The 115,343-nt window shown below is 46.4% G+C and carries 90 protein-coding genes (2 of these 90 running past the window's edge); 17 read left to right on the forward strand and 73 right to left on the reverse strand.

Annotated features, from left to right (window positions below; genetic code table 11):
* Together rpmF and MHI14_RS20095 are read right to left on the reverse strand one after the other, a co-directional pair.
* Positions 1–9: the beginning of a 50S ribosomal protein L32 gene (rpmF, locus tag MHI14_RS20090; protein WP_017689233.1), read on the reverse strand. It extends 165 nt beyond the left edge of the window; 9 of the gene's 174 nt are visible here — the first part of the coding sequence; the start codon lies at positions 7–9; the stop codon falls past the left edge of the window.
* Between the two features lie 67 nt (positions 10–76).
* Entirely contained in the window at positions 77–583 is a 507-nt protein-coding gene (locus tag MHI14_RS20095) for a YceD family protein (protein ID WP_091031953.1), read from the reverse strand.
* Between the two features lie 462 nt (positions 584–1,045).
* Between MHI14_RS20095 and hmpA the strand changes: the two genes are divergently transcribed.
* Both hmpA and MHI14_RS20105 read left to right on the forward strand, forming a co-directional pair.
* Positions 1,046–2,281 carry an NO-inducible flavohemoprotein gene (gene hmpA, locus MHI14_RS20100; protein ID WP_341131088.1) on the forward strand — a complete coding sequence of 412 codons (1,236 nt, stop codon included), beginning with the start codon at positions 1,046–1,048 and terminating at the stop codon, positions 2,279–2,281.
* Positions 2,282–2,572: 291 nt separating this feature from the next.
* The gene (locus MHI14_RS20105) at positions 2,573–3,805 is read left to right on the forward strand and encodes a nucleotidyltransferase (RefSeq protein ID WP_091031958.1); all 1,233 of its coding nucleotides are present in this window, start codon (positions 2,573–2,575) and stop codon (positions 3,803–3,805) included.
* Positions 3,806–4,140: 335 nt separating this feature from the next.
* Here the strand turns inward: MHI14_RS20105 and MHI14_RS20110 are convergent, their stop codons facing one another.
* The gene (locus tag MHI14_RS20110; RefSeq protein WP_091031961.1) at positions 4,141–5,181 is read right to left on the reverse strand and encodes a SepM family pheromone-processing serine protease; all 1,041 of its coding nucleotides are present in this window, start codon (positions 5,179–5,181) and stop codon (positions 4,141–4,143) included.
* Between the two features lie 314 nt (positions 5,182–5,495).
* Here MHI14_RS20110 and MHI14_RS20115 point away from each other — a divergent pair, with 314 nt between their 5' ends.
* Complete coding sequence (locus tag MHI14_RS20115; protein ID WP_249911104.1) at positions 5,496–6,824, forward strand: nucleoside recognition domain-containing protein; 1,329 nt, start codon at positions 5,496–5,498, stop codon at positions 6,822–6,824.
* Here the strand turns inward: MHI14_RS20115 and coaD are convergent.
* The 18 genes from coaD to MHI14_RS20205 form a co-directional block, all read right to left on the reverse strand.
* A complete protein-coding gene (gene coaD / locus MHI14_RS20120; RefSeq protein ID WP_085981453.1) occupies positions 6,802–7,308 on the reverse strand; it encodes a pantetheine-phosphate adenylyltransferase in 507 nt (168 codons plus the stop codon). The two genes, MHI14_RS20115 and coaD, sit on opposite strands and share 23 nt — an antisense overlap.
* 1 nt (position 7,309) lies before the next feature.
* On the reverse strand, positions 7,310–7,918 hold the full coding sequence (gene rsmD / locus MHI14_RS20125; RefSeq protein WP_340903640.1) for a 16S rRNA (guanine(966)-N(2))-methyltransferase RsmD: 609 nt from the start codon (positions 7,916–7,918) through the stop codon (positions 7,310–7,312).
* A 300-nt stretch (positions 7,919–8,218) separates the two neighbouring features.
* Positions 8,219–8,653: a hypothetical protein gene (locus tag MHI14_RS20130; protein WP_341131089.1), complete on the reverse strand. Its 435-nt coding sequence runs from the start codon at positions 8,651–8,653 to the stop codon at positions 8,219–8,221.
* Positions 8,654–8,791: 138 nt separating this feature from the next.
* The gene (locus MHI14_RS20135) at positions 8,792–9,034 is read right to left on the reverse strand and encodes a hypothetical protein (protein ID WP_341131090.1); all 243 of its coding nucleotides are present in this window, start codon (positions 9,032–9,034) and stop codon (positions 8,792–8,794) included.
* A gap of 150 nt (positions 9,035–9,184) precedes the next feature.
* Positions 9,185–9,490, reverse strand: a complete 306-nt coding sequence (locus MHI14_RS20140; protein WP_017689244.1) for a hypothetical protein — start codon at positions 9,488–9,490, stop codon at positions 9,185–9,187.
* 168 nt (positions 9,491–9,658) lie between these two features.
* A complete protein-coding gene (locus MHI14_RS20145) occupies positions 9,659–12,706 on the reverse strand; it encodes a glycoside hydrolase family 2 TIM barrel-domain containing protein (protein ID WP_341131091.1) in 3,048 nt (1,015 codons plus the stop codon).
* Positions 12,707–12,863: 157 nt separating this feature from the next.
* Complete coding sequence (locus MHI14_RS20150) at positions 12,864–13,694, reverse strand: carbohydrate ABC transporter permease (RefSeq protein ID WP_062833750.1); 831 nt, start codon at positions 13,692–13,694, stop codon at positions 12,864–12,866.
* The gene (locus MHI14_RS20155) at positions 13,687–14,577 is read right to left on the reverse strand and encodes a carbohydrate ABC transporter permease (protein WP_036610887.1); all 891 of its coding nucleotides are present in this window, start codon (positions 14,575–14,577) and stop codon (positions 13,687–13,689) included. Before MHI14_RS20155 ends, MHI14_RS20150 begins: the two co-directional genes overlap by 8 nt.
* Before the next feature lie 141 nt (positions 14,578–14,718).
* On the reverse strand, positions 14,719–16,002 hold the full coding sequence (locus MHI14_RS20160; protein WP_240768107.1) for an extracellular solute-binding protein: 1,284 nt from the start codon (positions 16,000–16,002) through the stop codon (positions 14,719–14,721).
* A 351-nt stretch (positions 16,003–16,353) separates the two neighbouring features.
* Complete coding sequence (locus MHI14_RS20165) at positions 16,354–18,123, reverse strand: cache domain-containing sensor histidine kinase (protein WP_091031974.1); 1,770 nt, start codon at positions 18,121–18,123, stop codon at positions 16,354–16,356.
* An 18-nt stretch (positions 18,124–18,141) separates the two neighbouring features.
* Positions 18,142–19,689, reverse strand: a complete 1,548-nt coding sequence (locus tag MHI14_RS20170) for a response regulator transcription factor (RefSeq protein ID WP_133384301.1) — start codon at positions 19,687–19,689, stop codon at positions 18,142–18,144.
* 269 nt (positions 19,690–19,958) lie between these two features.
* On the reverse strand, positions 19,959–23,039 hold the full coding sequence (locus tag MHI14_RS20175) for a X2-like carbohydrate binding domain-containing protein (protein WP_433583489.1): 3,081 nt from the start codon (positions 23,037–23,039) through the stop codon (positions 19,959–19,961).
* Positions 23,040–23,359: 320 nt separating this feature from the next.
* Positions 23,360–23,698 (reverse strand): VOC family protein, encoded by a 339-nt coding sequence (locus tag MHI14_RS20180; RefSeq protein ID WP_341131092.1) that lies wholly within the window; start codon positions 23,696–23,698, stop codon positions 23,360–23,362.
* A gap of 22 nt (positions 23,699–23,720) precedes the next feature.
* The gene (locus tag MHI14_RS20185; protein WP_341131093.1) at positions 23,721–23,987 is read right to left on the reverse strand and encodes a hypothetical protein; all 267 of its coding nucleotides are present in this window, start codon (positions 23,985–23,987) and stop codon (positions 23,721–23,723) included.
* Positions 23,971–24,852 (reverse strand): SMP-30/gluconolactonase/LRE family protein, encoded by an 882-nt coding sequence (locus tag MHI14_RS20190; protein WP_341131094.1) that lies wholly within the window; start codon positions 24,850–24,852, stop codon positions 23,971–23,973. Before MHI14_RS20190 ends, MHI14_RS20185 begins: the two co-directional genes overlap by 17 nt.
* 12 nt (positions 24,853–24,864) lie before the next feature.
* Positions 24,865–25,530, reverse strand: a complete 666-nt coding sequence (locus MHI14_RS20195) for an SGNH/GDSL hydrolase family protein (RefSeq protein WP_047842445.1) — start codon at positions 25,528–25,530, stop codon at positions 24,865–24,867.
* Positions 25,531–25,614: 84 nt separating this feature from the next.
* Positions 25,615–26,403, reverse strand: coding sequence for an alpha/beta hydrolase (locus tag MHI14_RS20200; protein ID WP_341131095.1), 789 nt, complete (start codon positions 26,401–26,403; stop codon positions 25,615–25,617).
* Positions 26,404–26,546: 143 nt separating this feature from the next.
* Positions 26,547–27,380 carry an AraC family transcriptional regulator gene (locus MHI14_RS20205; protein WP_091031988.1) on the reverse strand — a complete coding sequence of 278 codons (834 nt, stop codon included), beginning with the start codon at positions 27,378–27,380 and terminating at the stop codon, positions 26,547–26,549.
* Positions 27,381–27,508: 128 nt separating this feature from the next.
* Between MHI14_RS20205 and MHI14_RS20210 the strand changes: the two genes are divergently transcribed.
* The 3 genes from MHI14_RS20210 to MHI14_RS20220 all read left to right on the forward strand — a co-directional run bounded on the left by MHI14_RS20210 (position 27,509) and on the right by MHI14_RS20220 (position 31,652).
* A complete protein-coding gene (locus MHI14_RS20210) occupies positions 27,509–29,536 on the forward strand; it encodes a beta-galactosidase (protein ID WP_341131096.1) in 2,028 nt (675 codons plus the stop codon).
* 438 nt (positions 29,537–29,974) lie between these two features.
* Entirely contained in the window at positions 29,975–30,931 is a 957-nt protein-coding gene (locus MHI14_RS20215) for a helix-turn-helix transcriptional regulator (RefSeq protein ID WP_341131097.1), read from the forward strand.
* A gap of 34 nt (positions 30,932–30,965) precedes the next feature.
* Positions 30,966–31,652 (forward strand): AlkZ-related protein, encoded by a 687-nt coding sequence (locus MHI14_RS20220; RefSeq protein ID WP_289391971.1) that lies wholly within the window; start codon positions 30,966–30,968, stop codon positions 31,650–31,652.
* A 101-nt stretch (positions 31,653–31,753) separates the two neighbouring features.
* Here MHI14_RS20220 and MHI14_RS20225 read toward each other — a convergent pair whose 3' ends face one another.
* A complete protein-coding gene (locus MHI14_RS20225) occupies positions 31,754–33,268 on the reverse strand; it encodes a UxaA family hydrolase (protein WP_341131098.1) in 1,515 nt (504 codons plus the stop codon).
* Entirely contained in the window at positions 33,265–34,782 is a 1,518-nt protein-coding gene (locus MHI14_RS20230; protein WP_289391969.1) for a tagaturonate reductase, read from the reverse strand. The genes MHI14_RS20225 and MHI14_RS20230 overlap by 4 nt, the downstream gene beginning before the upstream one ends.
* Before the next feature lie 192 nt (positions 34,783–34,974).
* On the opposite strand from MHI14_RS20230, the gene MHI14_RS20235 reads away from it, so the two are divergent.
* The 3 genes from MHI14_RS20235 (at position 34,975) to MHI14_RS20245 (ending at position 38,652) form a co-directional block, all read left to right on the forward strand.
* A complete protein-coding gene (locus tag MHI14_RS20235; RefSeq protein WP_339309113.1) occupies positions 34,975–35,850 on the forward strand; it encodes an AraC family transcriptional regulator in 876 nt (291 codons plus the stop codon).
* Between the two features lie 121 nt (positions 35,851–35,971).
* Positions 35,972–37,960, forward strand: a complete 1,989-nt coding sequence (locus MHI14_RS20240; protein WP_341131099.1) for a translation factor GTPase family protein — start codon at positions 35,972–35,974, stop codon at positions 37,958–37,960.
* 14 nt (positions 37,961–37,974) lie between these two features.
* Positions 37,975–38,652 (forward strand): tetratricopeptide repeat protein, encoded by a 678-nt coding sequence (locus MHI14_RS20245; RefSeq protein ID WP_341131100.1) that lies wholly within the window; start codon positions 37,975–37,977, stop codon positions 38,650–38,652.
* 121 nt (positions 38,653–38,773) lie between these two features.
* Here the strand turns inward: MHI14_RS20245 and MHI14_RS20250 are convergent, their stop codons facing one another.
* The 14 genes from MHI14_RS20250 to rpiA form a co-directional block, all read right to left on the reverse strand.
* Complete coding sequence (locus MHI14_RS20250) at positions 38,774–39,835, reverse strand: phosphotransferase (RefSeq protein ID WP_341131101.1); 1,062 nt, start codon at positions 39,833–39,835, stop codon at positions 38,774–38,776.
* A 92-nt stretch (positions 39,836–39,927) separates the two neighbouring features.
* The gene (locus tag MHI14_RS20255; RefSeq protein WP_339309109.1) at positions 39,928–40,554 is read right to left on the reverse strand and encodes a GDSL-type esterase/lipase family protein; all 627 of its coding nucleotides are present in this window, start codon (positions 40,552–40,554) and stop codon (positions 39,928–39,930) included.
* A gap of 199 nt (positions 40,555–40,753) precedes the next feature.
* Complete coding sequence (locus MHI14_RS20260; protein ID WP_341131102.1) at positions 40,754–43,921, reverse strand: MMPL/RND family transporter; 3,168 nt, start codon at positions 43,919–43,921, stop codon at positions 40,754–40,756.
* The gene (locus MHI14_RS20265; RefSeq protein WP_091032016.1) at positions 43,918–44,376 is read right to left on the reverse strand and encodes a MarR family winged helix-turn-helix transcriptional regulator; all 459 of its coding nucleotides are present in this window, start codon (positions 44,374–44,376) and stop codon (positions 43,918–43,920) included. The genes MHI14_RS20260 and MHI14_RS20265 overlap by 4 nt, the downstream gene beginning before the upstream one ends.
* Before the next feature lie 219 nt (positions 44,377–44,595).
* Entirely contained in the window at positions 44,596–45,033 is a 438-nt protein-coding gene (locus MHI14_RS20270) for a GNAT family N-acetyltransferase (RefSeq protein ID WP_215075506.1), read from the reverse strand.
* Between the two features lie 63 nt (positions 45,034–45,096).
* The gene (locus MHI14_RS20275) at positions 45,097–46,083 is read right to left on the reverse strand and encodes a BadF/BadG/BcrA/BcrD ATPase family protein (RefSeq protein WP_341131103.1); all 987 of its coding nucleotides are present in this window, start codon (positions 46,081–46,083) and stop codon (positions 45,097–45,099) included.
* 66 nt (positions 46,084–46,149) lie between these two features.
* Positions 46,150–46,863 carry a class I SAM-dependent methyltransferase gene (locus tag MHI14_RS20280; RefSeq protein WP_341131104.1) on the reverse strand — a complete coding sequence of 238 codons (714 nt, stop codon included), beginning with the start codon at positions 46,861–46,863 and terminating at the stop codon, positions 46,150–46,152.
* 17 nt (positions 46,864–46,880) lie between these two features.
* Entirely contained in the window at positions 46,881–47,231 is a 351-nt protein-coding gene (locus MHI14_RS20285) for a hypothetical protein (RefSeq protein ID WP_091032024.1), read from the reverse strand.
* A 57-nt stretch (positions 47,232–47,288) separates the two neighbouring features.
* Positions 47,289–48,251: an alpha/beta hydrolase gene (locus MHI14_RS20290; protein ID WP_341131105.1), complete on the reverse strand. Its 963-nt coding sequence runs from the start codon at positions 48,249–48,251 to the stop codon at positions 47,289–47,291.
* A gap of 34 nt (positions 48,252–48,285) precedes the next feature.
* Complete coding sequence (locus tag MHI14_RS20295) at positions 48,286–49,995, reverse strand: ATP-binding protein (RefSeq protein WP_339309105.1); 1,710 nt, start codon at positions 49,993–49,995, stop codon at positions 48,286–48,288.
* A gap of 15 nt (positions 49,996–50,010) precedes the next feature.
* Entirely contained in the window at positions 50,011–51,099 is a 1,089-nt protein-coding gene (locus MHI14_RS20300; RefSeq protein ID WP_339309104.1) for a cobalamin B12-binding domain-containing protein, read from the reverse strand.
* 285 nt (positions 51,100–51,384) lie between these two features.
* Positions 51,385–51,846 (reverse strand): MarR family winged helix-turn-helix transcriptional regulator, encoded by a 462-nt coding sequence (locus tag MHI14_RS20305; RefSeq protein WP_017689273.1) that lies wholly within the window; start codon positions 51,844–51,846, stop codon positions 51,385–51,387.
* A 15-nt stretch (positions 51,847–51,861) separates the two neighbouring features.
* Positions 51,862–52,524: a GNAT family N-acetyltransferase gene (locus tag MHI14_RS20310; protein WP_341131106.1), complete on the reverse strand. Its 663-nt coding sequence runs from the start codon at positions 52,522–52,524 to the stop codon at positions 51,862–51,864.
* Positions 52,487–53,158, reverse strand: coding sequence for a ribose-5-phosphate isomerase RpiA (rpiA, locus tag MHI14_RS20315; protein ID WP_091032039.1), 672 nt, complete (start codon positions 53,156–53,158; stop codon positions 52,487–52,489). The genes MHI14_RS20310 and rpiA overlap by 38 nt, the downstream gene beginning before the upstream one ends.
* Before the next feature lie 510 nt (positions 53,159–53,668).
* Between rpiA and MHI14_RS20320 the strand changes: the two genes are divergently transcribed.
* Complete coding sequence (locus tag MHI14_RS20320) at positions 53,669–55,411, forward strand: methyl-accepting chemotaxis protein (RefSeq protein ID WP_091034997.1); 1,743 nt, start codon at positions 53,669–53,671, stop codon at positions 55,409–55,411.
* 79 nt (positions 55,412–55,490) lie between these two features.
* Positions 55,491–59,165: an amino acid adenylation domain-containing protein gene (locus tag MHI14_RS20325; RefSeq protein ID WP_433583951.1), complete on the forward strand. Its 3,675-nt coding sequence runs from the start codon at positions 55,491–55,493 to the stop codon at positions 59,163–59,165.
* Between the two features lie 124 nt (positions 59,166–59,289).
* On the opposite strand, the gene MHI14_RS20330 is transcribed toward MHI14_RS20325, so the two are convergent.
* The 3 genes from MHI14_RS20330 to MHI14_RS20340 all read right to left on the reverse strand — a co-directional run bounded on the left by MHI14_RS20330 (position 59,290) and on the right by MHI14_RS20340 (position 61,227).
* Positions 59,290–59,910, reverse strand: coding sequence for a TraX family protein (locus tag MHI14_RS20330; protein ID WP_240767976.1), 621 nt, complete (start codon positions 59,908–59,910; stop codon positions 59,290–59,292).
* Positions 59,911–59,987: 77 nt separating this feature from the next.
* On the reverse strand, positions 59,988–60,518 hold the full coding sequence (locus MHI14_RS20335) for a GNAT family N-acetyltransferase (protein ID WP_434060071.1): 531 nt from the start codon (positions 60,516–60,518) through the stop codon (positions 59,988–59,990).
* A 235-nt stretch (positions 60,519–60,753) separates the two neighbouring features.
* On the reverse strand, positions 60,754–61,227 hold the full coding sequence (locus tag MHI14_RS20340; RefSeq protein WP_133384281.1) for an RbsD/FucU family protein: 474 nt from the start codon (positions 61,225–61,227) through the stop codon (positions 60,754–60,756).
* Positions 61,228–61,481: 254 nt separating this feature from the next.
* Between MHI14_RS20340 and MHI14_RS20345 the strand changes: the two genes are divergently transcribed.
* Both MHI14_RS20345 and MHI14_RS20350 read left to right on the forward strand, forming a co-directional pair.
* Positions 61,482–61,904 carry a MarR family winged helix-turn-helix transcriptional regulator gene (locus MHI14_RS20345; RefSeq protein WP_017689281.1) on the forward strand — a complete coding sequence of 141 codons (423 nt, stop codon included), beginning with the start codon at positions 61,482–61,484 and terminating at the stop codon, positions 61,902–61,904.
* Positions 61,905–61,934: 30 nt separating this feature from the next.
* A complete protein-coding gene (locus MHI14_RS20350) occupies positions 61,935–63,278 on the forward strand; it encodes an MFS transporter (protein ID WP_341131107.1) in 1,344 nt (447 codons plus the stop codon).
* A gap of 153 nt (positions 63,279–63,431) precedes the next feature.
* On the opposite strand, the gene MHI14_RS20355 is transcribed toward MHI14_RS20350, so the two are convergent.
* The 4 genes from MHI14_RS20355 to yicI form a co-directional block, all read right to left on the reverse strand.
* Entirely contained in the window at positions 63,432–64,733 is a 1,302-nt protein-coding gene (locus MHI14_RS20355) for an MFS transporter (protein WP_091032046.1), read from the reverse strand.
* 166 nt (positions 64,734–64,899) lie between these two features.
* Positions 64,900–67,845 carry a glycoside hydrolase family 3 C-terminal domain-containing protein gene (locus MHI14_RS20360; RefSeq protein ID WP_341131108.1) on the reverse strand — a complete coding sequence of 982 codons (2,946 nt, stop codon included), beginning with the start codon at positions 67,843–67,845 and terminating at the stop codon, positions 64,900–64,902.
* Between the two features lie 19 nt (positions 67,846–67,864).
* On the reverse strand, positions 67,865–68,875 hold the full coding sequence (locus MHI14_RS20365; RefSeq protein WP_341131109.1) for a phosphotransferase family protein: 1,011 nt from the start codon (positions 68,873–68,875) through the stop codon (positions 67,865–67,867).
* Between the two features lie 75 nt (positions 68,876–68,950).
* Positions 68,951–71,269, reverse strand: a complete 2,319-nt coding sequence (yicI, locus tag MHI14_RS20370; RefSeq protein ID WP_249911129.1) for an alpha-xylosidase — start codon at positions 71,267–71,269, stop codon at positions 68,951–68,953.
* Positions 71,270–71,441: 172 nt separating this feature from the next.
* On the opposite strand from yicI, the gene MHI14_RS20375 reads away from it, so the two are divergent.
* Positions 71,442–72,362, forward strand: coding sequence for an AraC family transcriptional regulator (locus MHI14_RS20375; RefSeq protein ID WP_339309097.1), 921 nt, complete (start codon positions 71,442–71,444; stop codon positions 72,360–72,362).
* Positions 72,363–72,519: 157 nt separating this feature from the next.
* On the opposite strand, the gene MHI14_RS20380 is transcribed toward MHI14_RS20375, so the two are convergent.
* The 20 genes from MHI14_RS20380 to MHI14_RS20475 form a co-directional block, all read right to left on the reverse strand.
* Complete coding sequence (locus MHI14_RS20380) at positions 72,520–73,440, reverse strand: hypothetical protein (RefSeq protein ID WP_341131110.1); 921 nt, start codon at positions 73,438–73,440, stop codon at positions 72,520–72,522.
* 386 nt (positions 73,441–73,826) lie between these two features.
* Positions 73,827–75,656, reverse strand: a complete 1,830-nt coding sequence (locus MHI14_RS20385) for an adenine deaminase (RefSeq protein ID WP_341131730.1) — start codon at positions 75,654–75,656, stop codon at positions 73,827–73,829.
* 341 nt (positions 75,657–75,997) lie between these two features.
* Positions 75,998–78,373 carry an RNA polymerase recycling motor HelD gene (gene helD, locus MHI14_RS20390; RefSeq protein WP_341131111.1) on the reverse strand — a complete coding sequence of 792 codons (2,376 nt, stop codon included), beginning with the start codon at positions 78,371–78,373 and terminating at the stop codon, positions 75,998–76,000.
* Positions 78,374–78,618: 245 nt separating this feature from the next.
* Positions 78,619–79,110 carry a pyridoxamine 5'-phosphate oxidase family protein gene (locus tag MHI14_RS20395; RefSeq protein ID WP_445670374.1) on the reverse strand — a complete coding sequence of 164 codons (492 nt, stop codon included), beginning with the start codon at positions 79,108–79,110 and terminating at the stop codon, positions 78,619–78,621.
* 101 nt (positions 79,111–79,211) lie between these two features.
* Positions 79,212–80,279 (reverse strand): FUSC family protein, encoded by a 1,068-nt coding sequence (locus MHI14_RS20400; protein ID WP_091032071.1) that lies wholly within the window; start codon positions 80,277–80,279, stop codon positions 79,212–79,214.
* 300 nt (positions 80,280–80,579) lie between these two features.
* Positions 80,580–81,302 (reverse strand): HD domain-containing protein, encoded by a 723-nt coding sequence (locus MHI14_RS20405; RefSeq protein WP_341131112.1) that lies wholly within the window; start codon positions 81,300–81,302, stop codon positions 80,580–80,582.
* A 1-nt stretch (position 81,303) separates the two neighbouring features.
* A complete protein-coding gene (locus tag MHI14_RS20410) occupies positions 81,304–82,743 on the reverse strand; it encodes an NAD-dependent malic enzyme (protein ID WP_341131113.1) in 1,440 nt (479 codons plus the stop codon).
* A gap of 209 nt (positions 82,744–82,952) precedes the next feature.
* Positions 82,953–85,025, reverse strand: coding sequence for a beta-galactosidase (locus MHI14_RS20415; protein WP_091032079.1), 2,073 nt, complete (start codon positions 85,023–85,025; stop codon positions 82,953–82,955).
* 87 nt (positions 85,026–85,112) lie between these two features.
* A complete protein-coding gene (locus MHI14_RS20420; RefSeq protein ID WP_341131114.1) occupies positions 85,113–86,198 on the reverse strand; it encodes a glycoside hydrolase family 53 protein in 1,086 nt (361 codons plus the stop codon).
* A gap of 32 nt (positions 86,199–86,230) precedes the next feature.
* Positions 86,231–87,109 carry a carbohydrate ABC transporter permease gene (locus tag MHI14_RS20425; protein ID WP_091032085.1) on the reverse strand — a complete coding sequence of 293 codons (879 nt, stop codon included), beginning with the start codon at positions 87,107–87,109 and terminating at the stop codon, positions 86,231–86,233.
* Between the two features lie 29 nt (positions 87,110–87,138).
* The gene (locus MHI14_RS20430; RefSeq protein ID WP_074094500.1) at positions 87,139–88,029 is read right to left on the reverse strand and encodes an ABC transporter permease; all 891 of its coding nucleotides are present in this window, start codon (positions 88,027–88,029) and stop codon (positions 87,139–87,141) included.
* 188 nt (positions 88,030–88,217) lie between these two features.
* On the reverse strand, positions 88,218–89,909 hold the full coding sequence (locus MHI14_RS20435) for an extracellular solute-binding protein (protein WP_091032087.1): 1,692 nt from the start codon (positions 89,907–89,909) through the stop codon (positions 88,218–88,220).
* A 123-nt stretch (positions 89,910–90,032) separates the two neighbouring features.
* Positions 90,033–91,661 (reverse strand): response regulator, encoded by a 1,629-nt coding sequence (locus MHI14_RS20440; protein ID WP_341131732.1) that lies wholly within the window; start codon positions 91,659–91,661, stop codon positions 90,033–90,035.
* A gap of 73 nt (positions 91,662–91,734) precedes the next feature.
* Positions 91,735–93,489 carry a sensor histidine kinase gene (locus MHI14_RS20445; RefSeq protein ID WP_133384267.1) on the reverse strand — a complete coding sequence of 585 codons (1,755 nt, stop codon included), beginning with the start codon at positions 93,487–93,489 and terminating at the stop codon, positions 91,735–91,737.
* A gap of 299 nt (positions 93,490–93,788) precedes the next feature.
* On the reverse strand, positions 93,789–94,487 hold the full coding sequence (locus tag MHI14_RS20450) for a hypothetical protein (protein ID WP_091032095.1): 699 nt from the start codon (positions 94,485–94,487) through the stop codon (positions 93,789–93,791).
* Positions 94,488–94,668: 181 nt separating this feature from the next.
* The gene (locus MHI14_RS20455; protein ID WP_036609560.1) at positions 94,669–96,198 is read right to left on the reverse strand and encodes an ABC transporter substrate-binding protein; all 1,530 of its coding nucleotides are present in this window, start codon (positions 96,196–96,198) and stop codon (positions 94,669–94,671) included.
* A 133-nt stretch (positions 96,199–96,331) separates the two neighbouring features.
* Entirely contained in the window at positions 96,332–97,240 is a 909-nt protein-coding gene (locus tag MHI14_RS20460) for a carbohydrate ABC transporter permease (protein WP_017689303.1), read from the reverse strand.
* A 17-nt stretch (positions 97,241–97,257) separates the two neighbouring features.
* Complete coding sequence (locus MHI14_RS20465; protein WP_076208980.1) at positions 97,258–98,244, reverse strand: ABC transporter permease; 987 nt, start codon at positions 98,242–98,244, stop codon at positions 97,258–97,260.
* 185 nt (positions 98,245–98,429) lie between these two features.
* Positions 98,430–100,043, reverse strand: coding sequence for a response regulator transcription factor (locus MHI14_RS20470; protein WP_341131115.1), 1,614 nt, complete (start codon positions 100,041–100,043; stop codon positions 98,430–98,432).
* On the reverse strand, positions 100,018–101,817 hold the full coding sequence (locus MHI14_RS20475; protein ID WP_133384265.1) for a sensor histidine kinase: 1,800 nt from the start codon (positions 101,815–101,817) through the stop codon (positions 100,018–100,020). Before MHI14_RS20475 ends, MHI14_RS20470 begins: the two co-directional genes overlap by 26 nt.
* 526 nt (positions 101,818–102,343) lie before the next feature.
* Between MHI14_RS20475 and MHI14_RS20480 the strand changes: the two genes are divergently transcribed.
* The gene (locus tag MHI14_RS20480) at positions 102,344–103,786 is read left to right on the forward strand and encodes a hypothetical protein (RefSeq protein ID WP_289391940.1); all 1,443 of its coding nucleotides are present in this window, start codon (positions 102,344–102,346) and stop codon (positions 103,784–103,786) included.
* Positions 103,787–104,008: 222 nt separating this feature from the next.
* On the opposite strand, the gene MHI14_RS20485 is transcribed toward MHI14_RS20480, so the two are convergent.
* The 5 genes from MHI14_RS20485 to MHI14_RS20505 form a co-directional block, all read right to left on the reverse strand.
* Positions 104,009–104,590: a DUF4269 domain-containing protein gene (locus tag MHI14_RS20485; protein WP_289391939.1), complete on the reverse strand. Its 582-nt coding sequence runs from the start codon at positions 104,588–104,590 to the stop codon at positions 104,009–104,011.
* 20 nt (positions 104,591–104,610) lie between these two features.
* Complete coding sequence (locus MHI14_RS20490) at positions 104,611–104,817, reverse strand: YwbE family protein (RefSeq protein WP_026081155.1); 207 nt, start codon at positions 104,815–104,817, stop codon at positions 104,611–104,613.
* A 224-nt stretch (positions 104,818–105,041) separates the two neighbouring features.
* Entirely contained in the window at positions 105,042–105,830 is a 789-nt protein-coding gene (locus tag MHI14_RS20495; protein WP_249911141.1) for a polysaccharide deacetylase family protein, read from the reverse strand.
* Between the two features lie 66 nt (positions 105,831–105,896).
* On the reverse strand, positions 105,897–106,835 hold the full coding sequence (locus tag MHI14_RS20500) for an aldo/keto reductase (RefSeq protein ID WP_341131116.1): 939 nt from the start codon (positions 106,833–106,835) through the stop codon (positions 105,897–105,899).
* Positions 106,836–106,947: 112 nt separating this feature from the next.
* Entirely contained in the window at positions 106,948–108,972 is a 2,025-nt protein-coding gene (locus MHI14_RS20505; RefSeq protein WP_091032114.1) for a Na+/H+ antiporter, read from the reverse strand.
* A 214-nt stretch (positions 108,973–109,186) separates the two neighbouring features.
* Between MHI14_RS20505 and MHI14_RS20510 the strand changes: the two genes are divergently transcribed.
* The gene (locus MHI14_RS20510) at positions 109,187–109,486 is read left to right on the forward strand and encodes a hypothetical protein (protein ID WP_091032117.1); all 300 of its coding nucleotides are present in this window, start codon (positions 109,187–109,189) and stop codon (positions 109,484–109,486) included.
* 97 nt (positions 109,487–109,583) lie between these two features.
* On the opposite strand, the gene MHI14_RS20515 is transcribed toward MHI14_RS20510, so the two are convergent.
* Positions 109,584–110,066, reverse strand: coding sequence for a MarR family winged helix-turn-helix transcriptional regulator (locus MHI14_RS20515; RefSeq protein WP_091032120.1), 483 nt, complete (start codon positions 110,064–110,066; stop codon positions 109,584–109,586).
* A 271-nt stretch (positions 110,067–110,337) separates the two neighbouring features.
* On the opposite strand from MHI14_RS20515, the gene MHI14_RS20520 reads away from it, so the two are divergent.
* The gene (locus tag MHI14_RS20520) at positions 110,338–111,453 is read left to right on the forward strand and encodes an FAD-dependent monooxygenase (protein WP_341131117.1); all 1,116 of its coding nucleotides are present in this window, start codon (positions 110,338–110,340) and stop codon (positions 111,451–111,453) included.
* 117 nt (positions 111,454–111,570) lie between these two features.
* Here the strand turns inward: MHI14_RS20520 and MHI14_RS20525 are convergent, their stop codons facing one another.
* From MHI14_RS20525 to MHI14_RS20535, 3 genes are all read right to left on the reverse strand, one after another.
* Entirely contained in the window at positions 111,571–111,798 is a 228-nt protein-coding gene (locus MHI14_RS20525; protein WP_047842410.1) for a hypothetical protein, read from the reverse strand.
* A 219-nt stretch (positions 111,799–112,017) separates the two neighbouring features.
* Positions 112,018–114,594, reverse strand: coding sequence for a beta-mannosidase (locus MHI14_RS20530; protein ID WP_341131118.1), 2,577 nt, complete (start codon positions 114,592–114,594; stop codon positions 112,018–112,020).
* A 90-nt stretch (positions 114,595–114,684) separates the two neighbouring features.
* On the reverse strand, positions 114,685–115,343 hold the end of the coding sequence (locus tag MHI14_RS20535; RefSeq protein WP_341131119.1) for a helix-turn-helix domain-containing protein. Its footprint extends 928 nt past the window's final position; the window shows 659 of its 1,587 coding nt (coding positions 929–1,587); its start codon lies off the right edge, out of view — the gene reads right to left on this strand; the stop codon is at positions 114,685–114,687.

Here is a 115,343-nt window from a genome sequence, read left to right on the forward strand (position 1 = left end):
TACTGCCATTATTCCCACCTCCTTATCAAAATCAACCTTTGCAGGTAGTCTTAAAATGTTCGATTTTCAATCATGCTCATTTAAAAAAATCCTTGAGCCCTGCAAGCCGCGGATCGATAACCTGGTTATCACAACCGCAGTCACCTTCGTTCAGCTCATGGCCACACTTGGGGCATAACCCTTTGCATGTATCGCTACATAGCGGTATAAACGGAAGATCCAGCAGAAAAGCTTCCTCGGCATAACCCTTCAGATCAACGCTATCTCCATCCACATAGAGCGTATCATCGTCTTCGTGTAATTCCTCTGGCTGTTTTCCCTGCTTGAATTGCTCATGAAAATCAATATGAAAATGTTCATTGATCGGCTTAAGACAACGGGAGCACAACATGTCCACTCCTATGGTCAGCTTGCCATGAACATCCACAACGTCACCTTCTCTGAATTCTGCAGATAAGTCCGCAGTCAGCGGGGTAACGGCTGTGATATCTTGTCGGTTAGAAACCAGTTCCTTGATATCCCACTGTTCGTTAAACTTCAGGGGGCCATCACTGGTAGCCACTTTGCGAAATGGCATTAACATTTCCATCACTCCAAACGAAACCAATTTCATAATTCATGTCAAACGTATCACGACAGTTATACAGGTCAAGCCTGCTTTTGTAAAGCAATATATCCTGACTGTATGTATTCTGACGATTCATCGTTAAAAGTATTATGAAATTGACTTAACAAACAAAAATCATTATACCGATTTTTCAAGACGTTTGTCAACACTTTTAACTTTACACCCTTTTTAAAACCAATGGCTCAGAACCGTTTACTCCATCTGGTCTATTATAGACTCACTTCAAGATAAATCACAAGTCGTCATTTTAGTTGTAGTTCCTTGCAAACAGCGGTCACATTTCGTTAACGTTTAGTGTGATCTATATCACACAGACCCGCTTGCCCCCTATCTATACTTGCTATAAACCAAAGCACGATCAGCTCCATGACCGATTTATTATCCAACTATTTCATATCATATCGGGAGGGAAAATGTATGTTAAGTGAGAACACCATTAGAGTCATTAAATCTACAGTCCCTGTACTTGAAGTTCACGGTGAAGCGATCACACGCCATTTCTATGAAACGATGTTTACAGCTCATCCGGAACTGCTAAATATTTTTAATCACGCAAATCAGAAACAGGGACGGCAGCAAGCGGCCCTCGCCAATATGGTATACACCGCTGCCCTGCATATCGATAATCTGTCCTCCATCCTGCCTGCCGTCCGGCAAGTTGCACATAAACATCGCAGCCTGGGTATCGTTCCCGAGCAATATGCGATTGTCGGCACCTATCTGCTTCGAGCCATCAAAGATGTACTCGGAGACGCGGCAACGGATGAGATTATCACCGCGTGGGGCGAAGCCTATAATGTCATTGCAGACGCCTTTATCGGGATCGAGCAGGACATGTACACGGAAGCGGTAAACCAGACGGGTGGCTGGGAAGGATTTCGTACCTTCAAGGTTGCCAAGAAAGTGCAGGAAAGTGAAATCATCACGTCCTTTTACCTCGTTCCAGACGATGGTCAGCCTATCGCCACCTATGAACCGGGACAATACATCAGTATCAAAATCCAGCCAGAGGCACAGTCATTTACCCAGATTCGTCAGTATAGCCTTTCAGATACCCCGGGTAAACCTTACTATCGCATTTCCGTTAAGCGTGAGCGAGGTGTATTAGAGCGCCCTGACGGAGTTATATCCACGTATCTCCACGATCACATTGAAGAAGGCAGTCTGGTGGAGCTATCCGCTCCTGCTGGCGACTTCACGCTGAATGCAGACGATAAACGACCTGTTGTTCTCCTGAGTGGCGGTGTCGGTCTGACGCCCATGATCAGCATGTTAAATACGCTGGTTAACTTGAATGAGAATCGTACCATTACATTTTTGCATGCAAGTCCCAATGGTCAATCGCACGCGTTCCGTGATCATGTGAACAGTCTGGCCAAACGTAATCAGGGCGTTAAAGCTTATTATTGTTATACTCAACCTGAGGATTCTGATCATGAAAATGAGTATTTTCATAAGGAAGGTTATATGGATGCGGTCTGGCTTCGCCAAGTGATTGATGAACTGGATGCCACCTATTATCTGTGCGGACCCGTTTCGTTCATGCGGGCAGTGTATACGGAACTTCAGGCGCTTGGTGTTGCAGCGGACAATATTCATTATGAATTTTTCGGGCCTAAAGCAAGTCTTTCTCCCGTGCCGGAGAGTGTCTAAACGTTCTGAGATTGTGAGATGTGATTAGCCTAACTTCTTCCTAATGTATATAAGTGTATGGGTAAGTGTCCTATTATGATGATTTATTAAGATGAAGAGGTCGTTCTCCATATATCGAAAATGTGTAATATACAATAGATTTACAGGCACATTCTGACATCCGTTGATGTTGGATTTGTGCCTTTTTCTTGTCTGAATTGGTGCATGATTTGATCTAATACATGACATCCCCTATGATGGAATGGATGTTATACATACTCGGTTATCCAATCGAAAGGAGTAAGTCTAATCATGAAAGCCGTAGGCGTCATTGTTGAATATAACCCCTTGCACAATGGACATGTTTATCATTTGCAAGAAGCTCGGCGGCTAAGCGGCGCAGACGCCGTTGTTGCAGTCATGAGCGGCCCTTTTCTCCAGCGTGGCGAACCCGCCATCGTGGGTAAAAGGGCACGCACCGAGATGGCGCTGCACGCAGGCGCCGATCTCGTGCTTGAACTGCCGGTTGCGTACGCGGTCCAACCGGCAGAGTGGTTCGCCTTCGGTGCGGTATCGCTGCTGCACCGCACCGGCATTGTGGACTCGCTCTGCTTTGGCAGCGAGTCCGGCGACCTGGACAGCCTGCAGCGCATTGCGCGCGTGCTGGCTGTGGAGCCCGCAGGGATGCGCGAGGACATCGCGCGCCGCCTGCGGGAAGGCGCCAGCTACCCCGCCGCGTACGCAGGCGCGGCGGCGGCGCTGGCGCCCGGCGGCGTCGATGCTCACGACGCCGCTGCACTGCTGGAGCAGCCCAACAATTCGCTTGGGCTGCACTACCTGATCGCGCTGCAACGACTTGGCAGCGCGATCCAGCCCTTTACGGCGGCGCGTACCGGTGCCGCGTATCATGAGGCGACGCCCGGGCCGGGGGCGATCGCCAGTGCAACAGCCGTCCGCCGCCTGCTGATGGCGGACGGTCCCAACGCCGCCGCGCCATACGTGCCGGCGGCAACCCTTGCCATTCTGCATCGCGAATGGCAGGAAGGGCGCGCTCCCATACACTGGGAGCGCTTTGCGCAGCCGCTGTTGCACCTAGCGGCTACCCGCCGTGCCTCCGAGCTGGAACGCATCGCCGAAGTCACGGAAGGCCTGGAACACCGGCTGAGCCGCGCACTCGCTCAGCTCCCGGAGCCTTCAGTCGAAGCACTCCTGAATGCACTGAAGACCAAACGATACACACGCACCAAACTCCAGCGTATGCTCGCCCACCTGCTCCTGAATCACACCAAAGCCGAGTGTTCACCAGAGCAATTGGCTGCCGGACCCGGATATCTCCGAGTCCTTGGATTTAATGCTCAAGGGCAGAGCCTGCTTAAACAAATGAAGAAAACCGCATCGCTTCCTGTTGTGCTGAAACCGTCGACGTTCACACACAACCAGCTGGAATTGGATATACAAGCTCAGGTTGCGTATGGGCTCGCTTGCGAGCATAGGGACACACGCAAGATGTTCAGTGATTATTATGAGTCTCCGGTGAGACTGTAATCCGCTTTTGACCATAAGGCTTCATCTCTATGGAGCTTTTTATTCCATCATCAAACAGATCATTGATGTCCACTATTCGTTACTCAACTATACAATTAAAAAATCCCCTTGCTGCGCGCCGCTCAGGCACCTCGCAACAAGGGGATTTCCTTATTCACTTCTCTTGTCCTCTTAATTCTTTTGGTTATTTTAATCCCTTTTAGTCTAGTGAGTCTGTTGATCTTCTCAAATCTCTTGATCACACTTCATTCCACTGTAATCAGTTATTCCGATTTCATCCGTTCTTTATCCATCCGGTTCAACGTTGGCTCCATCTCTTCCCGCCCGATTATAATCTATGATTTCACGGACAGGGTTTTCAAATAAGCCAGCGCATCATCTACCGTGCTTACAGGCACAAGTTTCATTTTGGTGCCGATCTGTTCAGCCTTGGCTGCTGCTTCCTTATAGTTATCCTTAGGTACAAAGAAGATCTCCGCTTCTTTCCGGTCAGCGGCTACAATCTTGTGCACTACACCACCAATGGCACCCACCACACCGTCTTTAGTAATGGTACCTGTACCCGCAATTCGATGCCCCTTGGTCAGATCTCCAGGTGTTAACTGGTTATAGATCTCCAACGTAAACATCAAACCGGCAGACGGACCACCAACCTGAGTATCGGTAAAGGAGATCTGTTTGTCCGGATCTTCAGCTTTCACCTTCTGAACCGCACCGATCATAACGCCGAGTCCCGGGCGGGTTTCACCCGTTTTACTGTCTTTTACCTGAATCAGTTTCACGTCCCGGCTAATGGTCTCTCCACCACGTTCCAGTTGCATTTCGACTGTATCTCCGACCTTTTTATCTTTTAACTGGGCAGAAAGCACCGTATTATCCGGCGTAGCTGTTCCATTCACTCCCAGAATGATATCTCCCGGAGCAATATCTCCTTCCGGTTTTGGATCTTCGGACAGTCCAAATACAAAGATATGTTCAGGTACAATAGAATAAGTCACACCAGCCTGCTCATATGCAGCCTCCATTGCGGAGGATTGTGAGTCACTCATGAACCACACCTGTTCGGCAGAATATTCCGCTTCGCTTTTGCCGCGCAGTCGGTCTTCCTTTTTATCCACTTGAGCATTTTTATTGAACAGAGAGGTTCCTAGCAAAAACACATTGGCATATGTTGCCGACACGGTCGTCATCATGAACACACCGCGTTCTTCCTGGTCTCCACCCTTAACGGTTACCATTGGTTTTACTTCGTCTGCACTGCCAGGCATATATATGATATACGGCGTTGGCATGTACACGGCAACATAGACGACCAGAGCCACCACGATCACAAAGATCGAAGCTCTGAATCCGCCAGATTTCCGAATCCGATTCATCGCATGAGCCTCCGTTCTTTGTATCTCTATATAAGCTGAACTCTACACTAATCAGCGATCGTAATTCCACCTTGTGAATACTTCCATTCGTCGGTTAGATTCACGCTCCTTATAATGCAGATACTCAGCTCATCTTGTTTAATCATTTTTTTCAAGTCTAACACTCTGGTCCTTGTGCATACAATGGTACAGGCCGGATAGGCCGCTGTATACAATAGCCTGTCCGGTCAAGGCCGAACCGCCCTTCGGGCGTCATTCGGCCGTCCATAACGATTCAGATGCCAAATCGGCGTTATCTGATATGAGGTGAAACGATGACATTACAGAGCGAGGTTAGAGATTCTGGCCCGTTACGAACGATAATCCTAAGTACCGGCGCTTTAATGTTGGTCATTGCGGTAGTTGCGTCCCCCAAAGAAGCGTTTGACGCCTCTATTCAAGGTCTGGATATATGGTGGAAAATCATCTTCCCTGCCATGCTCCCGTTCCTCATGTTATCCCAAATGCTCACTGCGTTTGGATTCACCCACGCGATCGGCGCCTTGCTCGGACCGTTAATGCAACGCTGGTTTAGGCTTCCAGGCAACGCAGGTCTGGCAATTGCCGTTGGCATGTGCGGCGGATTCCCCGCAGGAGCAGATGCAGTATCCCGTTTATTTCAGGATAGACAAATTACCGCCAAGCAGGCGGTTGTCCTTGCGGCGGCATCTCATTTTGCCAATCCAATGATGATCATACTGGTCGTTGGTGCTGCTTTTCTCCACCAGCCAGCAGCCGGATATTTTCTACTCATGGTCCACTGGATCAGCGGCTGGATTGCTGCCATTCTTGCCACACGTCTCCTGCCTGCACCGGGTAACCAGAAAGACAGGGTTGGCTCGACAGCCGTACAAGCAGATAAGAGCTCTCTTGATTCTCAGCCTGCAAGTTCCACAAGTCGCTCATCTGCATCCCACGACGCAACGTTCAAACGACGCAGTATATGGTCTGATATGATGATTGCAGCCAGAGAAGCCCATCGTCGTGATGGAAGAGGATTTGGCAAACTGCTCGGTGACACCGTATCCCAAGCTGTACAGACCTTGATGATGACTGGTGGATACATGATCGGTTTTGCCGTGTTTATCCGGTTGGTCTCCCTATATCTGACTCCCGGGTCCTCTGCTGCACTGTGGCCAGCCTTCTTTGAGCTTCATCTGGGCACCTATCATTTGAGCCATACTTCACTTACACCCATGCTGCTCATATCTCTACTTGCAGCCGTTCTGGGATGGGGTGGATTATGCTCCCATCTGCAAGTCTCTGCTGTCCTGAGAACAACTGGTCCAAGCAGCAAATCGATGTTGTACTTTGCGGGAGTTCGTCTGACTCATGGATTAATCGCCTTTTTCATCAGTCTGTTCCTATGGATGCCGTTCAGCCGTTATAGCACAGAAGTCTGGACCACATTACAAACGAATGCAGAGCAGGACCTCTCGACACCATTTAATTGGCTATTCATACATAGTCTTGGTAACACATACACAATCAACACTGTTTGGAGCGTCTTCCCTGTCGCATGCATGGGTCTTGTGTTACTTCTTGCAGTCATGGTTAGTCTATCGGGTCTTACCTTCTGGTTTAACCGCCGGTTTTCTCGCTGATTTTCTGACGGAGCGCAGCTTCCACTTCAGGTGAGACAAGATCTGTAACATCTCCATGATAATGAGCGATTTCTTTGACGATGCTGGAACTTAAATAGGAATACTTCGGATTCGTCATCATAAATATCGTTTCCGCATCCGGATTCAACTTGCTGTTGGTCGATGCCAATTGCAACTCGTATTCAAAATCAGTTACCGAGCGTATACCACGAACGATGACCTGAGCTTCCTTTTGCCGGACGTAATTGGCCGTCAGATCGCGGAAACTGTCTACCTCCACATTTGGTAGATGGCGGGTTACTTCCGTAATCAGTTCTTTGCGTTCCTCCACCGTAAACAGTGGATTTTTGCTCATATTGTTCAACACAGCCACAATGACGCGATCAAATTGCTTTGACGCTCTGGCGATAATATCCAGATGCCCCATCGTTACGGGATCAAAACTTCCAGGATATACGGCGATCCGTTCCTGTCGGTGTATCATTTCAGTCATGAGGAGCCTCCTCTTCCGGTGTAATGGATTCTCCATCTTTAACTGCTTCTGGCGCATAATAATAGATGGATACTGCCGTCTCCCCATACAAAGCCTTGCGCGTTTGTTCAAACGGGCCGAATTGCTCAGGGTAATCATGTTTGGATTCATATTCAAGCACGATGGTTGCTTCGGGTTCCAGAAGTTCCAGTTCGTGCATGGTTAACATCAACTCGTGCCCGGTCTTCATGCGATATGGCGGGTCGAGAAATACCAGATCAAACGTTGTGCCTCGCTTGGCGAGTGCCTTCAATGCCCGACCTGCATCATTACGATATACGGCCGCCTGGTCTTCCAGCTTGGTCGCCTTCAAATTCATGCGGATAACTTCAATACTTTTTGATTCCAAATCAACAAAAACAGCCTTGTCCATGCCGCGGCTCAGCGCCTCAATACCGAGACCTCCACTGCCTGCAAACAGATCCAATGCTGTGCCGCCCTCAAAATAAGGACCAACCATGCTAAATAACGCTTCCTTCACCTTGTCGGTGGTCGGCCGCGTACCCGTGCCAGGAACAGCCTTCAGCGGCCTGCCTTTTGCACTCCCAGATACCACTCTCACTTGACGAGTCACCTTTTCTCTATGTAAGTTTATTGATACGACTATCGTACCACACTCGGGTTCAGTTTGAAAAATGTGCGGTCTTCATTTCCCTTGGAAAATTGTTGACGAATTGTTGACGCATATGTATAAAAAGGAAACAATCGGGCGATTCTATAATTATCGACATCACAAGTGTCGTAGACAACCGCGGAGAAGACTTACGTTTCCCCATAAGCTCTTCGTCCGGTTTCTCCTCTCCCATGAAAAGTAGGCCCTCGAAAGAGGGCCTATTTTTGTTGTTTATATCACTTTATTTTGTTAGTTATACTTTTCTTCAAATTCACTTATTTCGGCTTGCTCTTCGGTCTGCAACCATCCGATCTCCCTCAGCCACATGCCCATATCTACGATAAACTCATTCACTTTTAAATGTTCAATCTTGTATTTCTGGATCTTTTCACTCAAAAAAGCATAAAACTCATGGCTTAACGCATATCGTTGTTTGCTTTTGCTTAATGTCTTATACCGATCCTCGCTAACCACCAGATCGAAATATATAACATTCTCCTTCTTCACATGCCTGACCGTGGACCTTCTCTCGTATTCCTCAGGGAGACACCTGAAAACAAAGAATAGTTCAATATCAACTATTTGATATTTGCTTTCTGCTTGATCAAAAACAGGCTGCAACTCATCCGATAGATTGGCAACCTGCGTTAATCCGGAAGTATCCGTTGATTTGCACAGGATCATCATTAAACTCCCCCTTGTTCGTTATCACCGTATATAATAGAAATTAATACAAAATAAAAAAGGTTGACTAGTGATGTAATCTCCGTCAACCTTTCCTATGTTCATCCTCCTTGTGCCTTGCCCCAACGTAGCAAGACCTCACGAGTTCAACTCTCTATGTTTCCGATTGGAAATCCGCAAATTGATCAATGGAATGATAAGTAAAACAACCGGCAAGAGAAGATTTATCGAACCCGTCTTAATCATCATGAAGGTAATAAACAACACTGCGAGCCAGGTTATAATCTCCATCATTTCATATTTGGTTAACGTCAGCTTGAAAGCTTTTTTGGAAATGAAACGAATCAAGAAAAAAGCGATCAAGCTATAAAACAGAGTCATTCCCAAGATAGCAACTAGGATTATGAGGTACATATCCACCATAAAAATCTCACCCGACCCTTATATATTCCCCTTAATTATACCATATAAGAGATAAGGTGTAATTCCAAATTCCAAACCAGCGCTTGGTCAAGACTGGCAATTTACGCTTTACTTCTCTTCAACAACAATCGTTGCATTATAGATCACAACACGTTTCCCATTGAGATCAAATAATACTTTATTGCCGTATTCCGTATCTTCCACGTCAATTTTGCCATCATAGGTCTGAATCAATTCACCATTATTGCTGTACACTTTAACAACCCTCTCCAGCCCACCCGAGTTATTGGACCTCATCGTTTTGAGTGCACGTTCACCTGAAGCGGTATTGAAATACCATATGAAACATCCAACAATGATACCCAAGAAGACCAACACCGTCACCCATATACCTGTCTTTGCTTTTTTACTCATCTTGAACCCCCTCTTATGTTTCCTGTCTCGTACATTACGAGGTTGGAGAGAGAACGGTTTCATACAATGCCTCTCAAGCTGTTCGTTGACATAACAAAACAGAGGCCTCCGATGAGCGAAGACCTCTGTTCTTTATAGGATACATTCTTTATTCTGTACGTCTTTTAATTACAGTGCACGAATGACAAATTCAAATGTTAGTTCGCCGTCCGAAGGGATCAGGTATTCCGGATGAACCGGAGCACCCCAGCTATCATCACCGCCAACACCCATTTGTTTACCTGCTACAGTCACGACCGTATAGTGCACAGGGGGCAATTCGTACGCATGTTGTGCGTTCTCCAGCTCAAATGCTGTATATGGTGAGACATTCAGCTCGACTGGAGTTCCGGATGCTTCAATTTTGAAGCCACGTCCCGCGTTGTCTGTCAATTTGGCCCAACGTACGCCCGTACGGTTGCCTGATTCCTGTGGTACCAGATATGGAGCCATGGTATCAGCTACCTTGCTGCCGTGGATACCGAGACGTGCGCCAAATGCGCGGTCTGCATAATTTTCTTCGGGTCCCATCGCCAGCCATTCCACGTTTTCGAAGTCAGGTGATGTTCTGAAGGACAATGCATGGATTGGCAGGTTTGGCAATCCGGCTGTACCTTTGTACGTATTATGCACACGTACGCTTCCATCTGCATGAACGGTATATACCACTTTCACTTGTACATCCTCCGAAATGTTGAGCTTGTACGTGAACTCGATCCGGTATTGATCCGGTTTCTGTTCCGCTTTCCACTCTACAGAACGTGGCATCAGGCTCGCTGCATACCAGGCACCCAGTTCGAAGCCCATCGCCATACCTTTGTCATTATCCGTCATTGCACGCCAGAAGAGCGGTGCAGGTGGTACAGCAATCGTCTCACGACCGGACAATTTCAGGGAAACCAGGGTCCCAAACTGTTTGGAGAACAGCGCATGTGTCTTGCCAGCACGAACACCAATGTTAACGTCACCTTCAACCACCTGTACATCACTTACAAGGTTCAAGTCGACTTCAACTGCATCATTTACCTGATCCTTTGTGAAAATAAACTGTCCAAATGCCACTTCTTCACCTTTGTCAGCCCACAGTGTAGCTTCTTTTAACACAAATGCAGTGTTCACAGCGTACTCGCCGCCCGCTAGAGCTTCTGCACCCAGCGGAAGTTTCACTACCGTCTCGCTTTGTGCATCCACGTTCACTTCCAATGTTCCACGCAGCACTTCATGTCCCTCGCGCTCCAGGCTGTATACCAGTTCCAGCGCAGATGTATCTGCGAACAGATTACCGTTCACGATTTTAACACCTTCACGATCCGGGAACAGCTTGATGTTCTGGTAAAGGAATTTGACCTCCTGCATTTTCGCAGTTACTTTACGGTCAGCATGGACGATACCGTTGCCACAGAACGAATAGTCTGATGGACGATCACCAAAATCTCCGCCATAAGCGAGGAACTCTTTGCCGTAACGATCTTTTTTATAAATGGATTGGTCGATGTAATCCCAGATGAATCCACCTTGATACATCGGATATTTGTCTTCCAACTCCGTATATTTGTGCATACCGCCAATAGAGTTACCCATGGCATGCATGTACTCACAGCTAATATAAGGTTTCGTCGGGTTTGCATTCAGGAATTCCTCAATGTCCGCCGGTTTGGCATACATGCGAGTCTCCATATCACTTGTTTCATCGAAACGGCGATCATGGAATACACCTTCGTAATGTACTAGACGTGTTGGATCAGCCGATTTGAAGTATTGGGATACTTTGTAGATGACTTCACCACCGTGTGATTCATTACCACAAGACCAGATCAGAATGGACGGATGGTTTTTGTCACGCTCCACCATGGATACAGCGCGGTCCATAACGATATCATGCCATTCCGGTTTGTCACCTGGAATAACCCATGAAGGCTCAACGGCACCAAGTTTCTGCCAAGATCCGTGTGTCTCCAGGTTCATCTCGTCAATAACATACAATCCATATTCATCACACAGCTCATACCAGAGACTTTGGTTTGGATAGTGTGACGTACGTACAGCATTCATATTATTCTGTTTGATCGTACGAACATCCCACAGCATATCTTCCTTCGTAACTGCACGTCCACGACGCGGGTTGAACTCATGGCGATTCACACCTTTGAATACGATACGTTTACCGTTGATGTGCATCACTTTATCAATCATTTCAAATGTACGGAAACCAACGGCTTGAGGAACAACCTCAACCAGTGCACCCGCAGCATCATATACACGAATATAGAGACGATACAAGTATGGAATCTCTGCGCTCCACAGGTTCACTGTACCGATATCTTCACGAAGACTTACTTGTCCATCGTTAACTTTGGATTCAAACGTTTTAACGGTATTGCCTTCACGATCACGAAGTTCAGCCTCTACACGTGCTCCTGCAACCGCTTTTCCTTCCAGCTTCAGATCCACTTGCAACGTACCGTTGGTATAGGACTTGTCCAGATCTGTGCGAACATGAACATCACGTACGTGCGCAGCCGGGACCGTATACAGATACACATCTCTGAAAATACCCGAGAAACGCCAGAAATCCTGGTCTTCCAGCCAGCTGCCTGTGCTGCGTTGATACACCTCAACTGCGAGCTTGTTCTCTCCATCCTGTAGGAATGGCGTCAGGTCAAAATCAGATGGCGTAAAGCTGTCTTCCCCGTATCCTACGAATTGTCCGTTAAGCCATACATAGAATGCAGACTCTACACCTTGGAAAGAAATATATACCGGATTCGACTCCCAACCTGTCGGCAGGTGGAATGTGCGAATGTAACTTCCAACCGGATTTTTATCCTGCGGCAATGCCGGCGGACGAATTTCGTTCAGGCCATCCCAAGGATATTGTGTATTTACATATTGAATCTGTCCGTATCCTTGTAGCTGGATGTGCCCCGGAACTTCAATATCATCCCAGCCTTCACTGGAAAAATCGGATGTATAGAAAAACTCAGAACGGCTGTCTGGACGAATAGCATAGTTAAATTTCCACGTACCATTCAGATCATAACGCATGGACATCGCGCTTGAACCTACCGCCTCTTCCATTGTTTGGTAATAACGGTGGTCGGAATAAGCATGCAGACGGTTCACCTCAAATACACTTACGTCCCCCAACCAGTTGATATCTGCCTTTGTTGCTTTCATCGGCTCTCTCTCCCTTTAAAACGTTATAGTTTGACTTATTCAAGGTTTACTCTGGATTTCCTTTTGCTTTACATAAACAAAAAAGACAGAGGTACGCCATAACAGCGCCCTCTCTTCTTTCCTGCACCCGTCATTTGCACGGATTATGCTGTTTTCATTACTTCACGGAACCTACCATACCTGCAACAAAATGTTTCTGCATGATGAAGAAAACGATTGCTGTAGGCAGTGTTGCAATAACGATTGCTGTCATGATTACTCCGTAATCTGGAGAATAACCAGCACCCAGATTTGAGATCAATAGCGGAATCGTTTGTTGGTCAGGTGTTTGCAATACAATGAGTGGCCACAGATAGTTGTTCCAACTACTCATGAATGTAATGATTGCTGCCGCTGCATATGTTGTTTTCATGGTTGGCATATAGATCTTCAAGAAGATGCCGAGTTCACTCAAACCATCAATACGTCCAGCTTCGAGCAAGTCTTTCGGGAACATTTTGGTGTTCTGACGGAAGAAAAAGATCAGGAACGCTGTTGCGATGGTTGGCAGGATCACTGCTGCCATCGTGTTGATTCCGATAACCGGTGCAACTCCCGAGATTGTTGCGAACATACGATACAATGGTACCATAATCGCTGCAAACGGGATCATCATGGACAACAACAGGATATTAAACACGACATCACGGGACTTCGTGCGATATACCTCGAAGCCATAACCTGCCATGGAACCAATAAACAGTGCCAAGACAGTGGAGATTACAGAGATAATCGCCGAGTTTCCGAGAGCCTGTACCAGATTTGTCGAATCAATCAGTTTGTTGAAGTTATCAATGAAAGCTGAACCCGGCAGCAGTCTACCCTTGGTGACATCGACTGATGCATTTGTTGAACTGACCAGCATCCAGAAGAAAGGGAAAATGGATACAAAGGCGACGATGGATAGGAACACATACGTGAAAATCCGTTTTGCTTTAGCTTTAGCCATTTTTATTATCACCTGCCACTTTAAACTGGATGATGGACAATACAATAATCAAGATTACGATGGAATAAGACACTGTTGCTGCATAACCGAAGTCCGGTGAATATTTGAACGAAAGGTTGTAGATGTATTGTGAAATCGACATGGTCGCATTACCTGGACCACCTTTGGTAATATTCATGATCTCATCGAAGATTTGTAATGTACCAATCGTTGATGTGATCGACGTGAAGAGGATAATCGGTTTAAGCAAAGGTACTGTGATTTTGAAGAATTGTGTAAAAGCATTCGCTCCGTCAATTCTTGCAGCTTCATAGATCGATTGATCGATGTTTTGCAGGGATGACAGATAGAAAATCATGTTATATCCGGTCCAACGCCAAGTAACGGCGATTATGATCGTAATTTTAGCCCAGAACGGGTCTGTGATCCATTGAATTGGATCGCCAATAATGTGCAAGCCCATAAGGAATTGATTCACCATTCCATCTGGTGCAAACAAATATTTGAATACAACAGAGTACGCTACCAATGAAGTTACACAAGGCAAGAAAATCGCTGTACGGAAGAAGCTCCGGAAGCGTAGTGTGCTGTCATTCAGCAATACGGAAATAAACAAACCGAGAATAATCATTACAGGCACTTGAATGATCAAGTAGATAAATGTATTCGATAATGCTGTACGGAACGTTGTATCAACTAACAATCTTTTGTAGTTAGAAAGGCCCGAAAATTCAAGATTGGCTCCTACACCAGACTTGAACGATAAGAGCAGCGCTTGGATCATCGGGTAGAAGTAAAATGCAACAATCCCGACAACAGCCAGCAAAACAAAAGCCCATCCAGTCAAATTATTTTTCTTTTGGAGACTGTCTCCTGTATTCATGGCTTTCACAGTATGGCTCCTCTCTCTCCATGGAACATGGGTAGAACCCACGGAGCCTCTCGCCATATCCGGTTCGACTTGCGCCGGACATGGGAGACGGCTCCGATGTTTCCTAGGGTTCTATAAGTTACCTTGGGTATCTTAGTTTAATTGTGCTTCAGCTTGTTTTTGTGCATCAGCCAGAACGTCATCGATTGATTTACCGTTCAGGAATGCTTGCATTTCTACTACCAGAATATCTTCAATGGCATATGTGTTGATACCATAGTTTACGCTTGGAATTTCTTTCGTCCAATTCGCAAAGTCTGTGAAGATTTTTTGTCCGCCGAAGTACTCGTCTGCTTTGGCATACGCGTCACCATCAACTGCTGGTTTGTACGTACCAATTGCGCCGATGTTGTTCAACAGATCTTGATACAATTGTTTGTCAGAACCAAATGTTTTTGCTACAAAATCAGCTGCTTGATCTGCACCAGGAACGTTGTTCATAACATACCAAGAGCTACCACCCAAGTTGGATGCGTGAACAGAGTTTGGTTGACCAGCCATTTTCGGCATTGGAGCTACAGCCCATTTACCGGATTGGGAAGCTTCTTGACGTACAGATGGTGAGAACCAGTTACCTGTAGGAATTGTTGCTACGCTACCGTTATTGGCGTTGGCAACGAATTGACTCCAGTCAGAGTGCAATTTAACAATGTTGGCATCCATCATTGCTTTGTAAGTAATAAACGCTTCTTTCAGAGCAGCATTATTAGCAATGTCAGGTGTTTTACCATCTTCTGCGGAATACCATTTACCTGCAGTTTGGATCATCATACGAATCAAACCAAGGTCATTCGGGTCAAGAGAAAGAAGCTCTTTACCTGTTTTAGCTTTTACGTCTTTACCAATTTGGATGTAGTCATCCCAAGTGATGTCTTGCAGGTCAGCTGCTTTGTAACCAGCTTGCTCCAGCAGGTCTGTTCTGTAGTACAAACCAGCAACGCCGGAGTCAAATGGTACTCCGTATTGTTTGCCATCAAACGCTGTTGGTCCGAGTTTGTAATCTGCAAAATCGGAAGCCGTGATACTGGAAGACAGATCTTTGAACGCATCAGGATATGCATTCAGGAAGCTTTGTGAACGATAGTCTTCAATCAGAACTACGTTTGGAAGACCGCTGGCAGTTCCGGAGTTAAGACCTGTGTTCAGTTTCTGAATGATATCAGCTTGAGCGTATTCAATGATGTTAATTTTCACATCAGGATTTGCTTTTTGATATGCTTCTTTTGCTGTTTCCATTGCAGCTACGTTAAAAGCTTTGTCCCAAGCCCAGACCGTAATTTCGTTTGTTTTTTCGTCACCACCACTAGCGGAATTACCTCCGCCACCGGATGAACATGCGGACAACAGCAGTACTGTAACGAGCATCAATACCCACATTTTTTTCAAAACATTCAACTCCCCTTCGACCTCTTTGTGTGTAATTTGTTTACGTTTTCTGAAAGCGGTTGCTTTCGATGTATTCATCTTATCATTCCCATATCTCCATTCGTTAGTAATAATTTTGTACGGATTTGTCATCTTATTGCCACAATGAAAACCTTTACAGAAACCGTTTGCATTAAATTTAGTTTTTTGTAATTTCTTTTGATTTTGTAATTTCTTGATCTTGAAATAGTACAAAAATGATTTCACCCGCTTTACCTCTGACACGTGAAAATCCCCCGCCTCTGTAGAAAACAGAAGCGAGGGATCTCGATTTTAGTGTATTCAATCGAATCGGGTTTCAATTCAACTCGTGATTAAAGGCAATGTAACCGTTACTCTCGTCCCTTCACCGACATTGCTCATAATCGTGACACCGTAAGGTGAACCATATAATAACTCAATACGGTCATGTACGTTGCGAATACCGATACCACTGAATAGTTGACGATTGTTCTTTGGATTGGGCAATGTTTCTCCCATGACAAGCCCTTCAATTCCATCACCATTGTCCATAATCTCACAGATGAGTGATTCTCCCGCTCTGGAAACCATGACATGAATCGTACCCGTTTCTTTCTTGATAAATCCATGGAAAAATGCATTCTCGATAAACGGCTGGATCACCAGTTTGGGTACATGATAGTGTGTACAATCCGGAGCAACGTAGAAAGCTGCTTTAATCCGGCCACCATATCTGACGTGATTAATGAAGACATAATTTTTCAAGTTCTCGACTTCTTGCTCCACTGTAACCGTCTGACTCACATCACTGATCGTATTTTGCAGCAATCCAATTAATGCGTTAATGGTCTCCGCAGCCCTGTCTTTGTTGCCTTGTTGCACCAGAACTTTGACAGATGCAAGTGTATTGTACAAGAAGTGAGGATTAATCTGACTCTGTAATGCCGCAAGCTCTGCGTTGCGTTGTTCATGCTGTGTCTGTACTAATTGATCCACATAATCATGCAGTTCATCAAGCATGTAATTGTAAGCATGACCAAGCTGCCTGCTCTCGTAGCTTCCACTCACCGGAATGTAGTTGTCCAGATCACTTTTTGTAATGTTGGACATCTGCTTCACAAGTCTGCGCAGTGACTTGGTAATCTGGCTGGTGATGAGAAACACAAGGATGAGTGCCCCCACAACGATAGCTGCACAGATCAGGGCAACCGTCTTCATGTCGATAAGTTGACCCATCGCCAGGTCCTTATCCACTACATTGACAATATAAAACCGATAGAACGGTAGATACTCGGATAGCACAACGCTATCCTGATCCATCACACGAGCATTAATACTTCTCGGAGAGTTGTTGTTCATATCCCGGGCATACGATAGCAAATCCAGCTGAGTTGTTCCGATCCAGTCTTCACGATTCGATGATACAATCTCACCTTTTTCATTCATAATGACCACATCATTGCCACGACTTGTAAAGCTGCTGTAAAATTGCCGGAATATGTCTTCTCTCATCGTGACATAGAGCGTACCGTATATTCGGCTGCGTGTTCGGTCCGTCAACGCTTTCGTCGCAGAGATCATCTGCTGACTCCCGATCGTTGCCTCGTTTTGGTAATCATCAAAGATAAGACGACTGGGCGTCTCAGCTGCTTCCATCGTAATTGGCTCCTGCTTCAATTCATCCACGGACAACTGAAGATGAGCACGATTCGTGGAATAGCTCCGTCCATTAATCCCGATAATTGTTATCCCTACTTCGTAGGATTCGGTTATGGATTGAATTCGATCCATCGTTTCCCTCATATTATAGAAGGATTTGGCCATCGTGAGGGAATCGGCATCTCCTTCGGACAGGAATCCTCGGATCGATCCACTCTGCGTCACATTATTCGATACGGCAGCAATGGCCTCATTAAAGGATTCAAAATTTGTCTTGATCTGATTAAGCACCTTGGAGTTTGTGATACTGAACGTCTCAGTAAACAGATTGGTTGACATGTGAATGGTCGTCCATAAGATGAGTACAGAAACGAGGACAATACTGACCACCATAACCAAAAACAACTTGGGAAACAATCCGAGACGAGATAATTGGTTCATCCATTTCTTCATGATCTTATCCTTCTGACTTTATGCCCAGAATTTGCGCCGGTATCGGCTTGGTGATAATCCAGTGAATTTTTTGAACACTTTGCAAAAGTAACTATGATCGGAATAGCCTACCATACTGCTAATCTCAGAGATCGTTACATCATCGGATCGGAGCAGTTCCTCGGCTTTTTCTATCCGAATTTTATTTAAGTATTCATTAAATCCTTCTTTTTTGTGAGATGAGAAATAACTGGATAAATACGATGGATTAAAATGAAAATGCTTGGCTACTTCAGCAAGCCCTAGCGGCTGATCAAAGTGCTCATGCATGTAATCCAGCAGCATCTTCATGTTGGGATCACTTCGTTTTCCACCCGCACCAGCGGTGCACTCCTGAACTTCGGTCATGAATTGATCAAGCACAGTCATGACTTCGTCCAGACTCGAAGCCCCGTCCACATTTTTAAAATACGTATATTTGCTCTCTTCCAGCCCGGCGGACTGGACATCCATATCCGCGAGGGTAATGGTCACGTTGAAGATCAAGTTACCGAGAAATGATTTGATCTCAAACACATCCGCAATATAATCCCGTCCAAGTGTTTTTGCATGATCCTGTAAATACTCCCTTGCCGCTTCGACCCGGTTACGCTTCACATGCTGCAAAAACATATTCACATTAAACTGGTAACCTGCGGGATGCATTGGAGGCAGTTCACCATACACCAGGATTGGTCGATCCTTATAATAGAAGCGATATTCAATCAGCTTAATCAGATGTTCCCGGTAAACAACACCCATCTGTTCAAATGAAGTAAAGCTTTCACTAAGCACCCAACCAGGACTGCCTTCTCCTGCTGCATTTTCACTGGCCAACTGTCTGATCCGTTCAAGCATCCATTCATCTCTCGCAGGATCGACATTAAGAAGCATTACAGGTAATGTACCCTCTGCGGGAACCATTGCACATTCTACTTCAGGCAGATCGCTCCTGAGCTTGGATTCAATCTGTTCCTGATCCATCTTCAGTGGATTTCCCCCAGCACCCACGGGTTTATACACAAGCAAGCGAAAGGATTCATACGGAAAGGTATCTCGAATCATCGGCATTTCGCTATCTTCATCCAGTGTAAATCCGGACAGCATCTTCTCCATCAGTTGCCCAAGTCTCCAGCCATCGTGCGACGGCTCGAACTGTAGCTCCGGAATTTTACCCGCTGTGCGTTGAAGGACTTGCAATAATTCATTTGTATCCAGCTTGGGTTTCAGTATATAATCGGCTGCCCCGTGCTGAAGCGTTGAACGTACATACTCGAATTCACTGAAGCTGCTAAGTACAATAACTTCAATCTGCGGATTACTGGCTTTTAGTGTACGGACAAACGTTTCGCCATCCATGACAGGCATGACAATATCGGTGATCACAATATCCGGTTTTAACAGGTTCACCTGCTGTAATCCTTCTTCACCGTTGGAAGCTTCACCCACAATGATAAATCCTTCCGCTTCCCAGTTCATATGGTGCTTTATGCCCTGTCTTACCAGAAACTCATCGTCAACAATCAGCACCTTGCACAACCGGTTCATGATCGCGACCCCCTTGTCTAATCTTTCCTCTATATCTGTACAGGCTATACCAACTATTATATATCGGTTATAAACACTTTCCAGTGTTAGCGGTTACATTAATTTTAAATTGATTGTACATCTTTTTATATCTTAAAATGATCCTTTAAGCAATGGTAACTATCTATAGTTTACACTATATTTCGACAAAATAAGAAGCCCCGACTCGCCATTTGATCATTTGGCGAATCAGGACCCCTATTTCAATCCTATTTCGTTAAATCACTCACTTATGGTTCAATTCCCCATTGGAGACTTCCCGCGATATAACCGGTGACTTTGGACCAGTCCGTATAGGAAGTCTGACTACCTGCAAAAGAATAATCATCTGTTTGCGTATAGTTGGTCCAATTGTTCTTGGAGATGCGCGTATGGATTTCCGTGCTTTGTCCTGCATTCAGAGTTCCAGCGGAAGCTGTGAATCCAATCTCAAGCACGTGGTCAGCACCTGTCCGAACTGGATTGAGTGCACTGAACGTGCCTGTTACATTCGAACTGCCAGCAGTCGCCCAGTCAGCGAAGAAGTTCTGAGGCTGTTCACCGTTTATCGTATAATAGTATCTGATTTTCACATCAGACAGATTCAAAGCTGTAGTACCCGTATTTGTCAGTTTGAATTTGGGACTAATCGAGCTGCCCGTTGCTGAAGTGTTGCTGTTAAACATCTCAATGCGTATGGTTCCAACAGGTGCAGCTGTCGTGTCTTTAATAAGCAGATTCAAGGTCGCATGAGCGCCTGCGCTGAATTGAAAGGTTAGCGCCGCTGCGCCATTTGGCAGTGAAGCCAGGTAGTTTTTACTTAATACGACCTCATTGCCTGTCAACGTGTAATCTGTACCTGAAACCAGCGTTGCATTCCCGTTGCGAATGGAGACAAGTGTATTGCCGTTCAGCGTTAACGTGACTGGAATATTAACCTGATTGCCTGCTTTGCGATCAAATTCGGCTGTAACCGGTGTAATCACAGAGTTGGTCACTGGTGTACCCCCGCCGTCTCCACCGCCATTGTTACCTCCAACACGGTCAGCATATAAAATTCCGCGGCCATTTGTTCCGAGATATACTCTTCCATACAAACGCGGATCACCCGTAATAGTGGTTACACGAGCATACTGATGCTGATCATCATTGATACGAACCCAATTAGCCCCACCGTCATCGGAGCGGAAGAATCCACGTGTTCCATCGATCTGTGCAACCGTGTATAACGCAACAACGTTTTGCCCAGGGGCCGCTTTACCAAATCCGATACTGTCTGCTTCCTCTACATTGGCAAGCTTCGTGAATGTCGCTCCTGAATCCGTGGAATGCCATAATCCGTAAGGACCTTCTTCCTCACTACCACCAGCAAACCAGAGTTCGCCTTCAACGCCTGGAACGGCATCCAGATCGGCATTTCCTTCCATCGGAAGTCCGGTCGCAGGTGAGGCCGTGAAAGTAGCACCACCATTCACACTCACATAGATTTTACCGGCTGCAAATCCATAAAATTTGTTTGGATTGACACGATCCGAAATCACTTTTGCCTGTGCAGGTATCCCCGTGCTTGCCGTCCATGAATTGCCGCCAGTCGAATAATGTACACCTTTATCTGATGTGCTCCATACGAGTCGGTTACCATTCGCAGAGATGGCTACGGTCCCTCCTCCGGTTGTGCCGGCAGGTTCTGCATTGGCCTTATACCACGTAGTACCTCCGTCACTGGACAAACCAATGGATTTTGCATTTGGATCAGCAGCATAATCTGCTTTACCTACGCGAACCATCGTATTTGGACTTAACTCTGCAAAATCCAGACTTTCTGTGGAAGAATAGTTCGGGCTCGTAAATATGGTAGCTGGCGCCTGGTCCAGATTGTTATGACGGAATCCGGAGACATCCCCCACTCCGCTTATCAAATGTGCACCACTTGGCGGGCTGATCAGATCCAGTACGGCAATCTCCTCAACCCCTTTCGCCATCACTGAAATATTGATTTTTTCGTCATCATCCCAGTCTGTCAGGTTCTTCGTCCCATAGATTGTAGCACCCGTTCCATACATCATGCGATCCGAATCAAACGGATCAATCTCCAGATCACCGATCATCCAGCCCAATTTTGGGGTTGTTTCGGGTGGGGCAGGATTGGTGCCAAATGTGAGCCATGGCGCTGCCGAAATATCCTGTGTATAACGCAACTTCCGGTTCGGATATCCTTCAAATTCCCATATGCGTGTCCACGTTGCTCCGCCATCTGTACTGCGGAACAAGGTGGCATCCGGCCACCAGGAATTCAATGTAGCGACCATCAATGTACCGGGATTCTGTGCATCAACAGCCAATCCGCCATATCCAAAATAATTATCCGTGCTGCTGCTTGGAACAGGGCTGATGTTGCTCCAGACACCTGTCGACGTATTCAGTTTCCACACGTCACCTTTTTCCCCATCATAAGGTCCAACACCATCGCTGTACGTAATATAGAGGCTTCCGTCTGAATCAAACACACCATGATGCGGGATATAACCTGTAGGTTGACCAGCAACTGCTGACCAGGTCAGGCCGCCATTTGTGCTGCGATACACGCTTTGAGCTTTATCCGCAACACCTACATAGATTGTCTGGGTTGCTTGCCCTGCCGAACCTGTTGTTTTGTCAAACGTGATCCATGCCAGACCTACGATGTCACTGGTATATTCATTCGAAGGATCTTGCACATAATTTCCCGGATTCGGGAAGCTTGTGACTTCGTTCCAGGTCACACCGTAATCGGTACTTTTCCATAACCCATGACCACTTCGTGCACCGAAATACAGAATACTGTTATCATTTGGGTCCACGGTCAGGCGTTCTCCCATTGAACGTCCCGGCATGTTGCCACCCACTTTGAATGGAAGTGTTGTGGTTTGCCATGTATCTCCCCGGTCCGTAGAGCGCAAGATGGAGCCATTATTTTGGTCCCACGAATTCGTATACGTCCCAACTGCCATATACACCCGATCGGGATCAACCGGGTCCGTAGCCAGTGCATCCACACCATTCTTGTTCCAGTCATCCCAGCCAACAAAATCTGTTAAGGGTATCCACCTCTCGTCAGCCGCATTCCAGCGATAGGCTCCCCCGATATCCGTACGGGCATAGATCAGATCCTTTTCCGACTCGTTGAAAATAATGCCCGGTACAAACCCGCCTCCTGCACCCGTCACCACATTTTTCCACTCATAGGCTTCACTTGGTGCCGCCAGTGTCGTTCCAGCAAGTCCTCCCAGCGAAGCGGTTACTACGGCAACCGTCAGGCTCATCATTCGCAATTTACCCATAAACGTTCTCATATCAACTTATCCTCCTCTTCTACTTCGTTACTGCATTTCGGTCTATCCCCGCTGTCTCATCGTGCTGATGATGGCGTGCCAGACGAATCAATGCATCCCTTGATACAAGAAGCCTCACCCCCTTTCAGTCATATTGTTAAGCGCTTACATAATTGTTCTTGATTCGCGGTTATCTGGATAATACTTTCAATAAATAACATTCGCTGGCAATCTCCAAACCCCTCTGTCGAAATTCCGATTTTTGTAAAATATTTTCAGTGTTTAAAATCGTTTATACAACAAAAAAAGCCGCTAAAATAGCGACTTCAATGGGATATAGATTAACACAAGACTTCAACAGTAAATCCACCAGGGGCTTCAACATAAAAAGTATAACCGTGTGCATGCTTAGGTGCGTCTAATTCAAAGCCATTGTCTTTCAAAAGACTATATATTCTGTCAACCTCTTGTTCGGTCGGTTGGGGAAATCCGATATGAAAAGTCACTGGATAGAGTACGTTTTTACCCTTCATTAGAGTGAGAATAAAGCCTTCATCATCAAACATAACTGCAAATGCTTTTCCTCTCGTACCTTCACATTTCATACCAAAATAAGTCTCTAAAAACTCGCGAGCAGCTGGAACATCAGTAACTGTTAGGTTCAGATGATTTAATTTCATAATTACACCCTTTCCTACATATTTAATGCGTCCTCCGTAGAGCTTTGTCTTCAATCCAAATAATACCACAAAATGGAAGTATTCGGTCCGTTACTTCAATGAAAAGTCGTTTTATTTTTGTTCTATATAGACGATAATCTAAATCAACAAAAAAAGATGCTGTTAGAACAGCACCTTTTGACATTTTATATAAGAGTAAAAAATGAAATCGTTTCTTACCTGGCAAACCAGGCAGAGGTTCACTAAGGTTCACTGCATGACTGGCACCTGTTTTATTTCTGGCTACCATAAGCGTGAGTCTCCTGCCCTTTAACCCCCGGTCTGATGACAAAAAGTGAGCCCGCATCCGGTGTCTCTTTCAGACGTTCTTCCTTAATCCCTATACGTGCTGTTGTAATGTATAACTCTTCGAGATCCGGTCCCCCAAAACAGCAGGATGTTACCTGATCTGCCGGCACCTCGATCTGTTGCAACAGTTCTGATGTATCAGGATTCCAGCGAGTGACTCTTCCTCCGCCCCAGTGCGCAACCCACAGCATGCCCTCACCATCAACCGTCATCCCATCCGGAAAACCAAATTCCTCCGGTATGTGAATGATACTTGTCCGATTCTGAATCGTACCTGCCGTCAGATCAAAATCAAACCGGTCAATAGAACGTGTCGGGGTATCAATGTAATACATGTTTTGCCGATCTGGACTCCAGCCCAAGCCGTTGGATGTAGATACACCTTGTACCATTGTGCGAACGGGGTGTCCTTGCTCCAAACAATACAGTGATCCGGCTTTGCTCTCATTATTCATGCTCATCGTACCTGCCCAGAAGCGGCCCTTCGCATCACATTTTCCATCATTAAAACGATTGGTATCCTTATCTTGTTCGGGGTTCTCAATGGCATGCAGCTCACCCGTATGCAAGTGATACGTATGGAATCCACTGCGTAAAGCAACCAAAACTTCGTCACCACGATAGGGAACAACAGCCCCGACATGTTCACCGACATCATAAGGCTGATCCTGCCCTGTAGCCGGATCATACACATGCACCTTAAAACTTTCAATATCTACCCACAATAATCGATTGTTCTCCGCATCCCAGCTTGGACCTTCCCCCAATAATGCCGGGGTTTGTACTGCTACAGTTACGTCGCTCATGCCATCACGTCCTTATTCAGATTTGACGCCGCCTGACCATTCGAATCCGATGGCATCCAAGAATGCTTTGGACAGTACCATATGGCCCGTTGCATCCGGATGTACCCGGTCATAAGTCAACACAGACGTATAGAAATGATCCCAAAATGGAGCAAATGCAGCCTGTGTATCCACATACACCGCATCATACTCACTGGCTACCCTGCGTACCGCTTCTCCGTAGATATCCATCGTTGCCCGCATCGGGTCTTCCGGATTGGCCTCAAGATAATAAGGCGTCATTAGTACCAGACCTTTCAGGTTGGGACGAACCGAAGCCACCAGTTCACGCAATGTGGATTCGTATTCTTCAAGAAACACATGTGAGTCTGTTGACAATGGGTTGTCGAACTGACGCCATACATCATTAATGCCGATCATGATCGTCAGCCAGTCCGGTTTAAGGTCAAGCACATCACGATCCCAGCGCTGTTTCAGATCACGAATCGTATTTCCACCATTACCCACATTCTGGACACGCAACATCAACTCCGGATATATGGACCGCAAGAGGGCATAGACTTGCGCTACGTAACCATGGCCCAGACCTGAACTGCCTTCACCTACAGGATGTTCCCGACCACAATCCGTAATCGAATCCCCGATAAACAAAAGCTTGTCGTTTTTTTGCAATTTCATCGTTATTTTCTCCTTCGCTTCAAAGCGCTAATATACGGATTACTCGATTAGTCAGGACCGTTCACTTGATACCGGCCAGAAAAATTACCAGCCTTGATTCTTGAGCCATGTGAGACACAGATCCGACCATACCCGAATCGCATGGTTGTCCTCAGCCAATCCAAGACCATGTGAACCTTTCTCAAAAACGTGCAAATCATAGGGAATGCCATGCTCGCCCAATGCAAGTGCGTAACGCAAGCTATTCTCTACAGGCACTGCCTGGTCAGCGCTGGTGTGCCAGATGAACGCTTCAGGAGCATCCGCTCTCACCTGCTGCTCCGCACTGAAAGCCTTTATCTGCTCGGCAGACGCGTCAGACCCAAGCAAATTCTCACGGGAACCAGCATGTCCATAGGACTCCATCGTAATTACCGGATAACAGAGAATAACTCGGTCCGGGCGTGAACTCTGGCGTTCAATGAGGTCCTCATGATCGGGTTGTCCCTCGTCATACAGCGTTCCCAGTGTTGCTGTGAGATGTCCGCCTGCGGAGAAACCAAGTACTGCAATCTTGGCAGGGTTGATGCCATACTGCTCAGCATGAGCACGAACATAACGTATGGCACGCTGACCATCTGTTAAAGGTGCAGGATGCTGGTGAGGCGCCACCCGATATTTCAGGACAAATGCACTTATACCTGCACGGTTCAACAATTCAGCTATTGGAGCACCTTCATGATCAGCCAAAAATCCATAACCGCCACCTGGACACACAATGACAGCGCTCTCTGAACCGGGGTGAATAAATAAAGTCAAATGTGGCATTTCGTCTTCATGGCCCTGGGCTGCATAAGGTGCAGCATGATCCCATAAAGGTATAGTTGTTGTCATCTTCAATCATCCTCTCCAAGTAGAACGGAACCATGGGTCCGTTTAAACGTTTTCGAATCTCAGGAATCGATACCATCATAACGGTAATGACCCTAACGCATCAATACCTTCCTGGCATCACTTTTTGATCATTTGGGTACATGTTAGTACAAATTACGGAACTGTTCAGGAGTCACCCCCTCAATCCTGCGAAAGGTTGCAACAAAATGGCTTGCATCTCGAAACCCTACCCTAACTGCAGTTTCCCTAATCGTGGGTCTATGTTCTGCGGTCATGATTTCCTTGGCTTTGCGAATGCGCAGCAAAATAAAATAACTGTAGGCTGTCATGCCAAAGGACTGCTTGAACAAGGTATTCAGATGTCTGGATGAGATCCCTGTGAGGTCAGCCATATGTTCGAGCCCAATCTCGGGATTCGCATAATGCTGTTCCATGAATGCAATGAGCGGAGCGAGTCTCTCCACGGCATGTGAGATGGAAGAACGATTGCCCGTCATGCCATGTTTTTTGAGCAAAATCAGAAATCGGTATATATCCGCTGACGCTTCGAGTCCCGATAAATCCTGATCACTTCTGATTGAATCCAGCACTTCCTGGCCGTAATCGTTGAACGGACTGCTCTGCTCCCACTGATGGAACGCCGCTTCACCCAGACTAAGCGACTCCAAGATTGCCGGACACTGGGAACCGCCAAATGTAATGTAAAGAGTCTCCCACTCTCCTTGGGCGCGCACATATTCATGCGGTTCATTCGGCGGCAGCAAAATACCTGATGCTTCCCCCAGTATGACCGTGGACCCGGCAAACTTGAATTCTCCGGCTCCCTTCACGGTCTGAAGCCAGTGGTAACAGGGATACCCCACAGGTCTGGACACCTTCTCCTGATTGCCGTTATAACCCAGGCTCTCAATATAAAGGGGTAGCGGCTGATCACGTGATGTCATGAAATATCGTTGATGTCGGGGGGAGATAAACATGGGATGCCTCCTTGGGTATAAGCTGAAATAGACTTCCGTATTCTTATATGAGTCATTACTTTTATTATATTTTAAAAGTCATATGTATCATATAGTATAGGATTATTCTTATACAAGAGGTGAACACATTGATTAGCAGCAAACTGCCCAAAATTTTCTACGGGGGCGATTATAACCCGGAACAGTGGGATCACGAAACCCACCTTGAAGACCTGCGCATGTTCCAATTGGCAGGCATTGATATTGCCACAATCAACGTATTTTCATGGGCACTGATTCAGCCTGATGAAGTTACTTACCGTTTTGAAGAACTCGACCAACTCATTAATCGTTTATATGAAAATGGTGTCTATATATGCCTTGCAACAAGCACTGCTGCCCATCCGGCTTGGATGGCAAAGAAATATCCAGACGTGCTTCGTGTAGATGCCGATGGACGCAAACGCAAATTCGGTGGGCGCCATAATTCCTGTCCCAACAGCCCGACCTATCGCAAATACGCTGAGAAGATTGCAGATAAACTGGCCGAACGATACAAGGATCACCCTGCGGTTCTCGTATGGCACATCTCCAACGAATATGGCGGTGAGTGCTACTGTGACAACTGTGAGAAAGCGTTCCGCGTGTATCTGAAAGAACGCTATCAGACTCTGGAACAGGTCAACAAAGCATGGAACACGAATTTCTGGGGGCATACCTTCTACGATTGGGACGAGATCGTATTACCAAGCAACCTGAGCGAACATTGGGGTAACAATAATTCAACGTTCCAGGGAATCTCGCTGGACTATTCTCGCTTCAACTCCGACAGCATGCTGGATTGTTATCTGTTGGAATACAATGCGATCAAAAAACATATTCCGGACTCCGTTGTGACTACCAATCTGATGGGATTCTTTAAACAATTGGACTATTTCAAATGGGCAAAATATATGGATATTGTCTCCTGGGACAGCTATCCCGGTCTCGCAACACCCGTCAGCTTCACGGCAATGGCTCATGACCTTATGCGCGGACTGAAAGATGGTCAACCGTTCATGCTGATGGAGCAAACACCAAGTCAGCAGAACTGGCAGCCATATAACTCCCTGAAACGTCCAGGTGTCATGCGTCTGTGGAGTTATCAATCTGTTGCGCACGGGGCCGATACCATTATGTTCTTCCAGCTTCGCCGCTCCATCGGTGCTTGTGAGAAGTATCACGGTGCAGTTATTGAGCATGCTGGGCATGAGAATACACGTGTATTCCGCGAAGTTGCTGAGCTGGGCAAGGAATTGCAGATCCTTGGAGATACCACGCTGGATGCATCTGTTGAATCCAAAGTAGCGATTATGTTCGACTGGGATAACTGGTGGGCCATCGAAAAATCAAGCGGACCTACCGTTGCCCTAAATTATGTAGATCAGATTCACAAATATTACGCCGCTTTCTTCCGCCGCAACATACAGGTAGATATCGTCAGTGTGGATACGGATATGAGCAAATACGACATCGTTCTCGCGCCTGTCCTTTACATGGTTAAACCAGGTTTTGCCGCCAAACTGGAGAAGTATGTTGAAGCAGGCGGAACATTCCTGACAACCTTCTTCAGTGGCATTGTCAACGAGAACGATCTCGTGACCACAGGTGGATATCCGGGAGAACTTCGTAAACTGCTCGGAATCTGGGTGGAAGAGATTGATGCCCTGCTGCCTGAGCAAAAGAACCGCATTGTCCTCAAAGAAACCTACGGTGATCTTCAAGGAGAGTATGGCTGCGGTATGCTATGTGACCTGCTGCACAGTGAGGGAGCTGAGGTCATCGCGGAGTATGGAGACGACTTTTATAAAGGCATGCCTGTTGTGACACGTAATACCTTTGGTCAAGGTGAAGCATGGTACGTTGCATCCGACCCGGATGAGCGCTTCCTGGATGGTTTGCTGGGACAGCTTGCAGCAGCCAAGAACGTAGAGTCCTTGCTTGAGACACCAGAAGGTGTTGAAGTAAGCGCACGAACCAAAGACGGCAAGCCCTACCTGTTTGTCATGAACCATAACGCAACCACGCAATCCTATGATCTGGGAACAGCTAAGGCACATGATCTGCTCACCAATCGTGAGCTTTCGGGAAGTGTTGAGATTGAAGCCCGTGGAGTGCAATTGCTCGAAATGAAATAAGCGATTTCGCTTAATTGGAATCATTCGGAATGAAAAAATGTGATAGAAATACCCGTGATACAAAGTGTCACATATTCATTCCTTTTATACTTGTTATTGTCTTCAGCAAGGATATTGGTATAGATTTCAGACCTTTATCGTCTTCTGTAAGCCAAAAGCTGCTACTTCCCGTATCCGTCTACACCGGATACGGGTTTTTGGCATGATCTGTGGTCTTTTTGATAGAAGGAAATATCAGTATGCAAAGCGAATTGGACGAGAAACACATTTTAACAAAGCCTGCCGGAACATGCTTGTGAATCCTGATGTTGATCCATTATAAAATAATGAACAGTTGAAATATTGGTGACACTCATGATGTCACTTATTCGTTGTTACAATAGGAATATAACTACGACATCACTTTCCGGCGGCGCAGATCGAAACGGAGTGGCTGACATGAACAGAACAAATCGGCTTGCTGCCATCGTAATGGCATTACAGCATGGTCACGAAACGGCACACTCATTAGGCGAGAAATTTGAAGTTTCCCGTCGCACGATTCTTCGGGATATTCAGTCCCTCTCCGAGATGAATGTGCCCATTATTGCCATTTCCGGTCCGGGAGGCGGTTTCAGACTTATGGAGGGTTACGTATTACCCCCATTACAGCTGGACCCGGTAGAAGCAGCGACGCTCATATTCGCTCTTGAAGGTCTAAGTCGCTACGCCGACACACCCTTTCATGAGAAACGCTGGACCCTGATGAACAAAGTTAAAGCCATCATTCCGGATGATATTATGTCGCGAATTGATCCCATGCTCCAACAGCTGCATCATCATATTCCAGACCGCAATTACATTCTTCCTCATCTGGACGCACTGCTGGCATGCATACCCGAACACGAGTGGCTTAGTGTGCTGTATCGCTCCGTATCACGTCAACGATGGTTGCATATCTGTCCCACACGGGTATATGCTTCCTCCGGCTTCTGGTACTGTGAGGCATATTCCCTCGAACATGGTGAACAGCGTCTTTTCCGGGTTGACCGAATTATCGAAGTCAAAGCGATCGAACCACAGGATGCACTCGTGTTTCACGAACAGGCGGATCAACAGCAGAGCAAGCCGATCCCTCCAGAACAGCCGCCAACACTAGTTAAGGCACGACTGAGTTACCGGGGAATGATTGAAGCTGAACAGGACGAGCATATTGGTGAAAAGATGATTGAAATTGCCCCGGATCTCTGGGAATTATCATTCCTTTGTCCACCAGGGGAATGGGACTGGGCCGTCCGATTCTTTTACCGATTGGGACGTGAAGCTGAAGTGATTGAACCCCTCCAACTTCGCAGTGAGATTCGTCAGCATGCCGAGGAAGTGAGCCAAAGATACCTCGCTTCAACCAAGTCGTAGCCTGACTAAACACAAAAAGGAGCCTACTGATATCATGACATATGAAGCCGTTATAACGTACGAACAAGCAGTACAGCGTATCCAGTCTATAGGGCTGCTGCCTCTGGCACCACTATTTGCCGATTATCCTTCGCTGTCATCGCTAACCCCCAAAGAACATTGGCACAAGGATGATGAACTCGATCCTTGGTTATGGCGTTCACGCCTGGCTGAGGAGGGCATTGCTGCATATGGAAAATTTGTCAAAAAGAAAGCGCTTCTTGTCTCATCTGAATACTTCCCTTGGGTACACCGACTGCTGGCCGATTCCAGAACCATCAAGGAACAGTATGAAGCGGGTCTACTCTCCCGTGAGGCGTTCAAACTCCATACGTTAGTTGCAGAACAGGAAGGCATCGATGGACGTGCCTTGCGATCACAAGCCGGTTTCGGGGCAAAAGAGGACAAAAAAACATTTGACCGTGGACTTCTGGACCTTCAGGGCTGTGCAGCCATTGTGATCAGTGGAACCAAAGAAAAAGAGGGGCTCGCAGAAGGCAAAGTTGCATGGAACAGCTCCGCATATGAAACCGCAGATCACTGGATGCAACGTCATGGCATTAAGCCATTTGAAGGCAGCATAGAAGAGGCACGTGAACTATTGACTGTGCAACTACAACAACATGCTTCACCTGCCGCATTATCAAGCATCTCCAAAGCGCTTGGCATCCGTGCAATTTAAATAAAGCCAATCCCGGTTGTAGTACAGATTTCAACCGGAATTGGCTGTGGTTCACCATATAATGCATCGTAGACGATAAGCAACATCCAGCCAGAATGAATTTAGAGAATCACGCCATCCTTGAATATGGCAATCTCCCGGAATCCATGTTGCTCACTGAGTGTATGTGACCGTCCTGAAGCAATATCAATCAGCTGGCCGAACAGCTGTATTTTGACCTCATCCATCGTCTGCCCCTCCAACAGCTGGCCTGCGTTGAAATCAATCCAGTGTTTTTTGCGATTAGCCAGATCGGATTGGGTCGCAATCTTGACGGTAGGTACCGGACCTCCGAAGGGAGTCCCCCGCCCTGTTGTGAAGAGCACAATATGTGCACCCGCCGCAGACAGTGCCGTTACAGATACCAGGTCATTACCCGGTGCTTCTACAATGTTCAGACCGGTTTGAGTTACTCGTTTGCCATAACGTAAAACGTCGACTACGGAAGAACGTCCTCCCTTTTGCGTACATCCAAGTGACTTTTCCTCCAGCGTTGTGATGCCACCAGCCTTATTACCAGGTGAAGGATTCTCATAGATGTTCTGGCCATGGTTCACAAAATATTGCTTGAAGCCGTTCACGAGGTCCACCAAATCATGAAATACCTGCTCATTGGCAGCCCGGTTCATTAAGATTGTCTCCGCACCAAACATCTCCGGAACTTCCGTCAGAATAGCCGTACCCCCGGCAGCAACCAGCATATCAGCAACTGCACCGACCAGCGGATTGGCTGTAATGCCAGATAAACCATCGGAACCGCCACACTTCAAACCAATTTTGAGTTTGCTGAGCGGAAGCGGCTGCCGTTGTTCATGTTCAGCGATCTCCACAAGTTCTTCCATCAGTCGAAGCCCTTCCTCAAGCTCGTCATCCGTTTCCTGTGCTTTGAGAAACCGTACTTTGCCGCGGTATTCCGGAGCAATACACTCTCGGAATTCATCGACCTGATTGTTCTCACAGCCCAGACCGATGACGAGCACGCCTCCTGCATTCGGATGCTCCACCAAGGAGGCCAACAACTGTTGTGTATACTTCAGATCATCACCAAGCTGTGAACACCCGAATGGATGTGGAAAGTGAAATACACCATCTACCCGGCTTCCAAACTGGGACTGCCCCATACGTGCCAATGCTTCACACACTTTATTGATACATCCAACCGTATTCACAATCCAGATCTCATTACGAATACCTGCTTCACCATTGGGGCGCAAATATCCATCGAATGAGCGCAGATGTTCCGGAGGCATGTCTGTCTGAACCTGGGCTCCCGGTTGGTACTCATATTCAAGCAATCCGTGCAGCCCTGTCTTCAGGTTGTGACTATGAATCCAGCTTCCCTGCTCGATCTGCTCTTGGGCAATCCCGATGGAGAAACCATACTTCATTACATCATCACCTGGTGCCAGCGTATGCACAGCAATCTTATGCCCCTTCGGCACGTCATCGAGCAATGTAAAGGAAACACCGTCTGGCAATGTAATACGTTCTCCTTTGGCATAATCCCGAAGCGCTATAATGACATCATCCTGTGGTTGAATGGCAATCCAGTCATTGATTGTACTTGTTGTGTTCATTTCCCTTCACCTTCCAACAATCCGATTTCACGAACAAGTGCTGCACGCAACCCTTCTCTTGCATCCAGATTTTCGCCCCAGATCAGGGTATCTGACAACACAGCCGCTACCCGGTTATCCAGTTGGTTCTGATCCCTGTTAAGCGTGTCATAACCGTCCCAGTGTGCAGCCAAAGCAGCCAGGACATCCGGGTCATCCCGCAGCAAAATGTCCTCTCCATTCAGTCGTTGTGCCTTGTAACCTTCTGGCGTATTTACCGGACGATAGAGACACAATAATCCAGCAAACCCTTGAATTAAACGTTCTGGCCAACTTGCCTGATTTTGCTCATAAGACAAAAGTGTAGGCAGCACACGAACCTTGAATTTCCCGATCGTATTCAAAGCAATATCTTGCAATTTGTGATTAATATACGGGTTAAGGAACCGTTCGAATACTTCTTCTGCATACTGGTCCAGCTGATGATCGGGCATATCCAGAGCAGGGACGATCTCCTGATGCACAGCTTCCCTGATCCATGAGCCAAAATGTGGATCTTCCATTGTTTCTCTCACATGCTGCTTGCCTTGAAGAATGCCGAGGGATGACATTAAGGTATGCGCCCCATTCAAAATACGAACCTTGCGTACCTGAAAAGGCTTCAGATCTTTCACCCAATGTACATTAAGACCTGCCTGCTTGAGAGGAAGTTTTTTGTCCAATGATTCATCACCCTGAATGGCCCAGAAATGATATGGCTCTGCCGTATTAATCAACTGGTCCTCATACCCCCAGCGATTCGTCAGGGAATCGGCTTCCTCCTGGGTCGGCGCACCTGTTACGATTCGATCTACCAGATTATTCAAGAAGTGATTATGGTTCTCGATCCATGAACGGAAGCCATCCGAATACCCATAATCCTCACTATGACGGAGGACACAACTGCGCAGCACATCACCATTGCCTTCAAGCAGTTCACATGGGAGATGAATCAAACCTCTGGATGGATCACCATCAAATTTCAAATATCGCTGATGCAGGAAAACCGTTAATTTCCCCGGAAATGATTGAACGGGTTCACCCTCGATATAGTCCGCATACGTATATTTCAATCCTGATTCGGTTGTATTGGAAATAACGAACTCAAGTGAAGGCAGTTCCGCCAAGTTCAGAAAGGCATCCCATTCCTCATACGGATTGATACACTGTGAGAAAATGGAGATCAATTCTGTCCGCTCAACTGGCTTTCCTTGAGACAGACCACGCGTAATCATTGTATATAACCCATCCTGATCGCGAATCTGCTCCAGCTTGGCCTTGCCTCCCGGTCGTGGTTGGGTAACAGCTACACTTCCATGGAATTTGCCTTGTCTGGCACTCTCATGAAGCATCCAGTCTGCAAATCCCCGCAAGAAATTACCTTCTCCAATCTGCAAAACCTTCACGGGACGCTCCATAATCTCCTTGCACTTGCGCTGACCATCGCTCCCCAGTAAATTCAGCTTCAATCTTGGCCGTTTCGTGCTTGCCGACATGGACACTCACCTCATCGATTATTTGTACTGTCGGAATGCAGCTCAAAGGCTCTGCACCCTTTTATTGTAAACGCTTTAAATTCATTGTATCATCAATAAAAGGAAATTAAATTGCTTATATTGCGGTAAATATACTCTCTCATGACCAGGTATAACATCTCGTTGAAGACGATCGTCTGGAAAGGAGTCTTTATGGAACGTTCACCTGTTCGTACGACTATTCAAGCAGAATCCGGTATTCCGTTCCGCCTGGTGTACAGCGACACCAAATCCCCTCAGAACGAACTGCCAGATCACCTTCACGACTGGCATGAAATTATCTATGTATATCGTGGACAGGGAAGCATTTTTATTGATACGGGACTTGAGAATATGCAAGAAGGAGATCTGTTCATCATTCCAGGCAGCACGGTTCACCGAGCCTTGCCGGATGCAGGCAACCCTGTCACATCTTCGGCATTGTTCTTCAGCCCGGGATTGCTTGCATCCACCGCCGGAGGTGCTGCTTCTTCCTTGCTAAGCCTGTTTGAACGTTGTCGTAAACAACGCGTGTATAAGAGGCATCTAAACACAGAGGAGCAATCACAGGTGGCCGCTTTTATTGATGATATTCAGACCGAATTCCAGCTAGGTCATCATCTAAGCGCACATGCGGCCCTGTTAAGGCTGCAACTGTTACTCATTTTTCTGGAACGTCTGGAAGCTGCAGGACCTGCGAATCCGGGTAAATCCGCTCCGGGTCCCTCATGGCTCTCTTCTACGATCTCTCATATTGACGATAACCTTCGGAGTGGCCTGTCCCTCCCCGAACTGGCGCAGTACGCCTCTGTATCCCCTGCCCATTTCAGTCGTGCCTTCAAACGATACACGGGAATGACTCTAACGGATTACGCATTAGCGCGAAGGGTCATTATGGCGAAAGAGCATCTGGTACAAGGTGATGAGACAATGGCAGCCGTTGCCGATGCTTGCGGGTTCGATAGCCTGCCCCACTTTTACCGTCAATTCAAAAAATTAACCGGTACAACCCCCGCAGCTTATCGCAGAACCATGAACAGTTCTCGTTAAAATAGAAACGCCCCAATCATATATATCCACATATTCTTCCATATGGAAGATGTGGTATGATAATCTGGATTATTACTTGTCGGAAACATTGCATTCCGTTGTCAGAGGAGCTTAGCATTCCATGTTAAACGAATTGAATCGCAGGAATATTGGCATCTTCGCCCATGTGGATGCGGGAAAAACAACTACCACCGAGCATATGTTATTTGAGAGTGGTGTCGTCCGCAGTCCGGGACGTGTAGATGACGGAACAACAGCCACAGACTCCCTGGACATTGAGAAAGAACGTGGCATATCCGTACAGGCAGCCATGACCTCTCTGATCTGGAAGAACACCATCATTGACCTCATTGATACACCTGGTCATATTGATTTCAGCTCCGAAGTAGAGCGAACGCTACGGGTAATGGATGGCGCTATTCTCATTCTGTCGGCAGTAGAAGGCATTCAGTCCCAGAGTGAAGCCATCTGGCATGCCCTTCGTTCACTTCGCATCCCAACCATCATTTATATTAATAAAATGGATCGGATTGGCGCATCTGCCCCAGCGGTAATGGAGCAGATTCGTTCTCCCCTGTCCCCTTTCGCATGCGAAATCCAAACGTATCAGCTCCATGAAGATTCATTTCATGGCATCGACTCCCTATGGAACCCAAATCAAGATTCTCTGTCAGATGGCAACCCTTCCATTCCAGGTCTGGTCGAGATACTTGCCGAGCTGGACGAAGAGGTCATGGAAGCCTACATTCAGGAAACTCCGTTATCGCAAAGGGATCTGAATGAAGCGTTCCTGCGGTATGTGCATCAGGGTGAGATGTTCCCTGTGTGTTATGGTGCTTCCGGTAAAGGAATTGGCGTCACGGCATTGCTGGACACAGTCCTTGCATTTCTGCCTGCACCTGCACAACCAGTGGACTCTCCCGTATCCGGTGTTGTGTTCAAAATTGAACGTGATCGCACGATGGGACGTACGGCTTATGTCCGTATGTATGGTGGCAGCTTACACAATCGGGATACCATCCATAATTCGACGCGGGAGCTTGAAGAGAAAGTGACGCAGATTCGCCGCATGGATGGGACGAAATGGGCGGATACCGGTGCCGTTCACGCAGGGCAGATTGCTATGCTGTACGGACTGAGTGACACACATGTGGGTGACATTATCGGCAATCCTGAGGGTGTGCCTCCTCTGCCACAGATGGCTGTACCTTTGCTGACCGTACAAGTGCATGGTAAGGACTCGGCACGTTACCCCGATCTTGTTACAGCATTGCAAGAGTTGACGGATGAAGACCCCTTACTCGACCTGCAATGGTTGCCGGAGGAACGAGAACTGCATCTCAAGGTCATGGGAACCATTCAGCTTGAGATTTTATCCAGCCTGTTGCTGAGTCGTTTCGGATTGGATGTCGTGTTTGATCCGCCATCCGTCATCTATAAGGAGACACCCCGTACAGCCGGAGAAGGTTACATCGCCTATACGATGCCTAAGCCCTGCTGGGCCATCCTCCGCTTCAAGATTGAACCTTTGCCTCGCGGAAGCGGTCTGATCTATTCCTCAACCGTAAGGACAGATGATCTGCTGTTACGTTATCAGAATGAAGTTGAACGACGAATTCCGGAAGCCTTGTCTCAAGGTATACTCGGTTGGGAAGTAACCGATCTGCGCATCACGCTGGTGGAAGGGGAACATCATGTCTGGCATACGCATCCATTGGATTTTGTCGTAGCCACACCTATGGGAATCATGGATGGATTGTCGAGAACAGGTACCACGTTGCTGGAACCCCTTCTTCAGTTCCGGCTGACGGTCCCGGAAGAATATGGCGGTAAGGCCCTTAGCGATCTGGTACATATGCGGGCAACCTTCGAAGCCCCCGTCATTGGTAGCGGACGTTGCATTATTGAAGGAGTTATGCCTCTTGCCACCTCAATGGATTATCCGGTGAAACTGCGTTCCGAGACAAGTGGCCGCGGGGTGCTTACGACTTCGTTTGCCGGATACCAAGATTGTCCTGCGGATGTGAAACATGCTCGCAAACGCAGAGGAGTTAACCCGCTGGATCAGTCGAAATATATTTTAAGTGTACGAAACGCGATTACATCATAAATGGAGTTGAACCTGTGCTTATAAAATTTCTTATCTTTGGGCTTCTATGGCGGATTGTAGGTAATCCGTTCATTGCCATCCTTATTTTACTCGTTATACTGTATTTCCTGGATCGTCGTTACGTTGGCGTATTCCCAAGCTTCACGAAACCTCTGAAGCGTATGCGTAACATCTCCCGGCTTCGGCAGCAGCTTGCCATGAGTCCCAATGAAGTTTCTTCCAAGCTGGAACTGGCTCGCCTGTTAATTGAGCGCAAGCGTTACAATGAGGCACATTCGTTATTGCTTGAACTGGAGCGCCCATACGAACAATCGGCTGAGTACTGGGAGGCATTAGGGACGACTGAGCTTCATTTGGGCAACATCGAAAAAGGCGAACGTCATATTTTGCAAGCCCTCGAGATCAACCCCAGAGTCAAGTACGGACGCCCGTACCTAACCCTTGCTGGAACCTTCAAAGATAAGCATGAGGACAAAGCGCTGGATTATGTGCATCAGTTTCAGGAGATTCATTCCTCTTCCAGTGAAGCTTATTATCTACTCGGCTCGGTTCACCGTTCCCTCGGACGTAATGAAGACGCGAAACAGGCATACGAGCAATCGTTGAACGTTTATCGTTCGTTACCCAAATACAAAAAACGTCAGGAGCGCCGCTGGGCTGTCCGCAGTTGGTTCCGCAAACGTGGCTTGTAATGTCGTAATGTCATCCGCTATACGCTGTAATCTTCATATATCACTTTTCTAACCAATAAAAGTGCACTGATCTCTGCCCTCGTATGAGCAGAAACAGTGCACTTTATTCATAACAGCGATATTAATATACCAATATCTCACGCAGTTGTTCTTCATGAAGACGCATCCAGTCAATCCGCTGTTTGAGCTTCACAATCTGATCCACAGCCACTTCCGGCTCATCTGTACCCTCGAACATCCGATTGATGAAATGCATGACCACATCCAGACTACGCAGCAAAATCAATCGAGGTATGGCCAGCAACTCTTCCGGTTCCAGGCTGACCTGTTCCCGAAATCCCTTGATCAGTCCCTCCTGAGCCTGCCACATCCAATCTTCACTCTTTTCCATGGTAAGGAGGTCAGACATCGGAACAGCCAGCTCCATTACCCGCAAATCCCATGTCGCAAATTCAAAATCCAAAATGGCACAGATTTCACCATCCTGCTGATCTACCAATACATTCGAGGCATTCACGTCCCCATGAACCAATTGATGCGGCAGATGTTCCATTCCCCGCAGGGCTTCAAACAGATCTGGCAGCTCATCTCTCAGTTGCTTCAGCTCATTCGCACATGCGGCCAATTGGTCCGGCGGCGATGTGCATAGCTGTAATAATCGTTCTGGTGAACAGAGCGGATACGCATCCTGAATTCGATAGTACGGTGGGTATACAGGTTCAAGTGGTATATCCAACGTAGCCATAACAGAAGACAGGGCCCCCGCCGCTTTACCGAGCCCCATCAATTGATCTGGTGTAAGCCAGATGGGATTGACGCCTTCCCTATAACGAAACAGAGTCACGATTTTGGTATGACCTGTGAGGGGTTCTTTTACTGGAAGGAATGTACCTCCCTCACCAGATAACCGCCTTACAGGTGAAGGTGTATCAAGCTTAAAGTTCGAACGTTGGAGGGCTGCCAGCACCTCGTGTTCAAAGGCGATTTTCATCGGATCATTATGTGTTTCATATTGTCTCATGACGTAATTAGTCCCGTCTACATGGAGCATGTAAGTAGAATTATTCATCCCACCCTTTCCACGCTCTCCTTTCCAGTCCGATGTGAAACCATGTAAAGCCAACACTTCGGAAATACGCTGCTGCTCTGAAGGATGGAGGGAACCGGAATCGATGTTTTGCACCTAAAATTAACCCCTTTATCTCACAAAATGGAACTGTCTTCTATTTATCTTAAAGGAAGTCCATCGCTCGGTCTAGTTCAGTTCCGGATCTATCAAGAGAATGGATAGTATCCAGTCCGATTAAGCTGCTCTGCAATGACACGATATCCTCTTGCATTGGGATGTACTCTGTCCCAGAACAACAGTTCACGTTCACGACCTTCAAACCTGTCATATACCTGAGCACACGCATAGTTGCCCGATCCCGCTCCATTCAGAAACGAATTATATTGGCGAACCCAGTACGCAGCTTCCGTCGCTTGTGGGTACGGGTTGTACAATCCGATGGATCGGACCATATACTCATGTTTGCCCTTTAACTGCCGAATGTGCCGCATGATCTGGGATACATTACTGCGGGTTTCTCCGAGTACCTGTGTCATTTTACTGGCATTTGGAATGCCATTACTTGCTTTGAACGTACGAATCAGATCATTCCCGCCAATGGATATGGTAATGATATCCGCTTCACGCAGCGATTGCCGTACTCGGGGATGCGAAGAGATCATCTGCAACATTTCCCCCGACGTCAGTCCATTTACGCCCATATTTTCCATGGATACAAACGTACGAACATTCATTTCTGCCATTCGCCGATATAAAGGAACAAAGCCGGTGCCCAGCAACGCTCCTGTACCTACCGTTAATGAATCGCCTATAGCCACATATCGATATACCATCCCGTCGCCCCTCTCTGCTGTGATTTCTCTGAACCATAATGAACTGCTCTATATCTTATGATGAGTGGCGAGACAAGGCGCGGGATGGTGTCCTTAGGCATGCACCTTTCTTTTGCATAAGATTGTAGTTTTCCTGTAGAGGTAAAAAAAGAAAAAGCCCTGCCGCATAACGCGGCAGAGCCTAATCCATTGCAATGCATTACATGCCTATGGTCCGATCCGAATCAACGGAATCTGATTGTTCCTTGTTCGGGAACGGCCACCAGTTGGCCCGGCCAAACATCTTCACCATCACTGGGACGAAGAATGGCAGGAACAGCAGAGAGTACAAGATCAGTCCGCTAAGGACTACTGTGGCAATCTGCATCATCGAGAGAACACCGGATGGATACATGGCAGCAAATGTACCGCTCAGAATGACCGCTGCAGATAAAATGACGGTTCCCATGTTCTTCATCGCGTATAACATGGCATCCTGTACTTTCATACCTTTGTTCTCATTGAAACGGTCCATCAGGAAGATGCTATAATCCACACCAAGTGCAATCAGCATGACAAATCCGAAGAACGGAGTAACCCAGCTGATGCCTGCAAATCCGAGGATATTAACAAAGATCACTTCGGTTAACGCCATCGATGTAAAATAAGCCAGTAATAAGGAAACGATCAGATACAATGGCATAATGACCGAGCGAAGCAGCACGACCAGAATAATGAATGTACCCGCCAGCATCAGCATTACAGTACGTGTATAGTCGTTATTCGAGATCTCCTGCAGATCTGCAAATGTACTCGTAACGCCACCTACGGCGATGTCTGCTTTTTCAAGCGTACTGCCTTGTACCGCACGATGTACAGCCGCCTCAATGTCAGGAACACGATCAATGGCTTCTGTTCCGTATGGATTTTCGGCGAAAATAACATCAATCGTCATCGTTTTCCGATCTTGAGACAGATACGTATCAAATACCTGTGTGAAGTCTTTGCTGTTCAGTGCTTCTTCAGGAACGTACCAGCCTGCCAGATCGGAATCCGGTGAATTTTGTAATTGCGTCAGGTAGTCCTGCGCTGAATCCAGTCCCCCGGACACCTGTTTAATACCATCGACACTTTGATTCAAACCATCTGTCAGTTGTGTCAGTTGGCCACTCAGATCCGAGAAGCCTTGCTGAATTTTCTCCTGACCACCCTGAAGCTGGCCAAGTCCATCCTGAATGGAAGGAATTTCGCTAATCACTTTGCCCTGACCATCCGCAGCCTGTTTGAGACCAGATTGCAACTGACCGATTCCTGTTACAATTTGACCCAGGCCATCGGCAAGCGCCTTTTGTCCGGCTGCTGCGGAGGCAAACCCTTCATTGGCCTGATTAATTCCAGCAGCGGCTTCCCCAAGTTTGGTCTTAATCTGACCCAAACCTTGAGCAAGCTGCGCTGTGCCAGAACCTGTTTCACCAATTGTACCTTTGATACGCTGGTAATCAGCATCTTGCTGTAATTCAGGATAACGCTCTTCGAGTGCTGTGAAGGATTCAGACAGACTGGTTAGAGCTGATGAAACCCCGTTCAGCTGTTGTTCCAGTTCGCGGGTTCCATCCCCCAATGCAGCGACCCCTGCTCCCGCCTGACGATAGGCTTCAAGCAACTGATTGTTCGCCTGCGCAAGTTGATCTGCGCTCGTTTTGGCTTGCTGAAGTCCGGCTTTCAGATCACCCGCACCTGCGGAACCATCTCGAATGCCTTTTTCAATCTGCCCAAGTCCCTGACTGAGTTGCGTGATACCCGATTGCAGCTGGGCGGTCCCTTTGGTAAGTTCACCTGCTCCATCAGCAGCTTCTTTTAATTGTGGTTCATTTTTACTTAGCTGACTGCTGGCTTCACTCAGGCCATCACGGATTTTGTCCAGACCCGTCTTGCCTTCACCCAATCCATCCGATAATGTTCCCACTTGCTGTGTAACTTCAAAATCTTTAATCTCATCACCCGTAGGTCGTGTCATACTGCGGACACCAGAGACTCCGGCTACTTTCTCTACTTCCCGGCTAATTTTCTCGGCAACGGCCATATACTTCGCATTATCCATCGCTTCATCGTTCTGGATGACGATCTGACCCGGCAGCGATTCACCCGGACCAAAGCTGTCAGAGATAATGTTGAATGCTTTTACGGAATCATATTTCTCACCAATCTCATCGAGACTATTGAACGAAAGTTTGCCATCGTAGGTTGCCAGAAGAGGCACACAGACAGCTGCAACGATGAGTAACGCAGCCCATGGACGTTTAAGTGAAAAGCGACCAGCTGCACCATAGATCTTGCTCTCCGCATGTTCAAGTGAACCCTTCGACGGCCAGAATAACTTCTTGCCCAGCACCGCCATGAAGAATGGTACGATTGTCACCAAGGCGAGCATCATCACAGCAATACCTACAGCTACGGCAACTGCAGAGCGGTACAACATAAACTGGGCAAAGCCAATCGCAATGAATCCAACCAGCACGGCAAGTGCTGAGAAGAGTACCGTTTTACCGGCAGTACGATAGGTCGCAATGATGGCATCCCACGTATTTTCATGATGAGCCAGTTCTTCCTTGAACCGACTGATCAGCAGGATGCAGTAATCCGTACCAATCCCAAACATGACGGCGACCATAAAGATCTGTGTAAACGTGGATATCGGGAAGTCGAGCCCATCCACCAGGAATGCAACAATCTGTTGCGATACAATGTAACTGATCCCCACCGTCAGCAGCGGGACAAACGGAGCTACAAACGAACGGAAGACCAGGAACAGAATAAGTAAAATAAAGACAACGGTAATATATTCCGATTTCTTAAGCCCCTCTTGTGAACTTTCAATGGTGTCCTCATCAATCAGACCTTTACCGGTTATGTAGTGCTCCACATTGACGGACTTCAATGCTTCATTCAGGTCTTCCCGCATTTCCTTGACCGTACGATCTCCCTGATCAATGGATAGCGATGTTAGAATCGTTTTGCCATCAGCCGAGATCATCTTCTCTGACAATTCGGGCTGAGAGAAAGGTTCCAGAATGGACAGAATGCCCAACTTCTCCTTGTCGGCCTCAAAGTTTTTAACGGCCTTCTCTGCCTCTTGTTTTCCCGTGGTACCCAGACCTTCCGGATTATAAAATACAAGAGCGATCTGGCTGCCTTGCTGCTCTCCTTTTTGTGCTGCAGCTTCATTCAAAATTGCTGCTGCCTGGGTGGAAGAGTACCCTTCCGGAACCGAAAACTGTCCCTTTTCCCGAATCAGTTCACTCATGTTAGGGGCAGTAAACATCAACACGGCAGCTACAACAACCCATAGCCCCATTAACCACCATCTTGCTTTTAGTATCGCTCTCATTCGTTCTCCTGTCCTCCTTCATGCGTTAACAAAGCTGCAAGCTTCTCAAAAGATTCAATGAAAATTCGGACTTCTTCCGGTTTAAAATGAACCAGATATGGCTCCAGAATCTGCTGTATTTCCTGTTCTGTTTCCCTATATACATGTCGTCCGGTATCCGTCAGTGTCAGATATACAACACGGCGATCACGTTCATCTCCGGCACGATGGACCAGATCGCGATCTACCAGCTTGTTGACCAAAGCGGTAATGCTGCTCTTGCCTATGCACAGAAGCTCTGCCAGATCAGAGGGCGTGCAGGAAGGTTTCTCTTCAATCAGACGAAGTGCGCAGAACTGATCGGTCGTTATGGTCTGCCCCACTTGTTCACGTATCCGCGTATCAAACCGCTTATTGACCAGAAAGGAAGCATCCAAATAGCGGTTCACCAAACTTTTCGCATCCGGTGTATTCATTCTTCATTCTCCTTTCCCGAATCTATATAGTTCACTTAACGAACTATTCTTCTGTGAAACTATTCTATAATGAAACAATCTCTTAAAGCAATACTTTTTTCCTGCTTTTTTGATGAAAACGACAAAAAAACAGGACGTCCGACTCAGCTCATTGCCAAATCCAACATCCTGTAATGAATATAATCCATATATTTCTTGAAGTAATAAAATACCTCTGTGCTACTCTTCGTCCGTATCTTCCTCTTTTTCAAGCACACAACGGAATCGCTCCACACCTGGGTATAATTCACCCAGACTATATACCACAAACCCCGTATTCCGATAAAACTCCACGGCTTCCAGCTCGGTCTCAGCAATCAGTCTATCTGGATTGTATGTTGCCAACAGCTGTGAGATCATACCACGTCCATAATTTTTAAAGCGGTTTTCAGGCAAAACCGAGATATGATGAATGGTAACCTCACTTGTTCCTGTCTTCTCATATCCAATCAGACCGATCAATTGTCCCTCATCTTCGTAACCGGCCATTTGCAGTTCGTCTTTCTCTACATATTGTTGCAACGCACGGTTCAAGTGATCCGGATCAGGAAAGACCGAGTATGACAACAGTTCCTGTACTTCCGGCTCCTGTATGCGTGATTTCAGATTAATTAACACCTTGATTCCTCCTATACCTTGCTTGTTTCCGTTATCGTATTGTAGTCGTTAGCCTCTAAAAGTTCAAGTCGTGTGCCGATTCAGCTCCGATTGAAGCACAGTTGAGATGTTATCCGATACGTTGATCTGCGCCAAATGATAGGCATCCAGCAGTGCGCCCCCAACTGCCGGCAAGTTACTGGTTATGTATTGAATTTTTTTCCCTTCGCGCATATAGGCAGCATCCAGACCTTTCTGAACAGCCTTCACCATATATGGTGAACTCAGACAACTTCCGGTAAGCGTCATGGACACTGTTGGATGTTCAAAACAGGATGCCAGCATGAGGATTCCCACAACAGCCGTATCGGCAGCCGAGTCACATACCCTAACCGCGAGGGGAATATTCCGGGCAGCAGCTTCAGTCACCATAGACGCCATCTGACCAAATTTCCGATTGGTCACCTGTTTATTTTCGGCAAAACCGGCTATCCCCAGCGCAGCGAGCTCTCGAATTGAGGCAACATTCCAATATTTCAACACCTGCTCAATCCATTCTTCATCCTGCAACTCATAACGTCCCGCGAGGATGGAATGCACCGTGTCGTAAGCCAAGAAACGTGCTGCTGTCGGCGCATAATGACCGAACTGATCATTGCGGAGCCAAGCTCCCTGTTCGGTTCTGCCAAGTATCAGAGATCCTGTTCCTCCAATAGCGACAATACCTGGCTCACCGTCGAAGGCCGCTGTATGGGCGATGTGCGTATCGTTTACCGCACTGATCCTGCCTGTAATCCCCGTACGAGCGAGCAATGCCTCCGCCCACACTGTATCTTCAGGCCGATTCAGACCCGCCATTCCTGCCTGAATGGCAGCGATCTGATCTGATTGGACTCCAGCCTGAGTTATGGCTTCAGCAACACCCTCCAGCACATTTTGCTCAGCATTGGTATCGTGATAACGATTGCAACCTCCCTTTTGCACATATGACAAAAGCTTTCCGTTCTGATCGGCGACAGCCACACGAGTGTGACTACCTCCTCCATCCATCCCAATCACGTATGTATTCATCCTTGACTCTCCCCTCCCAAGCGAACAATAAGAGTGCCGGGGCTTTATCAGGTCCCGGCAGAGAATTTATTGTTTTTGCACAGCGAAACGAAGCAGTTCACAACGAAATTGTGTCGGTTCATCATACTTTTCCTCTTCAATCGTCTGTGTAATATGCTCCTGAAGCAGAATATTCCAGCCTTTGTAGGCATCCTCCAGTATAGCAATCGCCTCGGCTGTGGGCAGGTTCAGCTCAATTAATGGTTTAATCTCCTTGCCTGTATTGATTTCTTTTTCCTCCACATTGGTACTCATCGTAATACAATGAATGCCCCCTGTACGAGTTCCGGCCTGTAATCGGTATATCGCTTCCATGAAGGCTTGCTTATTTGAGACATGTTCCAGACAAGAACAAGCAGCGATATAATCAAAATAGTTTGGCTCCACAGCATAATGTTCAACATCTGCTTTCACTGCCTGTACGATATGATCAACCTGATATTCTTTTGCATACTTGCGTAGTCCGTCTACTGCCTCATCCAGCAAATCCACACCGATGACTTCACTGTTCGTTTTTGCAAGGCGCTGTGCAATCGGTATCGTATGCCTTCCCACTCCGCATCCCAGATCGAGGACACGCAATTCCTCCTTGTGAACAAGGAGACGTTCCAGCATATCCATCACCATAGGCATGGGCCTCGACATCCAGGTACCGGAGGCGAATAATTCATTATTCTGATAGAAATTGGAATGATAACCTGCCTCTGCTTTTCGCGCAGCCTCAAATTGTTCGTTTCCCATCAAGACACCCCCATAGTTTAGAAGTTAAACGTCAATGTCCCAGTACCGGCGAATAGAATGATTGAACAAATGATCATGATGACAAATCCAGCCGTTACAAGCAATTTACCCGTTTCCCTCTTGTATGAACTATCGTTAAATAACATGACTCCACCAATGGAAATAGCCACAGGAGCGAGAAAAAGTGTAATCAGTACAAGCAAAGTGATGGAATAACGATCCAATACCGATTCTTCATATTCGTTCATATAAGGTTGTTCAGGCAATGCCGTTTTTGTAGCAACCAGATTCCCGCAAGATTTGCACTTAAACTCATCTTCTGCCATTCCTTCATGGCAATAAGAACATTTCCTTTGCGTGCGCGCCATCTTCCGCCTCCTTCCATATCTGTCCTATCAATGAATACCCACAATACAATATGGGAATCAATTGATTACGAATTCTGGATGGGACAGATTCTTCTTCATAAAGGATTCCAGTGCCGCTTCATATCCGGTGCGATCAACTTGAAACGCTGTGCCATGACCCGCACGGGGGACGGTCAGCAATTCCTTTTCGGTTGGGCAAGCTTCATACAACCTGTACACCATTTCCGTTGGTACAAATGTATCAGCCTCACCGTGGATGAACAGCACGGGAACGTTAACTTTGGCAAGCTGCTTGAGTGCCGAAGCCTCTCTAAAGGAATACCCTGCTTTCCACCGGGAAATTAGACTTGTGAATGGTATAAAAGGAAATGCAGGTAGCTTGTATAATTGCTTTAACTGGAACGTCAGTTCTTCTTCCACGGATGTATACGCACAATCAGACACAATCGCTTTGACCTGAGTCGGCAGGGCTTCACCACCTGTCATCAGTACGGTTGCTCCTCCCATGGATATGCCGTGCAATATGATTTCCCCTTGTGTACCCACTTTTTCAAGCACCCAGTTGGTCCACTGGACATAATCCTTCCGATCTAACCAGCCAAAACCGATGATATCACCTTCACTCTGTCCATGACCTCGATCATCTGGCATGAGTATGTTATAACCGTGCTTTTCCGCATAAAACCGGGCAAAACCAGCCATTTCTCTGCCTCTCCCCGAATAACCATGTGCCAGAATAACCGTCTGATCCGCCCCTTTATTGGAACCGAGCCATGTACCATACAGTTTTAATCCATCATGTGATTGAAGAGATATCTCTTCTGTAGGCTGAGCATCCAGCCACTTCAGGTCAGAAGCACTGCTAATGATTTCATTGTCCGGTTCAGGCATCAGATTCGGATTATCCACCAAAAATGTTTTTGGCGTACGGCGAATGGCAGTTTTGAAAAAATAAAGCCCACCTGTCCACAGAAGAGCAAGAACGATCAGTACCAGTGCTGCAAGTACGTAAAATAACATGAACGAGCCCTACCCTCTTTCCTTATTAGAATGTTCAATCTTTACTTACTCGTTGCAGTGACGCACATGCTGCTTGATAGGCGGGTAACAAAGCATCCAGCAAAGGTTCTGCTTTCCGTGATTGACCTTCCTTCGCGAACTGCTCTATCCGGGCAAACAAAGTTGATAGATAACGAATCCCCAGACTCAAACTCCCTGATTTCAGATCATGGGCTACCTCAGTTGCAGCAACATGGTCGCCCGACACAATATGTCTGCGCAGCACCTCAATCTTGCCAGGTGTTTCGGTACGATACATGTCCAACAACATACCAAGGAGTGTACGATCGCCATCGGTGTTTAATTCCGCAATCTCATGTACGATGCTCATATTTAATACCTCTGTCGGTTCGGAGGATTGCTGCCACTTCTCGATCATCTTACTCAAAATTTCCAGTGTGAAGGGTTTGCCAATAAAGTCATTCATTCCGGCTTCCATACACTTGTCTTTTTCTCCCTGCATGACATTACCTGTCATTGCAATAATGGGTGTGGAATGGCGCATTTCATCCATTTCTATCGAGCGGATTTTGCGTGTTGCCTCCAAACCGTCCATCAATGGCATCATATAGTCCATGAGAATCAAACTGTATTTTTTGCTGAGAAAAGCAGCTATTGCCTCTTCCCCATTCACTACAGCGTCCACTTGGGTTATTCCCAGTTTCTTGAGCTGTAACATAACAAGCTGTCGGTTGATGACATTATCATCGGCCAGCAATACAGATACAGAAGGAGCTTCATCATCCATATCCTGCCCCTGATGCTCTTGAGCGGAAGCAACAGACTGATTAGCGGATTGGTTACCGTCTTTCTTACCAAGTGTAAGTTCGAACCAGAATGTTGATCCTTCCCCCTCCTGACTGTCTACTCCAATCTGACCTTCCATCAGTGTAACGAGAGACTTGCAGATCGATAATCCAAGGCCCGTTCCTCCATACTCACTTGAGCGTCCTCGTTCAGTCTGCACGTAGGGTTGAAATAACTGGTTCTGATCTTCTTCCGAGATACCAATCCCCGTGTCTTCGACTTCAAATCGGATCATTTGTGTAATCTCATCATCTTCCATAAGGGTAACTCGTATCCGCACCGTACCTTCTGATGTGAATTTGTTCGCATTCTGAATTAAATTGATCAGTATCTGTGTAATCCTCGTTGGATCCCCTTCAAGAAGAGTAGAGATTCTGGGGTCACAGTCTATCGATAACTGATTTCCGTTCTTTCTGACTTGGGGTTCGAGCAAACGAACAATATAGTTTATCGTCTCTTGCAGATCCACTTCTCCCAGTTCAAGTCGCATCTGACCCGCCTCAAGTTTGGACAGATCCAGAAGATCCTGAATCAGCTTAAGCAGCAGTTTGGCAGCATCCTGTATAACGGAAACCGAATTCTCCTGTTCTTCAGACAAGGGAGACAACTTGAGCATCTCAGCCATCCCCAATATGCCATTTAATGGTGTACGAAAATCATGACTGATACCTGCAATAAATGCGATTTTTGAATCACCTGCATCTACTGCTTGCTGACGTGCAGCTTCAAGACTGTTATTGTTCTTTGCAAGCAGACGCTGGAGTGTCACCAGTTCATTATTCATATCCGAGAATTCTGCAAGTGTCCGTTCCTCTTGCTCTTTACTCCGAATCATCTGATCCGATAACTGCTCAATCGTTCTGCGTAGCCTCTGTATCTCTCCGCTCTCATTAGACATCACATCATCCCTCTCTTAATCCCTAACCATATCAAGCTGATTACATGTAGCTGGCTGAGCCAGTAATTGTTCTGCAACCGCTACCGCTTCATCGGCTCCTGGAGCATAACCGTCAGCTCCTATCGTTTTCCACAACTCCTGATCAATATTAAAGGGATATCCCCCAACCATAATCTTCACATGTGCCGTTGCCGGATGATGACGGATCAGATGAATCAACTCTTTGGCCAGATGAAGGTGATATGTCATCGTAACCGATATCGCAACAACATCGCCCTGATGCCGCTCTATAGCCTCTATTACACTTCCATTGGGAACATTGGCTCCCAGATAGTGCGTATCCCAACCTTCCATCTCGAACACATCTGTGAGCATACGCAGTCCGATCTCATGTTGTTCACTACCTACACAGGTAGCCACTAGTTTTTTATCCTGACCTGTATGAATCAACCAGCGAGAATAAAGACGTGATATGAATGACTGGGTCGCTGCCGTACAAAAGTGTTCCTGTCCCACACTGATACGATGGCATTGCCACAATCGTCCAATTTCATATTGGGTGGGCTGAAAGATATATCGATAAATATCACGAATCGTCACCCCAGCTTCTAACTGGGCTTCAATGATCTCGAAGGCTTCTTTCCGTTTATTCTCAAGCAAACACTGCAAGTACGATTGCGCGGCATCTCCATATGGCATGGATTCGTTGATGTAACCCGCCTGTGACTCCATGTGTGTTGTTCTATATATTCCCATCTCCAGGTACTCAAGCAAAAATGCCTTTGACGGATGGTCAAATTCTTCTTCCAATGTCTCTTTGATCAGATTGAGATTAATCGCCAGGTCTTCTGGTGATACCTTATAACCCTCAAGTAGAACTTTCAGCCAGGCAATATAATGAGTAAACAGACCTGGACTCTGTACGAGCGCACTTTCTGCCAAATAGTTCAAGCTATACTCCGAATCCTGTTTGGTTCGCATTTTTCCATTCTCGCCAAATCGCTCAAGTAAATCGGGCTGTCTGAGATACTGTTTCTCCGTTATTTTATCAGCTAATTTCGCAGATTCTTGGAGCAAACGTTCTCCTGCTTCTTGATGACTCATAGATGCACCTCTCCTCTACCCGCATCACATCTCCATCATCATTCGTGACTAATCCAGAATGAGATCGATGTTAGCTAACTTGCAATCGGGATAGGTTCTTCTACTTGATCCAATCCATCCATTCCGCTCTTAATCGTTCTGTTCCATTATACATGAACTTTCGATGATCATGTTTTACACACGATGAATGTATAGAACAATCTTCCTATATTATGGAGGGCCTTGCAAGCCAGTCAGCCAGTATATGCCTGTACTTTTCGAGATCCACAAAAAAACTGACCTGCGTTATGAACGCAAGTCAGTTTTCCCTTCTGCCGCCAATCCCAGCTTCTTCAACATCTTAATCGCATCCACTTTCTCGGAAGGGTCAAGTCCTTCCAAAGCATCAATGATGACCTGATGGTGTTGAGGAAATATCTGTGTGAACAATTCTCTTCCTTCCTCGGTTAACTCAGCGTAAATGACACGCCGATCTTCCTTGGATGGTCGACGAAACAGCAGATTTTTATTTTGCAACTTATCTACAACGTACGTAATATTACCACTGGACATTAACACCTTTTCACCAATCTTTTGCAATGCCTGCGGTCCCTTATGATATAACAAATCAAGCACACCAAATTCTGTCGTATTCAGTCCGTGACTCTGGATGTCCCGATTGGAACGTGAGGTCACAGAATTGTAGGCCCGAACAAGAACCACGAATAATTGTAAAGACAGTTCCCGGTTGTCCTCCGTGTTCAGCATTTCAATAATCCTCCATCAGTTGTTTACATTTCGGCTCGTATGAGAGGCCCGCTTCTGCTCCCACTCCTCACGGAGCATCCCCATACGAATTGAATCATAGTACTGCCCGCGAACCATACGACACTTCCGCATTCGCCCCTCCACCTGTAATCCGGCTCTCACAGCCGCACGCATCATACGTTCATTACCAGACCAAGTAGTCAATCCAACCCGAACCAAAGGCATCTGTTCGAACAAATGACTTGACCACATGGTAAGTGAACGTGTGCCAACCCCGCGTCCCCACTGGACAGATCTGTATATTACAATCCCCATTTCCAGCCACATGGATAACTCATCTTCTATGTAATAGCTGATTGTACCCACAATTTGTCTGTCGGATTCAATAATACGGATTGACACGGGTTTGGAATCGCCTGGATCTACGTCCATACGTTTGAGCATACCTTGTTCAAAACTTTCATAACTTTCGTGTTTAAGTGGGTAATAGGGTGCATCCCATTGCTTCCATTCAGGTACGTCATCACTGTAGATCAATTCATAGAGCTCTTTCAGATCCTGTTTCTCCACACACCTGAGTACAAGTTCACCATCAACGATAGGCAGTTCTTTCATACGATGAAAAGCACCCTCTTCCATATTAAGAACGATGAAGCTCTTCGATACTTCCGTCCGCATTGGCAAGAATGACTGTACTAGCCATATCCACAAATAGTCCGTTATCAACAACACCTGGCAGCATGTTCAACTGAACATTAAGGTCCGCAGCGTGATCAATCGCCTCCAAGTGGCAATCTGCTATCAGGTTTCCGTTGTCTGTCAGATAACGTTGCTGTCCATCCATCCGCCACTGTGGCTGACACCCCAATTTTTCGAGCGCCTGTAAGGTCCACTCAGAAGCAAATGGAACCACCTCAACTGGAAGCGGGAATTTCCCCAACTTTTGCACGGCTTTGCTGCCATCCGCTACAATAATCAATTTGTCACTATTGGCTGCCACGATTTTCTCACGCAAAAGAGCCCCGCCCCCCCCTTTAATCAGGTTAAATTCGGGATCTACTTCATCAGCGCCATCAATGGTCAGATCCAGACGTCCAATCTGGTCAAATGGGACGATGGGAATCCCCCATTCACGGGCAAGCTTGTCTGAAGCCTCTGAAGTGGCAACTGCTTGAATGTTCAATCCATCACGTACCCGCTCACCGATCCGGCAGATGGCATAATAAGCTGTTGAACCTGTACCCAAACCAACCTTCATTCCATCCTCAACATATTCTGCCGCACGCTCTGCTGCTATCTGTTTAAGATTCATCTATAAACCCCCGCTGCTCATAATTTGAGAAATGCATATGTAGTTATTATAGATAAAACCGCTTCCGATGTATATCCGTGCCTTCTGTTGCATCTTTGCCATCATATTTTTGTTTTGTTGAAGGATGTATTTTTACCCACCATGTTATAGAATACAGAATGAAGCTAAAAAATGGGAAATTTTAAAATAAACAGTTCTAAATACCTATAATACATCTGATATGTCCATAAATACGTAAAATATTAAAAAAAATTTAACGATACTATTCAATTTAACGACATTTTATACGACATATTAATTATAGATGTGTTTTAATAATTAGACACCTATGGTTCATACGGTACATAAGTCTCTACGAAAGCGACTGATAAACCAAGACCATGGTCGCATAAATTTCCTTTGGAGGGGATCACGGAATGATCTAGTTCACTGTACGAATGCAACCCTAAAGTTTCTTAATTTAAAGAAGATCAGGAGTGGAATTAAGTGAAATCATTAAGTTGGAAAAGCATGTCGTTTTTCTCCAAAAATCTGTTACTCTCATTTACCAATATCATTATCATCGGGGTAGCACTTATCGCAAGCAGTTACTATTTCCAAAAAACAGTTCTTGTTGATCAACTGCATGGACAGGTAGAACAAATTACCAAAAAGTGGGCTGAAGATATCAATCCTGCCGAGGTACAAGCTGCTATTGCGGAAGGTAGCTATGATGGAGCAACACAAACGAAATTACGAGCGTATTTCGATGAAATGCAAGAATATTATCCTAACATTGCACAAGCCTACATCTTCGGTGTTGAGCTCGGTGGCGATAACAAGAGATTAACTTCCCTTGTAGCGATGCCGACCAACCTAAGAGAGGCTTTTCAAAGTGAGAACGTAAATATTGGTGACATGTATGAGCAGCCGGTCGTTGTAGCCAATGCACTGAAAGAAATGCTTAATACGGATCGCCCAACATTCACAACATTTTATTCCGATGATTTCGGAACATGGACAACCATTGCATATCCAATCAAAGACAGCAACGGAAAGATTTTCTCATATTTTGCCATTGATGCAGATGCATCAGCCGTACCCGCAGGACTGAACTCCTTGCTTAAAAACGGAATTATCATCCTTGTCGCCTTCTTGCTGTTATTCCTGATTATCCAATACCTTGTAGTTAAAAACACACTTTCCCCTATCCGTCACTTGATCAAAGGAATTGATGACGTAAGTCGGGGTAATTTGAATGTCAACATTCCGACAGGCAAAGACGATCTGGGACTCGTTAACGAGAAGTTCAACACCATGGTTCGCAAAATCAACGATACTATCGTTAAAGTGCAAATCACATCACAAGAAGTAAATCAGTCTGCCAAAGAACTATATGAAGTATCCGAGCGCAACAGTGAGAATGCAGATTCTATTAATAATAATGTGACTCAAATCACTTCCAACATTCGTTCACAGGAACAGGCAACCCGGGATAGTGCACGTGCCATGTCCGAGATGGCTACCGTAATCCAGACGATTGCCAGCAGCTCGGCAAGTGTAGCGGATGAAGCCTATGAGATGGAACGTCGTTCGCAACAAGGTAACAGTGTTGTCCGTCAGGTATCTGAACAGATGAATCTGATTACGGAATCGGTTAAGAATACGGCTTCTGCCATTGAGGTTCTGGAGAGTCGTTCACAGGAAATCGGCGATATTCTCAATATCATCTCGGGAATCTCCAGCCAGACTAACTTGCTTGCTCTTAATGCATCCATTGAAGCAGCTCGTGTTGGTGAAGAAGGAAGAGGATTTGCAGTTGTTGCAGGTGAAGTACGCAAACTTGCTGAGCAGTCTGAACAAGCAACCAGCCAGGTTGGCGTATTGATCCAAGAGATTCAAGCCGGAATTAAACAAGCTGTACGTGCTATGGAACAAGGTACATCAGAAGTAGATACAGGGCTCAGCGTAGCCGATCAAACAGGACAACTGTTCGAAGATATTTTAGAAGCAGCGAAAAAAGTATCTAATCAGATTCAGGAAGTCTCAAGCGCGACGGAAGAAATCTCTGCGGGTACGGAGGAAATGACCGCTACGGCAGATGACTTGTCTTCAAGCGTAAGTAAGACAGCAAACAGCAGTGAACAAATTTCCTCATCTGTTGATGAGCAAAAAGCATCTTTGATTACACTGGTGGACTCCTCCACACGTCTTAACAGCATGTCTGAGGAACTCCAAGAATTGATCTCTCATTTCAATGTAAGCAAACAATAATTCAAATCCACAAACATTCGGTTTGAACCAAGGAGGAATAACTGAAGTGATTGAAAACCAACCATCTTCTTCCCATTCCATGGAATCTAGCTTGCCAGTTCTGCAGATTCCACTGGATTTTGGGCGACGTCAACAATCATTCTCTTATCAGTCTGCTCAAATCACATTACATGCTTCTCTGAGCCGTGAACTTAAACAGAAGTATGGAGAACAGATGGTGTACCCGGTACTCCTCTCAGCTTATGCAGCCTTGTTATTCCGATTGTCAGCTGAACAGGAACTTGCCATAGGTATACTTTCCCCCGATCAGGCAGCTTCCTATCTTTCTTTACAGATTCAGGGGAAATTGACCTTCAGCCAACTATGTCATGAGGTTTCAGAACAGCTCAAGATTGAATACACGTTGCAAAACGGTGGATACCCTGAATCGTTTTTTATGCTGAATAGTGTACAGTTGCCTCAAGCTCCTCAAATATTAAATTGGAACGTTCGAGATGATCAGAACATGCTCATCCTCGATCTGTTCTATGATAGTTCACTGTTAAAAGAGTCTACCGTGCTGAGATATGCAGAATATTATCAGACTCTTCTACTCGCCCTTGTGCGTGACGGTGAGAAAGCAATCGGTACGGTAGATATTCTTTCCGCCTCAGACCGATTGCTTTACCGTGAAATGAATGATACTTCTGTTCTCGAACCAGAGAATCAGACGGTTCATGGCTGGTTCGAAGCAACGGCAGCGGCATATCCGGATTCACCGGCGATAACATCGCCATCCAAAAGTTATACGTACAGAGAATTGAATGAACGAGCTAATCAGGTTGCACGTGTTCTGTTATCCAATGGATTGCAGAAAGGTGAATTCGTCAGTATCTTTATGGATCGAAGTCTGGAGACCATCATCTCCCTGCTTGGAATTCTGAAAGCAGGTGGTGCATATGTTCCGATCGACCCTGAGCATCCACAAGAACGTAACAGTTATATTGTGGAAGATACGGCGTCCTCATTCGTGCTGACAACGGAGGCTTCTTATGCCCAAGCTTCCAGCTTGTTCTCCAGTATAGCTACGGTCCGTCAGATTCTCGCTGTGGATGGTCGTTTAGCTGGATTTGCAGCAAGTAACCCCAATCTGGATATTCAGCCAGATGATCTTGCGTATATTATCTACACGTCAGGGTCGACCGGTAAACCCAAAGGTGCACTGATTGCCCACCGGGGTGTAACCAATCTTGGCAGTGTGGTTCAGCGTGATTGTGACATTCAACCAGGTGATGTATTAACCCAGTTTGCTACATACAGCTTTGATGCATCCGTGTGGGATACCATTGGCGCCTTGTTCTATGGAGCAGAATTATATCTGTTGTCTGCGGAAGAACGTGTATCCGTTGAAGAATTCGCAAGTGCAATTGAACGGACAGGAACAAACATCATTACGATACTGCCCACGATTTTCTTCAATCAGCTTGCTTCCTACTTATCCGATGAAGGTTTCCACAAGCTGGCCAAAGTCAGAATCATTACTGTAGCCGGAGAAGCGCTCTATGGTGAACAGGTTCGTGCCTTCCAGCGCAAATTTGGAAACCAGATTGATATTGTTAATGTGTACGGACCTACCGAATGTACAGTAGCCACAACTACTCACCGCATCAGTGAGCAGGTTCCCGAACATGTGGTGAACATCCCTATCGGTAAACCAATTCATAACTACAAAGTATACATTGTAAATGAAGAACAACAGCTCTGTCCGGCAGGTGTACCTGGTGAGGTATATATTGCTACCCCTGCACTGGCCAAAGGTTATCTCAATCAGCCAGAACGTACTGAGCAAGCATTCATTGAGAACCCGTTTGCGATAGGTGAGAGAATCTACAAGTCTGGCGATATTGCCAAATTGCTGGATACCGGGTTGCTGGAATATGTCGGTCGCAGTGACTCACAGCTAAAAATTCGTGGTCACCGGATTGAGATCGGGGAGATTGAAGATCACTTTGCACGGCTTGATCAGATCCAGAACGTTGCCGTCATTCCGAAGAAAGAATCCGATGGACAAAATATGCTGGTTGGTTACTTTACATCGAAAGATGGCAGTACCCTCTCTGTTACGGACATCAAGGCAGAACTGACGGAGAAACTTCCTTCTTATTTTGTACCGAAGTGGATCTGTCAGCTGGATGAAATGCCGATTGCACCGACTGGAAAAATCAATCGCAAAGCGATGGTATCCCTGCCTCATGTGGAACGACATGAAGATCGCCCTGACCGGGTCATGCCTGAGACGGAGACGGAATCCATTATCCTGGACGCATGGAAAGAAATCCTTCAGCACGATGACTTCGGTGTCGAAGACAGCTTCTTCAATATCGGTGGTGATTCACTCCGGGTCATTCATGTACTGGTCATTCTGAAGCCACATTATCCGCAGCTGAAAATTGCCGACTTCTTTGCCGAGAAAACAGTCCGCGCTCTCGCTCGGCGTGTGGAAGTATTGTCTCTCAGTGCTGCAGAAGTTACGGATTCAGTGGTGACCGACGGTATGATTACACAATTATCCGAACACCCTGTGGAGCTAACATCCCAGTTGGGGTACCCGCTCATTCGTGAACCTGAGCATGTGTTGCTGACTGGAGCAACTGGTTATCTGGGCTCTCATGTGCTGCAACAGTTAATTCTGAATTCCAGCACACGAATCTACACCCTTGTTCGTCGACCATCCAATGGAATAACTGCAATGGAACGTTTGACTAACGTGTTGGAAGGTTATTTCGGCAAACAACTGACTGACCATCTCTCCACTCGTGTGGAGATTATTGAAGGGGATCTCGAACAACCTAATCTCGGTCTGTCCGCTGAACAAACGGCTTATGTTCAGGATCGAATTGACCGTGTCATCCACTGCGCTGCAGACGTACGTCATTTTGGAGATGCCGATCAGTTCGCCAAAACAAACGTGGAAGGAACGGTCGCATTGCTTGACTTGATTCGCAGCAAACCAGGTGCTTCCTTCCACCATGTATCCACGATGGGTATTCCAGAAGATCTGGCACTCAGCGGACAATGGGAATCTTCCCTGCAATATGATCGGTTCCCGGCTGACCTGCATGTGGACAACCTGTATTCGGACAGCAAACTTGAAGCCGAGAAAGTGCTCATGATTGCGGCAGAGGAAGGTATACCTGTCAGCATCTATCGTGCTGGTAATCTCACTTGCCACTCCGAAACTGGACGCTTCCAGTCCAATATTGATAGCAACGCCTTTTATCGTATGATCAAAGCAATGTTATTGCTCGGCAAGGCTCCTGCGGCTGACTGGATGGTTGATTTTACACCGATCAACTATGCAAGTGAGGCTATCGTTCACCTGGCCTTACGTCAGGATACCGCCGGTCGTGTATTCCACATCTGTAATCCGGAGCCCATCCGCTATGACGAGCTGATCCGTTCTGTGAATCGGGCTGGTTACGAAGTTGAGACGCTACCATTCGCGGATTACACACGTTGGTTGTTCGATGCGAGCATCAGCAAAGAGCCGGAAGCTCTTCAGTTGGCTATTGCACAGCTTGAAGGCGACGGTGCGAAGGATTCAGCTTATGTCTATGCTTGCCCTGTCACAACGGCTTATGTGGAACCTGCCGGAATCTCATGTGCAAAAACAGATGATCGCTTCATCTCCGCCATGTTAGACTACGCCGTTCAGATTGGATATTTCCCGTCTGCAATCCGGCGCCATAACGGCACTTCTACAGCAATGGAGTAAGTTCCGTGAAGTTCAACTTTAACTAATAGGAATACGCAGAAGCCACCTCATCGTCATTCACTGACGAGAAGGTGGCTTCTTTACTTCGCATTTTTCAGACGTTTTAGCTTTTTGGATCATTTTTTTAGACCCATCGGATAATTGCAATGATGGCAAGATGCGCTGGATAGAAATAACGCCAGACCCAACGTGGCCCCTTCATACGGAATCCCGCTTGGTAATACTGAGCAATAGCAATGCCGGCGGTTGCGAGCACACTATACATTTGCACAGAGCTGTTATGCAGGAGAAGATATAGTGCATTTAACACGACATGTGCCACGACAAGTACAGGACCCCGGAAATAACGGAATAACAGAACCAATAACAACCCGTACATCCCGTAATCCATATGGCTAATTTCCATGAACCAACCTGCTCCAATTACAATCGGAATCCCCAGTAGTTTGGATGGCAATTTATCAATAACGAATAATACCAACAGGGCCGACCACAATGTCCATACCACGTTCAGAGAGTAATGATTAAACGCAGCCATGAACGGCACCTGTGATATAATCGCGATCCAGAACAGCCGCCATATGTATTTTTGTACGTCTCGTGTATGTTTATAACCGATATACACTGCAAAAGCATAGATTGGAAAAGCGATACGACCTATGATCCTCAACTCTATAATATGTGGAAAAAAGACAGCCCCTATATGATCAATTAACATCGTGATCATGGCAATCCACTGCATCATGTTGCGACTCCCCTCCCTCTTTCCCGACGACACGAGTCCGCCATTCATTTATATAATGCGTCTTTTTGAGCAACTTCTTATACATTAAGTTCATAATACATGAATCTGGTATCCTGTGCATATCCTTCGGATTCATATAAAGCTTGTGCTTGTTTGTTACTTAACTCAGTTGAGAGTGATATACGAAGAACTCCTCGCTCAGATGCCAATTGCTTGGCTGCTTGCAAGAGCTTCCTGGCAATGCCTTGCTGACGATAATCCGGGTACACATATAGATCATTAAGCACCCAGACAGGCCCCATCGATACCGAACTGAAACTGGGATATAGCTGAACGAATCCAGTACAGATTAAGCCATTCGAGAGTGACATACCGTTACTTTCATCTGTCCCATGTTCACTTTCCGCATCTGTTTCTGCTACCAAAATCACCGATTCATGGCCTTCCATTCGTTCTCTAATAAACTGACGTGCTGCCTCAATGTCAGCATTTTGGTTGTAGAACATCCTGTACTCATTGAACAATCGACCCACTTCGTTACTATCAGGAAGACCCGCTTGTCTGATTCGGTGCTGCATTTCACTCAACTCCTCTGGGATGGAGACCATCGTCTCATCGTTTGTATTTCTCAATTGTAAAACATTCCATTCCTTTTCCCCATTCATCATCTGCATCAAAGTTTGTAGTATCTTGAGCAGTGAGCTGACATTCGTTCATGCGCGCTTCCAGATTGCATCTTGCTTATCTAGTCCATACCAATTCTGTACGTTTTGTTATATTTACTTCGTATTGGCAAAAATAAAAAGGCGACCAAAGCATCCACTGCTCCGTCGCCGTAATTATTCATTTCGATTCAGCATTCTGCTGTTCCTGACCAGGATCAGCATCGGGGAAAATGACGCCTTTCTTCAAAATCAGATTGGCATATTGGGCGCGCTCACCAGTTGCAACAATCACATAGGCATTCGAAGCGCGTTTATAAAAATCAAATCGCTCTTCATGATCAAAAGCATCCGTAATGCCTTCGTATTCTTCAATCAACCGGCGATAGTCTTCCCATATGATCGGGATCACCTGATCCCCTTTCACAACCTGCATGACAGCAGCGGGACGCTCAGCATAGGTATCCAGTGGATATAATTGCAGGATGGCATCCAGCAGTTCAACGACTCCCAGTGCGTCACAGCGTACCAGTCGCTTGGCATGACTGGCTGCGGGGAAATTGCCATCCGCCAGAACCAACTCGTCTCCATGGCCCATTTCGGACATGATTTTGAGTAACTCTGGAGGTATTATTGCGGGTATATTCTTTAGCATATACAGCTCTCCTTGGTCATCTCCAACATTAGTTAGAGCAAATTGGTTTTCTCCATTCTTCAAGCACCTTGATATCGATTCCATAAAAGCGGTTTCATCACTATTCTAACAGTATTTTTGGATGATTGCACAGCGCACACGTACGTTCGATAAGAGAATATTTCATTTTGACAAAAATACTTGTTTGACATATAGTTGTTATAACAACTAATTAATTGGGACATTTTATTATGGAAGCGAGGTCTAGCAATCACATGGACTATACACTGGAACAATCTGTTGGATTCATGCTGGGTTTCACACATCGTAAAGCTGTAGCTTTACTTGCGACACGATTCAAACCTTATGATATTACGACAGAGCAATTTTCTGTTCTCTTTAATGTTGACCGCGGTGAAGGTGTTAATCAGAAGGAGCTTGCTGCACGTGTCTTCAAAGACCAACCCACCACTGCGCGGATTATTGATCTGCTTGAGAAGAAAGGCTGGGTAGAACGCCGGACCAGCGAACAGGATCGCAGAGCCTATCTGTTATATCTCACCACGGAAGGCAAAGCGTTAATTGATATCCTCGTTCCGATTGAAAGAGAAATGAATAAAGAACTTGCTGAAGGTATATCCGAAGACCAGATGGAAGCATTTAAACATACTCTTTCCCTCATTAACCGCAACTTGTAATGAATCACAACTCAGGGGGAATACAACATCATGAAAGAACAATCTACACAACAAGTTAGACTATGGACCACCGATTTTATACTGCTGATGCTGTGCAACTTCTTGTTGTTCTTGCAACTGCACATGATCGTCTCTCCGCTTCCGTCCTACGTTCAGGAGCGATTTCACGCCAACGCATTTGAAGTAAGTTTATTCACCTGTCTGTTTGCACTAAGTGCCATTGCAGCCCGTCTCTATTCCGCGAAAGCGCTGGAGAAGGGCCTTCGTAACGCCATGATCTATATAGGCCTGTCCGTTGCCCTGCTGGCAACGCTCGGCTATTATTTTGCTGCTGGTATAGCTGTGCTCTTGTTGCTGAGAATGTTGTTTGGTATCGGGTTTGGTATGAGCAGTACTGCTTTTCCAACGATGGCCTCGGACATTGTGCCCGTCAAACGAATGGGTGAAGGTATGGGTTACTTTGGTCTATCGACTAGTCTGGCTATGTCTATGGGGCCAATCATTGGGGTCACTCTGCTCCAGGGAGCAGGTTTTGTAACTCTGATGTTATGTACTGCGGGTGTCCTCGCTGTGATCTATCCACTGAGTTATTCACTGACACGCAAAAAAGCAGTCAGAACCAATAACAGTACAACCATCATGCCACAAGCCACAACAAGTGCTTCAGGGTCCAACCCAAAACAGAAGACACCTTTCAACCGGAAGCTGATTCTGCCCAGTGTGCTGAATTGCCTATTATCCATCACCTATGGTGGGCTTGTCGGATTCATCGTTTTGTATGGCAAGGAAGCCAATCTGGCCAATCCTGCGCTGTTCTTTTTGTTTAATGCACTCGCCGTGTTATTGGTTAGACCATTTGCAGGGCGGATCTATGACAATAAAGGTCCAAAAGCACTGCTCATTCCAGGGGCAATATTCGTTGCTGTCGGCCTCATTCTGCTCTCGTATGCCACCTCCATGTCCGTACTGTTCATCGCTGCCTTTATCTACGGAATAGGTTATGGTTCCATGCAGTCGTCTCTGCAGACCTGGATGATTCAAGTTGTATCTCCTACTCAACGGGGTATGGCTAACGGTATGTTTTTGAACTCGCTGGATCTGGGTATTGCGACCGGTGCCCTTCTACTTGGCGCCATTGCGGCCATAACCAGTTATACTGATATGTATCGATATTCCGTGATGTTTATGATTCTGTTCTTGCTTATATATCTGATTCAGGGAAAACGAAGCGGCAGCTTCTCCATTGAACCTCATGCTCTGCTCGCTCATACTCATATCACTGCAACGGAACCACCTCCAGATCAAACCAAGAATTCAGAATCTGGAGCCGGCAACACCGAAACTAGCCAGTCGAATAAAAGTAAACACGAATGATTGATTAAGGTCATTCTGAACATAAAAACGCGTTTACACCGAGAAAGCAAATTCATCCGCTTTCTTAGGCGTAAACGCGTTTTTTATTAGAACAGATCTGAATGTTAAACTTAAGACAGCATGGAAATGAACGCAGCATACAGAACCGTCTATCTAAAATGGACTTTTCTTGCGACCTATGGGAGCATACCCTCTACTTGTCTGGATCACATCATTAGATGTTTCATCCTGTTTCTGCTTGCTTCCTGAAGTAGGTTGGTCTCCCTTATCCGGTTTAACTGCGAATAAGGTGAGCAATCCGCCCACTGCGCCAGACGCAGCGAGCACACCAAAAAGCAGGAAATGATGAGAACCGATCAGCAAGGAAACGACAGGTGGACCGAGAGATACTCCAATGAATCGCATGCTGCTGAACAGAGCCGTGATTGTGCCCCGCTGTTTTTTGTCCACGCCTTCTGTAATCAAGGCATCCAGACATGGTAACGTTGCACCTATTCCGGCACTTCCCAATGTGAAAAGACCTACTACAACATAGATATTATCAAATAAACCTATAACGCCAAGGGATACCGTCAGAAGCGCAAGTCCTGTGAAGCCAAGCCACTTCATTCGCGTTTTGTTCTTTCCAATCCACTTCCCTGCCAGGAAAGAAGACAGACATAACGCTGCCAGCGGGATCGCAAGGACAAGTCCTTTAAGTACACCTTTCAGGGCAAATTCGCTCTCCAGCGTCTCGGATAGATAATATAACACACCAAAGATGACAAACATGCAAATACCACCGATTGCAAACAACGCATACAACCAGCGTCCCTTTTCTTTTAATACGTCACGAATGGATGCCACAAATTCTACAAAGGTGGGAGGCTTTTCTTTTTTCCGTGGAGTCTTCACCAGGAAAATAACAAGAACCAGCGAAAGTACACAAAGGATAGGAATAGCCATGAATGGCGCATACCACAACCAGACCGCCAGCGCTGCACCCAGAATTGGACTTATGACTTTACCAAACGTATTCGAGGTCTCAATGATACCCAGACTTTTGCTTACTTCGTTCTCATCATTAAACATGTCCCCAACCAAAGGGATAACAATAGGAAATGCGCCGGCAGCACCTATTCCCTGCAATAACCTGCCACCCAGAATGGTCCAGTATGCTATGTTTCCGTTCAGCATCCATGCTGCCACACCAGCGACAGCACCTCCGACGGCTGCAATAACGAGGCTGGGAATGATAACTGCTTTTCTGCCAAAACGATCCGACAAGTACCCTGCAAGAGGAATAAGCAGGATCGCAACTACAGCGTAGACTGTAATGAGCATACTGACCTTAAATGCAGATACCTTCAACTCACGTTCAATCTGTGGCAGGATCGGTATTAGCATGGAATTACCCAAGGTCATAATTAAAGGGATGGAAGCAAGTGCGACGAGGTCCCACTTTTTATCGTTCATACCACAACCACCTTTACAGATTCTACACACATCAGCATTATTGTGCTTGTTTCGGAGGTTGATTATTCAGGACATGTTGGATGTTATCGCTTGTTCACACAAAAAAGCTGCCTGCACGTATTCGTGCAAGACAGCTTCTTTGGTTCAATGATGTCTACAACTACAACTACAACAATCGAAAGTGCCGTAACGCTGCTCCACCTTTAAAAAAAATATACAGCTCATTCACCTTATGTGGCGCCTCAAGCGAACACTGGACGGTTGTCCACTTGATATCTTTTCCGTTCACACTGCCACCGGGTCCAGAAACTTCACACACACCGAGCAGTTCGCCCTCCAGTCCTCCGGAACGAATCTCCAGTCTGCCCTCTTCCCCAAAAGCTGCCACTCTGGCTTCAAATCCTTGTACTTCCTGAACAGCATTATGGTTGAAAGCGATCCAGGACGATTGCTCCTCTCGATATAAGGGTTCTTCCGGAGTGATTGCCCGAACTGCCGAACGCCCTTCAAGACATTCATCCAGAAGAACACCTGCACAAGCATCGTAATTCTCGGCAAAGGTAAGCAAGTGCAGCGGACGATCCGGAATCGTCTCACCTTCAATTTCAATATCAGCCGACTGACGTATATCTGCGGAAGAACGCCCTGCCAGAATGGCCCAGGTCGCTGTCTCCAGGCAGTATCGATCTCGGGTAACATCCCATAGCGCCAGCTTCTGAACAGGAACCTCGAAACTTATCGTAACACGCGTCCCTGCTTTGACATGAACACGACAGAAAGCAAGCAGTTGCTTCTGAGCACGTTTCACTCGGGAGGTATATGAAGATCCATAGATCTGTACGACTTCATCACTGTCACGTTGACCTGTATTGTGTATCTCCACTTCAATCTTCAATTGATCTGTGGTGGTGGATTCCGGCGAAGCACTTCGACTTAAACGAATCGCTTCGTATTCGAATTCGGAATACGTCAGGCCATGACCAAATGCATATTGAACCGGTCCTTCATGATACATATAGGTCATGCGATTCTGAATGATGTCATAATCCATTATGTCAGGCAGCTGTGATTCGTCTTCATACCATGTCATATTCAATCTGCCTGCCGGGGCATAATAACCTAACAGCACATCTGCAAGCGCATTCCCCAATTCCTGACCTGCATGTGTCATATACACGATTGCGCGGGCAATACCTTTCAACTCCTGCAAAGCAAATGGATAACTGCCCATAATCACAACCACCGTATTGGGATTGGCTTCACATACGGCTTTGACAAGCTCGACCTGACTCGGCGGAAGCAGCAGACTTGGGCGGTCAATTTCTTCTTTGCCGTTGATATAAGGGCTGTTGCCAACAACAACGACAGATACCTGACTGCTACGTGCAGCTTCTACGGCTTGTTTTATTCCGCTTGTCACAATATCAATATTGAATGCAGAAGTTATCTGTGTATTGCCTGGTGATTGACTTGCGTGTCCAGAGTCACCAACATCATTCGGATTTGTAGCTGTAGTTTGTTCTCCTTGTGGCCGGAGTGGTGATACAGCAGAATGTCCCTGATATTCGCTCAGTCCAACAGGAATACCGTTCCACGTCCGCAAGGTGTTACTTCCGTCCGTTAGAGGATCTATTCGAACAACTTCCTTCACAAACCAGCCACCAATCTCTGGGGCGTTTGCCTGATAGATGCCTTGCTCGGTTAAACTAACGTATCGATTATTGTTCACACTTCTTAGCGTATGACTTCCCCAACCCCAATCCTGATGTACAAATTCGGCGGCTGTGGATGCACTGGCTTCCGGCACAGCGACGAGTGTACCTTCCGCACCCAAGGTTATAACCTGACCATCTGTTGTCTTCAACTGAATACGGTCATTCCCATCTGTATATGTTACGTCTGTTTGGGGTAGTCGATTACGCAGTCCATCGAGGACGGATACACGATAAGGCAGTGTGCCACTGTACCAATCGGTATAGACAACATCGGCAAGTGGTCCAATGACACTGATCTTCTGCAACGCTTCTGGCTGCAACGGAAGCAATCCATCATTTTGGAGCAAAACAATCGATTCGGCGGCAGCACGATAACTGAGTTTGGCATGCTCTGGTGCACATAATACAGATTCAGGTATAGACGCATATGGATTGAGCCCAGACTGATCCAGTTGTCCAAGTCGCATCCGCACACCAAAGATGTTACGAATCGCTCGGTCCAAATCAGCGATCTCCAACAGATCCTGATAGAGAGCATCCTCCAGAGCAGATATTACAAGATCAACTTCATCTGTAAGACAATCCACTCCTGCCTTCAACGCGCCTGCTGCTGACTCGGCATGGCTGGTATGATAACCATGATAATTCACAGTCTGTGACAGGTCTCCACCATCACATACAATGAAACCTGGCATCGCCCACTCACCCTTAACCACATCATTCACATATGGACTTTCAATGGCAGGTGTACCATTGATGGAATTGTAAGCTGTCATCATGGACAAAGCTCCGCCTTCCACAAATGGTGTCTCAAATGCTTTTAAATAATATTCCCGCAGATTGCGCGGATCGATGCTTGATGAACAATTCAGCCGATCTTTCTCATTATTATTGGCAAAAAAGTGTTTCAATGTCGCAACCATTTTCAGATAAAAAGGATCACTTCCCTGCATTCCTTTGACGAGAGCTGCCGACATTTCTCCCGTGAGGACCGGGTCCTCGCCATACCCCTCTTCCGTTCTGCCCCAGCGTGGGTCACGTTCCAGGTCAACCGTTGGTGCCCACAATGTTAACCCATGAACCTCAGGATCACGGTGATGATATGCCCTCGCTTCATCGCCAATGACGGAACCAATCTCCCGCATGAGCCTTGTATTCCAGGTACTTGATAGACCGAGAGGTTGCGGAAATACCGTTGCCTCACCTTTCCATGCAACCCCGTGGGCAGCTTCGCCCCCAACGTTGTAGGCTGGAATGCCCAGTCTTGGCACAGCTGCTTCGCGTGTAGGAATTAGTCGGATCTTCTCCTCCGTTGTCAATCGTGCAATCAGGTCATCCAACCTTTCCTCAAGTGAAAGTGACGCATCCCACATCGGGTATTGATGATACTCCTTCATCCTTCATTCCCCCTGCGAATTAGTTATGTCCGAGTTGCTTCCATTGCTCCAGTAAATCCAGCGTGCGCTGGCGATACTTCCGACCATCTTCAGGTTGATTGACCTGATGTTCATGAACGTAGGCATTAAAATACGAAGACAGTATTCGGTACGCAAGCCTGCGTGCCTGTCCTTCAGCGGATGAGTCCAGTGGACGATCATATCCTTCATGAAAAGCCACCGATTCTGTCGACAATATGGCTTCAAACTCCCTGTCGGCAAACATGGAACGATCTCCATCAATGATGGCCGCAATGTTTAGCTCACCATCTTCCTGATGAACAAGCACATTGGCTTCCCATAGGTCATTATGAACCAGTACCGGATGGGTCACTTGATCGAATAATTCTTTATTTTTGATGAAAATAGCGGCGATTTCTTCTCCCACACCTGACATATAATCGGCTTGTGCCGCTTTAAGTGCCGTTTCTTCTGCAAAAGAGTGCAACACCTCGGACCATTGATCCGAGCCTTTAATCGTCCCATCTCCTTGCGGCCAGCCAAACGATGCACCCTCGATCTGATGCATGATGGCGGTATACGCGCCAAGCTGATGATACAATCGCTCTTTGTCTATGTCTGAAATCGATGCGTGATCCAGCTGCTTACTCGGGATAAACTCCATAAACATGTACGTTCTTGGAATGATGGATCCGCTATCATCACAGGCGATAATGTTGGGAGCAGGAATGCCTGCCTTACGGTAATATTCATACACAATCGGTTCAGCCGCCATCATCGTACGTTCAAAAGAAAAGAGTGGGTCACTCGCAGAACCAGCCGCCATCTCTCCCCGCTCTGGAGCCAAACGTAAAATCACATCTGTATAGGAAGTATGTTCAAGTTGAATCCGATAGGTTGTATTAAAAAGTCCACCTTGCAGGAGACCAAACGCCTTTACTTTGGTATCGCTTCCAAAATTAATCTCTACCAGTTGATGCAGCATCTCTGCTGATATCGTGCAGTGCAAACCGGAATTCATTGTACTCATTTCATTCAATCTCCTATCATCGTAGACAAACAGACGGCACCTTTCGGCACCGTCCTTTTCTTTTACTATATCATTTTACAGTTGGATTGTAAGCGCGCTTTCGCCTGTTGCTGCCGTAACGACAACACCATTTGCACCAGACACTTGGGAACCACCTTCAACGCTGGATACACTCTCAATGCCGCGAAGCACCAAGTTCCATGGTTTGCCTGCACCTTCAGCACGAACATCCAGCACTGAACCATTACGTGTAACGTTAACTGTCAGCTCCTGCTCTGCCGCTTGGTTCACAACGACAGCTTGAGCCGTTTGACCATCAGCCAGTTCGAACAAGTGCAAGGACACATCATTCGCAAAGTCGTAATCCGGTTTGCTATCCACCGCACCCACAGCGATCAGACTGTTTGGCTTAATCATCATTGGCAGTGTTTTAAAGTCATGGTTTTCACTGATCCAGCGTCCACCTTGTACTTTCGCTCCTGTCAGATAGTTCGTCCAAGTTCCTTCAGGCAGGTAATAACGCACATCACCTTCCTTGTTGAAGATTGGAGCCACCAGAATTGAATCACCAAACATATATTGCGTATCCAGGTTATATGTTGTTGGGTCCTCTGGGAAGTCCAGCAGCATAGCGCGCATCATCGGAATACCTTTTACCGTTGACTCTACCGCAGAATTGTACAGGTACGGCATCAGGCTGATTTTGAGTTTGGTAAAGTCACGAACAACGTCCACGGATTCCTCGTCAAACAGCCAAGGCACACGATACGAAGTGCTGCCATGCAGGCGACTGTGTGAAGATAACAATCCGAATTGTACCCAGCGTTTGTATACGTCAGGGCTCGCTGTGCTTTCAAAACCACTGATATCATGGCTCCAGAATCCGAAACCGGAAAGCCCCAGTGAGAGGCCACCGCGAAGTGATTCAGCCATGGATTCATACGTGGAAGAACAGTCACCGCCCCAGTGAACCGGGAACTGTTGCCCACCTGCTGTTGCAGAGCGTGCAAACAGGGCAGCTTCGTTTTTGCCAATCTTCTCTTCGAGCAATTCAAATACAGCTTTGTTATAGAGCTGTGTATAATAGTTGTGCATTTTAACCGGATCAGAACCATCGAAGTACACAACATCGGTCGGAATTCTTTCGCCAAAGTCTGTCTTGAATGAATCTACACCTTGATCCAGCAGGACTTCCAGCTTGCTCTTATACCAGTTCACAGCATCCGGATTCGTGAAGTCAACCAGAGCCATACCTGCTTGCCACATATCCCATTGCCATACGCTGCCATCGGCTGTTTTGACCAGATAACCGTTCTCCATACCTTCATCGAACAAGTAGGATTTTTCTGCAATATATGGATTGATCCAAGCACAGATTTTAAGGCCCTTCTCTTTCAGACGTGCAAGCATGCCTTCCGGATCCGGGAACATCGCTTCATCCCATACAAAATCAGACCATTGGTATTCCTTCATCCAGAAGCAGTCAAAATGGAATACAGAGAGCGGAAGATCACGTTCAGCCATGCCATCTACGAAATGGTTAACCGTTGCTTCATCATAATCCGTTGTGAATGACGTTGTCAGCCACAGACCAAAAGTCCACGCTGGTGGAAGCGCTGGTTTACCTGTTAATTTCGTATAATTATCAAGTACATCCTTTGGATTGTCACCGCCGATAATGAAGTATTCCAACGTCTCTCCTTCTACGCTGAACTGCACTTTAGATACATTCTCGGATGCAATCTCATACGATACGCGTTCAGGATGATTTACAAATACGCCATATCCTTTATTGGACAAATAAAACGGAATGTTCTTATAGGACTGCTCACTGCTTGTACCCCCGTCCTCATTCCAGGTATCTACAATTTGGCCATTCTTAACAAACGGCGTGAAGCGCTCACCGAGTCCGTAAACGTATTCACCAATACCGAGATCCAGCTGCTCGCGGAAGTACGCTTCCTTGCTTGGACCTGTAATATAACCAGCAGCTCTTTGACCGCTACCTGTAATCCGTTTTCCTCCATACAGGAAGCTAATGTCCCAACCGTTTGTTTTGTCGATTTGAACTTCCAGATTGCCGCTTTTCAAAACAGCACCTTGTTCATTTTTTGAGATCTCAACGTTGGCTTCTTGTGTGTTAAGCTCAAATTCAGGCCCTTTTTTCACGCCGCCCTTATGGTGATTCAAGGTTACACGAATAACGTTAGGCATTGGTGAGCTGTACGTTGCTTTCAGCAATGTTCCGTTCAACGTGTCGCCTTTGGTACGAATATATTTAGTTGCCGCATATACGGTCACAGAATTCTCTTTTTGCACAATATCACGAATGTCAGTCGGGTTTTGAATCTGGTACCCTTCACGAGTCATCCAGAATCCATCAGTAAATTTCATGTTTTCTTTCCCCCTTTGGTTATATTATAATAATATTGATATTAATAACGAATTTCTTCTCTTATTTTGACCAAATATATCACGATTTTGATAATAAACATCCGATTCTTGAACATCATCACCAATCTATGGAAACGATTACATTAATAATGTAACAAAAGGAGAATCTGATATGGAACGTGAACGATTACGGGAAGACCGGATTCACGGCAATGCCATGTATCCCGTCAGTGTGTACCCGGATATTCAACAACTAAACGGAGATAGCATTCTCGATTGCCACTGGCATGATGAGATGGAGTTCACCATGGTGACCAAGGGCTGCGCCGTCTTTCAGATCGATATGAACACTGTTGAGGTTCAAGCTGGAGAAGCCATTTTCATCAATAGAGGCGAGATTCATGCGGGGTATCTGAAGGGTGATGTTCCCTGTGTATTCTCTTCCATTGTATTTAATCCCGAGCTGCTTGGCAGCCGCACCTTCGATACCGTCCAAGAGAAATTCATCGGTCCACTGGTACGCAAAACGGTGATTCCCCCCAGTCATATCAAGGCAGATGAGGATTGGGGACAAGAAATTCTGGATCTCCTGAAACGTATCTTTGCCGACCACGCTACCCGAACCGAAACGTGTGAAATGTCAACAAAAGCGTACCTGTACCTCATATTTGCCCGTATGTTCGAACATATGAGACCTGCTCCGCTTAAAGGCACCGTGGCTACAGGGAGTCATGACAAGGTAGAGCGCCTGAAATCCGTGCTCGGTTATATCCACAAACGTTATCCTGAACCGTTAAAGCTGAAAGAACTGGCCGATGAAGCCAATATGAGCGAAGGACACTTCTGCCGTTTCTTCAAACAGATGGTGCAGAAAACCCCTGTAGATTACATTAACTATTACCGCGTTCAACAGGCCTGTGTTCAGCTTGAGAATACGGATCACAAGATTGTTGATATCGCCATGGATGTGGGTTTTGAGCATCTAAGTTACTTCATCACTACATTTAAAAAACATAAAGCCACTACACCTTCACAGTATCGCAAAATGTTCTATGAGAACGTAGGAATGGAGTCTGCCCTAGTTCAGGTGTAAAAGAAGAAGGTGCTCACAGCTATTCAGCTGCAAACACCTTCTTTATCAACTTCCAATTCCCAAGAACTAACAAGATAAGGTTCTGAGGCACGTTGTCTCAGCTAGAACTCATTTCATGTGCTGCTACAAGAATTGCGCTAAGGAGTTTATTGATGTTTCACTTTTTCAGCGTCTTCCATGAAGTGTACTCATGTACGGAGAAACCGTTAAAGGACGCATGTACTGAAGCCATTTTTTCGACCAACTTCAATTGTGCTTCCATATAAGCAGATCCCTCTTCATAAAAAGTAATGAAGTCGCCTTCCTTGCTTTGCTTTGTTTCCACGGCGATTGAGATCGTCTTGCCAAGCAGAGCTGCTTCTGCAAGTTCATCCTTCGCTACACTATAGATTGCAGCAGCTGTATCGCGGTAAGCCATAATGGTGATGGAATCAAACTTGCGAATCATCCAGCTACTTACGGCCATCGTGGAACCCGGAATTTTGTAGTTATCGAGCCAGAAAGGCAGATCAGCCGCTACTGGCATCTTCATCCGTGATGCTCTCTCAACAATGTACTCCACATTGCCTTGCCACTGGGTAATTACACTGGCCTGATTGATTTTCCACTGCGGGTGCACATGTGGCTCAATATCCAGATGAATACCAGCAAATTTCTCATTGGACAACGCCTGCGCCTGATATGCCTCGATCCAGTCCAGGAAAGATGCAATCTGCTCCCGACTTTCCGTCAACCCCCAGGCTGATCTTCCATCCATGACGTCAACCGCAATGTTCTTGGCTCTCGCCTGGCGGATAAAACTTTTATATTCAGGAATTTTTATATCCCGGTTCATCTGCAGATAGATCGTATTGATTTTGTTCGCTGTAGCATAATTTAATACCTCTTGAGGATTACTTCGGATCTGGGTGGTATCCCACACCCATGTCGCTCTCACCGGTGCATCAAGTTTTCCATGAATCGTTGCATAACTGTCGACTGAACCATCCGCAATGGCTTTGGAAGAACAGGCTGTACTCGCACACAGGATCAAACAACTCAGTAATACGATAAAACGGTAACCCCTTTTGCTTTTCATATTTGTACACTCCCTCTGAAGTTATCAGCTCTGACGTGCAAATCTGGATGAAATTGTGTCGTTTCATATTCATTTAATGGATATTTATTAGGTACGACGAATTTGGATTGCTTCTATATGCAATATCATCTTTAAGACTCACTACGAAAGAATCATATAACTATATTTCGGGAATTCGTAGTTCTGTATGTATAGTTCAAAAGTCACAATTCTTAACTATTTTCTAAATTAACCCTTATTTCAGCATGACTTCAGTCATTATTGCCATATGTACACCGAGATCCAGAAGACCTAGAAAGCGTTTTCTCCCACAACGTACAAAAAAACCGCCCTAAGGCGGCTTTGCATGTATCTTAATTTATTTGTGCTCTAGTCGACATTTCCGTTCATTCATTACCCGATGGAGCTACAGGTGTATTCTCAACCACTTCATCGAAAAGGGACACCAGTTCAATACCTTCTGCCGAGATCCGCACAAGACCCTTGTCGGACAAACGTAGTTCTGGAATCACAACCAGCGCGAGCAACGAAAGCGTCATGAACGCATTATTCAACGTACATCCTGCAGACTGTAAAGCTTCACTGATTGCTGCCGATTGGGCTGCAACGACTTCGAATGGCTCGGTTGACATCAAACCTGCAATCCGCAGCGGGAATTCGGTTACACCTGCTGCCGTTACCACGGCGACTCCGCCCTGCATTCGAATGACACGGTTACCGGCTTCGGCCATCAGGGCATCATCATTACCGATAATCAACAGGTTGTGACTATCATGAGCAACCGTCATCGCAATCGCTGCAGGGGATGTGAAGCCGATGCCTCCAACAAGCGCTACCGCTCGATTCCCGGTTTGTTTGTGACGCTCCAATACCGCAATTTTGCATACTTCCCCTGAAGTTGAAACCACAACCTTGCCGTTCTCTACGGTGACGGGCAGGTGTTTCTCCTTTGTATCCACATGGTTCTCTGTCACATGAATGATTTTGGCACCAATCGTCCCCTCTTGAATCGGTGCAGCCAACTCCAGATCTATTGGCTGAATATTAGCTTCTAACTTCACCGTGTTCAATGCTTCCTCAGGGTACGTGAAGCTGTCCCAGACCGCCGTCATTTTCCCATTCTCGGCTACAACTTGCCCGGCAGCAATCGTCATGCCCACACGTACATCCGCCAACCGGCCGTCCAGCAGAATAATATCGGCTATATTGCCCGGAATAACCGCACCAATATCACGCGCAACACCAAAGCGCTCAGCCGTGTTAATGGTTGCCATCTGAAAAGCAGTGATCGGCTTCACACCTTGGGAGATTGCAAGACGAACAACAAAATCCATATGTCCTTCTTTGAGCAGGGATTCAGAGCTTCGGTCATCGGTCACCAGCATCATCCGGCGTGTATCCAGTCCAAGCTCAGTGCAGGCTTTGATTGTCTCAGCCACATCATGCCATGCCGAACCTTGGCGCATCTTCGCATACATCCCGAGTCGCAGACGTTCAACCACATCTTCCTTGGTCACACACTCATGATCCCCTGTAACGCCACTCGCTGCATACGCTGGCAGACGCCAGTCATCTGCAGCCCAGGTGAAATGACCGTCTGCCACTTTACCTGCCCGGAGGGTCGCCTGTATCTCCCCGATCATCGTCTCGTCCCCATAGACTACCCCAGGGAAGTTCATCACTTCACCAAGGCCAATCATGTCCGGACCCCAGGAAAGAGCCTCAGCTACCTCCTCAGGCCCGATATAAGCACCTGTTGTCTCCAATCCTGGATGAGTGGAAGGCACACAGGAAGCCACCTGCATATAAGCAGCCATCGGTGTGGTCCGCGCTTCATCCAGCATCAGTCTCAAACCTTTGAGACCAAGCACGTTAGAGATCTCATGTGGGTCAAAGAAACCTCCGGTCGTGCCTGAAGGCAATACCGCTCTCGCAAACTCGGTTACTTTCATCTGTGTACTTTCGATATGGCAGTGTCCATCCAGCAAACCAGGAGCGATATACTTACCGTTCGCTTCAATAATCCGGGTATGTTCTCCGATGGTGTGGCTTACATCTTTACCAACATAAGCGATTCGAGCTCCCTGTACAGCTATGGACATCTCAGGCAAAATCTCACCCGATATCACGTTTACCAGCGTACCTCCCCGAATGACCAAAGTCGCTGGCAAATCTCCCCGTGCTGTAGCGACCAGATCAGGTACACAATCGGCCATAAGCGGCCGTTCAAAAGATGGTTTGTTCAATTTGTTGCCTCCTTTAATAAACGATCCAAAAAAAATATATTGTTACGATTATATGAGTCCGGACTTCATGTGTAAAGAAAAATCACATCTATTGTGCTTAAATACAAATTATGAAGTCCTCTTTATCCACGGGACCCAATCCTTACGGATTCACGTTAGGTATTTTCATTCAATACGATCACTTAAATGGCTGGAACCTCATCTCGTATAATTCCCTCGCTAAGCTAGCTTCTTCCCGATCTATGTATCATATACAGAAAAACTCCCGTTCCATTGAACGGAAGCCTTCTTCATGCATATGAAGTGTTATGTCAGTCCACTTGCGCAGCAGACACCTTGCCAAGATCATACCATTCTTCCGACTGGGCGGTAATGAACGGACTCGGTGTGCCCACGCAGTAAACGTGCAGCAGATGCATCGCTCGTGTGCAAGCCGTATAGAACAACTTGCGTTCATGTTCCTGCGCATACTGCTCCGCAGAGCCGTCATAGATCAGGACAGCATCGAACTCCACACCTTTGGCCAGATACGCCGGGATCACATGAACACCCTGCTCAAAAGCCAGCGTCGTTTTTTTGATTAACTTCGGTGCTGTGGGGAGTACCTTGCTCAATGCAGCATGTACGTCTCTGCTCTCTTCGGCGGTCTTGCAGATGACTGCGACCGATTCGTATCCTTCCTTAATCAAGTGCTTGAGGTCTGTCGTGATGACATTCATATGACGCTCGGGATCAGAAGAAACGATCACTTTAGGTTTCTCACCGCTGCGGTTAAATGGAATTATCTCTTCCCCACCAGGCACCATACCACGTGTAAACTCCACGATCTCCCGGGTAGATCGATAACTTCTAGTCAGCTCAATCACTTCCGTATTGTCTGGTCCGTACAGGTTAGTCAAGGGTCCTGTTCCACTAAGTACTGAAGAGTGGGCATAGATTGCCTGATTAAAGTCACCAAGTGCTGTTATTTTCGCCCGTGGAAACAATCTCTTCATAAATGCCAACTGAAACGCAGAATAATCCTGGGCTTCATCAATGATGACATGGCGAATATTGGAGTTAATATGGAATCCAAGCATAAGCTCACGCAAGTACAAGTATGGCGTAATATCTTCATATGCCAACTCCTGAGACTTCAATCTGCGTAAAGTCATCTTACCAATTTCATCCCATTGAGCAGGCAGTGCTTCGTCACCCAGCAATCGCTCCATCTGAGCCTGATCGCTGAACAGATGTGCATATAATTGTCTTATATCAACGAATCGTAAGGACTTGATCCATTTGCGCAACGGTTTGAGTCGGTCACTGACCACCATACGTGCCAGAATTTCTCTTTCCTGCTCGAAGTCATTAAACGTATGGGTCTTTCCTTTTTGCTTGCGCTTCAACCGTTGATATGCACGTTGCAGATCCTCCGGCTCCATCAGATCAAGCTGCTGATCAACCCAAGGCGCATCCAACTCACCTTTACCAAAGGCAGACAGTTCTTTCAGCATCCAGTCCCGTAACATCTCCAGTCGACTCACCAGCTTAACGGACGACTCGAAACTATAGAATTTCTCAGCCATAGCCTCTGACGTGACAATCGCTCGGCCCTGGAAGCGAACCGGCTTGAATTTCATGCCACCTGACAACATGCTTTCCTTATAACGTGTAATGACTTTCAGGAAAGTTTCGGACGACTTGAAGCGAATGCTGGACATGCGAACTTCATAATCGGGATCTTCCGTCCCCGTAAGTACATATTCGAGTTGAATAAACGGATCTTCCAGTTGATATTCACGACCCAAACGGCGCTCCAGATACTCCTGGAAGGTCGTTTGCAACATGTTTTCCTCCCCAAGCTCAGGCAGTACCGTGGAGACATAACTGTTGAACATTGGATTCGGTGAAAAAAGAACCATCTGATCCGCTTGCAGATGCTCGCGGTATTTATAGAGAAGATATGCCACACGCTGGAGCGCCGCGGATGTTTTGCCACTGCCTGCTGCGCCTTGCACAATGAGCATACGTGTCCGGTCATTACGGATAATCCGGTTCTGCTCCTTCTGAATGGTCGCTACAATACTCTTCATCTGTGCATCTGAAGTTCGACTGAGCACGGCCTGCAACAACTCATCACCAATCGTAACCCCCGTGTCAAACATAAAACGGATACGTCCGTCCCGAATGACAAACTGCCGCTTCATCTCTATATCACCGCTGATCTCCCCGCTTGGTGTCTGGTACGTAATTGGGCCTGGTGCTCCGTCATAATACAGGTTTGAGATCGGCGCACGCCAGTCGTAGACCAGAAAGGATTCTTCCTTCTCATCCAGTAACGAGGCAATGCCCAGATAAATGCGTTCTGCATTTGGATACCCGTCTTCCTTGAAATCAATGCGGCCAAAATATGGTGAGTGATGCAGTCGTTTCATTTTGTCCAATGCAGCCGCTGTATTTAGATGGCTGCGCTCCCGATCGGATAGTACCTGTGACTGCTGCCGCATGCTCGTTGATGTCTCTCCGACATCGTCCGCTTCGCTAAAGTTCATCGTGACTTCGTCCCAGAAATCTTTTCTCATCCCTACCACTTCGTCACGGAAGGAGCCTACTTCACCTTCTAACGTTGTGATCTTGCGCTCAATCTGATCGGTCACCGTGTTGACCCGTTGTTGTTCTTCACTCCACTGCTGCTCTGTACTCATATGTTAATAGCCCCTCTTTCCCCGGATTGTGTCCTCAAAATCCCATTTGACAAGCCCGAAAAGGCAATGGTATAATTATTAGAAAGTAAACATTTTAATTATATGTTAATTAGTTCTAATTTTCTGAAAACCATTTTTTATTGTACCAGTGACAACGTCCCGATGCAAGCGGAGGCGTTTTTTGTTGTTTTCTTCTTCATTATTACCCTATCACCGGGTCCTCAACTGGCTTAGCTAACTCCTGCCTACTTTCGTAATTCTTCAATCGTCTCTTTCCAGCGTGTAATTGCCCCAAGTTCATCTTTTAATTGAAAGGTTATTCCTGAAGTGATCTCCGCATATGGCGCTTGATCCACACGTACATGGAGCACTTGTGCTTCAAAACGATCTCTCGGATGAACAGCGCTCTTAATCTCAGGCAACCGTTCTACTTCTATACGGATATGCAGCAATCGATGTCCTTGAACCGCAATCAAGGTAGCCTTGCCTTTTTTGCTCATGTTCATACTGGTCTGTGTACCTGGCCATAAAGCAAGTCTGAGCTGATGCGGATTTATCGCAATCACTTCCCCCATACTGATCATCGCCTGATGCGGCCATTGATCCTCAGATACGGTTAGCAGTTGCATGGCCTCATGCTGTTTATGCTCCAGATTTGTCCCACTCAACCATTCCATTAGTTCAGCGTCCAATTCCTCAATAATCATGTCTCTATCCCTCGGTTCGTTAATATTCATGCCATTCAGCCTTATGTATGACAAAACAACCCGGACACGATTGTCCGGGCAATGTTGTAGTTCCATTGTATATGATCACAAAGCAGGTGCGCAATTCGTTATCAAGGCCACTTAAGCCAATTCAAAATTTTGTCCTGTGATTCTTTGTCTTCACTGGCACTATGCACATGTTCGGCAAGTCGATTCAAACGTTCCAGCTGATATCCGTAATCATAAATCGCAGCAGCCACGATCGACAATCGTAACATCCCTTCCTTATCGATATCAAACTGGGTGATCGCCTGCTCCATGAAACGGTCATTATCCAATACAAACTGTGCGGCCTCTTCCCCATTAGGTTTCAGCTTATCCTCGAACTTGAGCAGTGCATGCTCATGGAATTTGATAACCAGTTCAAGATGTGAGTCAAAAAACTGATCCATGGCCGTTGTCCGCGGTGCCTGGAAATAGTGGCGTTCCACCGAATCCAGCACCTCATACCCTTTTTGCAGACTCAGCAGCATTTGTTTGTAGACCACCATCTGACGAGTTTCGCTGAATTTCGAACGTTTCATCTTTTTCTGTTCCTCTTCGAACAAGTTATACTTGTCGGACAAAGACTTAATGGAACCGCCCAGGTTGCTTTTCTCCTCCCGGAATACAACTTCCTTGATCTCATCCGAGATCGAGGTTCGCAGAAGCAACGACATACCGCTGAATACACTATGGATCTGCTTCACGAACTGAACCTTCGGTTTCGGAGGAAATACCGTAATGTTGATGAGAAACGCCGAGACAATACCAACCAGTGTCAACAGAAAACGATTGAGTGCAAAATGCCAGTCACCCGAGGCTTCCATAATGGATACAACCGTGACCAGTGTCAGGCCAACCGTCTCACCCATATTCAATTTAAGACAGATCATGATGACAAGTACAATAATTAATCCAACGGCGATTGGCTCATTGGACAACACCATGCCCCCCAGAAGGGCGACAATAGCTCCCAGCGTGGTCGTTTGCAACTGATCCAGGAAGTATTTCCAAGAACGATAGATGGAAGGCTGCATGGCGAATATAGCCGCGATTGCGGCAGGCACGGGAGATTGCGGGTTCAAGAACAGGCTGCTTAGGTACAAGGCAAGCGTGACCGCAATCCCCGTCTTAAGTACACGTGCACCAAACGACATGGTGGTGACCCCTCCTCTTTACCGAACCTGAAATTTTACATTTGATGATCATTTTCATTATTACCCCATATTTCTTTTTTTGCCTGAATTCATTCAGGAGAACGATTTATTGTACCATGTAAGGTCTTCCGTTGCCATGTCATAAGTCAGAGGTATTGTGAAATTGATTTCCTTATGTATGTTAATACACATTATTAACCCAAAAAGAAGCAAATCTTCAAAATGGATTTTCACCACTTCAAAGATTCGCCTCCGTTACTTAATTATACTTTGTGGAATGCTCATGCTTATTATGCCTGCCTAACGGTCCGTGCCCTCCCATTCCCTTTTGAACTGGTCCACAAACTGCACCATATAATCATGACGCTGCTCCGCCAGCTCCTTGCCATAGGAGGTATTCATCAGATCCTTGAGCTTGAACAACTTCTCGTAAAAGTGATTTATCGTTGTGCTGCGCCCATTGCGATATTCCTCACGGGTCATCTGCTCCCGTGGGGGGAGGGACGGATCGTACATCTCACGCCCTCTGGCGCCTGAAAAGGCAAAGGTTCGCGCGATCCCAATCGCACCCAGTGCATCGAGTCGATCCGCATCCTGAACAACCTGTGCTTCAAGCGAACTGACCGCAGGACGCTGGCCTCCCGCATATGAGATGGTGCTAATAATACCCACAACCTTATTACGTATATCCGGGTCAAGAGGCTGGGTATCCAGCCAGTCATTCAGTTTGGCCATCCCGGCTTCCAAGCTCTCATTCAGCTTCTCATCCGGTACATCATGTAATAATGCGGCCAGTTCGCAGACAAATGGATCTGCACCCATGCGGTGAGCGAGTTCAACCGCAAGTGCGGTTACCCGTTCAATGTGCGGCCAGTCATGACCATCACTATGCTTGGATGAGTCCCCTTGAACAAAGGATCGGGCGGCGCGTAGAACAGCCTCTCCTGCCGTTATTCCATCTATATTATGCATGTGCCCTAATTCCTGCAGATTCCCACCAGATTGAAGAGGGTTGTCTGACATCTTACGATTCCCCGCCTTCACGGGCCTGTTCACGTGGAATACGCCGAGCTACACCCGTCTTAATAGCTGCTTCAATCACGCGACTGCGCATCGATTTGACCACTTTATCATTGAACACACTCGGAATAATGTAATAACGTGTACGCTCTTCATGCGTAATGGCCGAAGCAATCGCTTGAGCGGCTGCCAGCTTCATTTCTTCATTAATTTCAGTGGCTCGGCAATCAAGAACTGCCCTGAAGATACCCGGGAAACATAACACGTTGTTGATCTGATTCGGATAATCGGATCGGCCTGTTGCCATTACCGCCACAATGTCTTCCACCAATGCAGGCATAATCTCAGGTACCGGGTTTGCCATCGCAAAAACGATTGGATCTTCTGCCATGGTCTGCACATCTTCGCGAGTTAACAGATTCCCGCGGGACAGGCCAATGAACACATCGGCTCCACGAATGACATCACGCAGCGAGCCAGTCTCCAGTTCGGGATTAGTACGAGCTGCATAATCACTCCAGACTTCATTCTCATAGGTTTCTGTCCGTACAATCGCACCCTCACGATCGACACCTATAAGCCGGCTGGCTCCCGCGGACAATAATATGTTGCTGCATGCTACACCTGCTGCACCGATACCACAGACCACAATCTTCACATCATCAATGGACTTGCCCACCAGTTTGAGCGCATTGATCAGACCGGCATATAACACAACCGCTGTGCCATGCTGGTCATCATGAAATACAGGAATATCCAATTCCTCATTCAGACGACGTTCAATTTCGAAACAACGCGGTGACGAGATATCCTCCAGATTAATGCCGCCAAAACCAGGTGATATCGCTTTCACAGTACGTATGATTTCCTCCGTATCCTGTGTGTCCAGGCAGATTGGGAAGGCATCCACACCTGCAAACTGTTTGAATAACATCGCTTTACCTTCCATCACAGGCATCGCTGCACGAGGACCAATATTACCAAGTCCAAGCACCGCACTGCCATCAGATATGACGGCCACTGTATTCCGTTTAATTGTCAATGAGAAGGCTTTGCCGGGTTCTTCTGAAATGGCTGAACATACACGAGCCACATCCGGTGTGTACACACGTGACAGATCTTCCCGGTTTTGAATCGGGGTCTTTGGTGTTACTTCGATCTTACCGCCCAGATGAAGCAGGAACGTCCGATCCGATACGTTAATAATGGACACACCTTTGAGCTGGCGCACCCCTTCTATAATTTTACTGTTATCTTGCGCATCTGTAACGGCGACCGTCAAGTCGCGCACGCTTACATCCTGATTGGTGGAAATCACGTCGATGGCAATGATGTCTCCCCCAGCTTCCGAGATGGCCGAAGCCACTTCGCCAAACTTGATATCCTTAGTTGTCATTTCCAGTCGAATAATAATGCTGTTACCATCCAGATTTCTTTGATTCATTTCCATTCCTCCCAGACTGAAAGTCTTGAGTTACAAGTTACCTGTTTGTCTTCGCTGCGCGGACACGTTTATCCTTTATCTTGTCCAGAAAAAGTCGTTCAACAGCCAAATACATAAAATAAAAAAGATGCCCTGAACACCAATGCAGGCGTTCAGGGCATCTCTTCTTAATACTAATTTCATTTATTTAGTAACATATAAAATCTATATTATTTCCGGGCAGCCGGTCTGCGCAGAACACAAATGTCATATGGCTTCAAGCTGAGACTTGCTTCCACAGCATCACCACTGAGCAGATCGGTATAGGACTGTCCATCTAATTCAACCAGCTTCTCATCTGGTGTGTAGTTCTGTACAAACACATAATCTGCAGTACCATCTGTACGTGTATGTGCCGTTGTTCCGGCAGGCAGCTCAGTTTCAAGTCCACGCTCAATGTTCAGGTCAGCGATTAGTTTCGCATAGAAATCATCATAGAATGGTGCTTTCAGACGTGTCGCTACGTAATATGCTTTTCCTGAACCCAATTGGTTGACCGTCAATGCCGGACGTCCGGCATAAAAGTCAGAACGGTACGTAGCCAGAGACTTCGCGCCTTCCAGATGAATCAGATCACACAGTTCAATTGCATCATACGCTGTATTAAGCTGAAGCTCATTGCCCTTCTCCGGAATGATTCCGTTCAGATCACGATCATGCAATCCGTCAATTTCCTCGGACCAGATGCCAAGTGTCTTACGAAGCGGGCCTGGGAATCCACCCAGGAAACACAGATCGTTTTCGTTAACAATACCAGACCAGTAAGTTGCTACAAACGTACCACCTTGTTCTACAAACTTCTCAATGCGTTCCCCGACACCTTCACGTACCAGATAGAGCATTGGAGCAATCAGCAGCTTGTACTTGGACAGATCTGCATCCATATCAATAACGTCTACAGCGACTCCCTTTTTCCAAAACGCTTCGTAATGCTCTTCCACGGTCTGCTCATACTTCACACCGATATTGCGTGGACCCTGGGAATCATTAACGGCCCAGCGGTTTTCCCAATCAAATATGATCGCAACTTCTGCCGGAACCGCTGTTCCTACAATAGCTTCCATGCCTTCAAGAGCCGTTCCTACGTCAGTCACATCTTGGAACACTCGAGTGTGTTCCGTTCCTACGTGGTCTACCACCGCACCATGAAGTTTCTCACTGGACCCCCGGCTTTTTCTCCACTGGAAGTACTGAACACTATCGGAACCGTGTGCCACAGCCTGGAGAGAAGAGAGCAGATGCATTCCAGGTTTTTTCAGCTTGCTGACATCTTGCCAATTCGTCGAACTTGGAGTACTCTCCATCAGCAAGAACGGCTGACCGCCTTTGATGGAACGAACGATATCATGCATCATGGCGATACGGGATGCCTGTTTCGCGTCGTCATCTGCATCATGCCAAGTCGGATAACTGTCCCAAGAGAGGAAATCCAGAATATCAGCGAATTTCCAATAGTTCAGACCGCCATAGAATTCCATCAGGTTCGTTGTAACTGGCAGATCAGGATTCTGAGCTTTCAATGGTTTTGTTTCATGGACGATAAAATCAGCTGTCTGATCCGTAACGAAACGGCGCCAGTCCAGATTCATCGCGTGTACCTGTGTCTCACCGTGTGGAGCCGGAGATTCCACTTGACTCCAGTCTGTAACCGTATGGCTCCAGAATGTCGTCCACCAGGAATGATTCAGTTCATCGAGTGTTTGATACTTCTTCTGAACCCAACCACGGAATGCTTCCTGACAATAATCACAATGACAATCTCCGCCGAACTCGTTTGAGATATGCCAGCCGATTACAGCCGGATGATCCGAATAACGCTCTGCCAGTTTTGTGTTGATCGCAGTAACCTTCTCACGGTATACCGGGGAAGTATAACAATGGTTGTGACGGAAACCATGCAGATTGCGGACACGCTTCTCGGATACACGGAGCACTTCCGGGTACTTCGCGGACATCCAGGCAGGTCTGGCACCACTTGGTGTAGCGAGGAAAGCATAGATGCCGTTTGCTGCAAAACGATCCAAAACCTGATCCAGCCATTCAAACGTATATACGCCCTCTTCCGGCTCAAGGGATACCCACGAGAAGATACCGATGGACATCACGTTACACTTGGCAAGCTTCATCAAGCGAATATCTTCTTCCAGAACTTCAGGATAGCGGAGCCATTGCTCCGGGTTATAGTCTGCGCCATGCAACATGTGCGGGGCTTTGGAACTTACAGGTGGAAATTTGTATGTCATAAGGACAACTCCCTTGCATTAATAAATTACTGTTTTTAGTTTATATACGATAACAACGATTTCACAGAAGATACGTATTACGCTAGATTACACGTATGTCACGACATCTGATTCTTCTGCAGTAGTGAGTGCTGTAAACGATTCCAACTTGCGACCTTTAAAATCAAACATGGTGAGGTTGCCCCAGTTATTCGGATGACCGACGGACCATTCTTCTTTACTTGGTATCCAGGCAGGTTCCCAATAATAGAATCCGTGCCCCAAACCACCAGGAACTTCGCGGATAATCTGCAATAGATCCTTCAGATATTTGGTCTGTCCCTCTACACTTGCAGGGTATCCTGGTAACAACAGTTCTTCCTGATTCAAAATCCATTCAATGCCTTCCGGCTGTTCCAGCGTCCATGGATAAGCGGTTTCAACTACATTAATAGGTTTGCCATAACGCTCAGCCAGATCATGAAGATTGTCACGTAACGCATCAAGTGTGCCATGCCACCAAGGGTAATACGAGAGACCAATGATATCAAACTCCACACCCAGTGCTTCAAAGCGATCGTAAAACTTGCGGCTCTCGGCGTTATCTCCACCACGATCAATATGTATCATAATCTGAATATCCGCGTCAACGGATTTGACCGCAGCAATTCCGTACTTCACAAGGCCTGCAAAACGCTCCCACTGTTCATCCGTATCATGCTCTTCTCCACCAACACGTCCCTCATTCCATAACATGCCTGGTGTAATCTCGTTGCCCACCTGCACCATGTCTGGAAGCGCATCGTGTTCCTTCAACGTTCTCAGAACGTCAGCCGTATACATGCATACCGCACGTTGAAGCTCTTCATAGGACAGATTCTCCCATGCTTTCGGCTTCCATTGATTGGCTGGATCAGCCCAGCGATCAGAATAATGGAAATCAAGCAAAAATTTCAATCCCTGTTCCTTGATCCGTTTGGCTACCTCCACCGTTCGCTCCAGATTGCAGAATCCACCAACAGGATCATTCCAGATTCGAAGTCGTATCGCGTTAGCGTCATTAATCTTCAGGATGGACAGCAAGTCTTGTTCCTTGCCATCCACATCACTATAACTCCCGCCATGCTGTTCGATTTCATCCATAAAGGACACATCCATTCCCAGAATGAATGTCTTTTCCGTCAAATTGCTCACTGTATCAACCTCCATTAATTTGGGGTACAGGCTCAGCCTTTAACTGAGCCCAACGTCATACCTTTGACAAAGAAACGTTGCAGGAAAGGATACACAATCAAGATTGGTGCACTTCCGATGAAGATCTGAGCTGCCCTTACCGTAGTTTGAGAGAGAGCTTCCATTTCTTTTGGATTCATGCTCATGCTACTCATATCACGTCCAATAATGACCGTTTGCATAAATGTAGCAAGTGGGTAATCCTTGGCGTTATTCATGTAGAGCAATCCGTCAAACCAGGAATTCCAGTGGAACACCATACTGAACAATGCAATTGTTGCAATGGACGGCATCGAAATGGGAAGGAAGATACTGAACAATGTTCTGAAATGGTTAGCTCCATCCATCAGTGCCGCTTCCTCCAGCTCTTTTGGAATACCGCGGAAGAAGTTCAGCATCAGAATGACAAGGAATGTGTTAACTGCCCCAGGGAGTACCAGTACCCAGAAGGAATCCATCAACCCGATCTTCTGGATAACCATGTAGAATGGCACCAGTCCCCCGTTGAAAATCATACTGAATACAAAAATCCAGGAGTAGATTGTTCTGCCTTTGAATTCACTATTTTCTTTGGACAACGGATACGCCGCCAGGAACGTAATCAGCAAGGTAATAGCTGTACCAATTACTGTACGTAGAAGTGAGATCCAGAGCGAGTTCAAGAAAATTGGATTGTTCATCGTTTTTTTGTAAGCCTCAAGTGAAAATCCTACGGGCCAGAGATTGACCAGATTGGCGTCGGCAGCTGCCTTCGTACTAAAGGATACAGCCAGGACATGAACCATCGGTATGATACACATAATGGCGATCAAAATCAGAAAGCAGGTATTGACTATATTAAACACGCGATAAGGCAATGATTTATGATACATCGTGGTCCCTTCTTTCTCTGTTCATTCGTTTAGAATATGCGATATCCAGCGTATTTTTTGGCTAAGCTGTACGATACAAGAATCAAGATCATACTAATGACCGATTTGAATAATCCGATCGCGGTTGCAAAGCCCATCTCACCATTCTGCATTGCGGAACGATATACGAATGTATCAATGATGTCACCCGTTTGATATACGAGCGGGTTATACAAGTTGAATATCTGGTCAAATCCGGCATTCAGTACGTTACCAAGTGCCAGTGTTCCTACAACCATCAGCATCGGCACAAGCGAAGGGATTGTAATGTGCAGTGTCTGTTTCCAGCGTCCTGCTCCGTCAATTTCCGCTGCTTCGTACAATGCTGGATTAATTCCGGCAAGGGCAGCCAGAAAGACAATCATGTTATAGCCAAATTCTTTCCACACATCTGTCAGAATGACCGTAGATCGGAACCAACTGTTGTCTCCAAGGAAGAAATATGGCCCGAGTCCAAAGGTTCCCAGAACCCGGTTAACCAAGCCTCCTGTTGACAACAGATCTATCAAAATCCCGCCCAGAATGACCCAGGACAAGAAGTGAGGTAAATAGACAAGTGTTTGAATCGTTCGCTGTATAGCCATCTTGCGAACCTCATTCAAAAGAATGGCAAAAACAAATGGAACAAATAAATTAAAAATCAGTTTAAGTACAGCAATAATCAATGTGTTCCAGATGACCTGTAAGCTGTCTTCACGTTCAAACAGATATCTAAAGTTGTCCAGTCCAACCCATTCAGAACCGCTAATCCCAAGCCATGGCTTGTAGTTCTGGAATGCCATAATGATCCCGCCCATAGGCACATAACTGAAGATAATCAGAAAGATAATGGCTGGCAACAGCATAACGTGGAATGGCCAAGTGCGTTTCAAAGTTCTCATGATTGCTCCCCCTGTATTTCTTCCTACTCAAGTACTCCCTGAGTGGCTTATAATGCGATTATATCAACCTTTTACGGGGTCCAAACAGCACATAAAAGCAATATAAATGGCACAAATTCAACCACTTTGCCTCAGCTTCAATAAACAAAAAAACGCCCAGACGTTAGTCGTCTGAGCGCTGCTTGTAACTATTTTTTCACACTGTCATACCATTCGTTAACCTCTTGCGTGATTTGGTCACCGCCACCCGATTTCCACGTTTGTACAAAGGTATCAAACGCATCCGCCGGATTTTTGCCATAGATAATTTCGTTAAATGCCTGATTCTCGATTTTGTTCAGATAGTCCAACTTGGATTTCATCGTCTGTGTTGTTGGACCTGTGAACATGTTTTTGAAAGAAATTTCTTCTTGGCTCAGTAACACTTTCGCTGCTGCTGGAGTTTCTTTACCGTAATTGACAGCAACATCTTTCTCAAGCTTCGTTTCAGGCTCTTTGCCATCCGCTAAGTTCAGAAGTGCTTTCATCTGGGCATCTGGAATACGAGCACCGTCGCGAACAAGCAAATAACGTACAACGTTCACGTATCCGCCTTCGATCTGGTCAATCGGCATTTGTTTTCCATTTGCATCCAATTGGTAGTCATAACCTGCAAACAGACCGTTATCATAAGGGCTACCTGGTGCTGGGTCTGCATAATTGTCAAACAGGTAGTTCTGATACGTAAAGAATGCTTCTGGGTGTGCCATATCTTTTTTGATCAACGTAACACCATTAACAAACTGTGTTCCGTGACGCATCGCTTTTCCTTCAGGACCGGTAGGAATTTCAATCGGTTTCCATACCGCACTCGGTACATTTTTCACTGTATCGAGAAGTGGCCACCCACTCATCCAGTAAGGTCCTGGAATAATGCCGGCAGTTCCTGCAACTGCTGGCTCTGCTGTTTTGTTTTCATCCCATAGAGCTGCTTCCTGCGGGATATATCCTTTTTTGAGCCATTCGCTCAATTTGGTCAGACCTTGCTTCATGCCTGGATTAATGGAGCCATACTCGAGCTTGCCATCAGTTGCCAGATTCCATTGTTGAGGTAAGGTGCCATATGCACCAAAGATCCAGGATACATCTCCCATCCAAGTGTTCATGGATGTTTTGAAACCAACGCTGAGCGGAGTGACTTTTTCAGGAGCCAAGCCGTCAGGGTTATTGTTTTTGAATGCTTCCATAACGGTTTCCAGCTCATCGATTGTTTTTGGTGCTTTCAGATTCAACTTGTCCAGCCAATCCTGGCGAATCCAGAGCAAGTAATCATTGTTGTATGCGTAGTCCAGAACAGGGATACCCATTCTTTTGCCATCACGACTATATTGGTTCCAGACGTTAGGATCTTGCTCCATCGCTTTTTTCCATGTGTCTGAAGCATATTTGTCGAACAGTGGACCGACCTCTTCGTACATGCCAGAGTCGATCAAGTCTTGAGCAACGAGATTGTCTGCACTACCAATCGTCACGATATCTGGCATTTCCTGTCCAGAGGACATAGCCAGACGAAGTTTAGTTGCAAACGCACTGTTTGTGTCTGTTACTGACCAGAGCGCGCTGACATTAATCCCGAATTTTTCCTTGGCCCACTTGGTTGCCACGTTATTTTCCATGGATTCGCCATTTTTAAACTTCAGCTCAGGATCGATTCCCCATGCTGTTGTAATGGTTACTTCCGGATCATACTTTTCTTTGTATTCGTTTTGGGTTCCAGATGTACTTGGTGTTGCACTATCTCCGCCCCCACTGCCTCCTGAACATCCTGCAAGAACGACAGTTAGACTCAGCGTTGTAGCGAGAAGCGTCAAGAATCTCTTTTTCGTTGATTGCGCTCTCATGTTGTTCCCCCTTAAATCGTTTTGGTTACCCTTTCATTATAGGCTGACCAGGCCTTTGAGCCTATGATACGAAATCAAGATTTCTGCACCTTTGCCAACCTATATTCTGGAATGTTGTTGTAATTATGCCTGATCCCGAAATTCATTTGGTGTCATGCCATAATGTTTTTTGAACATTTTGCTGAAATATTGCGGATTTTGATAGCCAAGTTCACTCGTAATCTCGTATATTTTTTTATTGCTATTCTTAAGCAGATACAGAGCACGCTCCATGCGCATACGAATCATGTAGTCCCCAAGACCTTCCCCTGTCTCTGCCTTGTAAATTTTCGATAGATATACGGGGTGTAAATATACCTTGTCCGCAATCATCTTCACTGACAGATCCTGTCCTGTATCTCTTGTAACCAACTCCTGAACCTGCTTGATCACATGTCTGCGGCTCTGCACACCTTCCTGATCGGACAACTCTTCCTGAAGCTTCGCCAGCATCTCGGTTGCCCAGCGCCGCAGCTTCTCGGGGGATTGAATCAACTGATGAGCAAGGAGCAGATCGAATCCCGCATGATCAATCTCATGCACCAGATGCCCCTGTTTATGGGCGATATACATAAATGCATTGGTTACCGACAGATACATCTCATACACGTGTTCTCTGGACAATCGAACCTGTTCTGCCGCGTCAAAGACCGCGTTCAGCTTAAGCGCTGCCGCTTCCCATTGCTTGGTCTCAAGCAATTGAGGAAGTACAGGCGGTTTGTACAGCTCTTCGAGCGCCTGCGTTGCATCATTCTCCGGTCTTTTGCTGAGTGCCTGATCCATGTCCATATATATAATCTTGTGTTCTTCCGGTCCTGAAAGGACAAGCGAACCCAGACTTTTCCGATAAGCTGCTGTTAACTCATTAAAGGGAAATGACGGTGTAACTACCATGGACAGGTCTCCCTGTAAATATCGAATGACATGCTCACGGAAAGTTTCAGCTGAGATTCTCAACGTCTCCAAGTCCATCTGCGAAGCTTCGATCTGATCTTGATTCTGCAAGAACATAACCAGACACTCATGGGGTCCGCGACCAAACCACACGTTAAATTGCTCTCCGAGTACTTCCTCTGCAATATTACCTACCGCAAAATCCATCAGATCCAGAGATTGCTGGTCCATTGATGAGAAGCGTCCTGTAAGCCGAATCAGCATCATCACAACCGATTGTTCCGGATCAATATGAATCTCATATTGTTGCAGTTGTTCCCGAAGTGCCCGCGCCGTGATCTCACGCCCCAGCAGCAGATCATGCATAAGATTTTCTCGTAAAATTTTATAGTCAGACTTCCGACTGTATAAAAGCCGGTGATATTTATCAAATTCATCCCACTCATCGCGAAGAGACGTGATGGCTGCCGACACCGATCCCATAAACTCATCATCGTTTACGGGTTTCAGGATATAATCCGCTGCCTGTAATTGAATGGCTTTTTTAGCATAATCAAAATCACTGTGACCCGTTAGTAAAATACAGCGAATATGAGACCAGCGCTTGCTTACCTCTGCAATGAGATCCAGTCCGGACATGCCAGGCATGCGAATATCGGTCACTACGATATCTACTGCATTTTCCTCCATAATCTCCAACGCTTCCTTACCGGATGCGGCACGTAGCACGGTCGTTACTCCAAGCTCTCCCCAGGGGATCGTAAGTTCCAGACTTTCTGTTACGTATGTCTCATCATCTACCAGCAATATATCAATCAAGTGATTCACTCCCTATTTCGTTCATTCTGCAAATGGATTCCATCGTGCATCATGCGCTACACATTCCAAGTGCTTATCCTTCATTCTCCAGAAGAAACTCCTGCTCGGCAGGCCATGACAGCGTAACGCGTAATCCGCCAAGTTCCGATTCCGTTATATCAAGCCCAGCCTGCTCCCCATATCGAAGCTGGAGTCTCTGATTCACATTCCACAGGCCACAGCCCATCTCCTGATCCATCGTTCCCCTGAGCTTACTCAGAAGCGCCTCACGTGCCTCCTGCGTCATGCCTTGCCCATCATCTTCTACCACAAGAACCATGACACCGCCCTGTTTTTCCCCGGATACTCTTATTTCTCCTGCTTCCGCGTCCGCTTCGATACCGTGAATCACTGCATTCTCCACCAATGGTTGCACGATGAGTGGCGGTACCTCCTGTCTTAACATCTCGTCAGGCAGATCAATCTTGTAATGAATGCGGTCCATACGCATCCGTTGGATCTCCAGATAACAGCTGACAAATTCAATCTCTTCTGTCAACGGTACCACGTCCCGCTCCTGTCTTGTCGTATACCGATAATATCGCGATAGATTATGCGACATCGCTACAACAGCGTCCATACGCTTCAGCTTCGCCATACTCGTAATGAAGGAGAAACAATTATAGAAAAAGTGCGGGTTAATCTGCGATTGCAGCTGCTTCAACCGGGCTTCACGCACATGAATCTGTTCCAGGTAAACGTGTTCAAATAACTGCTGGATCTGCTCCACCATCAAGTTGAAACGTTCGGACAGGAAACTGAATTCATTGCGGCCCTTTGGCTTAATCCTCACTGAATAATCTTCCTGCTTCAACCGCTGGAACCCGCGAATGAGTTGTTTCACTGGTACCTGTACCTGAACATAGAACAAATACGCCACACCAAAACTCATTAACAACAAACAAATCATGGAAGAATAGAACAGCATATTGGATTGATGAATAGGCTTCAGAATATCTGACAAGGGCATGTAGTCCACCAAATACCAGCCTGTTGTACTGGATTTCACCGTGTTAACCATGTAGGGCTCGTCCCCGATCACCACTGTACGGTTATCAACGTCCTGAAGTTTATGAACGGACAGTTCTTCCATCAACTGATTCGTTAGTGAACGATCTGAAGTCCGGTTATAGATGACCCCCGATTCTTCTCGGAAATAGAAGGGATCATGCCTGCCATCGTCTTTGAATTTGTCGAGCATATCCCGAATGTTGTCACTATCAAACTCCAGTTTAATAATCGTTTCCGCATTATTAGCCGGGTCTTTAATACCGTACGGAGATACCGTAATCCAGCTAAACATGAACCGATCATCTTCCCCATCCTGAATTTTGCGTACATCCCAGCCGGAACCGATATTCTCCCTTAGTGCTTGTTTATCGTAAGAACGTGCGTCCCTTTCGGAAACCACCCTGCCCAGCGAAGGAGAATACAGATATAATTTCGTGGCCCAATTGGATGAGCTTTCCTGAATACTCAGCTTATTCTGAATACGTTTGACCAGGTTGATCGCATCCAGGTCAAAGTAGTTACTGTCCGCATAGATTCGCCGGAAGCTGGCAATATCAGGATCATGTATGAGCAGATTCGGCCATGAGGATAACAGTTCGATGTTTGTGTTCACTTGATTTTGGAAAAATTCAAGCTGATTACTATTTGATCGATTCAACTCATCTCTGAGAACAGCTGTTGTTTTGTGATTGGAGTACCAGTACAGAAGCACTACAGGAATCAGCATAATCAGAATAAGAATGACCATTTTGGAAAACAGGTTTGTCCGATATGACATCTTTTCATCTCACCTTGTCTTAATTTGTCGTGACATTAATTGTAATGATGTAAGCGCTAAAGACAAACTATTTTTTTGAGACAAACCGATTCATTATCTAGCGTAAGCGTTACCAATTCAAGGGGAAAGGAGATAAAACCAATATTTCTGCACTAAATGCAACTTCCACGCACAAAAAGAGCCAGCGATTAGCCAGCTCTCTATCTAATTTCAGTATATATCTTTGATCTTTCTATTCAACTCAAACCTTATTCCACTTCTGTTTATGTAATTATTCTTTTTTTCTATAAAAATATCAACTATGGAATATCATAATCAAATACCGTATTCGCTCCATCCACGCCTACATCCAACACAATATCCATAAGTTTTCCATTGACGAACAGAGGGGATTCCGCTTTCCCGTAAAACTCCAACTTACCTGTAAACGTTCCATGACGTTCAATCTCAACATGTACGGGCCTCAATTGGACAGACTGCAAAGCTTCCAATAGTGGATCGTCCTTAAACTTATAACTGCGTGCGAGATCAGGCAATAACACGGCGGATACGGAATCTCTGCCGTAATTTTTGAGTGTCAGGTCACAGGTTGCTCGGGTCTCACCCGTTTTCAGCACGTTAAAGGTACAAGAGCTTGCATTCTGTACATAGGATACCGCATTAATGCCTGTAGCTCCCCACTTGGCAACATACATGAATTTATCCGTCATGTACGAGTAACTGAGAATGATAGCGATAACTACGATCCATAACCCTTTTGCAAGACCGGGGGATGATTTCCCGATTTCTTTGCGTGTAAGGTAAAAGCCGCAAGCGAAGATCCCCAATCCAAGGAAAAGTGTGATATGTACACCACTTAAATAAGACGTAGTATACGGTGATATACCTATTGCTGACAGCATGGTATCCCCAACAGAAAAACCAAGATGATGGTTAAATGTAAAGATGATAGCAAATAGCAATAAAGCCCCTGAGAACACAAGTCTGGTTCTCGACACACGAACACCCCCTAATCAACCACCTTATTATATCATATTTTTCCTATTTATGATTAACAATCCAAATCAAAAAAACAACATAAAAAGAACGCCTTCGGTTGTTTACCGAAAACGTCCTCCATTTTCACCGCTGACAAGAGCTTGTAGTAACACAGGTCTCTCTGTCATGGCTGACGATCATTTATTGCTTAGACAAGAATGCATCGAGTTGTTCCTGTTTGGCTGCAATAATTTTATCAATTCCTGCTGCTTTCAATTTCTCCAGATATTTCGGAATCATCTCATTTGGATCAACGGCGCCCGATGTCATACCCGGCTTGAACTGTTTGTTCACGTTGTTGACCGCAGCAATTTCATTTTTGACAGATTGGCTGTTGAATGTAAAGCCCAGTGCTGGAGACTTGACACCTTTGGCGTTAAATTCTTTGAACTTCTCCCATTTCTGTGGATCTTCATTATCCCAGAGGAAGTTCAGGAACTGGTTACCAAGCTGCCATTGGGCACCTGGGTTATAGGTACGACTGTTGGCATCTACGCCATCAGGGAGAGCAATAATATTATCCTGTCCGTCTTTTTTCACATAATGTGTACCTTCAATTCCGAAGTTCAGCAAGTTGTTAATTTCCTTGTCGGAATGCAGCAGGTTAATGACCTGCATCGCTTTCTCCGGTTGCTCGGAAGAACGGGAGATTGCAAGCATCGCTCCAGACGCATCACCCGTCGTGATTGTCGGCTGTGTCATCTCAATCTGAGTAAGTGGGAAACCCACATACCCTTCTTCTTCTTTATCCTTGCCTGGCTTCATGCCATCTGTCCAGAGAAACGCTTTTCCAGCCTTCGCCTGGTCTTTCGGGAACACATTAGAAGTAGCAGCATCACTGTTGATATATCCCGCTTGATACCACTTGCGAGCGAGTTCAGCTGCTTCTTTGAATTCAGGGGTCTCCACTTCATTCAGCACCGTTGTTCCGCCTGCTGTTTTGGAGATGACTCCAGGTACGGAAGCATCACCGAGATAATCCCAATCCAGATTCTCCAACAGCCCGTTACCGTTGGTATTGGACATATAGAATGGTGTGATGGCTGGCTCGTTTTCCTTAATTGTTTTGAGCAGGGGCTCCAGATCAGCCCAAGTTTTTACGGCTGTCAGGTCCAGCTTATACTTGTCAGCCAGATCTTTACGTACCAACACACCACGTGTGGCAGCGAGTTCCTTATTCGTAGGAACGCCGTAATTCACGCCGTCTACCTGGGAACCTTCCAGAAAGGCAGGGTCCAGGTTTTTCTTAATATCCTGACCATGTGCGTCAAGCAGATCATTCAAGGGCAAGAATGCGCCTTTAGCCACATTCACCGTGTAGTTCTGCCAAGCTGCTGTGAAGATGATGTCTGATTTTTCACCTGAGGAAATCATGAGATTCAGCTTGTTATCCCACTGTCCCCAGTCAATTGCATTGATCTTAAGCGTGGCTCCGATCTTCGGTTCCATCTTTTTGTTAATCTCGGCTTCCACCAGAGCGACATCCTTCTGTGGTGTCCCTGGGTAGAACAGTGTCACTTCATAGGGTTTGCCCCCACCTTCACTTGCTCCTCCGCCTTCTGCGCCAGGTGTTGTTGTTCCACCCTTGTCTGATGAACAAGCAGCCAGCACCAGGCTCAGCGCCATAACCGTTGCCATCATGCGTGACCATACCTTTAATGATCTAACCAATTGAACCCCTCCTGTCATGTGTTGAACCATACAACCGAATTCCCCAATTCACAATTAAACCGATAACTACTTCTGTATATGCCCTTTCAGTCCATCTTCATTTACCTTGCCCACTCCGCTAACCGGTTCAGAGTTATCCCTTCACAGCGCCAACCGTAAGACCTTTGATGAAATAACGCTGGAAGAACGGATATGCCAGTACAATTGGACCAATACCGACCACAGCCATCGCCATTTGCAGAGTTTTGTTAGGCAGATTGAGCAATCCACCCTGCGACGAAATCTGTGAAGAGACGTTGGAGTTGGTTGTTAAATATTGAATATCGAGCAGCGTCCGGTACATAAGGTACTGAAGGCTAATCGTCCGGTTATCTGATATAAAAATCATGCTAAGGTACCAGTCATTCCAGTAATTCAATGTACTGAACAACGCGACGGTTGCCATTACGGGAAGAGAGAGCGGAAGCACGATACGTGCAAACGTTCTCAATTCTCCCGCACCATCAATCCGAGCCGATTCCAGAATAGACACCGGAATGGAGTTTGCGAAGAATGTACGCATGACCAGTACAAAGAATGGGGATAGCAGTAGCGGCATAATGAGTGCCAGTAGGGAGTTTTTCAGATCCAATACGTTGACATAGACCAGGTACCAAGGTACCAGACCCCCATTAAACAACATCGTGAAGAAGATGAAAAAGGCGAACCAGCCCCGGTAAGGCAGATCTCTCCGTGAGAGCGGATACGCATACAATGCGGTCAGCGCAACACTTGTAATGGTACCTACAACAGTAACAATAAAGGATATACCATACGAGTGAATGATCTGATCCATATCTCTGAACAGAAACTCATAAGCCGTCAGGCTGAATTTCTCTGGAATAAGCTTATATCCATTGGCAATTACTGTTGTCTCGTCCGAAAATGAGATGGCGAAGACAAGCAGGATCGGCACGATACAGGCAATGGCATAGAATAGAAACATCGCATGAATAACGGATGCGGAACGCTTCGATACGGCTAGTGGATCACGTGATTTCACAGCTGACTTGCCTCCTCTCAAAATAATGCATTATCTTTATCAATTCGCCTTACGATGGTATTGGATACAAGAACCAGTACAAATCCAACGATTGCTTGGTAAAGACCGGCTGCTGATGACATCCCGATATCTCCACCGATAAGGAACGTACGATATACGTAGGTATCCAGTACATTCGTTACAGGGAACAGCGCTCCCGATTCCAATGGAACCTGATAGAACAGACTGAAGTCTGCATAGAATATACGGCCAATTTGCAATAACGTCATAATGACGATTAATGGGACGAGAAACGGAATGGTAATGAAGCGTATCTGATGCCATTTGGTTGCTCCATCGAGCACAGCTGCTTCATAATATTCTTCATCGATACCCACGACAGCTGCCAGATAAATGACGGCATAATATCCAATATTCTTCCATGTGTTCACCAGTGGCAAAATATACGGCCAATACTTTGGCTCTGAATACCAGTCGATCGGCTGACCGCCGAACATCTGCAGAATCGTTGAGTTCATGAAGCCTGAATCCTTGCCCAGGAAAGCCAGTACCAGATAACTGACCACAATCATGGACAGGAAATACGGCAATAACATAAGTGATTGATATAACTTGGACATTGCCTTGTTCTTCACTTCATTGAGCAGAATAGCAAGCCCGACACCTACAAAGAGATTCAGTGCAATGAACACCGTGTTATACGCGAGTGTATTTCGGGTAATTTCCCATGCATCACTGGTTGAGAACAAATATTTAAAATTGTCCCATCCACTCCATGGGCTACCCCAAATACCATCAGCATAGTTTACATTTTTGAATGCGATCAGAACGCCGAACATCGGCATGTAGTTGTTCACCAGCAGAAACAGGACACCTGGCAAGAACATGAGATACAGCACCTTGAATTTGCCAAGATTGTGCCACACAGACTTGCGCTTTCGGACTGTTTCTCCCGGTATTTCCGATATCCGTACTCCCTTACCCGCCTGGGGTTGTGTCTTCATAACTTGTTCTCCCTCACTCCTCTTGAATTCTTCCTCAGGATGAAGCTCCGTTGCGGCTCCTGTGGTTCAAGTATACGGCGGGGCGAGTAAGACCTCTATCTGCTGTGGTGACCTGTTGACTTATCAAATTATGACTTTAGTGCCAAATTAAACAAAACAAAAGGCGCAGCATGCTGCGCCCTGAACTATACGGTACGTGACTGTTTTCGAAACTCCTGTGGCGTTATACCCGTGCACTTTTTGAACATTTTGGTGAAATGCGAGTAATTGTAGTACCCCACCTTGCCAGCGATATCCGTCACTTTGACTGTGGACTGGGACAACAATGTCTTCGCTTTGGCTACTCTGCCCTGCAGAATAAACTCAGATAGGGACATCCCCTTCTCTTTCCGAAACAGACGTGATAGATAAGCGGGATTGAATCCGGCAAAAGCTGCAAGCTCCTCTCGCATAAGTTCTTCACCAATATGAGTTTCAATATAAACGCACAACTGATCCACAATGGTCATGGGGCTATGATCGTCCGGGTACAATACCGGGATAACACGATCAATCAGATCAGACGTCCACTGCTTCAACTGCTGCAACGACCTTGTCACCATACCCTCTTCCGGCTCCCGTTCACCCGGATAAAGACTGCGTATTGATACGTTTTTCTGATGAAGCAACGGATAGACCACATGCAGCATGGCATGATAGTAGAGATGAAGCATTTCAGGAGACAAACCCTCCTGTGCTGCAAGCAACTCAAAAATCTCATCCACACGTTCTCGCAAATCCCCCACTTTACCCGTCTCAAAAAGAATGGATAATTCCGAAAACCATGGAATAGGCAAAAAGCGATCTTCCTGATCTCTTCCCCGCTCATCATAGACAAAAACTTCTTCAAGCTCCTTAATATTACGCCGTTCCATATCCATCAGTTCATTCAACATGCCTTGCAGTTCAGTTACAGCAACCGGGGCACCAACATAACAGGACAACCGACAGTAGAAATACGTACCACATTCCTGAATATACCCCTGACAACGTTGTGCCACTTCGCTCGCACTCGGGATGATGCCATCTTGCTCGTAAGCAAGCACAATATTTAATCCACTTTGATCCTGGAACACCTCACCGGGCTTGTCGCCTAGCAGCATCTCTTTGGCTGCATTACGAAGGGCATATTCCAATACCTCTTCGTCACGCAAATCAAAATCACGCACCCATTCCTCTACCGAGATCACAATGGGTAACACACGAGCCTGCGGATCAATCTCGGCACCATACAGTTCTGCGAGCTCTTGCAACCGTTGTTCGGTTAACGTGATACGCTGAGAGATGGCATCCTTCCAGAAGCGTTCCGTCAGTAGCGGTTTATGGGTTTTCCAGCGTTTGTATACGGTCTCATAAACTTCGTTGGTACGGGTACGCTGCTCTCCATCCTTGATCTTTTCCACTGCCTGAGTTACTACCTTAATCAATTGATCCGCTGGAGCCGGCTTCAACACATAATCAAAGCTGCTTAGCTTAATGGCTGTCTGAGCATAATCGAATAAAGCATGCCCTGTCAGGAAAATGGTCAGTATGCCTGGATCATGTTTTAACACCCAGCTTTGCAGGTCAAGCCCTGTTTCACCAGGCATCTCGATATCACAGATCATAATATCGATAGCATTTGCCCTTAAAATCTTTCTTGCCTCTTCGGCATCACCAGCACTGTATATCTGGTCAATGCCTGCTGCTTGCCAATCGACTCCTTCCACCATTGCTTGTAATGCATACACTTCATCATCCACGATCAACAGGTTCCGCATAGGCTCCCCCTTCTTCCTCTTCAGTCTGAGCGGGTAAATCAATGATGACTTTGGCGCCATGATCCACCTCATTGCCAAACTGCAAACTGGCTTGATCACCATACTTTACTAAAAGCCGATGAGCCACGTTCCATATACCGATATGCTGTCCACTCGGGTCTTCAGCGTATTGTCCATGTTGCAGACGCCCCAACAATTCCTCTTCAAATCCGACACCATTGTCCATAATCATCAGTTGAAGCACCGTCCCATCGTCCTGACCGGACGACTTCTCACCGAGGCGCGCCACGATCCGAATGACAAAGGCTTGTGTCCGGCGCTGAAATCCATGAATAATGGCATTCTCCACAAAAGGCTGAATGGTTAATGGCGGAATCACATAATGTCCCAGATTCGACTCAACATCCAGTTCAAAATCGAATCTGCTTGGAAACCTCAGCTTTTGAATTTCCAAGTAATGACGAATGTGCTCGAGCTCTTCATCCAGACGAATAACACGTTTGCCTGCACGCAGACTGAATCGAAAATAATCGGCCAGATGACCAGCCATCTGCTGCACCAACTCATGTTTTTGCAAGGAAGCCAGACTATGAATAATATTGAGTGAATTCAGGTAAAAGTGAGGATTGATCTGCATCTGCAGTTGTTTGAACTCTGCCTCCCGCGTCCGCAGTTGTTCCTCATACACATCAATCTTCAGATGCCTGATCTCACTGGTCATTTGATTGAAACTTCGTGTCATAAATTCAAGCTCCGAAGAAGATGGCGGTTCCAGCTTCACATCGAGATCTCCACGGCTGACCCTTCTCATGCCTCGGATTAACGCATTCATCGGGCGGAATAACAGATGTCGCAAAAAGATCAGTGCAGTAACCAGAATTACTGCCGCACCAATGGGAAGCAGACGAATGATCTGCTGGAAAAACGGGAGGTTACGCATCATGTCTTCCTCAGGCAGCAGCACGATATAATTCATCTCGGACATGGCCGAGGCAATACCCAACATCAAATATTGACGTGCTTCTCCCTTGTTCACAACTTCAGAGATAACCTGATACGGATTCTTCAGGCCAGGAAGATGTGCTGCAGCCAGCTGAATCTGTGCAGTATTTAATGTGGAATCCGATAGTGCCCCACCGTCTGTTCCAACAATGACTGCGCCTCCCCGATCTCCGGATTCAGTGAATTGTTGTGTATGATTCAGTGCATTCATATCAACAAGTGCACCTGCATAGAACTGCTGGTTGATTCGCACCGTTTTCACCAGCGCATTCCACGTCCCGCCTCGCACGATGCTCCATTCGGGCTTCTGGATATCCCCTTCCAATTGCTGCATCTGGACTGGCATACTCTCCTGCACAACCGACTTTTTGACATCATAATTGCCTGAAGTGGCGAGCAGCAGATCATCATTCACGGCATCATATAGAAAAAAAGAATCGATTAGATTATAAAAACCGATATCTGTCATGAATTTGTTCATAATCCGTTGCTTTGCAATGATATAATCACCGCTGCCGTATTTCAGAAAAAACAGAGAGATAATATCCGGGTCCCGCTCACCCAGACTATATAAATACCGATTTGTCTCCTGTAACACACGTTCATTCTGCTCCACACTCTTGGCGAGATGATTCATATTGGTGAGGGATACTTTGTCACGTACAACTTTCATGGCGTAGACGTTGTTGTAATAAAGCAGCATGAATAATGGCAGCATGATCAATGTAAGGCCCACTATAAATTTAAAACGAAGTGAACGGATAAAGCTCATGGATTATGGATTCCCGCCCTTTTAGAGGTAGTTTAAAAAGTCCGCTTTTGATTACGAATTATGCCTAGCGGCATCATCAGCTTCGAATATGAAATTCAGCCGAAATGTCCGTTGCTCACGTAGTTTCCCTACGCTCCGCTACTCCATTTCTAACTTCATTCCATCTTCTCGGTACTGAAAACCAGACTTTTTGAACACACACTTTATTTCAACATAGTTTTTTTCTATTTTCTTCCTTATGATGGCATGTTTATTGTAATCACCCCTGCTTGCCACTGTCTATGGGGTAGCGTGACCTTCACATATCAATTCTGGTGACTTTCATCCGCTCCGATTTCAAGAGTAACAAGCTTCATGTTGTAATAAATTCTCCAGTTGTAAAATAAATCCTTCATTTATAGCTCAGAAGCTTCTCCCTAAAAATAAATGCTGCGGCAAACCCCGGACTCCACGAACGCCCGATCTTGACATGCATACGATATATCACTCCTCGGGTTAGTCACCAGGATGTAGGGAGGCCTGTTCGATGAATATTCAACTCACTGCGTTACACTATGTCTATCTGGCATTTATCGTCTTGATCATTGCCGTAATGATCCGGCGCAGGGACACCACCATCATCTGTGTCGCAGGTATTATGACCATTGGACTTCTGGCAACAGAAACCTTAAGCGGGTCAGTTGCTGGGATCTTCAGCAGTTTTATCTATGCAACAAAAGAATTGCTAAGTACGATCTTTATCATCTCGATTATTGTGGCAATGAGCCGTGTTCTGATCAGAACAGGCATTAATGAGGTCATGGTAACACCTGTCACCCGGTTTATCCGTTCTCCTCAGGTCGCGTATTGGGGTATCGGATTGATCATGATGGTCGTATCACTATTTTTCTGGCCATCCCCGGCCGTAGCACTCGTCGGTGCAGTACTCCTTCCTGTAGCCGTGCGTGTAGGTCTTCCCCCGATTGGAGCCGCCATTGCCATGAACCTGTTCGGACATGGGATTGCACTGTCGGGAGATTACATTATTCAGGGGGCTCCCAAACTTACAGCTGATGCGGCGGGTATACCGGTTACTTCCGTCATGACGGCCAGCATACCTCTGGTCATTGTCATGGGAACGGTATCTACACTTACAGCCTTCTGGATGCTGCGCAAAGAGATGAAATCAGGCGCACCTGTTCATTCCCCAAATTTTATATCAGGTACCGTGACCACGGAACCTTCTTCCTCATCAGAGGCTGTGTCCACCTCCCTACCCACTGATCAGCCTGTTCAACGTCAAGTCATGTCGCCCCGTTTGCAAAAGACGTTCGCTCTGCTTATCCCTCTGTTATTCGCAGTTGATGTGATTCTGATGTTTGTATTGAAGTTGCAAGGCGGCGACGCAACAGCTCTGATTGGCGGAACTGCTGTGGTTATACTGATCGCTGTTACCCTTGCCGCACATCGACATGCGGGACCAGAGGAAACGACCAGTTATTTAATAGAAGGATTTCAGTTTGGTTTCAAGGTGTTTGGACCGGTTATTCCCATAGCCGCATTTTTTTATCTGGGAGATGCTGCGATTACGGAGTTGTTCATCAACCCTCTTCCTGAAGGTTCACACGGGATTGTGAATGATCTCGGGGTTGCACTTGCTGGACTGGTGCCATTGAATGATACGGTGGGAGCCATTACAATGACGGTAACTGGAGCAGTGACCGGAATGGATGGTTCGGGGTTCTCGGGGATATCCCTGGTTGGCTCGATTGCGTCCATGTTTGCAGGTTCGACAGATTCCGCACCTGTACTGACAGCATTAGGTCAGGTTGCAGCCATATGGGTAGGTGGCGGAACCTTAATTCCATGGGCATTGATCCCTGCTGCTGCAATCTGCGGAGTCAGTCCTTTTGAACTTGCAAGACGCAACCTGAAGCCTGTACTGCTGGGACTCACGGTAACAACAATTGTAGCCATCTTTCTGATCTGACCAAAGGTTATTTACACTGACACTACGATGACAGAAGCACCTTCCAATCGCTGTTATTCCCAGATTTTTTTGATTCCCTTTCTTAAGGGGAAATCCGGTAGTAGCGTATGCTTCCGATGCAGCTTTCTTTCAGAAAGCTTTTAGGCGACCGCTTCGCTTTTTCAGGTTTTTTCTGTCCTCTCCGTTATCGTGTAAATGATTAGTTCATCTCAAATAGACATTTTAAAAAGACGTGCGTGAACGCGCCCAGTTCCAGAGATCTTCACGTTTCATCTCGGCCAGATGCAGCATGTCCACATATGGATCTCCCTGTAATCCAAGTACAGAAGCAAAAGCAGGCTCCGTCTTCCACCCTGCCTGTTTCAGTCTGCGGATCTCACGGTGTCCCGCGTCTCCCCACAGTTGCAACAATCTCCACTCTACGATCATATGTAAGTATGCATTCTGCCTGTAAACTGGCACGGATTGGGCAAAAATCTCCACAGACCAATGTCCCACTTGCAAATTACAAGTCACATAAGGACGTTGGTCTGGAAGATCCCCACCACGTACACATTGAAATTCAGCAATGGCTCCGATTCGATTGTATATCCCGGCTTCAAACACATCCAGATCCTCTGCATAACACAGCAGATCCAGATCACTGCCCGGAATATCAATATCAATCGGTACCGTTCCTGCTGGATATGGGTGATAGTCAGCTAATATCTCGAGCAATCCACTGCTCTGTAACACATGATATGCGTCCTGCTGACGTGCATTACCCGAAGCCAGATGTGCCATTACTTCTGCGGTAGTACTCATCTCCCCGCCTTGGACCACAGTTAGTTCGAGCCGCCTGTAATGACCTGTTTCACACGTCCCACTTGACCGCTCGTCAGTCGTACTTTGATTCCGTGTGGATGCGTAGGTGACTTGGTTAACAGATCCTTTACAATGCCACGTGTCAGCTTACCTGTAGCTTGATCCTGCTTCAGCACAATGTCCACTTCCAGACCTGGCTTAATATTTACACGTTGTTGTCCATTCATCATATTCACTCTCCTCTATGTCGTAATTCATATCTTGTATACTATATAATCCTTAAACACAAAGCTCCATCTATTGTAGACGTTTTGGTTTCAAAACAAAAGGGACGCGGCAATAACCTCCTACGCCTGGTTCAACGTTTTATATGGGACACATGGAGACCAAGATAAAGAAACCGCAGGTCTCTTCATCTGAGACTTACGGTTTCTAAATTGGATTACCATGCTTAGGGTTGCACGTGCTCCAATATTGACGAAGGTGAAGTGTTGTTCTTCGCAGCTTCGCGTGCCTTCACAGCAAGCAGTTCAGACACCGTCACGAATTGGTATCCTTGCTGCTGTAACTTCGGCAGGATTGTTTTGAGTGCAGCTACCGTATGGGACTTGCCTTCCACCTTATCGTGGAAGAGTACAATATCCCCATTGCGTGCGTTATTCAGTACTTTTTTAACGATAGTCGATACACCTGGAGAAGCCCAGTCCCGTGTATCCTGATGCCAAGACCAGAGTACAATGGTATATCCTTTTTGTTTGGCAGCCTGAATGACCATGTCATTGTAATAACCGCCCGGTGGCCTGAACAACAGGGGACGCTCAGCACCCGCTTCAATGATGGAACTTTCTGCTTCGTTCATATCCTTCATGTACTTGTCTGCACTAGTTGATCGAACTGCATACGTGTGCGCATACGTATGGTTGGCGATTTCATGCCCTTCGAGCTGTTCCTGCTTAATCAGTTCAGGAAATTTGTCTGCCCATTTGCCAAGTACAAAAAAAGTTCCTTTGGCATGATACTGCTGTAACAAAGCCAGGATCTGCGGAGTCTGAATCGGATCTGGTCCATCGTCAAAGGTAAGCGCGATGAGTTTATCCTGTGTGGGAACTTCCCACACAATCTCTCCTCGTTCCTCATAATACTGACGGTTCTTCTGTACAGGCTTCGCATAGGCAGAACTGCTACCCAGCAAAATAATTAGCGTGAACATTCCGATGACTCGGGCTGCCTTCAGGTTCATGTGGTGTCCTCACTTTGTCTTCATACGTAAACTCCCTGTTAGCATTTCCCGATTCACCCGAACTCATTAACGAAAGATCTGATCCACAACTGCAATTTCCTCAGCAGTTAATTCCACATTTAATGTTTGCAGATTGTTAATGACCTGTTCTGGTCGCTTGGCACCCGGAATCAATGCATCAATAGAAGGCTGAGTCAGGTACCAGGCCAGAACCAGATGAGCGACCTCAACATCTTTGGATTGTGCTATGCTGCGCAGTTGCTCAACTTTATTGAGATTTTCAAAAAAAGCTTCACCTGTAAACAGCGGGTTCTTTGCCCGTCCATCCTGAAAGGTTGTATCACGATTATATTTCCCGCCCAGCAGTCCCGCTGCCAGAGGGAAGTAGGGCACAAAAGAAATGTTATGCTCAGCCGTATACGGCAACAGCTCTTTCTCCGCATCTCTTTTGAACAGATTATATTCAGATTGCAGTACGTCTACATGCCCGTCCTTATTGGCTTCACGCAACTGATCAATGGAGAAATTAGATACGCCAATGGCACGAATTTTGCCAGCGTCTTTTAATTGTTTTAACGTATCTACCGCCTCATCCTTAGGCGTATGTTCATCCGGAAAATGGATGTAGAACAGATCAATGTAATCGGTTTGCAGTCGTTTCAACGCCTCATCCACGGATGTTCTCAGAAAAGCAGGTGAGTTATCCATGACAATCTTGCCATCCACTAATTTATGAGCTGCTTTGGTTGCAATAATCGTATTCTGCCGCTGACCGGTTTCCTTCAGTACTTCACCGATCAGTCGTTCGGAATGCTCAGGTCCATAGATGTATGCCGTATCCACAAAGTTAATACCTTGTTTCAAGGCTGTACGAACCACTTCCTTACCCGTCTCATCATTCAGCATGTCCGGATAGATATTATGTCCGCCTACTGCATTCGCACCCAGTCCAATGGGATTCACGATCAGATCCGTCTTGCCCAACCGAATTTGTTGTTCTGCCATGTCTCATCTCTCCTTCACTGATCGATATAAGTACATTTCTGTAATGATGCATGTTTCTTGTTACATATTATATCAAACCATTTAGCATATTTAAAATATCGGATTTATCGGATTAGGTATTTTTCAGCGCAGTCGCTTCAACGTCGTTAATAAACCGGCGCAGTTTTGCAGCCACATCACGGGTGATTTCGCCGTTTTCATACAGTTGCTGAACCGTATTGCGCTGTTCCTGAATGGCTACCATCTGCAACTCCAATTTCTCCTGATTAAACGGATCTTCCGTTTTACCCTGGTTCCAGGTGCGCAATTTGGCAATTACACGCTCATACTTGGCGATGACAGAAAGTGCGACGACTCGATTCCCATCATTCATATGAGCACGAATGGCCTTAATTGCTGCTTCAGAGGTGCGCAGCTTTACCTGACGGAACAGTTCTGCATTTTCAAGCATGAATGGTTGATTCGGCTTCTGGGACCGGTTGGTGAACAGATGTCCTAACACACGCCCGATCTCGCTGATCGAGGTCATGAACTGAGTGTTTGCGCGATTCGCCAGCATCATTTCCTTGCGATCCAGCCAGCTGTCACATTTGAAGGCCGCATCAGAAGCAATTGCATTTTCGTCCAGCATTACTTCTACTTCTTTACGCTCCGCGCGGGTGGCAATCAGGTTAATAGCCGTTTCTTGTTTCTGAATATCTTTGCGTTTACCGGCGGTAAGCTGACCTGCGGCCTGCCTGATGTACTTGGACAAGTCGGAGACAACCGCCAGTGCCGCAGCTTTGTTCTCATCGTTCATTTCGGATTTGACAGCTCGTATTGCCGCATTCAGCATAATGTCATGTGCTTTTCGTTCTGACTTCTGCGGTGTTTCTTCTGTGGATTTCCCATCGTCCTTGGCCAGAACCGGAAGAAACACACTCGCCGCAATCAGGGAGAAGAGGATAACCCCTGCTGCGAGGAAAATAATCAGATCCCGTTCAGGGAAAGGTGATCCATCCTGAAGCACATAAGGAATGGAGAAAGCACCCGCCAATGTTACAGCCCCCCGCACCCCAGAGAGGGAAATGATCGTAATATCTTTGAATCTGGGCCTGCCAATAGAGGATTTGGTACGCAACAATTCATTCCCTTGCCAGAACAGATAGATCCAGAGAAAGCGCAGAACCAGCAATAACACCGAGATTAGGCCCACATAGCCCAACACCTGCAGATTATTAAACGATACATTTTCAAAAATGGTACTCAGCACATCCGGGACCTGTACACCCAGAATAACAAACACCAGACCATTTAGTATAAATAAAATGACTGACCATGTGCTCGCAGATACCACCTGCATTTTCAACTGAACAGATTCAGCGCGGTCACGCTCAATGGCGTGAATAATACCGCCTGCCACTACCGCAAGAATACCTGATACCCCAATTTCTTCACTCACCAGATAGATGATAAATGGCGTCAGGATTTGCAGCAACATGTGAATGGTCACATCTTCCATACCCAGTCTACGGATCCATACCCCTAGCCTGATTAACAGAAAAGATAACAATGCCCCGACAAGAAGTCCGCCAATCGCAATCAGAATAAAACTGAAGGTTGCATTCGCCAGGGAAAATACACCTGTAACTGTTGCTGCAATCGCGAATTTGAAGGCCACGAGGCCAGATGCATCATTCATTAATGCTTCACCTTCAAGAAGCCTATGTATGCCTTTGGGCAAATGTACTCGCCCTGCCATGGCGCCAACGGCCACTGCATCTGTCGGGGACAATATGGCTGCAAGAGCAAAAGCAGCAGGTAACGGAATCGAAGGAATCAGCCAGTGAATGGCATATCCCGCCACGACTACCGTCACGAATACAAGTCCTAGTGCAAGCAGAAGTATCGGTGCACGCAGATTCCATAATTCATTCCTTGGTGTTCGCTTACCATCGTTGTATAACAAAGGTGCGATGAAAAGTACAAAGAACAATTCCGGATTCAACGGCAGGTGAACACCTGCGGGAAGCAAAGCTATAGCTACACCAAGCACAATTTGAATGAGCGGAACGGGAATAAAGGGTACAAACCGGTTTAAAATATTTGATAAACCAATTAGTACCAGTAACACAAGTACGGCAATAAATATTTCCATGATGACAATCCCTTTCCGCTATAGAAGTGGTGAAACCTTTGTTGTATAGGTTTATTTTAACATAATCCATACTTTATTATAAAAATGTTGTCATATTCATATACCCATTCAACTGGTTTCAGACTAGTCTGAATGAAAGAATTCTGATGGATTCTGTATATAAGATGTTACAATATGCTCAGGACAATACCCGTTTGGAAAGGAACTTGCATCTATGGCATTTGGAATTAAACGACAAGAGCTTGCTGCGTGGAAGGAACAAGTGGCTCGGGGTGAGATCGCGTACCTCACTCATTTCTGGATTGACAACCGATTCCCCGGCATCACCAGTGTCACCAAAGTTGGCTGCGCAGATCTGGAACGTCTCGAGCGTTGGTGCAACGATCATGGGCTGGACCCGCGATACATTCATCGGCGGCAGCCATTTCCCCACTTTGACCTGATGGGCAGCAAACAAAAAGAAGTTTTGATCCAGGAAGGCTTAACGGATCATGTGGTTCGCTTTCATTTGTAAACCAACTCAAAAACGCCAGTCTTCAAGGTTCATCCCCCCGCAATTAGGGACGAACTCATGAGGACTGACGTCTTCAAGGAATCAAGTCATATATGGACTACCGGTGGATCTGCTCAAACGACTTCATGTTCTCCAGCAGTTTCAGTTCAATTTTCTTCAGCATGCCAAACATCTGCTGTTGCTCCTCTTCGGAAAGTGCTTGCAACAATTCCCACGTCATTCGGCCGCGATTCGCATTAAGTGTCTTGGCAAGCTGCGCGCCTTCATCCGTTAAGGACAGCCACACAATTCTCCGATCTTCTTCACTGCGCACCCGCTGGATCAACCCTTCCGTCTCCAGTTGATTCAGTACAATGGTGGTTGCGCCGGAAGACAAACTGAGTTGTCTGGCCACATCAACCGCCATACATTTTTTTTCACGTAAAATCATGCCCAATATATGACTTTTTGTCGGATTCAGTTTACAGTTGGTTTCGGTCTTCTGCTGCTGATCCAATACTTTATTTTTATATCTGAAGAAGGCCTCCAACAATTGATCTACATTTGCCAATTGAGAGTTTCGCTCCGTATCCGGGCTCATAAACGTTCCTCCTGCCTTTCATCATAACCTACCTTATATTGTAACATATTTACACTATGATGTTTGTGAAAAATGCGCTTGTATCCGACACCCTATCGTTGACTGCAAGACTCTTGTTTTATTTCCGGTTTCACCTATTGCATTATGGCAACGGGTTTGTTTATAATAACCTATATCTTTAAAGTTACTTTTAGTTACTTAATGATTTTAATAAATCTGTTGTTATAAAGTAAATGAAGCGTCATCATTATAATGTAAGGGACTTATGCACATGAATCAGAATATACAATCTCAACTCAAAACGGATGTTTGTATCGTCGGTGCTGGACCTGGCGGTGCTTTGCTTTCTTATTTACTGAATCAAAAAGGAATCTCCACGATGCTCATTGAGCGGCAGCCCCACCTGCATAAGTCGTTTCGCGGGGAGTTGCTCAATGTGGACGGCGAAGCCATTTTGAATAAACACGGCCTCTATTCCCTCATTCAGGAACGCGGAGCGCTGCTCTTGGAACAGATTCAGTATTGGGAAAATGGGCAGATTATTCATACGGTATCACCAGGCAATGGAGAATCTCATGTTGGTATTCATGTACCTCAAGCTCATCTCCTGGAAGCCATCGTGTCGCACGCTCAGCAGCACAACTCCAATGAACAAGTACTGTTTAATACCATCATGACTGGCTTGCTACGTGACAGAAACGGCCAGGTAGTGGGTATTAACATTCGGCAGAACGGCGTTCCTGCCTCCATTCAAGCATCTGTTATTGTTGGTGCTGATGGCAGATATTCTGCTGTACGCAAACATTCCGGTTTGACCCCCGAGATTCGGAAGCACGGGTATGATCTGCTCTGGGCACGCATTCCAGCACCCGTAGGTTGGGAACCCGCTGTTCGGATGGCCAGCATGGATGGTCAACAGCTCGCACTGTTCTCACAGTTCGGCGGTTATGTTCAGATTGGATGGAACATTCCCGAGGGAGCTTACTCCAAGCTGCGAGAGCAGCCGATTGCTCCTTTTGTAGATAAACTTGTATCTGCTTTTCCTTGCCTGTCTGATTCTGTAGCTGCCAACATTCAGAGCTGGAGTGATTTTGTTCTGTTATCTGTTGAAAGCAGCTATTGCCAGTCGTGGGCACAGGACAATGTTGTACTCATCGGTGATGCCGCTCATACCATGACCCCAACCGGTGCGTTTGGACTTAATGCCGCGCTCGAAGATGCGGATGCGCTCTCCGAATTACTTGTCCAAATGTCTGCAGATCAATTCAGTTCCACTGCACAACTTCAGGAACTTCAGACGATCCGCGGGGCCAAGGTACAGCAGCAACTTGCTCGGCAAGTGGAGATGGAATCCTCTTTCCAACAGCGTTATGAATCCTTTCTCTAAACCCAGTTAATACAGATAAAATGCCTATATGCCCAAACAGCCGATCACTTCATCATAGAAAAGAATCGGCTGTTTGGCTTGTTGGTTTATCTTTTTTATGTAATTCCGTACCCTTCTTCATTTTCGTTTGCGTGGAGCAAACGTGTCTTCTCTGGGTGCTTCTTGTACAGTATCAACGTCCTTCGGATAGGATGAGATGTTATCTTTTTCATATACTGCTTTCTCCAGATTGCTTAAGCGGCGCAATACTTGTTTGCTTTTACGAACGATATATACAATACCAATAATCAGCAGGATCAACATCAGAATAAATATAACCATCTCCGGATAAAAGACAAATGACATAAAATTACCTCCTTTTGAAAACGATTGCTTTCCATCATTCTAACCTTAATATGCCAACATGTGAACCCGATTGGAAGTTTCGCTTGTGGACTAAGGACAGGATAACCTGACACAACGACATGAACTCACCTGCTGCAAAAGTAAAAAAAGGTGGCATCCCTGATCAGGATTACCACCTTGAACCTCGAATAAGATTTGAAGTCTATTATTATTATTATTTTATCCTTCTCTGCCGTTCATGGCACTAACTCGAAGTTCTGTCAGTGGCAGAGACGTTTGCTCTGGATGACGTAGTCTCACTGTTCGACTCTCACCAGGGAGCAGATCGAAATAATTGTCACTGAATCGGACACGCCCAAGGGGAAGCTCCAGCTTCACCAATCGTGCAAACGCTCCACTGGCCGTAACCGTTACAGACTGTTCCTCTTCGTTCACATGTACGCTCAATTGCGACTCTGGCAACGTCATATCCTTAGGATCACGCAAGAAGTATCGATTGCTCGGTGCTGCAAACCCTTCGGATACCAACTCAACCATTACTTCCTCACCACGTCTGCCCTGTAACACCTCTGCTTCAGTTAATTCAGCAATACACAGTGAGGATTGTGATGTTACTTCAACAGCATGTGTACTGGAATAGATCTTCTCTCCATTTAATGCATAGACATTGAGTCGAAGCTCCCCTTTCAAGACGTCACGTGTATCGTTTACGACCCACAACGCAAGCGGCTCCCCGGGCTCATGCTCCAGTGATAACAGGACAGGATGAAAGAATATTTTCCCGTAATAAAAGGATGCCTTCGGGAACAGTTCATAATCAATCATGGACCAGCTTGTTCCTGGCCAACTGTCATTCAATTGCCACACAAGCGCACCGCTGTTACGGTGATTGATGCGCCGGAAATGTTCTATCCCATAACGCAACCCTTCTGCTTGAGTCAACATGGAATAGTTCATGTACTCTTCTATATTTTGCGGAATCCCTGTGTAACCCTCCATCAACAGAATGCCTTTCTGGTGATTGGTATCCTTGTTGCGATAGGCCATCTCCGGACTGCCCCAGTAAAACTGCCCTGAGGGCATATTTTTCTCCAACGTGTAACGATTGGCCGAGGCGTGCATACCAAATTCACTGCTGAACAACGCATGATCCTTTTTATAATTTTTGAACGTTACACCTTCAATGCTGTAGTCCAGCAGTGGTGGCTCTCCATGCTTCCTTGGATAGACCGAACCATGCCATACCTGCCAGTTGTGGCGATCCCCCACATCCGGGTCATTCGCATCCTGACCGTTGCTGTCTCCGAACGGCGAAGAAGGCCAGTACGGACGAGACATATCCAAGCGCTCCAGCACTTCAGGGATTAGCTCATGATATATCTGTTCGCCGTAGAACGGACTGGTAATATCTCCACTTGCCGACTTCATATCATAGAGCCAGTCTATCTCGTTATTACCACACCAGAGAGCAAGCGAGGCACGGTTACGCAGGCGCAGGACATTGTTTTCTACCTCTTGCCGTACATTATCCATGAAATCACGATTGAAATCCGGGAACAATGCATTCGCAAATGCAAAATCCTGCCACACCAACACCCCTTGCCGATCACACTCATCGTAGAAGACATCCTTCTCATATATACCACCAGCCCAGACACGCAGCATGTTCATATGTCCTTCCACCGACAGCTCGACAAGCTCACGATATCGATAGTTCGGGATGGCGCCAATCAGATGATCAGCCGGAATCCAGTTGGCTCCCTTGGCGTAGATCTTGACTCCGTTCAGGATAAAAGCAAATGCATCTTCACCCCGTTCATTGTGAAGAGCCAGCTCAATCGTTCGTAACCCATAAGGCTCGCTATAACGATCCACCTCAACGCCATCTGCGTATAATGTAACCTCCAGTGTATACAGATACGGCTCACCCAGATCATGAGTCCACCATAACTGCGGTGACGTAACGTTTAATGTGGTATCCGCTTTGCCACCCTCTACGGGTAGTTCAGTGACACCTGCCACCTCGTGTCCGCTGCGATCCAACAGACGAACATTACAGGACGCAACCACAGCCTGCTCTCGTTTTTGTTTGCTACGGAAAGACAAGACGGATTTCACATCTGCCGTGACACGCAAAACAGCCATCTCAGTACTGACTGATTCCGTTCGAGCATACACATTTTCCAGCTTGGCGATTGTTCGTTTTTCCAGCCTTACAGCACCCCAGATCCCCACTGTAACCATACGTGGACCCCAGTCCCAGCCAAAGTTCATCGCTGCTTTGCGCAACCATGGCCGTTCCTTCGTATACGAGGACCAGTCGAAGGTTTCTTTGTCCCGGTGATGCAGATGAAGCGGATCAAACTTGACAGCAATCGCATTCCAGCCGCTGCGTACCAGAGATGTTACATTAAACGTATGTGACATGAGCATATTGGCCGTTTTCCCGACTTCATGGCCGTTGACATATACCGTTGCAAACGTATCCAATCCTTCGAACACCAATTCAAAGTGCTCCTCGGTCTCTGCATCTCTCACCAGATTGAATGTGGAGCGGTACCACCATTCCTTTTGCTCAATCCAGCGACTTTTGGCATCATTATGTCCGTAATATGGCGGATCAATGATACTGCGCTCAACCAATGCAGCATGTACATCGCCAGGCACTTCAGCCCCAATCCAGAAACGGTCATCCAGCGCAGCTGCTGCCACATCCATTGCCCGCTTCTCTCCAACTTCAAAATGCTGTATCTTCCATTGTCCCGATAAATCCTGACTTGAACTATAAGTCTTCATCAGTACGCCCTCACTCTCCAATAACCCTGAGTAATACCACATCGAAAACGTTTGCAGAAAGGCAAGACATGTTTCCTAATCTGCTCATTTCTAACTTCCAGAAGGCTTGAACGACAACGCCTCTTCGCGATATTCACTCGGGGTCTTGCCGGTATGTTTTTTGAACAGTCTGCTAAAATATTTCACGTCCTCGTAGCCGCTGATGGCAGCGACTTCACTGACCTTCGCTGGAGACACCGCCAGCATATCCATCGCTCTTCGTATACGCATATCGGTGACAAAATCACCGAAGGTCACACCCATTTCTTTTTTAAACAGCTCACTGAGGTGACCCGGATGCAAATGAACATGTCCAGCTACCTGCTGCAGATTAATATCCTGCGCCAATGAAGATTCAATATAACCGATAGCCTTCTGCACATGAGCAGCCTGTCCCTGACCCATTCGGCTATGATAGATATGCATCAGACCATACAGATGATGGAACAGCATATCCCCGAGGTCACCAGCTTCAGCATCCGGTTCCGGCAACCATGGCTCGAGCCTTGCGGGTTCTTCACGCCCTGTGGCTCGCATTGTGCGAGTCAGCCAGCGATGACCTGCAATGACGGCTGAGTGCAGACAAGCATTGAACGATTCTGGTGTGACCTCCGGCTCTGTAATCAAATTAGCCACAAGTTCCCGCGTCCATGTCGTTAACGTGACTGAATCATTATCCAGCAATAATGTACCAAGTGTGGTCTCCTCTT

Source organism: Paenibacillus sp. FSL K6-2393 (assembly GCF_038002545.1).
Lineage (GTDB): Bacteria > Bacillota > Bacilli > Paenibacillales > Paenibacillaceae > Paenibacillus.

Excerpts from the sequence above, each read along its gene's own strand:
- MHI14_RS20095 (WP_091031953.1), bottom strand. The coding sequence starts at position 583 with ATGTTAATGCCATTTCGCAAAGTGGCTACCAGTGATGGCCCCCTGAAG.
- MHI14_RS20495 (WP_249911141.1), bottom strand. The coding sequence starts at position 105,830 with ATGAACCTGAAGGCAGCCCGAGTCATCGGAATGTTCACGCTAATTATT.
- MHI14_RS20515 (WP_091032120.1), bottom strand. The coding sequence starts at position 110,066 with ATGAGCCCGGATACGGAGCGAAACTCTCAATTGGCAAATGTAGATCAA.
- MHI14_RS20425 (WP_091032085.1), bottom strand. The coding sequence starts at position 87,109 with ATGTATCATAAATCATTGCCTTATCGCGTGTTTAATATAGTCAATACC.
- MHI14_RS20410 (WP_341131113.1), bottom strand. The coding sequence starts at position 82,743 with ATGAATCAAAGAAATCTGGATGGTAACAGCATTATTATTCGACTGGAA.
- MHI14_RS20180 (WP_341131092.1), bottom strand. The coding sequence starts at position 23,698 with ATGAAATTAAATCATCTGAACCTAACAGTTACTGATGTTCCAGCTGCT.
- rpiA (WP_091032039.1), bottom strand. The coding sequence starts at position 53,158 with ATGAATCTTAAACAGATAGCAGCAGAGCGTGCGGCAGAATATGTTGAG.
- MHI14_RS20150 (WP_062833750.1), bottom strand. The coding sequence starts at position 13,694 with ATGGCTAAAGCTAAAGCAAAACGGATTTTCACGTATGTGTTCCTATCC.
- MHI14_RS20380 (WP_341131110.1), bottom strand. The coding sequence starts at position 73,440 with ATGAAAAGCAAAAGGGGTTACCGTTTTATCGTATTACTGAGTTGTTTG.
- MHI14_RS20320 (WP_091034997.1), top strand. The coding sequence starts at position 53,669 with ATGTCGTTTTTCTCCAAAAATCTGTTACTCTCATTTACCAATATCATT.
- MHI14_RS20395 (WP_445670374.1), bottom strand. The coding sequence starts at position 79,110 with ATGAATATTAACGAACCGAGGGATAGAGACATGATTATTGAGGAATTG.
- MHI14_RS20155 (WP_036610887.1), bottom strand. The coding sequence starts at position 14,577 with ATGAATACAGGAGACAGTCTCCAAAAGAAAAATAATTTGACTGGATGG.
- MHI14_RS20350 (WP_341131107.1), top strand. The coding sequence starts at position 61,935 with ATGAAAGAACAATCTACACAACAAGTTAGACTATGGACCACCGATTTT.
- MHI14_RS20205 (WP_091031988.1), bottom strand. The coding sequence starts at position 27,380 with ATGTTTATCTCCCCCCGACATCAACGATATTTCATGACATCACGTGAT.
- hmpA (WP_341131088.1), top strand. The coding sequence starts at position 1,046 with ATGTTAAGTGAGAACACCATTAGAGTCATTAAATCTACAGTCCCTGTA.
- MHI14_RS20520 (WP_341131117.1), top strand. The coding sequence starts at position 110,338 with ATGAATCAGAATATACAATCTCAACTCAAAACGGATGTTTGTATCGTC.
- MHI14_RS20230 (WP_289391969.1), bottom strand. The coding sequence starts at position 34,782 with ATGTCGGCAAGCACGAAACGGCCAAGATTGAAGCTGAATTTACTGGGG.
- MHI14_RS20415 (WP_091032079.1), bottom strand. The coding sequence starts at position 85,025 with ATGACATACAAATTTCCACCTGTAAGTTCCAAAGCCCCGCACATGTTG.
- MHI14_RS20470 (WP_341131115.1), bottom strand. The coding sequence starts at position 100,043 with ATGCGGAACCTGTTGATCGTGGATGATGAAGTGTATGCATTACAAGCA.
- MHI14_RS20265 (WP_091032016.1), bottom strand. The coding sequence starts at position 44,376 with ATGAATACACCGGATGCGAAAAGTTTGGTGAACCGCTATTTGGATGCT.
- MHI14_RS20365 (WP_341131109.1), bottom strand. The coding sequence starts at position 68,875 with ATGAGTACAATGAATTCCGGTTTGCACTGCACGATATCAGCAGAGATG.
- MHI14_RS20200 (WP_341131095.1), bottom strand. The coding sequence starts at position 26,403 with ATGACAACAACTATACCTTTATGGGATCATGCTGCACCTTATGCAGCC.
- MHI14_RS20435 (WP_091032087.1), bottom strand. The coding sequence starts at position 89,909 with ATGAGAGCGCAATCAACGAAAAAGAGATTCTTGACGCTTCTCGCTACA.
- MHI14_RS20400 (WP_091032071.1), bottom strand. The coding sequence starts at position 80,279 with ATGTCGTTTGGTGCACGTGTACTTAAGACGGGGATTGCGGTCACGCTT.
- MHI14_RS20285 (WP_091032024.1), bottom strand. The coding sequence starts at position 47,231 with ATGGCGCGCACGCAAAGGAAATGTTCTTATTGCCATGAAGGAATGGCA.
- MHI14_RS20525 (WP_047842410.1), bottom strand. The coding sequence starts at position 111,798 with ATGTCATTTGTCTTTTATCCGGAGATGGTTATATTTATTCTGATGTTG.
- MHI14_RS20325 (WP_433583951.1), top strand. The coding sequence starts at position 55,491 with ATGGAATCTAGCTTGCCAGTTCTGCAGATTCCACTGGATTTTGGGCGA.
- MHI14_RS20335 (WP_434060071.1), bottom strand. The coding sequence starts at position 60,518 with ATGGTCTCCATCCCAGAGGAGTTGAGTGAAATGCAGCACCGAATCAGA.
- MHI14_RS20330 (WP_240767976.1), bottom strand. The coding sequence starts at position 59,910 with ATGATGCAGTGGATTGCCATGATCACGATGTTAATTGATCATATAGGG.
- MHI14_RS20135 (WP_341131090.1), bottom strand. The coding sequence starts at position 9,034 with ATGACTCTGTTTTATAGCTTGATCGCTTTTTTCTTGATTCGTTTCATT.
- MHI14_RS20130 (WP_341131089.1), bottom strand. The coding sequence starts at position 8,653 with ATGATCCTGTGCAAATCAACGGATACTTCCGGATTAACGCAGGTTGCC.
- MHI14_RS20505 (WP_091032114.1), bottom strand. The coding sequence starts at position 108,972 with ATGGAAATATTTATTGCCGTACTTGTGTTACTGGTACTAATTGGTTTA.
- coaD (WP_085981453.1), bottom strand. The coding sequence starts at position 7,308 with ATGATACACCGACAGGAACGGATCGCCGTATATCCTGGAAGTTTTGAT.
- MHI14_RS20345 (WP_017689281.1), top strand. The coding sequence starts at position 61,482 with ATGGACTATACACTGGAACAATCTGTTGGATTCATGCTGGGTTTCACA.
- MHI14_RS20465 (WP_076208980.1), bottom strand. The coding sequence starts at position 98,244 with ATGAAGACACAACCCCAGGCGGGTAAGGGAGTACGGATATCGGAAATA.
- MHI14_RS20225 (WP_341131098.1), bottom strand. The coding sequence starts at position 33,268 with ATGAACACAACAAGTACAATCAATGACTGGATTGCCATTCAACCACAG.
- yicI (WP_249911129.1), bottom strand. The coding sequence starts at position 71,269 with ATGAAATTTACTGATGGATTCTGGATGACTCGTGAAGGGTACCAGATT.
- MHI14_RS20190 (WP_341131094.1), bottom strand. The coding sequence starts at position 24,852 with ATGAGCGACGTAACTGTAGCAGTACAAACCCCGGCATTATTGGGGGAA.
- MHI14_RS20160 (WP_240768107.1), bottom strand. The coding sequence starts at position 16,002 with ATGTGGGTATTGATGCTCGTTACAGTACTGCTGTTGTCCGCATGTTCA.
- MHI14_RS20195 (WP_047842445.1), bottom strand. The coding sequence starts at position 25,530 with ATGAAATTGCAAAAAAACGACAAGCTTTTGTTTATCGGGGATTCGATT.
- MHI14_RS20165 (WP_091031974.1), bottom strand. The coding sequence starts at position 18,123 with ATGAAGAAATGGATGAACCAATTATCTCGTCTCGGATTGTTTCCCAAG.
- MHI14_RS20355 (WP_091032046.1), bottom strand. The coding sequence starts at position 64,733 with ATGAACGATAAAAAGTGGGACCTCGTCGCACTTGCTTCCATCCCTTTA.
- MHI14_RS20360 (WP_341131108.1), bottom strand. The coding sequence starts at position 67,845 with ATGAAGGAGTATCATCAATACCCGATGTGGGATGCGTCACTTTCACTT.
- MHI14_RS20510 (WP_091032117.1), top strand. The coding sequence starts at position 109,187 with ATGGCATTTGGAATTAAACGACAAGAGCTTGCTGCGTGGAAGGAACAA.
- MHI14_RS20170 (WP_133384301.1), bottom strand. The coding sequence starts at position 19,689 with ATGAACCGGTTGTGCAAGGTGCTGATTGTTGACGATGAGTTTCTGGTA.
- MHI14_RS20290 (WP_341131105.1), bottom strand. The coding sequence starts at position 48,251 with ATGTTATTTTACGTACTTGCAGCACTGGTACTGATCGTTCTTGCTCTT.
- MHI14_RS20175 (WP_433583489.1), bottom strand. The coding sequence starts at position 23,039 with ATGAGAACGTTTATGGGTAAATTGCGAATGATGAGCCTGACGGTTGCC.
- MHI14_RS20215 (WP_341131097.1), top strand. The coding sequence starts at position 29,975 with ATGAACAGAACAAATCGGCTTGCTGCCATCGTAATGGCATTACAGCAT.
- MHI14_RS20475 (WP_133384265.1), bottom strand. The coding sequence starts at position 101,817 with ATGAGCTTTATCCGTTCACTTCGTTTTAAATTTATAGTGGGCCTTACA.
- MHI14_RS20500 (WP_341131116.1), bottom strand. The coding sequence starts at position 106,835 with ATGGCAGAACAACAAATTCGGTTGGGCAAGACGGATCTGATCGTGAAT.
- MHI14_RS20340 (WP_133384281.1), bottom strand. The coding sequence starts at position 61,227 with ATGCTAAAGAATATACCCGCAATAATACCTCCAGAGTTACTCAAAATC.
- MHI14_RS20255 (WP_339309109.1), bottom strand. The coding sequence starts at position 40,554 with ATGGTATATCGATATGTGGCTATAGGCGATTCATTAACGGTAGGTACA.
- MHI14_RS20105 (WP_091031958.1), top strand. The coding sequence starts at position 2,573 with ATGAAAGCCGTAGGCGTCATTGTTGAATATAACCCCTTGCACAATGGA.
- helD (WP_341131111.1), bottom strand. The coding sequence starts at position 78,373 with ATGAGTACAGAGCAGCAGTGGAGTGAAGAACAACAACGGGTCAACACG.
- MHI14_RS20260 (WP_341131102.1), bottom strand. The coding sequence starts at position 43,921 with ATGAGAGCGATACTAAAAGCAAGATGGTGGTTAATGGGGCTATGGGTT.
- MHI14_RS20430 (WP_074094500.1), bottom strand. The coding sequence starts at position 88,029 with ATGAGAACTTTGAAACGCACTTGGCCATTCCACGTTATGCTGTTGCCA.
- MHI14_RS20480 (WP_289391940.1), top strand. The coding sequence starts at position 102,344 with ATGAATATTCAACTCACTGCGTTACACTATGTCTATCTGGCATTTATC.
- MHI14_RS20530 (WP_341131118.1), bottom strand. The coding sequence starts at position 114,594 with ATGAAGACTTATAGTTCAAGTCAGGATTTATCGGGACAATGGAAGATA.
- MHI14_RS20485 (WP_289391939.1), bottom strand. The coding sequence starts at position 104,590 with ATGAGTACTACCGCAGAAGTAATGGCACATCTGGCTTCGGGTAATGCA.
- MHI14_RS20145 (WP_341131091.1), bottom strand. The coding sequence starts at position 12,706 with ATGAAAGCAACAAAGGCAGATATCAACTGGTTGGGGGACGTAAGTGTA.
- MHI14_RS20115 (WP_249911104.1), top strand. The coding sequence starts at position 5,496 with ATGACATTACAGAGCGAGGTTAGAGATTCTGGCCCGTTACGAACGATA.
- MHI14_RS20405 (WP_341131112.1), bottom strand. The coding sequence starts at position 81,302 with ATGTCAGACAACCCTCTTCAATCTGGTGGGAATCTGCAGGAATTAGGG.
- MHI14_RS20240 (WP_341131099.1), top strand. The coding sequence starts at position 35,972 with ATGTTAAACGAATTGAATCGCAGGAATATTGGCATCTTCGCCCATGTG.
- MHI14_RS20110 (WP_091031961.1), bottom strand. The coding sequence starts at position 5,181 with ATGAATCGGATTCGGAAATCTGGCGGATTCAGAGCTTCGATCTTTGTG.
- MHI14_RS20490 (WP_026081155.1), bottom strand. The coding sequence starts at position 104,817 with ATGAATGGACAACAACGTGTAAATATTAAGCCAGGTCTGGAAGTGGAC.
- MHI14_RS20275 (WP_341131103.1), bottom strand. The coding sequence starts at position 46,083 with ATGAATACATACGTGATTGGGATGGATGGAGGAGGTAGTCACACTCGT.
- MHI14_RS20140 (WP_017689244.1), bottom strand. The coding sequence starts at position 9,490 with ATGAGTAAAAAAGCAAAGACAGGTATATGGGTGACGGTGTTGGTCTTC.
- MHI14_RS20300 (WP_339309104.1), bottom strand. The coding sequence starts at position 51,099 with ATGAGTCATCAAGAAGCAGGAGAACGTTTGCTCCAAGAATCTGCGAAA.
- MHI14_RS20310 (WP_341131106.1), bottom strand. The coding sequence starts at position 52,524 with ATGCGGACGGAAGTATCGAAGAGCTTCATCGTTCTTAATATGGAAGAG.
- MHI14_RS20185 (WP_341131093.1), bottom strand. The coding sequence starts at position 23,987 with ATGGTAGCCAGAAATAAAACAGGTGCCAGTCATGCAGTGAACCTTAGT.
- MHI14_RS20385 (WP_341131730.1), bottom strand. The coding sequence starts at position 75,656 with ATGGCCGATTGTGTACCTGATCTGGTCGCTACAGCACGGGGAGATTTG.
- MHI14_RS20220 (WP_289391971.1), top strand. The coding sequence starts at position 30,966 with ATGACATATGAAGCCGTTATAACGTACGAACAAGCAGTACAGCGTATC.
- MHI14_RS20280 (WP_341131104.1), bottom strand. The coding sequence starts at position 46,863 with ATGGGAAACGAACAATTTGAGGCTGCGCGAAAAGCAGAGGCAGGTTAT.
- MHI14_RS20305 (WP_017689273.1), bottom strand. The coding sequence starts at position 51,846 with ATGCTGAACACGGAGGACAACCGGGAACTGTCTTTACAATTATTCGTG.
- MHI14_RS20445 (WP_133384267.1), bottom strand. The coding sequence starts at position 93,489 with ATGTCATATCGGACAAACCTGTTTTCCAAAATGGTCATTCTTATTCTG.
- MHI14_RS20375 (WP_339309097.1), top strand. The coding sequence starts at position 71,442 with ATGGAACGTGAACGATTACGGGAAGACCGGATTCACGGCAATGCCATG.
- MHI14_RS20295 (WP_339309105.1), bottom strand. The coding sequence starts at position 49,995 with ATGTCTAATGAGAGCGGAGAGATACAGAGGCTACGCAGAACGATTGAG.
- MHI14_RS20235 (WP_339309113.1), top strand. The coding sequence starts at position 34,975 with ATGGAACGTTCACCTGTTCGTACGACTATTCAAGCAGAATCCGGTATT.